Consider the following 113253-nt stretch of genomic DNA (forward strand, 5'->3'; position numbering starts at 1 on the left):
TTCGGCCCTGGTCGGCGCCATGGCCGGCTACTACCACAACCGCCCCGTGGCCCACATCGAGGCCGGGCTGCGCACCGGCGAGCGCGAGCCCTTCCCCGAAGAGAAGAACCGCGAACTCATCGGCCGGCTGGCGCACTGGCATTTCCCGCCCACCGAGCAGTCGCGCGACAACCTGCTGCGCGAAGGCATCGCGCCGCAGCGCGTGCACCTGGTGGGCAACACCGTGATCGACACCGCGCTCTGGGTGCGCGAGCACATGGCCAGCGACGGCTTCGACGCCACCACCGCCCTGCCCTCGCCACTGCGCAACTTCCTGGCGGCGCACCCCACCTCGCGCATGCTGCTGGTGACCGCGCACCGGCGCGAGAACTGGGGCCAGCCGATCCGCAACATCGCCCACGCCGTCGGGCAGCTGCTGCAACAGCACCCCGACCTGATCGTGGTCTGGCCGATCCACCCCAACCCGACCGTTCGCCACGACGTCGAGTCGGTGTTCAGCGGCCTGGACGCCGCCACCCGGCGGCGCTGCTTCCTGACCGACCCGCTGGACTACCCGGCGCTGATCTCGGTGCTGGCGCAATGCCACTTCACCCTGACCGATTCCGGTGGCATCCAGGAAGAAGCCTCCGCCCTGGCGCGGCCCGTGCTGATCGCACGCGACAGCACCGAGCGCCAGGAGCTGGTGCAGGCCGGTGGCGCCCGGCTGGTCGGCACCGACACCGAACGCATCGTCGACGCCGCCTCGGCCCTGTTGACGCAGGACGCGATCTACCGCGCCATGCAGCTCACCACCAGCCCCTTTGGCGACGGCCGCTCGGCGCAACGCATCGCCGACATCCTGTCCCAGCCCGCCTGAACATCCGAGGAGCTCCTATGAAAACCACACTTGTCCGACAGCCCGTCTTCGGTGCGGCACCCGCCCGCCTTTCCATCCACTCCCTGCGCTACCGCCGCGTCGCTGCGGCCTGGCTCACGCTGTCTGTGCTCGCGGCGGCCGCGGCGCTCTCGCTCCCCGCGCGCGCCCAGGCCGTGACCGGGGCCGTCGAAGCCCCGACCGACACCGGGCCGCTGGCCCAGGCCACACCGCTGGCACCAGCGATGGTTGCGCCATCGCTGCCCACCGTTCCCGAACCGGCAGCGGCGCAGGACCCCGAGGTGAAAAACACCCAGCTGATGCTCTACACCAGCGCACACCGCCTCAGCGCTGGTCTCGGCGACTGGCAGGAGGTGGGTGTGCGGGGTTCGCGCGCCATCGGTGCGCATGTGTGGCAGGGCGAGTTCGCCACCATGCGCCGCTTCGGCGAGTCCGGCAACTTCATCGGCCTGGGCGACACCTACGAATTCAACCCCGACTGGTTCGGCAGCCTGTCGGTGGGTGCGGGTGACGGCGCGTCCTACCTCCCGAGAGCGCGGGTGGACGGTTTCATCAACCGCAAGCTGCTGACCGACCGCAACCTCATCGCCACGCTCGGTGCGGGTTACTACAGCGCGCCCGATGGCCACAACGACCGCAGCGCCAGCCTGGGCGCCACCTACTACTTCAGCGAACCCTGGATCGTGCAGGGCGAGGTGCGCTTCAACAACAGCCGCCCGGGCAGCGTGAACACGCGCCAGCAGTTCGTCGCGGTCACCTGGGGCCGCGACCAGCAGACCCAGGTTACCGCGCGCCACGCCTGGGGCACCGAGGGCTACCAGTCCATCGGCGCCGGCGCGTCGCTGGTCAACTTCAAAAGCAAGCAGACCAGCCTGAACGTGCGCCACTGGCTTGGCGCCGACTGGGGCATCTCGGGCGGCGTGGAGCAATACAGCAACCCCTACTACAACCGCAAAGGCGCCACCCTGGCCCTGTTCTGGGAACTGCCGTGAACCCAGCCCGACAACTGTCCCTCGGGCGAGCCCAGCGCGAAGCGATCCAGGCCGCCACGGCCCGGCTGGAGGAAGCCCGCAGCGGCGCTGGCGTGCCCTCCGAAGCCAGCTCCCGCCTGCGCATGACCCCGCGCACGGCGTTGGAGCTGCTGCTGATGGCCGCACTGCCTTGCGCGGCGCTGGTGGCCGCCAAACCCTGGCTGATGGGTTTCTGGCACAGCGTGATCCTGTGGTGGAGCGAGCGCCTGGCCCTGCCGCTGGGGCTGGTGCGAACCGGTGACACCGAGTCGCTGGAGTGGCTCGCCAGCTACGCCGGCGCGCTGGTGCCCAGCCCCTCCACCGGCGTGATCTCTGCCGCGCTGGTGATCGGCGCATTCGCCAGCACCTGGTGGATGAGCGACCGCCAGGTGCCGCTGAAATACCTGGTGCGCCTGCTCTGTGTGGTGCAGGCCAGCGCCTTGCTGTTTTTCATGTTCGTGCCCACGAACTTCCCCTACAGCATGACCGGACACCTCGCGTCCATGCTCAACGCCGGCTACTACCTGATGCTGGCCATTCCGCCGCTGCTGGCGCTGGGCTGGGGCGTGCTGCGGGTCCCGCTGCACCAGAAACTGCTGTACCCGGTGCTCATGCTCGCGTATTTCGCGCTCATGCTGCCACACAAAGCCCTGCTGCACGCGGTGGTGGTGCAGCACTTCTCGGCGCTCTACATGCCGCTGCTGTACCTGTGCTTTGGCGCCGTGCTGGACCTGATGGTGTTCGTGGCCCTCTACTCGTGGCTGGCCAGCCGGGTTTCGCCCCTGGCGCTGGGCTCGGCAGACCCTGGAGTGGCGCGGTGAAGCGGCTGTTCAAAGCCATCCCCGGACGGGCCTGGGTGGTGCTGGTCGCGCTGCTGCTGCTCGGCGGCCTGGCGGCGCTCTACCAGGCCTCGCTGAAGACCGGTTCGGCCATCGTGCTCCTGGTACCCGACGAGACGGCGCTGACGCGGCCGGTCACCCAGGCCTGGCTGGACGCGGCGAGCGAAGAAGGCCTGTCGGTGGTCGCCATGACCGACGACGCTTTCCTGCGCTACGGCGGCGACCGCCGCAGCATCGCGGGCGTGATCCTGCCCGACACCGTACACCCGCAGGCGTCCGAGCTGCTGGTGAACCAGCTGCACAGCTATGTCAAGGACGGCGGCCACCTGTTCATCACCTTCGATGCCGCCCTGCTCGACACCCAGAACGGCCACTACGCGGCAGCCCAGTCGCGCCTGTCCGGTCTGGCCGGCGTGTCCTATGCGATGTACGAGGCACTGAAAGACAAGACCACGGCCCTGGGTCCGGTGTACGGCAGCCGTGACCACGAAAAAACCCTGGGTTTTCAGCCCGGCAAACTGGACTTCAAGACCTCGCCCCAGCGGTCACTGGGAGAACTGACCACCTACGGCTACCCCCGCCTGAACTACAGCCATTTCCGCACCGGGGCCCCGCAAGGCGCGACCCCGATGCTGGTCTCGGCGCAGGGCGACACCATCGTGTCGAAGCACAGCTTTGGCAAAGGCACGGTGCTGTTCGCCAACCTGCCGCTGGGCTACCTCAAGACCCGCACCGACGCCTACCTGCTGCACCGCCTGCTGAGTTACTTTGCCAACGACCTGCTGCAACAGCCCCACCTGTCGCCCGTGCCCGACGCGATCGGCGGCCTGGTCCTCAACCTGCATGTGGACTCCAACGCCGCGCAGCAGCCCCTGCTGGTCCTGGAGCGGGCCGGCTGGCTGCGGGAGCAGGGCCCGTTTTCGATCCACGTCACGGCCGGCCCCGACACCTACCTCGAAGGCGACGGTCTGGGGATGAACCTGAACACCACCCCGGAGATGCAGGCGTTCCTCAAGCGCCAGGTCGCGCACGGGCACGAGGTGGGCAACCACGGCGGCTGGATCCACAACGTGTTCGGCCTGGGTGCCAACGACGGCAACCGCGATCGCTTCGAACCTTTTCTGGCGTTGAACCACACCAGCGTGAGCGCCGCGACCGGCACCGTACCCCGCAGCTACTCGGCACCCATGGGCAACCAGCCGCGCTGGGCAACCGAATGGCTGCGGCGCGAAGGCTTCAAGGGCTACTACTTCACCGGCGACAACGGTCTGGGTCCCACGCGCTCCTTCGACCAGGGCCGCCGCGCCGATCCGTCCGACCTCTGGGCCTTCCCGATCTCCAGCTACCTGCGCGTGGCCACCTTCGAGGAACTGGGCGACGAAGACTCGACAGTCACCACCGAGGACATGGCCAACTACCTCGGCAACCTCACGCGCTACGTGACCGACCGGCACGTGGCCCGCCTGTTCTACTTCCACCCGCCGGCTGCCACCGAGCACCTGGCCACGCTCGACGTGCTGATGGCGGAAGCCCGGCGCCTGAGCGTGCTGGGGCGTTTTCGCTGGTACACGATGGAGCAGCTCGCGGATTTCATGAGCCGGCGCGAGCTCGCGCAGTGGCAGCTCACCCGGGTCGATGGCCGCAGCGGTGGACTGACCGCCCGCAGCAGCGCCAGCCTGGACCAGATCAGCTGGGTGTTTCCGAAGGGTGGAACACCGGCGTTCAAGATCGTGAAAGGCGAAGCCACGGTGCGCCAGGACGGCCCGAACTGGATCGTCACCGCGCGTGGCGCGGGCCAGGAACTCGAACTGGCGTGGGAGTGAGAGCCCTTGGGGCATCGTCCTTGTCCATGGCGCCGGCGTGTTGCACCGAGGCATGAAACGGTGCGACCCAAGGCACCGCCGGGCCGGCTTTGCCGGACGGCCAGTGCCGTCCCCTTGAGAGTAGCGCGAAGCGCTGCGGGGGTGTCTTGTTTCAGGCTGCCAGGCGGCTGGGCAGCAGCCGGTCGTATTCTTTTTTCACCACCGCGTAACACTCGCAGACGCGGCCTTCCAGCGCCTCGCGGTCCATCACGGTGATGTGACCCCGCGCGTAGCGGATGAGACCGAGCTTCTGCAGCTTGAGCGCAGCCTCGGTGACGCCTTCGCGGCGCACGCCGAGCATGTTGGCGATCAGTTCCTGTGTCATCACCAGCTCGTTGCCGCTCAGGCGGTCCAGGCTCAGCAGCAGCCAGCGGCAGAGCTGCTGGTCCAGCGAATGGTGGCGGTTGCACACCGCCGTCTGCGCCATCTGGGTGATCAGTGCCTGGGTGTAGCGCAGCAGCAGGTGCAGCACCGGGCCGGAGCGGTTGAATTCTTCCTTGATGTCGGCCGCGCGCAGGCGGTAGCCCTGGCCCGCGCTCTGCACCACGGCGCGGCTGGGCGTGGTCTCACCGCCCATGAACAGGGCGATGCCGACCAGGCCCTCGTTGCCCACCACCGCGATCTCTGCCGAAGCCCCGTCTTCCATCACGTACAGCAGCGAGATGATGGCGTTGGTGGGGAAGTACACGTGGCTCATCTTGCTGCCCGACTCGTACAGCACCATGCCCAGCGGCAGGTCGACCGCCTCCAGCAGCGGACTGATGCGCTGCCATTCGGACGCAGGCAAAGAGGCCAGCAGTAGGTTGGCAGACTGTTCCGTTGCAATTTCCATCGTTGATATCCCAGTGGTGGATGTTGTTTTCGGTCCCAGAACGGCCGGTGTGACAGATTGCGCGCATATTGAACCGCACAGGAGTCTGTGTTTGGTAGCGTACATAAGTAGAGGGTTTTTGTCTGTTCGATGGCGTACATACGCACAGACGCCTGGAGCGCCCGCACCATGTGGCTGCAAACCTTGTGCTTTCAGGTTCCTGGCGGCAGCGGCACCACAAAACAGCTGCTTTGTGGCAGATCGGTCCAGCGCAGGCGTTCGCCCACGGCCAGCAGCTGGGCATGCGGCTCGGTGCACTCGGCCAGCGCCGCCATGGCAACGCCGCGCACCAGCAAAAAGCGCATGTGGCGGCCGTCACGCACCAGCGCCAGCTCGACCCGTGGCCAGTGCGAAGGCAGGCAGGGGGTGAAAAACAGCTCCTCGGCACTGATCTCCAGGCCCAGGATGGACCCCAGCGCAGCCCGGTGCAGCCAGCCCGCGGCCCCCGTGTACCAGCTCCAGCCGCCACGGCCTTCGTAGGGCGGCTGGCTGTAGACATCGGCCGCCATCACATAGGGCTCCACGCCGTAGCGCGGCCCCCAGTCGGGGTGTTCTGCGCGGTGTGCCGGGCTCAGGTAAGTGAAGTAGCGGTAAGGCGTGTCCTGGGAAGCGGTGTTGCCGGGCTCGCGCTGCGCCAGCGTGGCCGCGGCCATCAGGGCCCAGACGCCGGCGTGAGCGTATTGCCCCCCGTTTTCGCGCACCCCCGGCGGATAGGCCTGGATGTAGCCGGCGCTGGGCTGGGCGTGTTGCAGCGGCGGGTCCAGCAGGCGGATCAGGCCGTGCGCCGGGTCCACCAGCTGCGCCTCCACCGCGTCCATCGCCTGGCGCTGGCGCTCGGGCGAGGTCTGGTCCGAGAGCACGCTCCAGGCCTGCGCGATCAGGTCGATGCGGGCCTCGGCCTGCGTGGACGAACCGAGCGCGCTGCCGTCGTCGAAGAAGGCGCGCTTGAACCAGGCGCCGTCCCAGGCTTCGCTGCCCAGCGCGACGCGCCAGCCGGCCAGCGCGGCTTCCCAGGCGCGCGCCCGGTCGCGTTCGCCGCGAGCCCGCGCCAGCGGCAGCCAGGCGATCACGATGCTGCACAGGAACCAGGCCAGCCAGACCGACTCGCCACGCCCTTCGCTGCCGACGCGGTTCATGCCGTCGTTCCAGTCGCCGCTGCCCATCAGCGGCAGGCCGTGGGCGCCCACCGGCAGGCTGCGGTCGATGGCGCGTGCGCCGTGTTCGTAGACGCTGGCGCTCTCGGCGCTGATGCCGGGCGTGTCGTAGCGGTCTTCCGCGCCCTCGGGCACCGGCGGGCCGTCGAGAAAGTGCACCGCTTCGTCCAGCAGGGCGGAGTCGCCGGTGGCGTTCAGGTAGTGCGAGGTGGCCAGCGGCAGCCACAACAGGTCGTCGGAGAAATGCGTGCGCACGCCAGCGCCGCCCGGCGCATGCCACCAGTGCTGCACGTCGCCGGCCTCGAACTGGCGCGAGGCGCAGAGCACGATCTGCGCGCGCAGGATCGCCGGGTCGGCCCCCACCAGCGCCATCGCGTCCTGCAGCTGGTCGCGGTAGCCGGTGGCGCCGCCGGCCTGGTAGAAGCCGGCCTTGGCCCACAGGCGCGAGGACACGGTCTGGTAGAGCAGCCAGCGGTTGACAAGCGCGTCAAAGAGCGGATCGGGTGTGCTCACCTGGGTCGCGCCCAGCAGCGTGTCCCAGCGCGCGCGGGTGCGGCGTTCGCGCTCGCGGGCGTTGGTGGTGGTGGCCTGGCGCATGAGCGCTCGTGCCGCCTCGGGGTCGGGCGCGTAGCCGATCAGAAAGACCTGGTCGAGCGACGCGCCGGGGCGCAACGTGACCGGCCGCGCCAGCGCGGCGCACGGGTCCAGCCCGAAGCCGCTGCGCTGCCCCAGGCGCTGCGGCAGCACCAGCTGGCCCTGCCGGTCGAAGAAGGCCCGGCGGTCGCAGGTCCAGTCCAGGCCCTCGGGGTCGTGCACGCCCTCGTGCGATTCGCAGAAGAAGGCGGTGCCCCCGCCAAAACCGCCCGCGGCCTCGGTCTGGGTGCACAACAGTCCGATCAGTCCCGTGCCCGGTGGGCTCACGAAAGTCGGCTGGCTCAGCAGGCTGCCGCGGTCGCTGCGCTTCTCGCCCATCATCCACTCCACCAGGCCGATGATGCGCAGGTGGGCCTTGCCGCCGCCGTGGTTGCGCAACCGGATGCGCACCTGCTTGACCGCGGTGTCGGCATCGACACTCCAGCTCACCGAAGCGGCCAGCGGCCCGCGCCGGTGGTCGATGGTGGTGAGGCCCTGGCCGTGCACCACCTGGTAGGTGATGCCTTCGGCGGCCCAGGCCGACGGGGCCAGGCTCCAGACCTCGCGCGTGCGGCGGTCCTGCAGCAGGAAACATTCGGACGGCGGGTCGCCGACCGGGTCGTTGGCCCAGGCGGTGAGCTGGTTCAGGCGGCTGTTGAGCGCCCAGGTGTTGCCGCCGCCGCTCTCGGACACCAGCGCGCCGAAACCGGGATTGGCCAGCACGTTGCACCAGGGCCGCGGCGGCGCCTCCGTGGCGCTGGCTTCGAAGGCGAAGGCGCCGATGTCGCCCGCGAACACGCCCTCGGCCGGCGCTGGCGCGACCTCGCCCAGACGCAATGGCACCGGGTCCGAACCGGCAGACGCTCCACGCCAGGCATCGGCTCCCACCGATTCGTGGCGATCGCACCAGGCGCGCACCTGGTGCAGCAGGGCCTGCCCGTCGGCCTGCAGCTGCACGCGCGCCAGATTTCGCAGCGTGATGATCTGTTCGGCCGACAGCTCGTCCGCGCGCAGCAGGTGCAGGCCGGTCACGGCCGGGCCGGGGCGGGCCTGCAGGTCGGCCGCGTGCTGTTCGAGCAGCAGGGTGAGTTCGCGCTGCAGCGGCATGTGGTACGAGTGCGCCTCGTGGCTGAGCACCACCAGATCACAGGCCACGCCGGCGCGCGACCACTCGCGCAGCACCAGCGCCAGCACGCGCAGCAGGCCCAGGCCCTGCGGTGAACCGGCGTGCACCAGCAGCAGCGGCCGGTCGCCCGAGAGGCCCAGCGGCCAGAGCAGGCGCCGGTCGCTGCGCTGCCGCGGCGCGCCCGCGGGGTCGGCGGCGGGCGGGTCCATCTTCGGCAGCGTCAGCACCAGGGCGGTGGTCAGGGCGTGCAGCGCGGGCAGGTAGTCGGTGCGCGGGCGGTGCGGCACCGCCGGGATGCCGGCCAGCGTGGCCGACATCACCGAGGAGCGCGCCACGTAGCTGGGCTGGCGGTACTTGTCGATCACGGCGCGCAGCGTGACCGCGTCGTCGCTGGCGGCGGTGGCGAAGGTCACGCAGGCCTGAGCGCCCGGCTCGATGCGCAGCCGCACGCCCAGCGCGGCCACCGGGTCCAGCCCGGTCTCCAGCGGGCCGGCCGCCAGCGGCACCGGGTCCATCTGCGCCAGCGGCTGGGCCGGCGTGTGGTGGCGGCCGAGCCAGCGCAGGCGGTCGGTCTGGCAGCGCAGCCCCAGCACATCGCCCTCGGTGTCGGCGACAAAATGCGCCGCCTGCATGGCTTGCTCGGTCACCAGGCGCGGCGCGCGCACGCAGCGCAGCGCCTGCTGCTCGGGCAGCCAGTCGGTCTTCACAAACAGGTTGGAGAACGCCGGGTGGGCCTCGTCGGCGGCGTGGCTGGCCAGGGTCACGTCGAGCGCGGAAATCAGCTCCAGCTCGATGGTCTGATCGCTCAGGTTGGACAGCACCACCTTGCGCAGTTCGACGTCGTCTTCCGGGCTGACCCAGACCGTGGTGTTGACGCGCAGCTCGGGCCAGAGCGCGTCGAAACACACGCGGTCGGTGTGAAAGCGGCAGCTGTAGACCGCCTGGGGGTCGGGCGCCGGGTGGCGCGTGACCGACACCGGGGCGCCCGCCGGGTCCAGGCGCAGGTAGACGAAGGCGCCGCAGGCGTCGCGCAGCGCGTCGTCGCGCCAGCGCGTGATGCCGGTCTGGCCCCAGCGGCTCCAGCCGGCGCCGTTGGCGCGCAGCGTGACGCTGTAGCGTCCGTTGCCCAGCAGGTGCGTGGGTTCCAGCGCCAGCGCGCCCGGGGCGAGCGTGCGCACGTGGTCCGGCGCGCGGCGTTGCCAGGCCTGCAGCGGCAACCGCAGCGGCGCCAGCAGCGCGGGCAGTTCGCGCGGCGCGCGCTCGTGCAGCAGCGAACTCACGGCTTCCATGCGCGGATGCGCCATGCCCCAGCGCTGCGCCACGCCAGCACGCAGCACATTGGCCAGTGCTACCAGGCTCATGCCCTGGTGGTGCGCCATGAAGGTGTGGACCACGGTGAAGCGCTCGCCGTGGGTCTGCCGCGCGGGGGTGAAGTCCAGCGCCTCGAAGAAGCCGTAGCGCCCGCGCGCCGACAGCGCCGCGAGACGCCGCAGGTTGTCGCAGGCCAGGCCGGCGTCCACCTGGGTTGCGAGCACGGTGGCGTAGGGCGCGATCACACGTTCGGCCACCGGCGTGCGGCGCAGCGCCAGGCGCGGCACACCCTGCGGCGCGTACTGGTAGGCCAGGGTATGGTCCTGCCCGGCGTAGGCGCTTTCGGAAATGCCCCAGGGCATGGGCGAGCCGTGCACGAAGGCCACCTGCTCCAGCACCGCCGATTGCCCGGCTTCGCGCAGCGCGCTGCCGCGCGGTTCGGCGACCACCAGCGAGGGCATCAGGTACTCGAACATCGAGCCCGACCAGGAGCGCAGCACGGCGTGCCGACCGCTGGCAAAAAACGGCCGGCCCAGCGCCGCCCAGTGGCGCACCGGCAGGTCGCCCTTGGCGATGGCGAACAGGCTGGTGCTGCGCGATTCCGAAGCCAACAAGTCGTAATAACTGGCGTCGAGCTGCTGCTCGTCAATCCGGTAGCCGATGTGCAGCAGGTGGCGCTTGGGGCTGTAGAGAAAGCGGAAGTCCGGCGCCCAGGCCAGTGCCTCCAGCGCGGCGGCGAGTTCGAGCAGGCGCCCGGTGGCGCGCTCGCTGCTGCCCGCGCCCACCGCGGCGGCGTCGTGGCTGGCCGAGTGCAGCGTGGCCAGGTGGTCGGTGAGCAGCCAGACCAGCTCGTCCTGCGGTGTGGTGACGTGGCTGACGATGGCCGGGTTGCGCGCCTGCGTCAGGTCGCCGAGTTCGTGCCGGGCTTCCTGCACCAGGGCGAGGAAGGCGGCGCAGGCCGCGGCCTCACAGGGTTCGGGCGCGGCGGTCTCCAGCAGCCGGCCGATGGCGCTCTGCGCCAGGGGCCGGTGCAGCAGGGTTTGCAGCAAACCCAGGCGCGGCTGCAGCCGCTGGCGCGACAGGCGCAGCGCCCCGGCGCTGGCCAGCGCGGTGTGGGGATCGCGGGCCAGCTCGGTGCAGGCCTGGGCGACGGCGAGCAGGTGCGCGCAGAGGTTGCCGCTGTCCACCGTGGACACGTAGCGCGGCGGCAGCGCCTGCAGGGTCCGGGTGTCGTACCAGTTCAGGAAATGGCCGCGGTGGCGCTCCATCTGCTGCAAGGTGGCAAGCGTGGCTTCCAGCCGCGTCAGCAGGTCCTGCGTGCCGATCCAGCCGAACTGGCGCGCGCAGGCGGTGCTGAGCAAATAGAGGCCGATGTTGGTGGGCGAGGTGCGGTGCGCCACCATCTCGTAGGGCGAGGTCTGCAGGTTGTCGGGTGGCAGGTGGTGGTTGTCGGTGTCCACGCAGCGCTCGAACAGGCGCCAGGTGTCGCGCGCCACGCCTTCGAGCAGGTCGCGGTCGGCCGCGGCCAGCGTGGAGCGGCGACGCGGCCACGGCCTGTTGCACGACCACACCAGCAGCGGCGCCAGCGCCCACAGCGCGAGCACGGCGAGCGCCAGCGCGCCGGGGGGCTGTGTGAGCAGCCACAAGCCGCCCGCCAGGATCAGCGCGGTCAACGGCGCGGCGCGGTGGCGCCACAGCGTGGCCGGCAGACCGGTGCCCAGCCCCGCCTGGGCCGCTTCGGCGGTGGTCCATTCGAGCAGGTGGCGGCGGCTCACCACCAGCCGGTGCAGGGTGCGCAGCACGGCGTCGAGCGCGAGCAGCGCCTGCTGCGGCAGCAGCGCCAGGTGCCAGAGCCCGCCGCCGAGCGCGCGCAGCAAGTCCTTGGCCGCGGCGACCGCATAACGCTCGCCCAGCAGGCGCCAGTGGCGCGGCACCCAGCCCGCCACCGCGCCCATGAGCGGGCCGGCCGCGTGCGCGGCCACCGTGAGCGCGAGCGCCGCGGGCAGCGACAGGCCCAGCCCCGCCATGGCCAGGGCGATGAGCAGCAGGCAGGCCGGCGCCACCAGCGAGCGGCGCAGGTTGTCAAAGAGTTTCCAGCGGTTGATGGTGCCCAGCGGCCATTGGCGCGACCGCAGCAGGAAGGGCAGCAACTGCCAGTCGCCGCGCACCCAGCGGTGCAGGCGCGAAGCGGCGGCGTCGGCGTGGTCGGGGTCGGGCTCGATCAGGGTCACGTCGGTCACCACGGCGCAGCGCACCAGGGCGCCTTCGAGCAGGTCGTGGCTGAGCACCTGCTCCGTCGGCAGGCGTTCGCCCAGCACGGCGTGGAGCGTGGCCACGTGCAGCAGGCCCTTGCCGGTGAAGCTGCCTTCACCAAACAGGTCCTGGTAGGCGTCGGTGCTCATGGCGCTGTAGGGGTCGATGCCGGCCTGGCCGTCGAACAGCCATTGCCAGGCGGTGCGCCCACCCTCCCCCGCCAGCGGCGGCACCACGCGCGGCTGCAGGATGCCGTAGCCCTGCAGCACGCGGCGGCCGGTCCCGTCCAGCCGGGGCCGGTTGTCCGGGTGTTCGGCCACGCCGACCAGGGTGCGCAGGCGCCCGGGTGGCAGCTGGGTGTCGCTGTCGAGCGTGAAGAGGTAGCGCGTGTGCGGCGCCATGCGCGAGAGTTCGCCGAGCTCGAAGAACGGCCCGGGTGTGTCGGTGGCCAGCGCGGCCACCAGCTGCTCCAGCTTGCCGCGCTTGCGCTCCCAGCCCAGCCACTGGCCCTGGGTGGCGCTCGGGCTGCGCTCGCGGTGCAGCAGCAGGAAACGCGGTGGGCTGCCCGGCGCCACCGGGTAACGCGCGTTGAGCGCCGCCAGATGGCTCTGGGCGTGGGACAGCAGGGCCTGGTCTTCGGGCCGGTGTTCGGTGTCGGCATCGGACCAGTCGCTGAGCAGGGCGAACTGGGCGTGGGCTTCGGGGTTGGCGAGGTGGTGCAGGTGCAGGCGGTGCACCGTCTGCGCGATGCCGGCCGGGTGGTTCAGCAGCGCCGGCACCACCACCATCACCCGGGCCATCGGCGGGATGCCCTCGGCCAGCAGCAGGCGCGGCAGGTGCGCGGGCTGGAGCGACTCGCCGATCAGGCGGTTGACCACCGCCACCACGGCTTCGGACGCGGGCAGCAGCATCACCAGACCCACCAGCACGCTGCCGAGCTGGACCGGCCAGCCCGCGTCCAGCCAGCCGGGCCGGTGCAGCAGCCAGGCCACCAGCAGCAGCGTGCCCAAGAGCATGGCGCCGAGGTAGGTGGGCGTGCGCGAGAAGCCCGCCACCGAGCGCCACAGGCCCGCCACGCGGTGCTTCAGGCCGAGCGCCTGCTCCAGCGTGGCGCGGCCTTCGCCGCGCAGCCAGTGGCCGGCCTGCTCGGCCGGGCCGGTCGATGCGTCCATCAGGCCCAGCAGCACATCGGCCACGGCGGCCTCGCCCTGCCCGCTCTGGGTGGACAGGCGCTCGATGCCGTGCAGCGTGGTGTCGCGCGTGGCGTCGTCTTCGGCTTCGAACACCGGCGAGCGCAGCATGACGCGGACGACGCGGCTGGTGCGCGCCACGATGCCGGGCCAGTCGGCCGCGCCGATCAGGCGCAACGCGGTCACGGCGTTGCCCACGCTCAGGTGGTCGGCGGCCTGCGCGGCGTGGTGCTGCGTCTGCAGCGCGGCCAGGTCGGGCACCACGCCGTGCAGCCACTGGCGCACCTGCGCCATGGGCGAGTCGCCGGCCGCGGTGGCGTGCCCCACCAGGCTCTGCGCCAGGTTGGACAGAAAGACATCGCCCACACCGCGCTGCTCCATGAGCAGGTGCATGTCCTCCACCGCATCCAGCGACAGTTCGTCGACACGGCTGGCGCACAGGCTTGCGAGGTCGCGCGCGGCCTTGTGGCTGGCGATGCGGTCGGCCAGGCGGCGCAGGTTCTCCACCAGCACCACGCGCAGCGTGGTGGGCAGCGCCCACAGCTCGCCCTGGCTGAGTTCGCGGGCGTCCTGGTAGGCGTCCAGAAAGTGGACCAGCAGGCTTTCGTCGAAGGCGCTGTCGGTGTGGGCGACAAAGGCCCACGCCACGCCGTAGATGCGCGGCAGCCCCACCAGCGGCGCCTCCTGCAGCACCGGCAACGAGCGGTAATAACGCGCCGGCAGGCCCTCGCGGATTTCCCGCAGCTGGCTTTCGATCAGGTGGAAGTTGTCAAACAGCCATTCGGCCGCCGGGCTGATGTCGTGGCCGTCGTGGGCCTCGACCGCGATGTACTGGTAAGCCGCACGCAGGCTGCGGATGTTGCTCTGCAGGCGCGGGTAGAACGTGGCCTGGCCGAAGCCGGCCCGACCCGCCCGGTGCGATACGCCCAGGCTGCGCCCGTGCTGCTCAAACCGTGCAACGCCAAAGAGCTCGGAGCGGATCGGTTCGAGCGCGACGCCGCGGGCGGCGTCCAGCATGCGCTCGATCTTCTGCGGTACCCAGGCCCACTGCGCTTGCAAGCGCGCGGTCGCCACTTACAGCATGAGCCAGGAACCGCCAAACATCAGGGTGAGCACCACCGCCGACGTGATCACGCGCCCGGCCAGCAGCCCCTGGAGTTCGTCGGCGCCGCTGCGCAAGGTCTGCAAGGGTCCGCGCTGGGCGCCGCAATGGACCAGGTGATCACCGAGCGCCGTGCGCTCCAGCGCCGAGAAGTCTGCCGGGTGGCCAAACGAAGAGGTGTCCCAGCTGGGGGACATCGAAGGAATCTTGGACATGGTCTTCTCCGTGAGCGGGTGAGGGAAAGCCTGCTGTGGCTTCCGTGTCAACCCTTGTATGCGCAGCCGGCTCCCCGGTCTGTGCGGCGCCGAACACACCGGTCCTTTGCACGGCACCCGGGTGTTCGTCAGCGCACAGACAAGGCGCGTTGAAGGCCCTAACTTGAAGTCCGACCCGCAACGTTTCCCACACAAAGGACATCCCATGACACATCCATCACACCGTTTTTCCCTGCGGCAGACAGCCCTCTCGCTGGCCGCCGTCGCCACGCTGGGCCTGGTCGGCTGCGTTGCGCCCTACCCGGTCTACGAACAGCAGCCGATGACACAGGCCCCGGTGCAGGTTCAGCCCTACCCGAGCCAGCGCGAAATGACCCGTGAAGAGCGGCGTGAAGAGCGGCGCGACTTCCGCCGCCGCCAGAACGAGCGCTTGTTTGAGGCCGAGGTGCTGTCGGTCCGCGCCGTGATGGGCCAGTCCCAGCAGCGCTGCTGGATCGAACGCGAACAGGTCATGCAGCAGCGCCCCGCGCCCAATGTCGGAGGTGCGCTGGTCGGCGCCGTCATCGGCGGCGTGATCGGTCACCAGATCGGTGGCGGCAGTGGTCGGGATCTGGCCACGGCAGGCGGTGTGGTGGCGGGTGCGGCCATCGGCTCCCAGGTGGGCCGCGACCGCTACGGCAACCCGGTGAGCACGCAGGACGTGCAACGCTGCAGCACCGTCAACGCCAGCAGCGAACCCGCCTACTGGGACGTGACCTACCGCTTCCGCGGTATCACGCACCGCGCACAGATGCTCTCGCCTCCCGGCCGCAGCGTCACCGTGAACCGGGACGGCGAGCCAAGGGAGTAAGCCCCCCCGCAGCGCTTCGCGCTACCCCCCCCAGGGGGGGCGGCACTGGCCGTCCGGCAAAGCCGGCCCGGCGGTGCCCTGGGTTTGGGGCGTGTCACTCCGGAAGGCGCTGGGCGAATCAGCCTTTTGAACCCAGCACTTCGACGCCAAACCCGCGGTAGCCGATCAGCGTGCAACGGGAGTCGAACATCGGTGTGCCGCTCACGCGGTACTGGCGAACCACACCACCCGGCAACACCCGACTCAACACCATGTCGAGGAACGGGCTGCGCGCCGCGATGCGGGACCGCAGCGTCTCGCGTTCGGCCAGGTTCCAACCTTCGTCGCTGTGCTCGGTACCAGCGCCATCGTTCAAGGTGTCCACCTGCAGGCCGAGCATCTCCAGCACCGGACCCGACACCTTGGTGAAGTGGCCCTCGCCGTCCTGCTCCCAGTACCAGTCGGTGGCCAGCTCGGTCAGACCGCGGTAGCGCGCCTCGCTCTCGCGCAGCTCGGCGGTGCGCTCCCGCACCAGCTGCTCCAGGTAGTGGTTGTGCCGCGACAGCTGGCGGTGCAGCAGGCGCACCTCGATCAGGTTCTGGATGCGCGCCTTGACCTCGACCATGTCAAACGGTTTGCTGACAAAGTCCTTGGCGCCGGCCTGCAGCGCGCGCAGCTTGTGACCCGGCTGGGCGGTGATCACCAGCACCGGCAGGTAGTCGTCTTCGGCGGTGCTGGCCTTCAGCCCTTCCATCACCTGGAAGCCGTCCATGCCCGGCATCTGCAGGTCGAGCAGGATCAGGTCGAACGGCGCCTTGCGGTGCATGGCGCAGACCTTGTCGGGTTCCATGGTGCTGGACACCCGGGTGTAGCCGGCCTCCTCCAGCATCGCCTCCAGCAGGGCCACGTTGGCCGGCTGGTCGTCCACGATCAGGATGCGGGCATTGAGCCGTTCTTGCAGGGTGAGGTTCATGCGGGTTCCTGGTGCGCGGCGGGACCGCTCGTGGTTTCGGCGACCTGCAGCGCAGCGTCGAGCGCGTCCATGAGCTGGGCGACCTTGATGGGTTTGGTGAGGTAGTTGAAGAAGCCGGCATCCAGGCCCTTCTGGATGTCGCGCGGCACGGCGTTGGCGCTCAGCGCGATGATGGGGATGTGGGCGGTGTCCGGGTCGGCGCGCAGGATCTTCAGCGCTTCGACGCCGCTGATGCCCGGCAGGTTGATGTCCATCAGGATCACCTCGGGCTGGTACACGCGCGCGAACTCGATGCCCAGGCTGGCGTCGGCCGCGCCGAGCAGGCGCATGTCTTCGCGGCGCGCCACGATCTGCTCGACCAGCTCCAGGTTGGCCGGGTTGTCTTCCACGTACAGCAGGGTGTGCTGTGGGTTGCCGGGTAGCGATTCGGGGCGCGGTGGATCGATGGGGTGGGCGTCGTCCAGCGCAACCGTCTGCGGTGCGTCGGTCAACGCCATCTCGACCCAGAACACGCTGCCCACGCCGGGCGTGCTGTCGGCACCGATCTGGCCACCCATCAGGTGCACCAGCCGCTGCGTCACCACCAGACCGATGCCCGTGCCCTCTTCGGCGCCGGATTCCTGACCCAGCCGGTTGAAGGGCTGGAACAGCTGGGCCAGCTGTTCGGACGCCAGACCGGGGCCGGTGTCGCGCACGCTGATGCGCACCGAATCCGGCGGGCTCAGCGTGCAGGCCACCGTGACATGGCCGCCGCGCTGGTTGTATTTGATGGCGTTGAACAGCAGGTTGATCAGCACCTGCTTGAGGCGGGTGCGGTCGGCCTTCACGTAGCGTGGCGACTCCAGCCGCGCAAACACCATGCCGATGCCGCGCTGCTGCGCCTGCTGCTCGACCAGGGCGCGGCACTCGGCCAGCACCTCGGTGAGCGAGACCGGCTCGCCCGAAAGCGAGAGCTTGCCGGACTCGATCAGCGCCAGGTCGAGGATCTCGTTGATCAGCTCCAGCAGGTACCAGCCGGCCTTCAGGATCTGCCCGATGCTGCGCTGCTGCGTCGGCGTGGGCGCAGGCGTGCCCGACTCGACCAGCTGCGCAAAGCCCAGGATGGCGTTGAGCGGCGTGCGCAGCTCGTGGCTCATGCTGGAGATGAAATCGGTCTTGGCCAGGTTGGCTTTTTCGGCCGCGACCACGGCCTCGTTGAGCTGCTGCTCCACCCGCTTGCGCACCGAGTTGTCGGTGCCGATCAGCAGGTAGCCGATGATGTCGCCGTAGTCGTCGCGCAGCGCGGTGATCGACACGATGGCCGGGAACCAGCTGCCGTCCTTGCAGATGTAGGTCAGCTCGTAGATGTCTTCGATGCCGCGCGAAGCCTTGAAGGCCAGGGCCTCGAAACCGGGCGCAATCGGGGTGTCGAATTCCAGGCTCAGGACCATGGCGCGCGCATGCACCTCCTGCGGGTCGTGCATGTCGCTCGGGCGCACGCGGTTGACCACCTCGTCGGCGCGGTAGCCCAGCATGCGCTCGGCGCCCACGTTGAAGAGCTGGATGATGCCTTTTTCGTCGGTCGCGATGATCGAGAAATTGGCGCTGTTCAGGATGGCGTTCTGCAGCGCACCGGCCTTGAGCAGGGCGCTGCGCCGGCTGGACTCGGTGGGTTCACCCGGCTTGCCCGGCAGTTCAGGGGCGACATGGCGAAGGGTTGTCTCGGGCATCAGGATCTCGGGTGGTTACCGCCCGTGGCGACATGGACGAACACTAGCCACCCTCAAAGGCGGCGTCTGTGCGCTGGCCCACACAGCCAGCGCCGGGGGGAAAGTCGTTTCAGAGCGGACTGCGCCCGCTGATCACGCGCAGCAGCACCATGATGATGGCGACCACCAGCAGGATGTGGATGAAGCCGCCCATTGTGGTGGCGGTGACGAGTCCCAGCAACCAGAGGATGAGCAGGACGACGGCGATGGTGTAGAGCATGGTGATTCCTTGGCTTGGGGTCAGGGGGGAGGACGGCGGCGCCAGCGGCTCCACAGCAGGGCAACACCAGCGACGGTTGCGACCGCCAGGCTGGTTTTGGGATGGCGGCGCACCACGGACAGTGCGGCGCCCAGTGCCTGGGTTTCCAGGGGTGCACCAGGCGCGCCCGGTGTGCGCTGCAGCATGCCCTGGGTCAGGGCGCCGATAGCCAGTGAGGCCACGGGTTGGGAGCTCAGGCCCTTGAGCACCGGCCACAGCGCTCCCACCAGCCAGCCAGCGGAAGCCCGCTCAGCCCGTTTCCGGCGATCCTGTTCGAACCAGTCGGACAGGAGCTCGCGGTTGCGCGCCAGACGGTTGCGGGCGAGCTCGGCTCGCGCAAGCGCGGTCAGCGGCTGCGCTGCCTTCTCGGACATGCCGACCGGATTCATGGTGCGCCCGGAATGCGCAGGAGCGCGGCATCCTCGGCCAGTTGAAGACGCAGGCTGGCGAACCATTCCTCCGCCTCGCGGTCCTGTGCGAGCCACAGGGCCCACACGCCAAGCGCCGCCGGCAGCACGGGCGTGAGCACGAACAGCCAGGGCGCGCGAAAGCCGGCATCGGGCAACGAGGCCCACAGCAGCAAAGCCACGCCCAGCAGCACAGTGGCCACCACCAGGCAGGCAACGCCCGCCAGCTGGAGCGCCAGGCGCCGTTTCAGACGCGCGCTGCCGATGACCAGCTCTTCGCCCAGCAGGCTGGCGTAAGCGGCCGCGTGCTCCGCCAGCAACAGGGGCTGTGAAGCCGCCAGGCGGAACACGGGGTGGATCATGACGAGGGCTCCGGGATCAGCGACCGTTGTGACCGCTGTGGTGGCGGCTGAACAGGGCCACCAGGCCCATGAGCGCTGCGCCCACGGCGGCGGCCATCAGCATCGACTTGACCGGCTCGTGCTGAATGTAGCTGGCGGTGGCGTCTTTCACGTGCAGCGATTTCTCGCGCAACTGACCGGCGCCGTCGCGCACGGCGTCCATGCCGCGGTGCGCCAGCGCCTCGGTGTCGCTCACCAGGTGGTGGAGTGCGTTGCTGGTCTGGCTGCGCGCGCCGTCCAGGTTGTTGGCCATCTGGTCGATGCCTTGCTGGGCCGCACGCTGGGTGGAACGGATCGCGTGCTCGGTGGAGTTGGCGACCGAGGCGGCCAGCGAAGAGGCGTCATCGCCCAGGGTGTTGATGGGGTTGCTCATGGGGTGCTTTCGGTAAGTTGAAGTGAAGGGCCACAGGCCGTTCACCGGCGGTTCCGGCGGTAGCGTTCGTCGTCGGTTTCGATCTGGTTGCCGATGACACCGCCGATGGCAGCGCCACCCAGGGTGCCCAGCGCGCTGCCGTCGGTGAGCACGGCGCCTCCGACGGCACCGACGCCCGCACCGATGGCGGTGTTCTGGTCCTGGCGCGACATGCCGGCGCAGGCGCCCAGGCTCGCGACCAGGGTCAGCGAAGCGGCCAGCGCCAGCCAGCGGGATTCAAAAGGAAGATGTGTGTTCATGGGGTGACCTCATCAGGTTGGAGAGGCAATGCCGGGGCCGAAGCCCGCCGGTCATTTCTTCATGCGCATGTCGTTCTTGATCGACTTGACGCCGGGCACGCCCTGCGTGACCAGCACGGCGCGGTTGATGTCGGCTTCGGAGTTCACGAAACCGCTCAGCTGAACAGCACCCTTGAAGGTCTCGACATTGATCTCGGCCGATTTGAGCGAGGCGTCTTTCAGGATCTCGGTCTTCACGCGGGTGGTGATGACGGTGTCGTCCACGTACTGACCGGTGCTCTCCTGCTTGCCGGACGCAGCGCAACCCACCATGGTGGTGAAGGCCGCGGCAGCCAGAAGAAGAACGGAGAAGCGTTGTTTGGTGATCATGGGGTGCTTTCTGTGCAGAGGTTGAACGGGCTGCGCAACCGGGGGCTGCACCGCATGGCAGACGGAGTTCATTTCCAGTGCCATTGGCGCCACAGTAAAGCCTGACCCGCGAACAGTCTGTGCGCTGCCGCACTCAACTCCGGAGGTATTGAAAGGGCGGCCGTTCAACGCCCTGCCGGGGCGCAAACGGACCCAGCCAAGGGCACCGCCGGGCCGGCTTTGCCGGACGGCCAGTGCGCCTTGCAGGCCGCAGCCTCGCCAGAAGCGAGGCTTCTTCGGGCTGTCCAAGCCTGCGCAGGCAGGCTTGGAGCCGCGGCCCTCAGCCCCCTTTGGGGGTAGCGCGAAGCGCTGCGGGGGGTTACCCAGTCAGGGGGGTTATCTCTGGACCACGGGCTGCCCGTCAGCAATGGTGCTGCCCGGATACAGCAGCACGGTCTCACCCACCTTCACGCCATCTTTCACCCAGGCGGTGTCGGCGTTGCGGTCGTGGATCTGCACCGGGCGTGCGCGCGCCTTGCCGGCTTCCACCACGAACACGCGCCACCGCTCGCCATCGCGCACCAGCGCCGCGCTGGGCACGAGCACGGCATCGGCCTGCGACGACACGGTGATGCGCGCGTCCACGCGGAAACCGTCGCCCAGACGCGCGGCGTCTGTGGGCAGCGCCGCCAGCGCCACGACCACGTTCACGCGCTGCTCTTCGATGCCCAGCGCCGAGACCTTGGTGAAGGCCACCGGCTCCACCCGCGTCACCGTGCCGGGCAGCGGCGCTGCGCCGCTGCCGGTGGTCAGCAACACCGCGGCCCCGGGCAACACCTGCCGCACCTCGCCCGAGAGCACGTCGATCACCGCTTCCATCGCCGCCGTGTCGCCGATCTCCAGCAGCGCCTGCCCCGCGGTCACGGGGACCGCGCTGTCCAGGTGCAGCTTGAGCACCTGGCCGTTCACCGGGCTCTTGATCTCCCACAGGCCGGCGGGCCGCTCGCCCGCGGCGGGCTCGGCCTGCCTGAGCGCGGCGCGGGCTTCGGCCAGCGCGAAGTCGGCCATGCCCTGCTCGGCCTGGGCCGCCGTCAAGGCCTGCTGCGCCGAGCGACGGGCCAGGTCGGCCTGGTCGCGGGCGGAAGGTGCGATGAACCCCTGCTTCGCCAGCTGCTCCGAGCGGCCGGCCTCCAGCGTGGCCTGCGCCAGCGCGGTCTGGGCGCGCTGCACCTGCGCCGCGGACGCGCGCCGCGCCGCGTCGGCACTGCCCACACGCTGCCGCAGCACGTTGCGCGTGCGCTCGTCGATCATCTGCGGCGCAACAGGTGCCAGCCGAGCCACCACGTCGCCCGCGCGCACCACGTCACCCACCTTCAGCGTGGGCCGCTGCAGCTGGGCCAGGGTGGGCGCGGTGATCACGTAGCGGTTCTTCAGCCGCAACTGGCCGTCTTCCTCGACCACCTGCTCGAATTTCCCGGAGGTCACCTGCGCCACCTCCACGGTGATCGGCCGGGGCCGGTACACCGCGTAAAGCAGCGCGGCGGCGGCCACCAGGGCCAGTCCGGCGATGGCCCAGCGCCGGGGGGTTTTCCAGGGATTCTTTTGTTCGTTCATTCGCGTACCTTCAAGACAGAAACCAGGTCCAGCCGGTCGATCTGGCGGCGCACCAGCAGCGCGCTGACCACGCCCGCCGCCAGCACGATCAGCGCGGCCGAAGCGTAGGTGGACGGCTCGATGACGACCGGGAAATCGATGCTGTCGGACGCCATCAGCCGCATCATCAGCGAGGCCAGCCCCCAGCCGGTGAGCGCGCCGATGGGCAGGGCCACCAGCAGCTCGGCGCCGAGCTCGGCGAGCAGCAGCACCGAGACCTCGGCCCGCGTCATGCCCAGCACGCGCAGGCTCGCCAGCTCCCAGGCACGCTCGGAAAGCGCGATGCGCGCCGCGTTGTAGATGATGCCCACCGCCATGGCCACCGCAAACAGCGTGAGGATGCCGCTGAACACACCCATGTTGCGCGAGGTGGTCTTGTTGAACGCTTCCATGGAGCCGGCCTTGTCGAACACCGAGCTGATCACCGGCGCCGCCTTCACCGCGCTCCAGAACGCGTCCATCGCCAACGGATCGACCTGCAGCGCGGCGTCGGCCACGCCGTGGCCGTCGCGCGCCAGCGCGTTCATCGCGTCCAGGTTCATGTAGAGCAGTTTGCCGAACATGGTGTGCACGATGTCCACCACCGGCACCTCGACACGCTGCTGGTTCCAGAGCCGGAACTGCAGCTCGACGCGGTCGCCCACGCGCGCACCGAGCGCACGCGCCAGCAGCGAAGACAGCACCACACCGTGCGACGGCATGGCCACCGCACCGCGGGTTTCGTCCACCACGCGCATCAGCTGCGCGTCGCCGCGGTAACCGGTCAGCGCCGTGTCTTCGCTGCGCCCGTGCAGGCGCACGCGGACCGGCTCGGTGCGGTAAGGCTCGGCGTCGATCACACCGGGCAGGCGCTTGAGGTCCTGCACCACGGTCAGGGGCACCGGGCGGTGGAAGTTGACCAGCACGTCGCCCTGCTGCACCTGGCGGAACTGCACATCGACGATGTGCGCGATCGCGTCGATCCAGAAGGCGCCCGAGATCTGCAGCGCCACCGCGAGTGCGATGCCGGTCACAGTGAAGGCCGCGCGCAACGGGCGGCGCTCGAAATTGCGGATCACCATCATCGCGCCGGTGCTGACAAAGCGGCGCAGCCCCAGCCGTTCCACCAGCGTGGGCTGGTAGGCCGGCGGTGCCGGCGGCTGCATGGCCTGCGCCGGCTTGAGCCGCACCACGGCGCGGATCGCGTTCCAGGTGCCCGCCGCGGCGGCGGCGGCCGCGAGCAGCGTCGACACCACCACCAGCCAGACACTGGTCTCGTAGGCCAGACCGTTGAAGCGGAACACCTCGTCGTACAGGCCGAGCATGCCGCGCCCGATGAGCTGGCTCAGGGCCAGCCCCACCGCCACGCCGAGCCCGGCGATGGCCAGCGCGAGCTGGATGTAGTGCCAGGCGATGGCGCCGTCGCTGTAGCCCAGCGCCTTGAGTGCCGCGATCTGGCTGCGCTGCGTGGCCACCTGGCGGCTCAGCACCACGTTGAGGATGAACATCGCCACCGCCAGGAAGATGGCGGGCAGCACCGTGCCCATGACCTGCAACTGCGCGAGTTCGTCGCTCACGATCTTGGCCGAGAGCTGCTTGTCGCGCCCGGTCGCGCCGAACGCACCGTAGGGTTCCAGCAGGCGGTCCACCTGCGGCAACACGCGCTCGACCAACTGCCCCGCGTCGAGCCGCAGCGAGACCTGGTTGAACGCGCCCTGCATGTCGAAGGCCTGGGTCATGCGCGTGCTGTCGATCCACCAGATGCCGAACGACTGGTCGTCGGGCGCGCCGCCCTGCGATGCGAACACGTACTCGGGCGAAGCGGCCGTGCCCACCAGGTGCACGCGCTCGCGCTTGCCGTTCAGGATGGCGTGCACCGTGTCGCCAGGGTTCAGCCCGCGTGCGGCGGCAAAACGGTCGCTCACCAGCGCTTCCAGCGTGCCGTCGCGCTCGGGCCAGCGCCCGCGCTTGAGCGTGAGCGCATTCAGGCCCTGGCGGCTGGCGTGTGCGCGCGCGAGATCGAGCCCGATGAAGCGCCCGGTGACCGGCGGCAGCACGCCGGGCAGGTCGATCTGCGCGTCGAACACCACGTCGAGCTTGACCTCGGCCACGCCGTCGAGCGCGGCGAGGCGCTCGCGCAGGTGCACCGGGGCGCGCTTGACGCTGGCGAACACATCGGCCAGCCGGTTGTCGCGGTAGAAGTGATCGCGCGAACCCTCCAGCGACTGGTGCACCGAAAACATGCCCACGAAGCCGGCCACACCGATCGCCACCACCATCGCAATGGTGACCACCTGCGCGCGCAACCGCTTCAGGTCGCGCCAGAGCTTGATGTGGATCGCCTTCATGCAGAGTTCACCAGCTCAGGCTGGACGCCGGCAGCTTGTGGTCGTTCACGCGGGTTTCGACGATGCGGCCGTCGGCCAGGCGCAGCACGCGATCGGCCATCTCGGCGATCGGCGCGTTGTGCGTGATCACCACCGTGGTCGTGCCCAGCTCGCGGTTCACATGTTCGATCGCCTGCAGCACCATCACGCCGGTGGCGCAGTCGAGCGCACCGGTCGGTTCGTCGCACAGCAGCACCTCGGGGTTCTTGGCGATGGCGCGCGCGATCGCCACACGCTGCTGCTCGCCGCCCGAGAGCTGGGAGACGAAATGGTTCATGCGTTCGCCCAGGCCCACCAGCGCCAGTGCGTCTTCCGGCTTCATCGGGTCTTCGGCGAGGTCGGTCACCAGGGCCACGTTTTCGCGCGCGGTCAGGCTGGGAATGAGGTTGTAGAACTGGAACACGAAACCCACGTGCTCGCGCCGGTAGCGCGTGAGTTCGGCATCGCCCGCACCGATGAGCTCGTGGGCTTCACCCGCGTGCGTCCAGCGCGCCGAGCCGGCCGTGGCCGTGTCCAGCCCACCCAGGATGTTCAGCAAGGTGGACTTGCCGCTGCCCGAAGCGCCAAGCAGCACCACGAATTCGCCACGCACGATGTCCAGGTCCACCCCGCGCAGGGCATGGACGGCGGCCTCGCCTTCGCCATAGACCTTGGTCAGGCCACGGGCGGTGAAAACGGGTTCGACAGGGGGCTGGTTCGAGGTGTCCATGGGGAGCGGAAAACAAGTTGCGCTCAGCATACGCCCGAGCGCACGCGCCGACGGTGCGGCATCCGTGACAAGCGCCTGCTTGCTGAATTTTTACCAGTATTTCAACCCGGGCGGGCGGTCGCCCTGACCTGCGTCAAGGACCGGGAGCCCGCCACTCGCGGAAGAAGCGGATGCGTTCGCCATGGTCCGGGTGGCTGGCGATGGCGATGGGCAGCGACACGCCGCTGCCTTCACGCTCACCCGGGTCACCCGCCGGCTGTTCGGCGCCCTCCTCGGCCAGCATGCGCTCGAAGAAGATCGCCATCACCGCCGGATCGATCCCGCTCGCGTGCAGCATCTGCGCCGCGTGGGCGTCGGCTTCGCGTTCGGCATCGCGCGAATACGACTGCGTGGCCAGCGTGGCGGGCACGGTGGCCAGGAAACCACTCGCATCGCCCAGCACCACCCCCACCAGCGCGCTGACCAGGCTGGCGCGCACCATCAGGTCCAGCCCGTGGCGGTGCTGCACATGGCCCAGCTCGTGCGCGAGCACGCCCACGAGCGCGTCGGGCTGGTCGTCCAGCAACTTCACCAGATCGTCGGTCATGACCATGCGGCCACCGGGCAGGGCAAAGGCGTTGGCGCCCAGCACTTCGCTCTGGTGAAAACCGAGCTGCCAGGCCGGCGCATCGCCCTCGGGATGGGCCTGTTCAACGACCCGGGCAAAGCGCTGGCGCAGCGCTTCCTGCCGAGCGGCGGGCAGTTGACTGGGTTCAAGGAACAGGCGATCGAGCTGGGCCAGGCTCTGCTCGCCGATCTGGTTTTCCAGTGACTGCGGCACCAAACCTGCCAGCGTGACACTGAGCCAGGGCACGCCCCAGATCCAGGCCGCGACAAGAAACGCCACGGTGCCGGCCATGGCCGCGAACGTGGCGCGCCAGCTCTGCATCCAGCCCACCACCGCGCCCTCGCGCAGACCGCTGGCCTGGAACCAGGCGTCCCACTCCGCGGCGTTGGCGTGCTGGACGACGCCGCCGTCGGGCAGCTCGGTCTGGCGCTGGCCGTGGCTGCGGCGTTCGGGCCAGCGCACGCCGCCCAGCGGGTACCGGTGTTCGACGAGACCGTCGTGCGTGCGCAGCAGCAGCTCGTCGCCCTGCACCCGCAGGGTCACCGAACGGCCACGCGGGCTGCGACCGTCAAACCACTGGGTTCGAATCACCGCGGGCTCGTCCAGCGCCATCACAGCCCCATGTCGATGCCGAAGAAATCACCCGCCGCATCGCCCAGCACACCCCGGCCCGCCGGCTGCGCTTCGGCCACCCATTCGTCCACGTCACCCTGCACCACCAGCGACATCGCTTCGAGCTTGACGCGCGCCAGGCGCACCTTGGCAAACGGCCAGTACAGACCGAGCGTGAGCGCGATCAGCAGCCAGTTGACCAGGCCGACGCGAAACAGCGGGCCCAGGCGCAGGTCGCTCTGGAACTCGATCTTCGGGCTGCGGGTGTTGGCCCAGAGCAGGTTCTGCAGGCGCGAGGTGGTGTACGAGCCCACGATCAACGGCATGAGCACATAGGCCATCAACACGATGACGCCAAAAACCACCGCGGCCAGCACGCCGGCGAGCGCACCGCCCCCGCTGCTCAGTTCGGCCCAGTTGGTCATGCCCAAGAGCATCAGCACACCGAACGCCGCGCCCATGACGCTGCCGACCACCAGCATCACCGCCAGCGACACGCCCAGTATCTTGAAGAACAGGCCATAGAACCGGCCCGCACCGACGGTGAGCCCGGTGCGCTCCTGCGCGAAGGCGTAGCCCCCGTGCTGGTACCGCTTGATGCGCGCCCAGAGCCAGGGCAACAGCAACACGAACGCCAGCACCACGACCCCCACCACCGCGGCGGCGTAGCGCGCGGTCTCTTCGGCGATCTCTTCGCCCTCGACGGGTTCGGGCAACAGCCCGACAAAGGCGAGCGCCGGCAGGAACATCGGCAACATGGCCAGGTAGGCCGACTTCGTGTCACCGACAAAACTCAGCCGCACACCGCGCCAGCTGGTGTTGCGCAGGCGGAACTGCAACGACGAGCGCCACAGCAGCGGCCACAGCCCCATGAACACCACCAGCGCGGCCCAGGAGAACGCCGGCATGAAGTTCGACACCGCCCAGTAACCCAGGCCGAGCACGAGCACCAGCAGATAGCCGCGGAACATCTTCCAGGGGTCGGCATGAAAACCCAGCGGGTCGCCGCCGACGAGCGTGTTGTTCTGGAAGTAGGCCATGCGCCGCGCGCGGGCGAAAGGCAGGTAGAGCGTGAGCGTGACGAGGGTCAGCAGCAGGTTGACGATCCAGATCCGGAAGTACTCGCTGCCCGATCCGGTGAAGCGGATGTCCAGCGTCTGCGGCCGGTGTGGCGGCGCCGGCGGCAACGCGCCCATCATCACCGTTTCGGCGAAATCTTCTGACTCCCTCATTCCCCGGCCCCTTGTTGTGAAAAGTGGCGGGAATGCTACCACCGGGCCCCGGTCATCCCGGGCGTCCGGGACGCCCCCAAACCGGTACGCCCGCCTACTGCCAGAGCGATTTCACGCGCGCATCGCGACCGCAGCTGTAGCGGTAGTAGTTGTAGCGCACCGAGTTCTTCTTGTAATAGTCCTGGTGGTAGTCCTCGGCCAGGTAGAAGGTGCTGGCGGGCGCGAGCTCGGTGTGGATCGCCTTGAACCGGCCGCTCTTGAGCAGCGCGTCGCGGCTGGCTTCCACCACCTGGCGTTCGGCGGGGCTGCCCCAGTAGATACCGCTGCGGTACTGGCTGCCGATGTCGCAGAACTGGCGGTCCTTCACCGTGGGATCGATGTGGCGCCAGAAGTATTCGACCAGCTCCGCGTAGCTCACCTTGGCCGGGTCGTAGATCACGCGCACCGCCTCGGTGTGGCCCGTGTGGCCGTTGCTCACCTCCTTGTAGGTCGGGTTGGCGGTCTTGCCCGCTGTGTAACCCGACTCCACTTCCGTCACGCCGGCGAGCTTCTCGAAGTCCGCCTCGATGCACCAGAAGCAGCCGCCGGCAAAGACCGCCGTGGCGGTGGCCGCCTGGGCCGTCGCGGCGACAGCGCTCAGGCAAGCCGAGAGGGCCAGCGCCCGGAAGGTTTTGTTCATGTGGGGGTTCTCCGGTTAGGGCCTGTTCAGGTGCGCAGGGCCGGCAGCGCTGCGCCCTGGGGCACAAAGGCCAGCGCCACGCCGTTGTTGCAATACCGTTTGCCGGTGGGCTTGGGTCCGTCGTTGAACACATGGCCCTGGTGTCCGCCGCAGCGGCTGCAGTGGTACTCGGTGCGCGGGTAGATGAGTTTGAAGTCGGTGGAGGTGCCGAGCGCGCCGGGCAGCGGTTGCCAGAAACTTGGCCAGCCGGTACCGCTCTCGTACTTGTGGGCCGCGTCGAACAGCGGCAGGTTGCAGGCCGCGCAGACATAGGTGCCCGGGCGCTTCTCGGCGTTGAGCGGGCTGCTGCCGGCGCGTTCGGTGCCGTGCTCGAACAGCACGTCGTAGGCCGCGGGCGACACGATCGCCTTCCACTCGGCGGCGGTCTTCTTCAGCGGAAACGGTGGCTCGGCGGCGCGTGGCGCCACGGCCGGCAAGCCGACCGCGGCCAGCACGGCGCCCAGTTGCTTCAACAAGGTTCTGCGTTCCTTCTTCATCACGGTGTCCTCGGTTTGGGTAGGGATGAGTCGGACGAACAGACAGAACCTTACAGGAAGGCGCACAAAAGCCGCGGCACCACCGCCGAGACCCTGACAGCAGTGGATGTGACGAAGGCCCGCCGTGGTGCCGCAGAGACCCGGCTCAGATCGCCAACAGCGAACGTTCTGGTGGCCACAGTTCGCGGGCCAGGGCGCGCCGCAGTTGCTCGGCCAGTGTGGCCGCTGAAAACGCCCGATCAGCCAGCGCGTCGCACGCCACGGTCCGCCGCTGCAGCCACGCTGCATCGCCCGGAAAGCCCAGGGCATCGCACAACAGCGGCCAATCGGGCGCGTGACACAGGGTGCCGGCCACCAGCAGCACGCCATGGCCCTGCCGACGCTGGGCCAGCCCCACCAGCTTGCGCCCCTCGCCGTCGGTGAGTTCCCAGGGCGCCAGGCTGCCGAAACACGCCCAGCGCGCACCGCCACCCCAGCGCTGATTCGCGCGTTCAACGCCTTCGGGTGGCACCAGCAGCGTGGCCACGCCCAGCCCGGCCAGCACAGCGGCGTGCACGCGCCCCAGCTGGCGGTATGCCTCCAGCACGCTGATCGCCCAGGTGTGGTCCGGCGGCAAGGCGACGGAAACGCTGACCATCCAGGGTCCGCACAACACGGCGCCGCCGCCCGAAGCACGCTCCCACAGACCTGTGCCCGCAGGCAGGCGCAACGCGACTTCCGGGCGCAGGGCACGCTGAGAACCGCCCAGCACAATGGCCGCCCGCGTGTGATTCCAGACCCGGAAGTCCGCGACGGCCACCGGCTGCTCCAGCTGCCTTCGGTTCCAGTCCTGCTCCAGGCCCGTGGTGTCTATGGCAGGCGCTCCAGCGTTGCAATGGGCTGCCCCCGGTGGAAGGTGTGGCCCGCGGTCACCAGGATGTGGGTCACGCGGCCGTTCATGGGCGCTTCGATGTCCTGACTGGTCTTCACCAGCACCACCGTGGCCAGCGGTTGGCACTGGCGCACGGTTTCTCCCTCCTGCACCAGCCAGCGGTCCACCAGGGCCTCGACCGAGACCTCGACCCCTTCCCACGCAGCGTCCGGCAAAGTGATGTTCATCACACCTCCTCCGGCTGGCGCACCGAGGCGGTCATCAACCCGCGCACAGCCGCCACCAGGCTGTCCACCTGCGGGATCACAAAGCGCTCCAGTGGACGGCTGTAGGGGATCGGCACGTTGGGAACGGCCACCCGTTTCACCGGCGCCTTCAGCTGGACGGTATCGAGGTGCTCGGCCACGATGGCGGCGATTTCACCGGTGAGGCCAAAGCCCAGGTAGTCCTCGTCGGCCACCAGCAGGCGCCCGGTCTTGCGCACCGACCGCAGCACCGCCTCGCGGTCCAGCGGCACCAGCGTGCGCAGGTCGATCACCTCCACGCTGATGCGCTCGGCCACCAGTTCCTCCGCCGCCAGCAGCGCCTTCTGCACCATCTGGCTGAGGGTGACGATGGTGACGTCGCTGCCCTCGCGCGCCACACGCGCCTGGCCAAACGGAATGGTGTATGCCGCCTCGGGCACCTCGTTGCTGCTGCCCTCGAAGTACGCCATCCAGGGCAGACCCATGATGCCCTTGTGGTACATGAAGAGCACCGGGTTGTCGTCGCGGATCGCCTGGATCATCAGGCCCTTGGCGTCGTAGGCATTGGACGGCACCACCACCTTCAGGCCCGGCATGTGGGCGAAGGTGGCGTACAGGCATTGCGAGTGCTGCGCCGCGTCGTTGTAGCCGCCACCGATGGCCGTGGTCAGCACCACCGGCAGCTTGATGTGACCACCCGCCATGTAGGTGTTCTTGGCCAGGTGGTTGTAGATCTGGTCCATGCAGACGCCGAAGAAGTCCACGAACATCAGTTCGGCGATCGGCCGCAGACCCGCTGCCGCTGCCCCGGTGGCGGTGCCGATGAAGGCGGTCTCGGAGATCGGGGTGTCCATGATGCGATCCGGACCGAACCGGTCCAGCAGGCCACCGGTGGCACCGAAGATGCCGCCGTACCTGCCGATGTCCTCGCCCATCACGAAGACCGTGTCGTCGCTTTGCATTTCCTGGCCAATGCCCTCCGCGATGGCCTGCGCCATGGTGAGCTTCCGGGTGTTGCTCATGTCGTGCTCCTGGTGGATTTTGGTGGCGGACCGGCTCAGACAAAAACGTCCTGCAAGGCATCCTGCGGCTCGGGGTCGGGGCTGTTGCGCGCGAACTCGAACGCATCGGCCACGCGCCGGCGGGCCAGCGCGACCAGTTTGGCCTCCTCGGCGTCGTTCATGTAGCCCTGCAGCTTCAGATGGCTGGCCATCCGCGGGATCGGATCGTTCTTGCGCAGGTTGGCCACCTCGTCTTTCGGACGGTAGACCTCCGGGTCGCCCTGGAAGTGGCCGAGGTAGCGGTCGGTCTTCACCTCGATCAGGCTGGGGCCTTCACCCCGGCGCGCGCGCAGTACCGCCGGACCGGCGGCCTCATACACCGCCATCGCATCGTTGGTCGCGACCTTGATGCCCGGCATGCCATAGCCCGCGGCACGGTCGGCCACCCATTCGATCGACGTGGCGCTGGACTTGGGCACCGAGATGGCCCACTTGTTGTCCTCGCAGACAAAAATGACCGGCAGTTTCCACAAGGCCGCGAGGTTGAGCGATTCGTGCACCGAACCCTGGTTGGCCGCTCCCTCGCCAAAGAACGCCACCGCCACCCAGTCCTTGCCCAGCTTCTTCGCCGCCAGCGCCGCGCCGCAGGCCGGCGGCAGGCTGGCACCGATGATGCCGCTGCAGCTGAAGCGGTTCACCGGGTCGAACAGGTGCATGTGCCCGCCCTTGCCCTTGCCCAGTCCGGTGGCCTTGCCGAACATCTCGGCCGCCATGCGGCCGAGCGGCACACCCTTGGCGATGGCAAAGTGGTGGGGCCGGTGCGTACCCACCACCGTGTCGGTCTGCTTCAGGTGCGCGCACACGCCCACCGCCACCGGCTCCTGCCCCGCGGCGAGGTGCATCTCGCCCGGTACCGGCCCCGAGCCGATGTCGAACGCCAGCCCTTTCTGGATCTGCGGCGGCAGCTTGCCCTCCAGATAGACCGAGGCCATGGTTTCCTCGAAATGCCGTATCTCCAGCATTTTTTCGTACATCCACAGCTCTGCTTCTTTGCCTGCTTGCATGGGTACCTCCTGGTCGAAAAAACGAACCGGGGTGCAGCCGGTCGCCAGACCGGGCGCACGACAGCGCCATGAGACAGCTTATTGACGAATCGGGTCTGTGCATTGAGTCCGCTCAATCCAGACCGTCGAAAGTCGCACGCATCGACACCCGCCTGGCTACGATGAAGTGGCGGCCCGCCGGCATTGCCAGGCATGGGGCAACACTTCTTTTAGGCACCTGGCAGAAAGGCGATCGGATGCAACCCCATCAAAAGGTCCAGTGGAATCTGGGCTACTGGCTCCTGGCGTTACTGGCCCTGACGTGGGCCCAGTCCGTCTGGCAAACCGCGCGCACCGTGGAAGCCGTGCCCTACAGCGCGTTCGAGCAGGCACTGGCCGATGGCCGCGTGGCCGAAGTGGTCATTGGTGAAACCACGATCACCGGCACCCTGAAGACGAGCGAACCCGACGGCAAGACCACCATCGTCGCCAACCGGGTCGAAGGCGATCTGGTCGAGCGCCTCTCCCGGCACGGGGTGCCCTATCGCCGCGTGGTGGAAAGCACCCTGTTGCGGGACCTGCTGTCCTGGATCGTGCCCGGACTGGTGTTTGTCGGCGTGTGGTTCTTCCTGATCCGCCGCGTGCTCGACCGGCAGGGTGCGGGCGGTTTCATGAGCATTGGCAAGAGCCACGCCAAGGTCTATGTCGAGAAGGACACCGGCGTCACGTTTGCGGACGTGGCCGGTGTCGACGAAGCCAAGGCCGAGCTGCAGGAGATCGTGACCTTCCTGAAAGACCCGCAGGGCAGCGGTCGACTGGGTGCACGGCTCCCGCGGGGCGTGTTGCTGGTGGGGCCGCCGGGCACCGGCAAGACCCTGCTGGCCAAGGCTGTGGCCGGCGAAGCGGGCGTGCCGTTCTTCAGCATCTCGGGCAGCGAGTTCGTCGAAATGTTCGTGGGCGTGGGGGCAGCCCGCGTGCGCGACCTGTTCGAGCAGGCCCGCACCCGGGCCCCCGCCATCATCTTCATCGACGAACTCGATGCGCTGGGCCGCGCGCGCGGAGCGGTCTCACCCATCGGTGGCCACGACGAACGCGAGCAGACCCTGAACCAGTTGCTGGCCGAGCTCGACGGCTTTGACAGTTCGTCGGGCCTCGTGCTGCTGGCCGCCACCAACCGGCCCGAGGTGCTGGACCCGGCCCTGCTGCGCGCCGGCCGCTTCGATCGCCAGGTGCTGGTCGACCGGCCCGACAAGGCCGGCCGGGTTCAGATCCTGAAAGTGCACACCCGAAAAATTCGCCTGTCGCCGCAAGTGGACATGGAGCAAGTGGCCCAGCTCACCACCGGTTTCTCGGGGGCCGACCTCGCGAACCTGTGCAACGAAGCAGCACTCGCCGCCACGCGGCGCGGCGCGCCCGACATCGCCCTGGAAGACTTCACCACCGCCGTCGAACGCATCGTGGCCGGGCTGGAGAAAAAGAACCGCGTGCTCAACCCGCGCGAACGCGAAGTGGTGGCGTTCCACGAGATGGGGCATGCGCTGGTCGCCATGGCACTGCCCGGGAGCGACACCGTGCACAAGGTGTCCATCATCCCGCGCGGCATCGGCGCTCTCGGCTACACCATCCAGCGCCCCACCGAAGACCGCTTCCTCATGTCCAAGACAGAGCTGGAACACAAGATCACCGTGTTGCTCGGCGGCCGTGCGGCGGAGATGCTGGTGTTTGACCAGTTGTCCACCGGGGCCGCTGACGATCTGGTCAAGGCGACCAACATCGCACACGACATGGCCACGCGCTACGGCATGGTCGAGACGCTGGGCTACGTGGCCCACGAGCCCCAGCGCCCCGCCTTTCTGGATGTGCCCGGTCTGGTGCAAAACGGCTGGCAGCCGGGGCCAGAGACCCGACAATGCATCGATGAAGCGGTGCGAAGCACCGTGATGCAGGCCTTCGAACAGGCCACCCACCTGCTGCAGGACCGGCGTGAGGTGCTGGAGCGTTGCGCCCGTGCGCTGCTGACGCAGGAAACGCTCGATGCAGACGCACTGCGCGCGTTGACCAGTCCGCCCGGCGCCAGACAGCCAGCCCCCGGAGGTCAGGCCAGTTGAGTTCGGACCGGTGGGTGGTCGCGCCCGCTTGCGGCCCCGGTTCTCACGAAATGGTGAGTCGCCTGGAAGTGGCGGTGGCCTTCTTGGGCAAGGTCAGTTCGAGCACACCGTTTTCGTACTTGGCCTTGGATTTTGTCTGGTCCACCGGCTGGTCCAGCCAGAGGCTGCAGCTGGCATAACCGTACTGCCGTCCCACGCGGATCACGCGGTCGTCTTTTGAGTGCGCTCAACACAAGCGACCGGGGCACCCACGTCCCTCGCAGGTGTAGCTGCCGCACATCGGTCGGTGGCGTCCCAGGCGCTGCCGCGTTGAGCAGGCTCAATCAGCCTCTGAACACAGCGCACTAACTTCGTCCGGTGCAACGCGGCCACTCTGACGCGCTGCACCTTCCGCAATCCTTCAACTGGAGATCAGAAATGGGACGACAACTTGTAGGCACAAAATCCTCAGCCCGCACGCCCAAGACCATGGAGATGCCATCGGCGCCGGAGGTGAACGAACCGACCACGGTGAGTCCGTCGGCTGCACCCTTTGACCGCGAACAGGCGATCCGCGAGGCCGCCTACGCGTGCTTCGAAGCACGCGGTTGCGAGCCTGGGCATGAGCTTGACGATTGGCTGAGGGCCGAGGCCTTGGTGCAACAGGCAGGCGGCGGCGCCGAACCGATGACCCATTGATCGCCTCGGGCCAGTCGCGCCGGCGTTGCGCACGCTCAATCCGCGGACGCTTCCCAGTGAAAAAATACCCCGAGTGCTGTCACACGCAAACACCAACAGGGGCCGAAGGAGGACTTCCGCATGACCGCCAAACAGCTGCTCTTTCGCGAGGAAGCACGCGACAAGATCCGCCGCGGTGTCGATGCGCTGGCCGAGGCCGTGAAGGTCACGCTCGGCCCGCGCGGGCGCACCGTGATCCTGGACCGCGACTACGGTCCGCCGCAGATCGTCAACTCCGGCGTGCTGGTGGCCAAGTCGGTGGAGCTGGAGAACCGGTTCGAGAACATGGGCGCGCAGCTGCTGCGCGAGGTGGCCTCGCGCACCAGCGAAATGGCGGGCGACGGCACCACCACCGCCACCGTGCTCGCGCACGCCATGATCCAGCAAGGGCTGCGCTACCTGGCCGGCGGCATGAACCCGATGGACCTCAAGCGCGGCATGGAGGAGGCCATTGAAGCGGTGGTGGCCGAACTTCACCGCATGGCACGGCCCTGCGCCAGCTCGCAGGAGATTGCGCATGTGGCCTCGATCTCGGCCAACAACGACCGCTCCATCGGCGAACTGCTGGCGCGCGCCATCGACAGCGTGGGCCGCGAGGGCGCGATTTCCATCGAAGACGGTTCGGGTCTGAGCAGCGAGCTGGAGGTGGTGGAAGGGATGCAGTTCGACCGGGGGTTTCTCTCGCCGTACTTCATCAACAACCCCGAGCGCCAGAGCGCAACGCTGGAAAACGCCGCCATCCTGCTGTACGACAAGCGCCTGTCGTCGCTGAAAGACCTGCTGCCCTTGCTGGAAGAAGTGGTCAAGAGCGGCCAGCCCCTGCTGGTGGTGGCCGAAGACATCGACAGCGAGGCGCTGGCCACGCTGGTGATCAACAACATGCGCGGCACGCTCAAGGCCTGCGCGGTGAAGGCGCCGGGCTTTGGCGACCGGCGCAAGGCGATGCTGCAGGACATGGCCGTGCTCACCGGCGGCACCGTGATCAGCGACGAACTGGGCCTGACGCTGGCCAAGGCCCAACTCGCCGATCTGGGGCGCGCCAAACGAGTGGACGTGGGCAAGGACGACACCACGGTGATCGGCGGTGCCGGCACCACGCAGGCGATCCAGGAGCGCGTGGCCAGCATCCGCAAGGAGCGCGAGGCCGCCACCAGCGACTACGACAAGGAGAAGCTGGATGAGCGCATCGCCAAGCTCTCGGGTGGCGTGGCGCTGATCAAGGTCGGCGCGGCCACCGAGACCGAGCTGAAGGAACGCAAGATCCGCGTCGAGGACGCGCTGCACGCCACGCGTGCGGCCATCGAAGAAGGCATCGTGCCCGGTGGCGGCGTGGCGCTGCTGCGCGCGCGGCGCGTGCTGGCGGACCTGCACGGCACCTCGCTCGACCACGACTCGGGCATCCGCCTCATTGCGCAGGCGCTGGAGGAACCGCTGCGCTGCATCACCCGCAACGCGGGCGACGAACCCTCGGTGGTGCTGCAGCGCATTGACGATTCGAGCGAGCCCGCCTACGGCTACAACGCGGCCACGCGCATCTATGGTGACCTGCTGCAGATGGGCGTGATGGACCCGGCCAAGGTCACCCGTCTGGCCCTGCAGAACGCGGGCTCCATCGCCAGCCTGATGCTGACCACCGACTGCATGATCGCCAACGCGCCGGCGCCCAAGGCTCAGCAGGACATGGGCATGCCCGGGGCCACCATGCCGGATCTCTGACATGACCATGTTCAACGAGGCCGTGGTTCTCCAGGAGTCCTCGCTGCAGGGCGATCTGGCGGTTCCGGCGCGGGCTCGGGGCCTGGTTCTGTTCGCGCACGGCAGCGGCAGCAGCCGCCTGAGCGAGCGCAACCGCTGGGTGGCCCGCGCACTGCAACGGCAGGGGCTGGCCACCCTGCTGTTCGACCTGCTGACACCGATCGAAGCGCTGGACCGGCGCCATGTGTTCGACATAACGCTGCTGGGCCAGCGCGTGCAAGAGGCCACGCGGTGGGCCAGGCAACGCGTGGACACCGCGGGCTTGCCGGTGTGCCTCTTCGGCGCCAGCACGGGTGCGGCGGCGGCGCTGGTGGCCGCGGCAGATCGGCCCCAGGGCATCGCCGCGGTGGTCTCCCGCGGTGGGCGCCCGGATCTCGCCCCGGGCCACCTGCACCGGGTACAGGCCCCGACGCTGCTGATCGTGGGCGGCGACGACGAGGACGTGCTGGAACTCAACCGCTGGGCACTGGGTCAGCTGCGCTGCACCAAACGCCTGGAAGTGGTACCAGGGGCCACCCACCTGTTCGAAGAGCCCGGCGCGCTGGAGAGCGTGGCTGCGCTCGCCGCCGAGTGGTTCCTGACTCATCTGCCGGCGCAGGCCGGCGTCTGAGATCCGCGCCGGACCTGCCGCGAGGCCTGCGCAGCGAGGTCTAAAGCACCTGGATGCTCAGCAGCACCAGATCGGTTTGGCCGCCCTTCTCGGACACCCGGCGCAGGGAGATTTTGAGACGCTGTTGCCCCAGTGCCGGGAACACATGCACCAGTTCGAGGGCCTTGAACGTGCGCTCGGGTGAATTCATCGCTTCGAGCCATTCGCGCATGGTGTCAAAGTCCCACTGCCCGGCGCCAGTTGCGTAGAGGCTGTGGCCCACATCGCCCGTCGGATCGCCGCCGAAATGGCTCCAGTAGGCGCGGTTGGCGGTCACGATGTGCAACTGCCGGTCCAGCACCACCAGCGGTTCGCGCACCGTGTCCACGACGGCTTCGGCCAAATCCCGCGCGCGACGCGCGGCGATGGCCTGCACCCGCTCGGTCACGTCGTTGAAGGTGAGCACCACACCGTCGATCACGTTGTCCATGGTGCGGTAGGGCTGTGTGCGGGCCAGGTACCACGTGTTTCCGGCCTGCACCTCACGCTCGATGGGGGTCAGGGTGTCCAGCACGCTGCGCGCGTCCGCGAGCAGGTCCACGTCCTTGAGCTCGCTGCGGATGTCGGCCAGCGGGCGGCCCAGGTCGGTGGCCACCAGGCGGTACACGCTGGTGGCGTCGTGCGTGAAGCGGCGGATCATCAGATCGCGATCGAGGAAGATCGCGCCCACGCTGATGTTGTCCAGCAGGTTCTTCATGTCGTCCTGCATGCTGGTCAGCTGCTCGACCTTGCTGTGCAACTCGGAGTTCACCGTGACCAGCTCTTCGTTCACCGACTGCAGTTCTTCCTTGGAGGTCTCCAGCTCTTCGTTGGTGGACTGCAGCTCCTCGTTGGTGCTTTGCAGCTCCTCGTTGGTGCTCTGCAGTTCTTCGTTGGAGGCCTGCTGTTCCTCGACCATCGCGCCCATGCTCTGCTTGCTCAGCACCAGTTCGCGTTCGAGTTCCTCGATGCGCAGGGCTTCGGCCGACAGGCCCGATTTGCTCTTGCGTCCGCCTCGGCGGGCCACCGGCCGTTCGATGTCGCGAAAGCTCACCAGCAGCAGCTTGTGGCCCTGGCCGGACCCTGGCAACACGCGCACGCTCAGGCCCACCGGCTGGGTCTGGTCGGGGCTGTGCACGGCGATCTCGCGGTCCAGCGTCGGCAGGCCATCGGCCAGCGCCTGGCGCATGGCCTCGCGCAGTTCCAGCGCCAGGCCTTCGCGCGCCATGTCGAGAATGTTGTTCGACGGCTGGCCCGGCGCCAGGCGCAGGTATTTGCCCGTTTCACCGTGCACATAGAGGATGTCGCCGTTGAGTTCGGTGAGCACCGAAGCCGGCGCGAAGGCCTGCAACAGCGCGCGCCGCGCCAGCTCGGTCACCGAGGTCTCGCGCAGCAGCCTGGGGCCCGCGGCACCGGGCTCGGACGGGGTGCCCTCGGGGGTCCAGGCGATGCGGCTGTTGAGCAGCGCCCGACGCGAGGCCAGGGTGGACTTGGCGCGGTAGATGTTGAATTTGCGCTCAACCGTTTCAAACAGGTCCTGGTGGCTGCCGATGCTTTCCGAGGGCGACAGGCACAACACGCCGCCGGGCTTGAGCGCGTAGTGAAAGATCGGCATCAGCCGGTCCTGCAGCTCGGGCTCCAGGTAGATCAGCAGGTTGCGGCATGAAAGCACGTCGAGACGGGTGAACGGCGGGTCCTTGATCACGCTTTGCAGCGCAAAGATCACCATCTCGCGGATTTCCTTGCGCACGCGGTAGCCCTTGTCTTCCTTCAGGAAAAAACGGCGCAGGCGCTCGGGCGACACGTCCTCGGCGATGTTGGGCGGGTACAGGCCGGCGCGACCGATGGCAATGGCATCGGCGTCGATGTCGGTGCTGTAGATCTGCACGGGCAGATCGAGGTGCTGCTCGTCCGCCAGCTCACGCAGCAGCATCGCCAGCGAATAGGCCTCTTCCCCGGTGGCACAACCGGCCACCCAGATGCGCAGCGGGTCGCCCACCGCCCGATCCGCCAGCAGACCGGGCAGCACACTGGCCTTCAGATACCCGAAGATCTCGGGATCGCGAAAGAAGCTGGTGACGTTGATCAGCAGCTCGTGGAACAGCGCCTGCACCTCACCCGGGTGCTCGGCGAGGTAGCGCTCGTAGGCCGGGATGTCCGCCAGCCCGTGCTGGACCATGCGCCGCGCGATGCGGCGGCCCAGCGTGCTCTTCTTGTACAGGGAAAAATCGTGGCCGGTGGCCGAGCGCAGGCGCATCAGCACACGCGTCAGGCGCTTGTCGGCCGCAGCGGCGCCCTGGTTCTGCAGCATGAGGCGGCGCAGCCGCGCGTCGGCCTCCAGCGCCTTGGGCATGTCTTCCACCGCCAGCACCTGGGTGGCAAAGCCCGCCTGGATGGCGCTGGCGGGCATGCCGTCGTATTTGGCGGTGGCCGGGTTCTGCACGAGGCAAAGGCCACCGGCGCCGTGGATCGCCCGCAGGCCCAGGGTGCCATCGGTGCCGGTGCCAGACAAAACGATGCCGACCGCGTACTCGCCCTGGTCTTCGGCCAGCGAGCGGAAGCAGCGATCAATGGCCATCTGCCCCCCACCGCGCAAGCGCGACGACACGCTCAGGCACAGCGCGCCGCGCGCGATCACCATGTCGTGGTTGGGTGGAATCACATACACACGGTTGGGCTCGATCGGCATCTGCTGGACCGCCTCGACCACCGGCATGGCCGTGCTGCGCTGGAGGATTTCCGAGAGGATGCTGGTGTGCGTGGGGTCCAGGTGTTGCACCAGCACAAAGCCCATGCCGCTGTCAGCTGGCATGGCGCGGAAAAACTGCTCGAAAGCCTCCAGCCCGCCGGCTGAAGCGCCGATCGCCACCACCGGAAAGGGACTGAATGCCGGGTGGGCAACCCCGCTGGCGTCCCGAGTTGCCCTTTGATGGGTGTCGCCGGATGGGCTGGCGGTCGTATTCTTGTGGTTCGTCATCGCACCTCTCAAAACCATCGGATGCCCCAGGCTGGCGCCTGGGGTCTCAATTGTCGTCGACAGAGGGATCGATGAGGTCGCTGCCCACCCGGTGTTCCAGCCCAAAACGGATCAGGGCCGCGGTGCTGTCCAGCTTGAGTTTTTCCTGGATGCGCTTTTTGTGCGTGCTGATGGTCTTGATCGACAGGTGCAGCGCGTCGGCAATGTCCACCGGGCGCTGCCCGTTCACGATGCGCTGCAGGATGTCAAGTTCCCGGTTGGTGAGCATCTGGAGGTCGGGCACCGGAGTCTGGCCGTTGAGCTGCTGCACCACCCGCTCGGCCAGCTGCGCCGAGAGGAACACCCCGCCCGAAGCCACCTTGCGCACGGCGGCCACCAGTTCGGTGGCCGCGGTGTCCTTGGTCACAAAACCATTGGCACCGGCCTGCAGCGCGCGGATGGCGTACTGCTCTTCGCTGTGCATCGTGAGCACCAGCACCGCCACCGACGGAAACTCGCTCTTGATGCGGCGCGTCAGCTCCAGCCCGCTCATGCCCGGCATGGACAGGTCGACGATGGCCAGGTCAAAGGACTGGCGGCGCAGGCATTCGATCGCCTGGAAGCCCGTGCCGGCCTCGGTGATGCTCCACTGGTTGGCCTGCGGATCGATCAGCCGCTTGAGGCCTTCGCGCACCACCGTGTGGTCGTCGACCAGCAGCAGGCTGAGCCCGGGATTCGTCGCCAGTTCGTTCATGGGGTTTCTCCGTGTACAGCGTCGTCGGTACCCTGGCCATCCGCCAAGGGCATGACCAGTTCAAGATGGATCCAGCCCAGGGGATCGCGCGGCAGGTCGATCGTCAGGCGGCCGCCCAGCGTGCGCGCCCGGTGCTCCAGGATGCGGGCGGCGTCCGGGTCCAGCGACGGGGTGCTGGGGGTGGTCTGGCGTTGACCACGGGAACGCAGCACCAGCACAAAACGGCCGGGTGTGCTGTGGGTTCCGACGTGCAGTTCGGTGCTGCCGGCATTGAGCACCAGCAGTGCCATGGCCTGCTGGACGAAGCGGTAGAGCGCCAGCCGGGTCTGCTCGCCCATGCCAAGAGGGGCGGTCTCAAGCGACAGCGTGAACGACAACTTCGCGCGGCGGGCGGTGTCGTGCACGAGCCATTCGATGGCGGCTGACAGCCCCAGATCGTTGAGCATGGGCGGCCGGAGGTCCTGCGTGATGCGGCGCACGGTGGACACCGCATCGTCGAGCAATGCCATCAGGGTGCCGAGGCGCTCGCGGTAGACCGCGCTTTCGTCGCCGGGCGACAGGATCGCCAGTTCCATCTTGAGCGCGCTCAACCGCTGCCCCAGATCTTCGTGCAGCGCCAGCGCCACCCGATGACGTTCCAGCTCGCGCGCATCCATGTCCTGGGCCGCGACACGTTGATCAATGTCGGCACGGACCCGCTCGGTAACATCGGTGAGCGTGACCCACAGCATGGGTGCCTGGCCCGGCATGGCCATCTGCTGGCAGTCGATCTGTCCGTGCCAGGCATCCTGACTTCCCGCTCGCAGCAACGCCAGCTCGATGCGGTGCGGCCCCTCTTCCCCCAGCACCTGGCGGGTGAACAGGTGCCAGCCATCGCCGTCGGCGGGTGCCACAAAGCGCGAAAACCTGCAGCCCTTCAGCGCTGTGCGACGCTCTCCCAGCAGAGTCGCGCCGGTCAGGTTGCACTCCTGGATGACGCCATCGCGGTCGAGCGTGAAATAGCCCACCGGTGCGAAGTCGAACAGGTCGAGGTAGCGATCGCGAGCGGCCGCCAGATCGGACTGCGTGCGCCGCAATTCTTCGTTCTGCGACTCCAGCTCGATCTGGTGGACATGCAGTTCATGGGCCAGTTTGTCGGCGAGCCCGTCCGGGGAGTGGCGCTGGGAGGGCATGGCTCAAGGTATGGGGTCTGAAGAGTGGGAGGCGACGGTATCCAGCAGCGGCAGGTTGGCTGCGATCTCCAGCGGGTACCCGACGCCATCCGAGTCGGACAGCGGCAGCTTCACGGCCATGTACGCGCCGCCACCGGGCAGGTTGCCCAGGCGCAATTCTCCGCCGAGCATGAGCACGCGCTCGCGGATGCCGATCAGGCCAAATGATTTTCCAGGGCCCCGCTGCAGCTTGTCGGAAAACCCGGTGCCGTTGTCTTCGACACGCAGCTCGATGGACGGGCCGGTGTGCACCATCGAAATCTCCACGCGGGTAGCGCGCGCGTGGCGCACGACGTTGGTCAAGGCCTCCTGCACGATGCGGTAGAGCGCCGTCAGCACCCGCTGCGGCATGGGCTCGGGCAGCGGGTCGCAGCGCAGTGCCACCCGCAACCCGGACCGCCGTTCGTATTCCAGGGCCAGCCACTCGATGGCCGCGTTCAGGCCCAGGTCGTCCAGCATCAAGGGTCGCAGATCCATGGAAATCCGCCGCGTGGCGGCCATCGTGTCGTCAACCATCTGGATCATGGATTGGGTGCGCGCCGAAGGGAAACCGGGCGCGTCCATGCCCTCCGGCGCCGACAACTCCAGCTTCAGGGCCGTGAGCCGCTGACCCAGCTCGTCGTGCAGTTCGCGGGCAATGCGCCGCTGCTCCTCTTCCCGCGCGTCCACCAGGCTTGCGGCCAGGTCTCGCAGGGTGCGCCGCGACGCCATCAGCGCCCGCCGTTCCTGCGATTGCTTCGTGATGTCGGAGAGCACCATCTGCACCAGGGTGCGCGAGTGATCCGGCAGTGCAGCGACGACCATCTCGACATCGCGGGACGAGCCATCACGGCGGGCGATCTTCCCGTGCATGGGCAGCACCTCTTCCTCCGAGTCCAGCGCGTGGGCCACCATTTCGCGCACCTGCTCGTGGGTTGTGGGGTGCAGCAGCGTATAGATCGACTGCCCGGTCAGGCTTTCGCGCTGTGCCACGCCGAACAGCCGGGCACAGGCGCTGTTGGCATAGACCACCGCCTCGCCTTCGGTGATCCAGATCGCCACGGGCAACAAGTCAAACAGCGTGCGCATCCGGCGATTGAGATGGTCGACCTGGGCCGCGAGCTTCTGTTCGTTGCTCACATCGCGCAGCATCGCCGTGAAGTAGCGATGGCCGCCCAACTTGCTGGAGGCTTCCACCTGGCAGATCGCGGCCTCCAGCGGGAACTCGGAGCCATCCGCGCGCAAGCCCCTCAGTTGCCCCCGCTCGCTCATCGGACGTTCAACGACCCCAGAGGCCATGAATTTCTGCACATGCGCCGTGTGCAGTTCGCGCAGGGCACCCGGAATCAGGACCGACAGGTCCTGCCCCAGCAGCTGCGCCACCGGCCGGCCAAACATGCGCTGAGCAGCCGGATTGATCATCACGATGTGCATCGCCTCGTCAATGGTCACGATGCCCTCCTGTGCCGCATGGATCACACCAGACTGGACAGCAGCATCCATCGCCGTGTGCTCTGTTGACGAGTGGGGGTTGTACATGCCTGCGCCTCCTTCGGATTTTTTCATCATAGTGGGACCTCTCATTTTCGGGGGCGCTGATCTGCTGCTGGATTGATCAAAGTCATTGCACGCCAAGGACCTGAGAAGGCCCCCGGTCGGCGTTTCAGAATACTCCTACGCAGTATCGGAAAAATTCCCCTACCCATGCCGAGGTTTCCGGGTTCATCTGAATGCCGAGTCCGATAGCCGGTTGGTGTGGTTTGTCTCATGCTGAGCATTGACTTCCCCTGCCAGCAAGACACCCGAGGAGTTCCCGATGAACTGCACAGATCCAGCGGTGGCCGCCAAGGCCGTGCCGCGGACACGCCCATGAACGCACCTCGAGGCTCCCGAACCTGCCTCTACGACAGCGCCCGTCTGGACGCGGTGATGGACCGCATGGCACAGCAGGCGGCCGGGCTGCTGCACGGCCACGGCCCGGTGGCGGTGGTGGGCGTGCTGCGCCGGGGCGCGCCGCTGGCCGACCGCCTGACCCAGCGCATGGTGCAGCGCCATGGCCTGGCCCCTCCGCTGCGGCTGGACCTGTCGGTCAAGCGCTACGCCGACGACCTCACGCTGCTGTTCCCCGACACGCAGTTGGGCGAAGAGCCGCACCACGCCGCGCTCGATCTGCGCGACCACACCCTGCTCGTGGTGGACGATGTGCTCTACACCGGACACTCCGCGCTGAAGGTGGTGGACTGGCTCACCCGCAAACGCCCTGCGGCCGTGCTCCTCGCGGTGCTGGCCGACCGCTGCGTGACCACGTTGCCGATGCGCGCCGACGTGGTAGGGCTGCGGCTGGAAGTCGCACCCACCGACATCGTCGAATGCCATGTGCCCCCCTACGAGCTGGACTTCAGCGTCCAGCTGCTGCAGCCGGCGCCCGCGGGCCGGACCACCTGAAAGGACCCACCATGTTCCAGGACCGCGAAGACGCTGCCCGCCAGCTGGCGACCCGCCTGGGTGCCTACCGGGGCCGGAAACCGCTGGTGCTCGCTATTCCCCGTGGCGCGGTGCCCATGGGCAAGACCCTGGCCGGTCTGCTCCAGGGCGACTTCGACGTGGTGCTGGTGCGCAAGCTGCACGCGCCGTACCAGCCCGAACTGGCCATCGGCGCCATCGACGAAAGCGGCTGGAGCACCATCGCGCCCTACGCGGCCGAGGTTGGCGCGGACCCGCACTACATCGCCGAGGAAAAGCGCCAGCAGCTCCGGGCGCTTGATGCACGCCGTGCGATGTATTCGCCGCTGCGCACCCCCATCGACCCGGCCGGGCGCGTGGTGATCGTGGTGGACGACGGCCTGGCCACCGGCGCGACCATGATCGCCGCGCTGCACAGCGTGCGCCAGCGCCACCCGAAGCGGCTGGTCTGCGCCGTGCCCGTGTCGTCGATCGAAGCACTGGAGAAGGTCGAGCCCCTGGCCGACGAGGTGGTCTGCCTGCACGCCCCCGAAGACTTCCAGGCCGTCGGCCAGTTCTACCGCGACTTTCCGCAGGTGGAGGACGACGAGGTGATCGCGCAGCTCCGGGCCTGAACCGCCTGCGCATTCAGACAGGCACGTCCATGCGCAGCACGGCCGCGCCCTGGAAAGCGCCGCGGCGCAACTGGTCCAGCGCCTCGTTGGCCTGCTCCAGTGCAAACACGTGCACCTCGGTCTGCAGCGGCGCCTGCCGCACCAGTTCAAAAAATTCGTCGCCATCGCGGCGTGTCAGGTTGGCCACCGAGCGCAGCGAGCGCTCGCCCCAGAGCCAGGCGTAGGGAAACGAAGGGATGTCGCTCATGTGGATGCCCGCGCACACCACGCAACCGCCCCGGTCCACGTGCCGCAGCGCGGCCGGCACCAGCGCGCCCGCGGGAGCAAAGATCAGGGCCGCGTCCAGCGGTTCGGGGGGTGTTTCATCCGAACCACCGGCCCAGGCCGCGCCCAGGCTGCGCGCAAACGCCTGGCTCTCGGCGTCGCCCGGGCGCGTGAGGGCGAAAACCTCGCGGCCCTGGCGCCGCGCCACCTGCGTGATCAGGTGCGCCGCCGCGCCGAAGCCGTACACCCCGAGCCGCTGCGGATCGCCCGCCATGCGCAGCGCGCGGTAGCCGATCAGCCCCGCACACAGCAAGGGTGCCAGGTGCTCGGGCGCGGGTTCTTCAGGCAGCGCGAAGCAGTAGCGCGCATCGGCCACGGTGTACTGCGCGTAGCCACCGGGAATCTGGTAGCCGGTGAAGCGCGCCTGTTCGCACAGGTTTTCCCGCCCGGCGCGGCAGAACCGGCAGCGGCCACAGGTCCAGCCCAGCCAGGGCACGCCCACGCGCTGTCCGGCCTGCCAGCCCTGCACCCCGGTCCCCAGCGCCACCACCCGGCCCACGATCTCGTGGCCGGGAATCATGGGCAGCACCGGGTCGGGCAGCTCGCCGTCCACCAGATGCAGGTCGGTGCGGCACACGCCGCAGGCTTCCACCGCGATCAGGACCTGCCCGGCGCCGGCTTCCGGCACCGCGCGGTGCACCAGGCGCAGGCGGGTACCGGGCCGCTCCAGCAGCATGGCGCGCATGGTATTGCTCATCTTGTGGCCCTTTCGTCGGCATGTGCTGGAGGGGACCATGGGTGTGTTGCAGCGGCAGCCCTGGTCAACACAACGCCGCCCGGTGCCCGCGAAACCCCTGCAGTCTCGAGCCCGATTCTCGTGACTTCCGGATGCAAAAGGTCGGACGCGACGAGATCGTCGTTGATGCCAAAGGCTGTCATTCGGAATACTCCTACCCCGTACAGGTAAATTTCCTTTGCCAATAGCTCTTTTTCCGAACTTATCTGAACGCCCAGTCTGATAGCCGGCAGGCGTGGTTTGTCACATGCTAAAAGCCTCGGACAACGCCAAGAAGTCCCATTCAGGAGCCACCCGATGAACTGCCCGGACCCGATCCAGATTGCCGACCAGCGTACTCCGCATCACCCGACACCCACGAAGTCTGCTGGGACCAGCATCGCCGATTTGCTGCAAATGTCCGGCGTTCCTGTCTCCCCTTCGGACACCGCAGCGCGCATACCGGTGACCCTTCGCACGGTGCACGCTGGCGATAGCCTTGTTCACGAGGGTGCACCGGCCGACGCCATCTTCTTCGTCTGTGCAGGCACTTTCAAGGTCTTCCGAACCGACAAGGACGGCTATGAGCAGGTGCTGGCTTTTGCCATCCGCAGCGAGGTTCTGGGATTTGACGCGCTTTGCATGGCCACGTACCCCGTGGCCATTTCTGCTCTGGAGGAGTCTGCCGTCTACGTGATTCCGAGGTGCGACATACCGCACCTGTGCGAGGCGCTTCCGGCCTTTGGCCTGATGCTGCAGAGCGCTGGAAGCCTCACCCTGGCGCGCAGTCGCGAACTCGTGGACATCATGGCGGCGGTCGCGTCCGAGGTGCGGCTGGCGCGCTTCCTGATCCAGCATTCCCGACGCATGGCGGACTGCGGCCAGTCGCCGCGCCGCTTTCTCCTGCGGATGGGGCGGCGCGAGATATCCAGCCTGCTGGGGGTGGCGCACGAAACTGTCAGTCGCAGCTTCACCACCCTCTCTTCACTGGGTCTGCTCCAAGTGTGCGCTCGCGAGGTCGAGATCCTGGACATGGACGGCCTCGGCGCCTTCGCTCGCAGCACGCGGCGGCAACTGGATGCGCCCGCGCCCGCGCGCGTTCGAACACCGGCTCATCGCCTGCCCGCGCAGGGCAGGCTCGGGCACGCTTTCAGTCTCGCGGCTTGAGGCCGCCCACATCCGGCCATGACAGCGCTTTCAGGCCGGATCGAGTCGCGCATGGAGGCCTCACGTTTCCACTGGCGCTGGAACGGCCAGGAGGACGGGCGAACAGGCTGGGGCGCAGGTGCGCATCAAACGGCACAAACCGAGTCCCCTGAATGGACTGGCCCTTGGGCGGATCGGCCACCTGGGGGATGCCTACGTGCGCGGAGATCTGGACATCGAGGTCTGCCGGGGTGACGGCAACCGAGCGGCGCGGAAAACCAGCGCCTGGATTGAGCATGCTCAATGGCCCCGGACTCCGGTCGCAGCACACTGCAACGGCCGATCGGAGAATGTGATGCAAGTCCGTTGACGAACGGTCAGGTGAGGTTTCCCTTCAGAGGGAAAGGTCGTGGTGTCTCCGACACCACGAGGGGTGAAGGCACCCTCAGACCGGCAGGGCGGTCACACGCGATGCCGGGGACCTTCACAGAGCCCGCCACCCGTCAGGGTTGGCGGGCCTTCTTTTTTTGGTGTTGGGTCGCCAAACCACGCTTGGACAAGGACTCGAAATGACCGACATTGCCATCGATTTCGAAACCGACACTTTCCCGCTCCCGCCCCCGGTGCTGCCGGAACAGGCAACGCTGGTCGATGCGTTGCGTCAGCGAACGAGCAGCCGCAGCTTTTCCAGAAGCCCGTTGTCGGCCGAGCAGATTTCGGCCCTGCTCTGGGCCGCCTTCGGCATCAACCGGCCTTCCAGTCAGGGCCGCACTGCGCCATCGGCACACAACTGGCAGGAGATGGATATCTACGCGGTTCTGGCGCAAGGCAGCTTCCGCTACGACGCCCTTTGCCATCGCCTGAATCTGGTGAAGGCCGAAGACCTGCGAGCGATCACCGGCACGCAAGACTTCGTGGGCAGCGCGCCTCTGACCCTGGTCTATGTGGCCGACTTCGAGAAGACGACGCCGGCCTCGCCGGAAGATCGCCATTTCCTGGTGGGCGCGGACGCGGGGTGCATTGCCCAGAACGTGTACCTCTACTGCGCCAGCGCGGGTCTGGCGACGGTGGTCCGCGGTCTGGTAGACCGCCGGCTGCTGGCGACCCGGCTGGGCCTGAAACCCACGCAACGCATCGCACTGGCGCAAAGTGTGGGCCTGCCGGCCCTTCAATGACCCCCTGTACCGCCCGCTTCCCGAAGTCAACCCGGAGAACGCCATCCGTGAACCACGGAATGCCGCAGACAGCCGACTCGGCCAGCACCAACAGTTGATTGAACGCAATGACTCAACCGCAGAAAGGAGCACGATGAAGCATTCGGTCACGCCGCACCTGACGACTCGCCAAGGAGGGCACCATGCAAGTCAGCGCCATCTGCAACCGGGATATTGTCACCATCGACGCCCAGTGTTCGCTCATGGAGGCCGCGCGAATGATGCGCGACCACCATGTGGGAGCGCTGGTCGTTACCTGTAGCGATGCCAGGGGCGAACAGGTGTGCGGCATCCTGACCGACCGCGATCTGGTTGTTGACGCACTGGCCCGCATGCCGCTGGAGCTGGATATGGAAGTGGGTGATCTGGCCCATGTGGACCTCACGGTGATTGCCGAAAATGCCAGCCTGAACGAGGCGGTTGTCGCCATGCAGGACAGTGGCGTGCGCCGCCTTCTGGTGACCGATGGTGCGCATCACCTGAGTGGCATCGTTTCGATGGACGATGTCATCGATGCCTGTGCGGAACTGGTCGACGGAATGGCAAAGATCATCCGCAACGGCATGGACCGCGAACTCGCGAAGCACACACCGAAGGCCGATTCGGACAAAGCGCCCAGCCTGCCGGGTGCGCCGGAAATCAGCCTGGGGCATTGGACCCGCGTGGTGGTGTGATCGCACCAGGTGCCGGTCCTGGCAACGGCTTCACGGCGGCCCTACTTCACCAGCAGGACCGGCCTCTTGGCGAGATGGACCACCCGCTGTGCAACCGAGCCCATGAACAGGCCTCCGATGGCGCCCATGCCACGGGTACCCATCACGATCTGGTCCACGCCGAGCTCTTCGGCCGCCCGCACGATCTCGGTGGCTTCCGCCCCACTGGGGTCCCGCGTGGCACTGACGGTCAGGCCACTGGCACGGGCCAGTGCAGCGGCTTCCTGAAGCACCCGGGCCTGCTGGGTGAGCACCGCGGCTTCCAGTTCCTGCAGCGCATCGGGTGGCAGTTCAGCGTAATAGATCGGGTCGCTCCTCACGTTCACGAGGATCACCTCCAGCTGTGCTGAAGCACGCGCCAAAGCTGCAACAGCCTCGATGGCGTTCTTCGCGTGCACGGAACCGTCCACTGCGATCAGAAATTTCAGCATGATGAGCCCTTGTTTAAATGCAGCTCGAAGAATCCACCGCCACAGCCGGGGGACGAGCATGCACGCATTCTGGGCAACCCGTCGGCGCTGCGATTGAGCCTGCTCAACGCTGGACGTCACAAGCCGCCTAGAGTGGTGCCTTTGGGGTCTGGCCCTGTCTAGCCGCCTGACCCGACCAACGCCCTGGAGCCAACATGACGAAACAATGGATTCTGGTTGCCAACAGTTCCATCGCCCGCATCTTTGTCAGAAACTCGCGCAGCGAACCGCTGGGGGTGGTGGAAACCATCCCCCACCCGGAAGGTCGACTCCTGCGCAGCGAACTGACGCGTGATCGGCCGGGCCATGAGCGCAGCGACACCAGCACGGCAGCTGCCCGCTTCGAGCCGCACACCGATCCGAAGCGCAAGTCCCAGCACCAGTTCGCACACGAGATCGCCACCCGGCTCGACGAAGGCCTGTCAACAGGCCAGTTCGAAAAGCTGTGGTTGTTTGTTTCCAGTCCGCTGCTGGGCGAACTGAAGGCGGCTCTCAGCCGCCCCGTGGACCAACGGGTCGAGGTGGCCCAGGACATCGATTTCTCGGCACTCGACGTGGGGGAGATCGAAAAGCGGATTCAGGGGATTTCGCGGCCAGCATTCTGAATGCCGGCCAGCATGTCACCCCAGGGCCGGGCACGCTGGAGCATCCCGCTGCAAGCGACCCATGCAGGCATGGCTGTGGGCGCTGAATCCCCACCAACCGACGAATGGATCAGCAAGCTTTCGGAAACCGGGATATGCTGCACTGCAACATGACCGCTTCCACCGCGCCCATCCAGCTCAGTCTCGAGGATCTTCTCGGCGACCTGCAACACGCTCGCCGCAGTGGCGACATGAGCCGCCTGGCCTTGCTGGCCTACTGTGAAGTGCGGCGCTGGGCCCGCCAGGCGGGGGAGCAGGCGCTGGCCGAACGATCCACCAGACTGATCACCCAAAGCCCGCTGGCCAGCCGTGCGGCCTTCATGGCGCAGGTGGACGAGCTGATCACAGAGCTGGAGCAAGCACACGCACGCGTCGTGAACCAGCAGGCCGCGCTGCACTGAGCGCACCTCCCGCTTTGCGCACGACCATCGCGCACCGACGCCTGCGTTGAAAACCCGGCACACTCATCGCCATGAGTGCACCCTCCCCCGCCGAACGTCCCCGATCCACCACCCCCACCGCGCTCGGCGGCCTGCGGCCGTTCATGCGGCCGTACCGGCTGCAGATCGGGTTGGCGATCCTTTTCCTGATCGGCGCCGCGGCCGCCACGCTGCTGTTTCCGGTGGCGCTGCGCCACCTGATCGATGGGGGTCTGGTGTCGGGAGACCGAGGCACGCAGGCGGTGGCGCTGCGAGGACATTTTTTGCAGCTGTTCGGCGTGGCTGTCGCCCTGGGCCTGTTTTCAGCCGCTCGTTTCTACCTGGTGAGCTGGCTGGGCGAGCGCATCACGGCGAACCTGCGCAACGCGGTCTACAGCCACGTGCTGCGCCAGAGCCCGCAGTTTTTTGAGACCACACAAACCGGCGAGGTGCTGAGCCGCCTGACGACCGACACGACACTGGTGCAAACGGTCGTCGGCTCCTCACTCTCCATGGGCCTGCGCAACGCCTTCATGGGTGTGGGCGCGGTGGTGATGCTGGTGTGGACCAATCCCTATGTGATGTTGCAGGTGTCGCTGATCATCGTGCTGGTGGTGCTGCCGAGCATGTGGTTCGGCCGGCGCGTGCGCAAGCTCTCGCGCGCCAGCCAGGACCGCGTGGCCGACTCCAGCGCGATCGCGGCCGAGGTGCTCAACGCGATCCCCATCGTGCAGAGCTACACGGCGGAAGACCGCGAGGCGCAGCGCTTCTCCGACTCGACCGAGCAGGCCTTCGGCACCGCGGTCAAGCGCAGCCGCGCGCGCGCCGGGCTGGTGGCCTTCATCATCATCAGCACCGCGGCCCTGCTGCTGTGGGGCCTGTACCAGGGCACGCAGGCCGTCATCGCCGGCGAGATCACCGCGGGTCATCTCGGGCAGACCGTGGTCTACATCATCATCCTGGCCGGTGCTGTGGCCGTGCTGGGCGAGGTGTACGGCGACCTGCTGCGCGCCGCGGGCGCAAGCGAGCGTCTGATGGAATTGCTGAGCCTGGAGTCCCCGGTGCAGTCGCCTGCGCGGCCCTTGGCGGCTGCCACTCCGCAGGGCGGCAGCGCACTGCGGTTTGAGGACATCACCTTTCACTACCCGTCGCGCCCGGCGCAGGCGGCGCTCGCCGGTTTTTCACTCGACGTGAAGCCTGGCCAGACGGTGGCCCTGGTGGGTCCGAGCGGTGCGGGCAAGAGCACGGTGTTCGGCCTGCTGCTGCGTTACTACGACCCGGCCTCGGGTGTGATCGCGCTGGATGGCGTGCCGATCCACCAGCTGAGCCTGCACGAGTTGCGCTCGCGCATCGGCATCGTGCCGCAGGACCCGGTGATCTTTTCCAGCAGTGCACTGGAGAACATCCGCTACGGCAAGCCCGGAGCCTCAGACGATGAAGTGCGCGCTGCGGCCCATGCGGCCTTTGCCGACGAGTTCATCACCCAGTTGCCCGAGGGCTACAACACCTTCCTCGGTGAGCGCGGCGTGCGGCTCTCGGGCGGGCAGCGCCAGCGCATCGCGATCGCGCGCGCCATGCTGAAGAACCCACCGCTGCTGTTGCTGGACGAAGCCACCAGCGCGCTCGACGCCCAGAGCGAGCGCATGGTGCAGGCCGCGCTGGAGTCGGCCATGAAAGACCGCACCACGCTGGTCATCGCCCACCGCCTGGCCACCGTGCAGCAGGCCGACCACATCGTGGTACTCGACCATGGGCGGCTGGTGGAACAGGGCACGCACGCGCAGCTCGTGGCGCGGGGCGGCGTGTACGCGGGGCTGGCGGCGCTGCAGTTCAACGCTTGAGCCTCGTGAAGGGGTCCGGGGGCTGGTTGGTCCTGCACCTCACGCAGGCATGTGGGCGTGCCTGCAGGTGCGCTCGAGCATCACTTAGGAAGCAGGTGGTCTGGGTGGGCGGGCGCAGTCCCCATTCGCGGTTGCCCACACGGACGAGCGCCACCAAGTTGTTGAACAAGGGATCGGTGCGCACCCGTGCAGACACCCGCGAGGTGGGACGGAGAACGAACACCCGGACCACCTGCCCCTGCCCACCTGTTCTGAGCGCCGAAGGTCAGGCGGCTCGGTCAGCCACAGACCACGACGGGAAGAGAAACCAGAAAAGACCGCTTCAAACGTGGTGGCAAGCCACCTGCCGCCCTTCCAGCGGCCGCAACAAAGGCAGCTCGCTCTCGCAGCGCGCATCCGCCTTCGGACAGCGCTTGTGGAAGGCACAGCCGCTGGGCGGGTTCAGCGGGCTGGGCAACTCGCCGTGGATCTTGATCTTCTTCTGGCGCTGCGCCGGGTCGATCGACGGCGTGGCCGACAGCAGGGCCAGCGTGTAAGGGTGCAGCGCGTTGGCGAAGATCGTGGCCTTGGGCCCGGCTTCGACCACGCGGCCCAGGTACATCACCATCACATCGTTGGCGATGTGTTCCACCACCGCGAGGTTGTGCGAGACGAACACGTAGGCGGTCTGCAGCTGCTCCTGCAAATCCATGAACAGGTTGAGCACCTGGGCCTGGATCGACACGTCGAGCGCCGAGGTGGGCTCGTCGGCCACCAGGATCTTGGGCTGCAGCACCATGGCACGCGCAATGGCGATGCGCTGGCGCTGGCCGCCGGAAAACATGTGGGCATAGCGGTCGTGGTGCTCGGGGCGCAGGCCCACGCGCTTGAGGCTCTCCAGCACCTTGTCCTTGCGCTCGGCGGCGCTCAGCGTCGTGTTGAGCAGCAGGGGCTCGCCGATCTGGTGGCCGATCTTCTGGCGCGGGTTGAGCGAGGCATAGGGGTTCTGGAACACCATCTGCACCTGGCTGCGCAGGCGCTTGTATTGCGCGCGGTCGCCCGGCGTCACCCATTCATCGCCCACCTGCAGGCGGCCTGCGGTGGGCGCCTCGATCAGGGTGAGCTGGCGCGCCAGCGTGCTCTTGCCGCAGCCGGATTCGCCCACCACGGCCAGGGTCTGCCCGGCCGTGAGCGTGAACGACACGTCGACCAGGGCCTTGACGGTGACCTTCGGTTTCATGAAGCCCTGCGACACGCCGTAATGGCGCGTCAGCGATTCGGCCTGCATCACGGGCGCCGTGGGCGCGATCATCGGGGTGTCGGTCATAGCGTCTCCTGCGCCGTCATGGGGTAGAAGCAGCGCACCAGACCGTCGCCCTGCGGCAGCAGCTCGGGGCGTTCGGTGTGACAGCGTTCCTGGGCCTTGGGGCACCGTGGCGAGAGCAGGCAGCCGGTGGGTCGGTCGAACTGGCCGGGCACGATGCCGGGCAGGGTGTGCAGGCGGCGCGCGCCGCGGCTGTGCTCGGGCACGCTGCTGAGCAGCGCGTGGGTGTAGGGGTGTGCCGGTGCGGTGAACAGGCGCTCCACGGCGCCTTGCTCCACCTCCTGGCCGGCGTACATGACCGCGACGCGTTGCGCCACCTCCGCCACCACGGCCAGATCGTGCGTGATGAGGATCAGGGCCATGTTGTGCGCCCGCTGCAGCTGCACCAGCAACTCCATGATCTGTGCCTGGATGGTCACGTCCAGCGCGGTGGTGGGCTCGTCAGCGATCAGCAACTTGGGGTTGCAGGCGATCGCCATCGCGATCATCACGCGCTGCGCCATGCCACCCGAAAACTGGTGCGGGTAGCTCTCCAGTCGGTGCGCGGCCCCGGGGATTTCCACCATCTGCAGCAGCTCGATGGCGCGCGCCCGGGCGGCCGCACCGCGCAGGCCCATGTGTTCGCGCAGCACCTCTTCGATCTGGAAACCCACGGTGAAGCTCGGGTTGAGCGAGGTCATGGGGTCCTGGAAGATCATGGCCATGTCCTTGCCCAGGATCTTGCGGCGCTGGCGGTCTGAAATGGTCTGCAGGTCCTTGCCGTCGAACCACAGGCGATCGGCACCGACGTGACCCTGCCCCGCCAGCAGGCCCATGACGGCCATCATCGCGACCGACTTGCCCGAACCCGATTCGCCCACGATGCCCAGCACCTGGCCCTGGTCCAGCTGCAGGTCCAGCCCGTCCACCGCGCGAAAGGCGCGCCCCTTGGCGCCGAACTCGACGCGCAGGTTGTTGATTTCAAGAAGACTCATACAAGGTGTCTCAATGGTTGCGCGGCAACGCGGTATGGGTGAACCGTATCCGGCGCGCAATGCCCGAACCCAGGATGCTTTGGCCCCGGCTTTGCCGGGCCGCATCGCATCGCCCCCTTGAGGGGGACGCGCGAAGCGCGGCGGGGGTGTTCCATATCAAGATGCGGATTTGAGTTTCGGGTCCAGCGCATCGCGCAGACCGTCACCTACCAGATTGATGGCCAGCACCGACCACAGAATGGTCAGGCCCGGCAGCGTCACCACCCACCAGGCGCGTTCGATGTAGTCGCGCGCCGAGGCGAGCATGGTGCCCCACTCGGGCAGCGGCGGCTGCACACCCAGCCCCAGGAAGCCCAGTGCCGCGATCTCCAGGATGGCGGCGGAAAAGCTCATGGTGGCGTGCACGATCAGCGGCGCCGTGCAGTTGGGCAGCACGGTCACGAACATGAGCCGCAGCGTGCGCGCACCCGACAGGCGCGCGGCGGTCACGTAGTCGCGCTGCAGCTCGCCGATGGCCGAGGCGCGCACCAGCCGCACGTAGGCCGGCAGCGACACCAGCGCGATGGCGATCATGGCGTTGAGCAGACCCGGGCCCAGGATGGCCATGATGGCCACCGCCATCAGCAGCGAGGGCAGGGCCATCACGATGTCCATGGCGCGCATGATCGCGGCGTCCACCCACTTGCCGGCGAACGCGGCCACCAGCCCCAGGATCACGCCCGGGATCAGCGCCAGCACCACCGACACCAGGCCCACCAGCAAGGACAGCCGCGCACCATGGATCAGGCGCGAGAGCAGGTCGCGGCCGAGTTCGTCGGTCCCCAGCAGAAACTGGCTGGTGCCACCGGCCCAGACCGGGCCTTGCAGGAAATGCTCGCGGTATTGTTCGATCGGGTCGTGCGGCGCGACCCAGGGCGCGAAGATCGCCAGCAGCCCCACGATGGTCATGAACACCAGGCCGGCCACGGCGCCCTTGTTTTGCGAGAAGGCTCGCCAGAATTCCATGAGGTTCATGACTGCACCCGGATGCGAGGATTGGCCACACCGTAGAGCAGGTCCACGATGAAATTGGTGACGACGACGAGTGTCGCCACGAGCAGGATGCCGTTCTGCACCACGGGGTAGTCGCGCCGGCCGATGGCGTCGATCAGCCACTTGCCGATGCCCGGCCAGGAGAAGATGGTTTCGGTCAGCACCGCGCCGCCCATCAGCGTGCCCACCTGCAGCCCCACCACGGTGAGCACGGGAATGAGCGCGTTGCGCAACGTGTGCACGAAGATCACGCGCATCGGCGACAGACCCTTGGCGCGCGCCGTGCGCACGTAGTCTTCGCGCAGCACTTCCAGCATGCTCGACCGCGTCATGCGCGCGATCACCGCCAGTGGAATGGTGCCGAGCACGATGGCCGGCAGGATCAGGTGGCGCACCGCGTCCCACAGCGCGCCGCTGTTGAGCTCGGGGTCGGCGCGCTCGGCCAGCCAGGCGTCGATCAGCATGAAGCCGGTCTGCGGCGGCACGTCGAACATCAGGTCGAGCCGGCCGGATACCGGCGTCCAGCCCAGCCCCACCGAGAAGATCAGGATCAGCAGCAAGCCCCACCAGAAGATGGGCATGGAATAACCGGTGAGCGCAGCCGTCATGACGGTGTGGTCCAGCCAGCTGCCCCGTTTGACGGCGGCGAGCACACCCGCGATCAGGCCCAGCACCAGGGCCAGCAGCAGCGCGCACAGCGCCAGCTCCAGCGTGGCCGGAAACAGGGCCTTGAATTCGCTCCACACAGGGGACTGCGTCTTGAGCGACTGCCCCAGGTCCCCCTGCGCCAGTTGCCCCAGATAACGGCCGTACTGCACGTACAGCGGCTGGTCCAGACCGAGGCGTTTGAGGGCAGCGGCGTGCAGCTCCGGGTCGAGCGTGCGCTCGCCCACCATCACTTCGACCGGGTCGCCGGGGATCAGCCGGATCAGGGAAAAAGTCAGCAGCGTGACCCCCAGGATCGTGGGAATCAGCACCAGCAACTTCTTGAGGAGGTATCTCAGCATGAGGGAGCACCCCTTGTTGTTTTCAGAATGCGTAAAAAAGAGCAGACGTCAAAAGCTTGACGCCTGCAAATTGACCAGAGTGGCCGACCCAAGAACGCGAGCGGCCCGACATCGCCAAACCGCTCGCATTGCCCAAGGGCGCAGCAGGCTACACGCAGTGAGCCTGCAGCCGGACCACCCAGAACGCGGCGGAACCGGCTCCGCCGGGCCGCTCGCGTTGCCCCCCCCCGGGGGGTGACGCCGCAGGCGGCGCGGGGGGGATCACTTCACACTGACACCCTCGAAGTTGTAGTCGCCAAACGGGCTGATCTTGAAGCCGTTGAGCTCCTTGCGCATGGGCTGGTTCACCGTGGAGTGGGCGATGGTGGACCACGGCATGTCCTTCTTGAACACCTCCTGGGCCTTCATGTACAGCTCGGTGCGCTCCTTCTGGTTCACGCTGTTGCGGGCCTTGAGCACGTAGCCGTCGAACTCCTTGCTGCAGTAGCGCGCGTAGTTGGAGCCGCCGATGGCTTCGCAGGTGAGCAGCACGCCGAGGAAGTTGTCGGGGCTGGCGTAGTCGCCGGTCCAGCCGATCAGGCCGGTGTCGTGCTCGCCTTGCTTCAGGCGCTTGAGGTACTCACCCCACTCGTACTGCGTGATCTTGGCCTTGATGCCCACCTTGGCCCAGTCGGCCTGGATCATCTCGGCCATCAGCTTGGCGTTGGGGTTGTAGGGGCGCTGCACCGGCATGGCCCACAAGGTGATTTCGGTGCCCTCGGCCACGCCGGCTTTCTTCAGCAGCTCCTTGGCCTTTTCAGGATTGAAGGCGGCGTTCTTCAGCTTGGCGTTGTAGGACCACAGCGAGGCCGGGAACGGATTGGAAGCCTCCTGGCCCTGCCCCTGGTACACCGCTTCGATGATCGCCTTGCGGTTGATCGCCATGTCCAGCGCCTGGCGCACTTCCACCTTGTTCAGTGGCGCCTTTTCGGTGTTGTAGCTCAGGTAGCCGATGTTGAAGCCCGGTGCCGTGTCCATCTTCAGCTTGGGGTCGGCCTTCATGGCCGCAATGTCCTGCGGTTTCGGGTAGGACATGATGTGGCACTCGCCGGCCTTGAGCTTCTGGAAGCGCACCGAGGCGTCGGTGGTGATGGCGAAGATCAGGTTGTCCACCAGCACGTCCTTGGCGTTCCAGTAGTCCTTGTGCTTGACGTAGCGGATCTGCGCGTCCTTCTCGTAGCGGCGCAGTGCGAAAGGACCCGTGCCGATGGGCTGCTGGTTGAGCATGCTGGCCTTGCCTTCGGCCACCAGTTTGTCGGTGTATTCCTTCGAAAGGATCGAGGCAAACGGCATAGCGATCTTGACCAGCAGGTCGGGGTCGGGCTTCTTGAGCTTGATCACCACCGTCAGGTCGTCGGTCTTGGTCACCGACTCGGTGTTGCTCTCCAGGCCCACGTCGGAGGCGTACGGGAACTGTGCCGGATAGGCCTTGTTGAACGGATGGTCCTTGTTGACCATGCGCTCGAAGGTGAAGATCACGTCATCGGCGTTCATGTCACGGCCCGGCTTGAAATAGTCGGTGGTGTGGAACTTGACGCCCTTGCGCAGCTTGAAGGTGTAGGTCAGTCCGTCGGCGGACACGTTCCATTCGCGCGCCAGGCTCGGCTCAACCTCGGTGCCACCCTTCTTGAACTGCGTCAGGCGGTTGAACATGGCGTGACCGGCGGCGTCGAAGGTGTTGCCGCCCGTGTATTGCGCGGTGTCAAAACCCTCGGGACTGCCTTCGGAACAGTAAATCAGCGTGCCGGCAGCCTGCGAGGCCATCGCCACCGCAGACAGGCCCAAAGCCAGGGTCAGTTTCTTCAGTTCAAACATCGGTCATCCTTCGTTGTTGCGGGGACAGCGGTATGCGCCCCTTGTTAAGGAAAAATTCATTATCGACACAAAACGTCACGCAGCCGTCACTTGCGGTGGTGCCACCGGTTCGAAACGCGAAGGCTCCACTTGATGTCCGTGAACCCACGCAAAATCGATGCCGTCGCGCGACCAACCCACCCCCATGAAGGAAACCCATGATCCGCTGGGAAGCCCACACCTGCCTGCCCCTGCACCCCGATGCCAGCTTTGAACCCCTGGAGCGCTACCGCGCGGCGGGGGTACACCACGTTTGCATCAACGTGGGCATGGACATGAACCCGCTGAGTCAGATCCTGCCGGTGCTCGCCGCTTTCCGTGCGCGGCTGCGGGCCGAGCCCGGGCGCTATCTGATCCCGAGCACTGTGGCCGACATCGAACACGCGCGCAACACGGGGAAACTCTCGGTGGGTTTTGACCTGGAAGGCGCCCTGCCCCTGCTGGAACGCCCCGAGATGGTGGCGCTGTACCGCGATCTCGGCGTGCGGCAGATCCACTTTGCCTACAACCGCAACAACAGCGTGGCCGGCGGCTGCCACGACGAGCCCCAGGGCCTGACCGCGCTCGGGCGCCGCATGGTGCAGGCCGTGAACGATGCGGGCGTGCTCATGGACTGCGCCCACACCGAGCGGCGCACCACCTTGGACATCATGACCCACTCGCGCCACCCGGTGGTGTTCAGCCACGCCAACCCGCTGGCGATGGCCGAACACGGCCGCAACATCACCGACGAACAGATCCGCGCCTGCGCGGCCACCGGTGGCGTGGTCTGCGTCTCCGGTGTGTCGAAGTTTCTGGGCTGCGAAGCGCCACAAGCGAGCGACCTGGCACGCCATATGGCCTACGTGGCCAACCTGGTGGGCGCACAGCACGTGGGCCTGGGCCTGGACATCGGTTTTTCCCAACCCGGGCTGAACGACGATCCGCCCGGCGCTTTCGATCCGGGCTTCTGGTGGCCCGCGCAGGCGGGCTACGGCCGAGGCATCAGCCAGATGCGCTACGCGCCCATCGAGACCTGGCAAGCCCTGCCCGGCGCCCTGCGGGCGGTGGGCATGGGTCCGCAGGAAGTGAATGGTGTGCTGGGTGACAACATGGCGCGCGTGGCGCGCCTTGTCTGGGGCGCGGCGGCCGACTGAACACGCCACCCCGTCCGGAAGGTTATGCATCCATCGCATAAAGGCATGGCAACACAGCCTTGGACAGTCGCCACCGTGCTCCGTACAGTCGCACCGGTTGACCCACCATTCCGGGCCAGCCCATCCCCCAGGAGACAACGCACCATGTCACAAGCACCGCATCCCGCCGGCGCCGCGGCCAACAGCCCAGCCGCCTTCACCAGCGCCCTTCCCTCGTACCTCGACCCCAACAACCTCGGTCCCTGGGGCATCTACCTTCAGCAGGTGGACCGCGTGGCGCCCTACCTGGGCAACCTGGCCCGCTGGGTGGACACCCTCAAGCGCCCCAAGCGCACGCTGATCGTGGACGTGCCGATCCACCTGGACGACGGCTCGATTGCGCACTTCGAGGGCTACCGCGTGCAGCACAACACCTCGCGCGGCCCGGGCAAGGGCGGTGTGCGTTTCCACCAGAATGTGACGTTGTCCGAAGTGATGGCGCTGTCGGCCTGGATGTCGATCAAGAACGCGGCGGTGAACGTGCCCTACGGTGGTGCCAAGGGTGGTATCCGCGTCGATCCGCGCCAGCTGTCGGTCGGTGAGCTGGAGCGCATCACACGCCGCTACACCAGCGAGATCGGCATCATCATCGGCCCGAGCAAGGACATCCCGGCGCCCGATGTGAACACCAACGAACAGGTGATGGCCTGGATGATGGACACCTACTCCATGAACGAAGGCTCCACCGCCACCGGCGTGGTCACAGGCAAACCTGTGGACCTGGGCGGCTCGCTCGGCCGACGCGAAGCCACGGGCCGCGGCGTGTTCACGGTCGGCGTCGAAGCGGCCAAACACACGGGCATGGACATCAGCAAGGCGCGCGTGGCCGTGCAGGGTTTTGGCAACGTGGGTGGTGTGGCCGGCAAGCTGTTTGCCGAAGCTGGCGCCAAGGTGGTGGCGGTGCAGGACCACGGCGGCACGATCTACCGCGAAGCGGGCCTGGACGTGCCGTCCCTGCTGGCGCACGTGTCGCGCGTGGGTTCCGTGGCGGGCTTCCCGCAGGCCGAGGTGATCGCCAACGACGCCTTCTGGGATGTGCCTTGTGACATCCTGATTCCGGCCGCGCTCGAACAGCAGATCACCGAAGCCAACGCGGGTCGCATCCAGGCGAAGATGGTGATCGAAGGCGCCAACGGCCCGACCACGCCACAGGCCGACGACATCCTGCACGACCGCGGCATCCTGGTGCTGCCCGACGTGATCGCCAACGCCGGTGGCGTGACGGTGAGCTACTTCGAATGGGTGCAGGACTTCTCCAGCTTCTTCTGGAGCGAGGACGAGATCAACGAGCGCCTGGTGAAGATCATGAAAGGCGCGTTCGGTGCGGTCTGGCAGGTCGCGGAGGAGAACAAGGTCAGCCTGCGCACCGCCACCTTCATCGTCGCGTGCAAGCGCATCCTGCACGCGCGCGACCTGCGCGGACTGTATCCGTGATCACCCCTGCGCCGTCTGCGGCTCAGGGGGCGCCAACTACTGCAGGGTCTCTTTGAGCGCAGGCAGCGAAGGCAGCGGCATCACTTCAATGCCCTCTTCGATCAGCTCCAGGGCCACCTCGGGGCTGGTGCGACCCCGGATGTTGCGCTGATCCATCTCGCCGTGGTGCATGGCCCGGGCCTGATCGGCAAAACGCTCGCCCACGTCTTCGGTGTGGGCGAGCACCTGGCGCATGGCTTTGAGCAGTTGGGCATGCAATGCCGAACCCGACGCCGGAAGGCCCAGCTCGACGCTGTCGGAGGTGCCGGTCTGTGCAGCGGTGGGCGCCTTGTCTTCGCGACCGGCGCGCAGGTTCAGGCGCGGCGCCGACAGCATTTTCCGGATCTGCGTATCGCCACACAAAGGACAACTCACCAGGGCACGCGCGAGCTGGCTGGTGAAGTCGTCTTCAGAGCCGAACCAGCCTTCAAATTCGTGCTGGTGGGCACATTGCAGGTTGAGGACCTTCATGCCATGGATTATCTGGCAATGCCTGCGGGCATGTGGCCCGACCAGTCGAGCGCCCATTCACCGCGCAGGACGTTCTGCAACCAGAGCAGACCAACCAGGGTCTTGCAGTCGAACACCTCGCCACTGCGACACCAAACTTGCAGCTCGGCGGGTGTGGCGGTGAACACGTCGAGGAATTCGCCATCGTCCAGATGGCGCTCGCCCAGCCTGAGCCCGCGTGCAAACCAGATGTCGATGATCTCGTCCGAATAGGCGATGGTGGGCGCCAGCCGGCCGGCAAAAGCCCACTCCTGGGCGCTGTAGCCCGTTTCTTCGCGCAACTCGCGTTGTGCGCAGGCCAGGCTGCTTTCACCCGCATCGAGCTTGCCAGCAGGAAATTCGATCACCACGGCCTGCATAGGGTGGCGGAACTGGCGCTCCAGCACCACCCGGCCGTCGTCCAGCAAGCCGATGACCATGACGGCCCCGGGGTGCAACACGTACTCCCGCGTGGCTTGATGGCCGGAAGGCAGGCGCACGGTGTCGCGCACCACGTGCAGGAAATGCCCTTTGAGCAGTTCGGTGCGTGAGACCGGCGTCTCGCGCAAGTGGGCATCCGCGGCGGGCATCTGCACCGGCATGATGGGAGCGGTCAGCCTCGACGGTGGTACAGGTAGCGGTACACAAAGCCTGGAAAGGCCAGCGTGAGGAACAGCGCCGCGGTGGTGGCGTAGAACTCCCAGCCCTGCGGGTAGATCTGACCAGCGGACTGTTCCAGCGCCAGTCCCAGCGCCCCGACCAGCAGGTAGCACACCACCAGCTCACCCACGCGCATCCCCAGGGTCTTGGGCAGTTTGCGCGGAATCACGGCGAACCAGCGGTCGTTGAGAAACGGCAGGTTGGCCCCCACGAGGGCGGCCAGCAAAACCAGCCAGACGGACATTGAATGGGTCATATGGAGCAGTAAGACCCGATGGGGACCGGCCGGTTCACCGAACCGGCACCCGGCATCGGGATTTCAGGCCAGCAAGGCAGCGATGGCCTGGGCACACAAGGTCATGAGGCCACCGGGCACGATACCCAGCACCAGCACCAGCGCACCGTTGAGCGAAAGCACCGAGCGTGCGTCCACCCCGGCCACGATGTCAGCGGTCTGCGTGGGGGCGTCAAAGTACATCACCTTGACCAGACGCAGGTAGTAGAAGGCCCCCACCAGCGACATCATCACCGCAAACACGGCCAGGCCGATGTAGAGCGGATGGGACGAGGCCAGCAAGGCCTGCAGCACCGAGAGCTTGGCGTAGAAGCCCACCAGCGGCGGCACGCCAGCCAGCGAGAACATGCAGATCGCCATGACACCGGCGTACAGCGGGCTGCGCTGGTTCAGGCCGGCCAGGTCGCTGATGTTTTCAGATTCGAAACCGTTGCGCGAGAGCAGCAGGATGACGCCGAAGGTACCCAGCGTGGTCAGCACGTAGGTGATGACGTAGAACATGGACGAGCTGTAGGCGTTGGCCATGTTGCCGCTGTCACCCGCCACCACACCGGCAAGCAGGCCAAGCAGCATGAAGCCCATCTGCGAGATGGTGGAAAACGCGAGCATGCGCTTGAGGTTGGTCTGGGCAATGGCGGCGAGGTTGCCCACCAGCAGCGAAACCACCGACAGCACCGCAAGCATCTGCTGCCAGTCCACCGCCAGCGGCAGCAGACCCTCGACCAGCAGACGGATCACGATGGCAAACGCCGCCAGCTTGGGCGCGCCACCGATCATCAGCGTGATGGCCGTCGGAGCGCCGTGGTAGACATCGGGCACCCACATGTGGAACGGCACGACGCCCAGCTTGAACGCGAGACCGGCCACCACAAACACCAGCCCGAGCACCAGCACCTGGGCTGAACCCTTGAGCGTGGCTTCACCACCAGCGATGGCCTTGAGCACTTCGGCCAGATCCAGCGAACCGGTGGCGCCGTAGACCATGGACATGCCGTATAGCAGGAAACCGCTGGCCAGCGCGCCGAGCACGAAGTACTTCATGGCGGCTTCGATGGCCTGGGCATCATCGCGGCGCAAGGCCACCAGCGCGTAGCTGGAGAGCGTGAGCAGTTCCAGGCCCAGGTAGATCACCAGGAAGTTGTGCCCCGAGATCATGATGAACATGCCGAGCAGTGCGTAGAGCGCCAGGGAGAACATTTCTCCGCCGCGGGCCAGCATGTCGCGGTCGCCAGCGTAGCGGCGGCCATAGACCAGCGTGGCGAACATGGCCAGCGCCGCAAAGCACTTGAGCCATTGCCCCATCGGGTCGCTCACCACCATGTTGTTGAAACTCCGCAGTGTTTCGCCGGTGGCCGCACTCGCGCCCAGCAGGTAGGCGACCACTGCGAGGGTCAACAGCGAGAGCACATAGGTGGTATCGCGCAAGCGCGACTTGACACCCACGTCCACCAGCGAGATCACGGCGGACATGACTAGCAGAAAGATTTCCGGGTAGGCCACCACCCAGCTGATTGGCTCATTCATGAGAAGACTCGCATTGTTGTAGGGGCGGCAGAGGTCAGTTCAGCTTGGAGATGGCCACGTGGCGCAGCAACTCAGCCACCGAGGCATCCATCACATCGGTGAATGGCTTGGGATGCACGCCCATGTAGAGCACGGCGATGCCCAGCACGGCCATGACGAGGAACTCACGTGAACCGATGTCTGTCAGCGCCTTGACGTGGTGGTTGCCGGGCGCGCCCAGGTAGACGCGCTTGAACATCCACAGCGAATAGGCAGCGCCGAAGATCAGGGCGGTGGCCGCAGCGGCGCCGATCCAGAAATTGGCCTTGACGGCGGCCAGGATCACCATCCACTCACCGACAAAACCCGCCGTGCCCGGCAGGCCGCAGTTGGCCATGGTGAACAACAGCGCGAACGCGGCAAAGTTGGGCATGGTGTTGACCACGCCGCCATAGGAAGCAATTTCACGCGAGTGGACACGGTCGTAGAGCACACCGATGGACAGGAACATGGCGGCCGAAACAAAGCCGTGGGCGATCATCTGCACGATGCCACCGGCCACGCCCATGTCGCTGAAGAGGAAGAAGCCGAGGGTGACAAAACCCATGTGGGCCACCGACGAATAGGCCACCAGCTTCTTCATGTCCTGCTGCACCATGGCCACCAGACCCACGTAGACCACGGCCACCAGGGACAGCGTGATCATGAGCCAGGCCCATTCGTGCGAAGCGTCGGGCAGGATCGGCAGCGAGAAGCGCAGGAAACCGTAGGCACCCAGTTTCAGCATGATGGCGGCCAGCACGGCCGAGCCACCGGTGGGCGCTTCCACGTGCACGTCGGGCAACCAGGTGTGCACCGGCCACATCGGCACCTTCACCGCAAAGGCGGCGAAGAAGGCGAAGAACAGCAGCGTCTGCGCCGTGCCGCCGAGCGGCAGCTTGTGCCAGGTGGCCAGATCGAAACTGCCACCCGACTGGGTGTACAGGTAGATCAGGGCCACCAGCATGAGCAGCGAGCCCAGCAGCGTGTAGAGAAAGAACTTGAACGCGGCGTAGATCTTGTTCGGGCCGCCCCAGATACCGATGATCAGGTACATCGGGATCAGCGTGGCTTCGAAGAAGACGTAGAACAGCATCGCGTCCAGCGCGGCAAAAACGCCAATCATCAGTCCCGAGAGGATCAGGAAGGCGCCCATGTACTGGTTGACACGGCTGGTGATCGATTCCCAGCTGGCAATCACCACAACCACGGTGATGAAGGCGGTCAGCAGCACCAGCCAGAGCGAGATGCCATCCACACCAAGGTGGTAGTTGACGTTGAATCGTTCGATCCAGACACCCTGTTCCACGAACTGCATCGCAGCCGTGCCAAGTTCAAACCCGGTGTACAGCGGCACGGTCACGGCCAGTGACACCAGCGCACCAACCAGGGCCATCCAGCGCACGGCGTTCGCGTGTTCGTCCCGGCCCAAGGCCAACAGCACAACCCCAAAAAGAATCGGCGTCCAGATCGCAAGGCTCAGCAAACCCATCTTGTTCTTCCTCTTATTTCGCGAGCCAGACGAAGTACGTCATGAACAGCAGGATGCCCACGATCATCATCAGCGCATAGTGGTACAGGTAACCGGTCTGCATGCGGCGCACCACGGCAGACACGCCACCAACCAGCTTCCAGCTGGCGTTGACCACGCCGGTTTCGATCACGCCCTGGTCGCCGCCCTTCCACAGTCCGGTGCCCAACATGCGCGCGCCCCGTGCGAGCACGTTTTCGTTGAACCAGTCCATGTAGTACTTGTTCTCCAGGAGGGTGACGATCGGCTTGAAGGTGCGACCAATGGCGGTCGGCAACGCCGGATTGACCATGTACATGTACCAGGCGGTCACAGCACCACCCAGCGCCAGGTAGAACGGCGCGGTGGAGAAGGCGTGCAACGCCATGGCCAGCGGGCCGTGGAACTCTTCGGCGAACTTCTCCATCGCTGGGTGCAGTTCGAGGTTGATGTGGATCGCGTCCTTGAGGAACTCGCCAAACAGCATCGGCTGGATCGTCATGAAGCCGATCACCACCGACGGGATCGCCAGCAGCAACAGCGGCACGGTCACCACCCAGGGGGTTTCGTGCGGCTTGTGTGCTTCGTGGTGACCGTGGTCATCGTGATGGCCGTGGGCGTCCGCATGGTGGTCGTCGTGGTGGGCATCCGGGTTCTGGTCGTAACGCTCCTTGCCATGGAACACCAGGAAGTAGAGCCGGAACGAATAGAACGCCGTGACAAAGACGCCAGCCAGTACCGCGAAATAGGCGAAGCCCGAAGCCGGCAGGTTGCTGAAATGCACCGCCTCAATGATGCTGTCCTTGGAGTAGAAGCCGGCGAACAGCGGCGTGCCGATCAGGGCCAGCGTGCCCAGCAGCGAGGTGATCCAGGTGATGGGCATGTACTTGCGCACACCGCCCATCCAGCGGATGTCCTGGTTGTGGTGCATGCCGATGATCACGGAGCCGGCCGCAAGGAACAGCAGGGCCTTGAAGAAGGCGTGCGTCATCAGGTGGAACACCGCGACGCCGTAAGCCGAAGCGCCCAGCGCCACCGTCATGTAGCCGAGCTGGGACAGCGTGGAATAGGCCACCACGCGCTTGATGTCGTTCTGGATGATGCCCAGGAAGCCCATGAACAGGGCCGTGATGGCACCGATCACCATGATGAAGTTGAGCGCTGTGTCCGACAGTTCAAACAGCGGCGACATGCGCGCGACCATGAAAATGCCCGCCGTCACCATGGTGGCGGCGTGGATCAGCGCGGAGATCGGGGTCGGGCCTTCCATGGAGTCGGGCAGCCAGACGTGCAACGGGAACTGGGCCGACTTGCCCATGGCGCCGATGAACAGGCAGATGCAGACCACGGTGATCAGCAGCCAGTCGGTGCCGGGAAAGCCCAGCGTGCCGAGCTCGGGCGCCTTGGCGAACACCTCGCTGTAGTTCAGCGTGCCGGTGTAGGCCACGATCAGGCCGATGCCCAGGATGAAGCCGAAGTCGCCCACGCGGTTGACCAGGAAGGCCTTCATGTTGGCGAAGATCGCCGTGGGCTTGTTGAACCAGAACCCGATCAGCAGGTAGGACACCAAACCCACCGCTTCCCAGCCGAAGAACAGCTGCAGCAGGTTGTTGCTCATCACCAGCATGAGCATGGAGAAGGTGAACAGCGAGATGTAGGCGAAGAAGCGGTTGTAGCCGGCGTCTTCTTCCATGTAGCCGATGGTGTAGATGTGCACCATCAGCGAAACGAAGGTGACCACGCACATCATCATCGCGGTCAGGCCATCGACCATGAAGCCGATTTCCATCTTCATGCCGCCGATCACCATCCATTCGTAGATGGTTTCATTGAATCGGGCGCCGTCCACGGCCACGCTCTTGAGCGTCATGGCCGAAAGGATGAAGGCGATCAGCACACCCAGGATGGTCAGTGTGTGCGAGGTGCGGCGCCCGATGACGTTGCCGCCAAAGGTGGTGCCCAGGATGCCGGCCAGCGCCGCGCCCACCAGGGGCGCCAGCGGAACCGCCAGGAGTGTGCTTGCAGAAAGGGTGGTGCTCATTTTTATGCCTGTTCTTTCCCTGTCTTCACCCCTTGAGGGTGTTGAGTTCTTCGACGCCGATGGACGACTTGGCCCGGAACAGCAACACCAGAATGGCCAGACCGATGGCCGACTCGGCCGCCGCCACCGTCAGGATGAAGAACACGAACACCTGCCCATGCATGTCACCCAGGAAATGGGAGAACGCCACAAAGTTCATGTTGACCGCCAGCAGCATGAGCTCGATGGCCATCAGCAGCACGATCAGGTTCTTGCGGTTGAGGAAGATGCCGATGACCGACAGGGCAAACAGGATCGCCCCCACGGATAGGAAATGTCCCAGTGTGAGGCTCATGCCTGGCCCTCCTCGTTGCTCAATGCCACCGGAGCGGCCTTCTGTGTGGCGGTCATGGGCAACACAACCAGGCGATCGCTGGCGCGCACCTTGACCTGCAGGCCCGGATCGATGGCTTTGCTGTCCTTGCGCTGGCGCAGCGTGAGCGCGATCGCGGCGAACATGGCCACCAGCAGGATCACGGCAGCCACTTCGATGGGGTACAGGTACTCGGTGTACAACAGCTTGCCCAGCTCTTTGGTGTTCGAGTAGTTGGCCGGAACGGCAGCGATGCCCTCCCCTGTGACTGTCGGGAAACCCGCCCACAGCACCGCAATGACCTCGACCGCCACCAGGGCGCCCAGTGCCGCTGCCAGCGGGAAGTTCTGCCAGAAGCCCCAGCGGTCATCGTCGAGTTTGATGTCGAGCATCATCACCACGAACAGGAAAAGCACCATCACCGCGCCCAGGTACACCAGCACCAGGGTCAGACCCAGGAACTCGGCCTTGAGCAACAGCCACAGGGCAGCCGCCTGGGAGAAGGACAGCATCAGGTACAACACCGCGTGCACGGGGTTGTGCGCGGTCACCACACGGTAGGCGGCGAACAGCAGCACCGCCGCGAACAGGTAGAAAAAGCCGGTCTGGTAATCCATGGTTCTTGTCTTTCGCCAGCTTCAGCGGTACTTCGCGTCGGCCGCCTTGGCCGCTGCGATCTCGGGTTCGTAGCGGTCACCCACCGCCAGCAGCATGTCTTTGGTGAAGTAGAGGTCGCCGCGCTTCTCGCCGTGGTATTCGAGGATGTGGGTTTCGACAATGGCGTCCACCGGGCAGGCCTCTTCACAGAAGCCGCAGAAGATGCATTTGGTCAGGTCGATGTCGTAGCGGGTGGTGCGGCGCGTGCCGTCGGATGCGCGCTCACCGGCTTCGATGGTGATGGCCAGGGCTGGGCACACGGCCTCGCACAGCTTGCAGGCAATGCAGCGCTCTTCACCGTTTTCATACCGGCGTTGGGCGTGCAGACCGCGGAAACGCGGCGACAACGGCGTCTTCTCTTCCGGGAACTGCACCGTCACCTTGCGACGGAAGGCGTAACGACCGGTGAGGGCCAGTCCCTTGACCAGCTCGACCAGCAGGAAGCTCTTGAAAAAGTCGCCGATGGAAAACGGCGCGACGACCGAAGGCGATGCGGAAGGGGATACGGTGGTGGACATGATCGTTCGCCCTGCTTATTTCCAGATGTTCCACGAGGTCTGCATCAGACCGCCGACGAGCAGCAGCCAGACCAATGTCACAGGAATGAAAATCTTCCAGCCCAGACGCATGATCTGGTCGTAGCGGAAGCGCGGGAAGGTGGCGCGAATCCAGATGAACATGGACACCACGACAAAGGTCTTGATGCCCAGCCAGATCCAGCCGGGAATCCAGTTGAAAAGCGCGCTGTCGATGGGGGGCAACCAGCCACCCAGGAACATCAGGACCGCCAGGATGGACACCAGCCACATGCTGGCGTATTCAGCCAGGAAGAAGATCGCGAAGCCCATGCCCGAGTACTCGACCATGTGACCGGCCACGATCTCGGCTTCACCTTCCACCACGTCAAACGGGTGACGGTTGGTTTCGGCCACGCCGGAGATCAGGTACACCATGAAAATGGGGAACAGGGGCAGCCAGTTCCATGACAGGAAGCTCAGACCCATGTCCGCGCCCATGCCACGCGCCTGCGAAGCCACGATTTCACCCAGGTGCAGGCTGCCAGCGGTCATGACAACCACCAGGAAACAGAAGCCGATGGCGATCTCGTAGCTCACCATCTGGGCCGAGGCACGCAGCGCACCCAGGAAGGCGTACTTCGAGTTGGAGGCCCAGCCCGCGATGATCACGCCATAGACCTCGATCGAGGTGATCGCCAGGATCACCAGCAGGCCCGCGTTCACGTTGGCGATCACGGTCTCAGGTCCGAAAGGAACGACCACCCACGCGGCCAGGGCCGGCATGATGGCCATGATGGGGCCCAGGCGAAACAGGCCCGGCGCCGCGGCGCTGGGGCTGATGATTTCTTTGGTCAGTAGCTTGATGGCATCGGCAATGGGCTGCAGCAGGCCAAACGGTCCCACGCGGTTCGGCCCCAGGCGCACCTGCATGAAGCCCAGCAGCTTGCGCTCCCACAGCGTGAGGTAGGCCACCGCGCCCATCAGGGGCGCCAGCACTGCGATGATCTTGACCATGCCCCAGATCACCGGCCAAGCGGCCGTGGTCCACCAAGGAGCCGCGATCAGGCCCAGGCCACCGTTGTACATCGCGTCGATCATGCGTGTGCTCCTTCTGCTGCGCGGGCATCGGCCGTGAGCTGCAGCGAGCTGGCGCGCCGCACCAGCGAATCCAGTTGGTAGATGGACGCCACGCAGGGCTGGCTGGCGGCAGGGTTCATGTCGATGAAAGCCGCTCCGGCGTTGGACAGGCGCGAAGCCTCCACCACGCTGCCAGCCGTCAGGCCAGGCAAAGCGGCGGCAAGCACGGCCTGCGAGGAATCGGCATCAAAACCCGGCAGGCCGAGCAGGTTGCCCAGCACGCGCAACACTTTCCAGGCCGGACGGGTATCGCCCAGTGGGCGCACCACGGCGTGGAAACTCTGCAGCCGGCCTTCGGCGTTGACAAAAGATCCGGAGGTCTCGGTGAACGGGGCAATGGGCAGCAGCACGTCGCTGATGTCCAGGTTGGCCTTGAACGGGCTGAGCGTGACCACCATGCCGGCGTTGGCCAGACCCTGTCTGCCCACCGCACTGTCAAAAGCCGGTTCGTTGTTCAGCAGCAGCGCCGCCTTGAGTCCACCACCGAGCATCTGACCGGCGTTCAAGCCGCCCTGCCCCGGCAGGGCGTTCACCAGCTGGGCGCCCACGGTGTTCGCGGCTTCGCTGAGGTAACCCACCACAGCGCCGGTCTGCTGGGCGATCCAGTTGGCCAGCGACAGCAGGCTGGAGGCCTGGACATGGTGCGCGGCCGCGTTGCCCAGCAGGATGGCCTTGTGTTCACCACCGAGCAGCGACTTGGCGATGGCGCGAGCCGCATCGTTCACCTCTGCGACCACCGGTGCCAGCACGCCCGTTTCGGCGCCCACGGCGTTGGCGATGCCGGCCAGGGCCGACACCCAGTTCGCACTGTCGGCCAGCACGGTGTTCTTCACCGGCATGGCCCAGTCCTGCGACTGGGCGTTGAGCGCGCTCACCTGCCCACCCTTGCGAGCCGCCTGGCGGATGCGCTGGGCAAACAGCGGATGGTCCTTGCGCAGATTCGATCCGACCACCAGCACGCGCTGCAGTCCCGACAGGGCCGCGATCGGCATGCCCAGCCAGCGGGCCGAGTTGGGCGATGCCGCGTTGAAGAAGTCGGCATGACGCAGACGCGTGTCAATGTTCTCGCTGCCCAGGCCGCGCACCAGCGCACCGGCCAGGGCCAGCTCTTCCACTGTGCTGTGCGGACTGGCCAGCACACCAATGGCGCCAGCGCCGTGGTCCGCCTTGACCTGCTTCAGGCCATTGGCCACGTATTCCAGCGCGGTCTGCCAGTCGACCGCTTTCCACTCGCCGCCCTGCTTGAGCATGGGCGCGGTGAGGCGGTCTTCGCTGTTGACGGCTTCGTAGCTGAAGCGGTCGCGGTCGGCAATCCAGCACTCGTTGACAGCATCGTTTTCCAGCGGCACGACGCGCATGACCCTGTGGTTCTTCACCTGAACGATCAGGTTGGCACCGGTCGAGTCGTGCGGGCTCACGCTCTTGCGACGCGAGAGTTCCCAGGTGCGCGCGCTGTAACGGAACGGCTTGCTCGTGAGCGCGCCCACCGGGCAGATGTCGATCATGTTGCCCGACAGCTCGGAATCCACCGACTGCCCGACAAAGGTTTCGATTTCGGCGTGTTCACCACGGTGCGACATGCCCAGTTCCATCACGCCGGCCACTTCCTGGCCAAAACGCACGCAGCGGGTGCAGTGGATGCAACGGCTCATTTCCTCCATGGAAATCAGCGGACCGACGTCCTTGTGGAACACCACGCGCTTCTCTTCTTCGTAGCGCGAAGCACCACCGCCGTAGCCCACGGCCAGATCCTGCAACTGGCATTCACCGCCCTGGTCGCAGATCGGGCAGTCCAGTGGGTGGTTGATGAGCAGGAACTCCATCACCGACTGCTGGGCCTTGATGGCCTTGTCGGACTTGGTGCGCACGATCATGCCCATGGTCACCGGCGTGGCGCAGGCGGGCATGGGCTTGGGGGCCTTTTCCACTTCCACCAGGCACATGCGGCAGCTCGCCGCGATGGACAGCTTCTTGTGATAGCAGAAATGGGGAATGTAGGTGCCCGCCTTTTCGGCCGCATGCATGATCATGCTGCCCGGTGGCACTTCGACCTTCTGGCCGTCGAGTTCGATTTCAACCATAGTTTCTCGTCTCGTTTCAGGCGGTGGCGTCGGCCTTGATCATGGCCGCGAACTCGGGCCGGAAATGCTTGAGCATGGCGCGCACCGGCATCGCCGCCGCATCGCCCAGGGCGCAGATGGTGCGGCCCATGATGTTCTCGGCCACGTTGTCCAGCAGCGCCATGTCGGAAGCCTTGGCGTCGCCGCGCTGAATCTTGTCCACCAGGCGCCAGAGCCAGCCCGTGCCTTCACGGCAGGGCGTGCACTGCCCGCAGGACTCGTGCATGTAGAAGTACGACAGGCGCTTGAGCGACTCGACCATGCAGCGGGAGTCGTCCATCACGATCACGGCGCCAGAGCCCAGCATGGAGCCGGCCTTGGCGATCGAGTCATAGTCCATGGTGCAGTCCATGATGATGGACGCGGGCAGCACGGGTGACGACGATCCACCAGGGATCACGGCCTTGAGCTGACGGCCCGTGCGCACCCCGCCAGCGAGCTCCAGCAGCTTGGCGAACGGGGTGCCCATCGGCACTTCGTAGTTGCCGGGCAGGTTGACGTCGCCACTGACCGAGAAGATCTTGGTGCCACCGTTGTTGGGCTTGCCGCATTCGAGGTAGGCCGAACCACCGTTGCGGATGATCCAAGGCACCGCCGCGAAGGTCTCGGTGTTGTTGATCGTGGTCGGCTTGCCGTACAGGCCGAAGCTGGCCGGGAACGGTGGCTTGAAACGCGGCTGGCCCTTCTTGCCTTCCAGCGATTCGAGCAGCGCGGTTTCTTCGCCGCAGATGTAGGCGCCGAAGCCGTGGAAAGCGTGCAGCTGGAAGCTGAAGCTGCTGCCCATGATGCCGTTGCCGAGGTACCCCGCGGCACGCGCCTCTTCCAACGCCGCTTCGAAGCGCTCGTAGACCTCGAAAATCTCGCCGTGGATGTAGTTGTAGCCGACGTTGATGCCCATGGCGTACGCCGCGATCGCCATGCCTTCGATGACGATGTGCGGGTTGAACATCAGGATGTCGCGGTCCTTGCAGGTGCCCGGCTCACCTTCGTCCGAGTTGCACACCAGGTACTTCTGACCCGGGAACTGGCGCGGCATGAAGCTCCACTTCAAGCCACTCGGGAAGCCCGCGCCGCCACGCCCGCGCAACGCGGATTCCTTGACGGTCGCGATCACCTGGTCCTGCGTCATGCCGGACACGCCGGTTTCGGGGTTCGGTGCCGAACCATCCTGACCCAGGATCTTGCGCAGGGCCTGGTAGCCGCCGCGCGCTTCGTAGTCCTTGAGCGACCAGTTGCTGCCGTTCAGGTCCTTGTAGATCTGCGGTTCGATGTGACGACCATGGAAGCAGGTTTGTACGCCGGTGGCGCTGAACTGGGAAATCACCTGTTCTGCGTTCATGCTTTGCCCTCTGCGGCCTTCAGGCCGTCGACCAGCTGATCGAGCTTCTCATTGCTCATGAAGCTGCACATGTGGCGGTCATTGACCAGCATCACCGGTGAATCGGCACACGCGCCCAGACACTCGCTCTGTTGCAGAGTGAAGAGGCCATCGGCCGTCGTTCCACCCATTTGCACGCCGAGCTTGTGCTCCAGATGCGCCAGCGCCTTGCCGCCGTCGCGCAACAGGCAAGGCAGGTTGGTGCAGACGTTGAGCTTGAACTTGCCCACCGGCTGCTGGTTGTACATGTTGTAGAAGGTCGTGACCTCGTGCACGGCCATGACCGGCATGCCGAGGTAGTCGGCAATCGCCTTCTCGGCTTCGAGGGCGACGTAGCCCTGCTCTTGCTGCACGATGGACAGACAGGCCATCACGGCCGACTGCGCCTGTTCGGGCGGGAACTTGGCCACCTCGCGCGCAAAACGCGCCAGCGTGGCTTCGGACAGCTGCATCGCCTGAACGGCGCCGCCGGGGGTCTTGTGCTCAGAGATCATCGGTCAATCTCTCCAAAAACGATGTCCATGGTGCCGATGATGGCGACCGCGTCGGCCAGCATGTGGCCACTCGCCATTTCGTCCAGGGTGGACAGGTGGGCGAAGCCGGGGGCGCGGATTTTCAGGCGATAGGGCTTGTTGGCGCCGTCGCTCACGAGGTAGATGCCGAACTCACCTTTGGGGTGCTCGACGGCGGCATAGGCCTCGCCTTCGGGTACGTGGAAACCTTCGGTGAAGAGCTTGAAGTGGTGGATCAGCTCTTCCATGCTCGACTTCATCGCCTCGCGCGACGGCGGCGCCACCTTGTGGTTGTCGGTGATGACCGGGCCGGGGTTCACGCGCAGCCAGTCCACGCACTGCTTGATGATGCGGTTGGACTGCTTCATCTCTTCCATGCGGACGAGGTAGCGGTCGTAGGTGTCGCCGGTCTTGCCGACCGGAATATCGAAGTCCATCTTGTCGTACACGTCGTACGGCTGCTTTTTGCGCAGGTCCCAGGCGATGCCGGAGCCGCGCAACATGGGGCCGGTCATGCCGAGGTTGAGCGCGCGCTCGGGGGTCACGACACCAATGCCGACCGTGCGCTGCTTCCAGATGCGGTTGTCGGTCAGCAGCGTGTGGTACTCGGCCAGGTAGACCGGGAAACGCTGGGTGAAGTCGTCGATGAAATCGAGCAACGAACCCTGGCGGTTCGTGTTCATCTCCGCCATCGCCTTGGCGTTGCGGATCTTGCTGTGCTTGTACTGCGGCATGGTGTCCGGCAGGTCACGGTAGACCCCCCCCGGACGGAAATAGGCCGCGTGCATGCGCGCACCCGACACGGCTTCGTACATGTCGAACAGGTCTTCGCGCTCACGGAACGCGTAGATCAGGATGGTCGAGCTGCCGCAGTCGTTGCCGTGCGAGCCCAGCCACATCAGGTGGTTGAGCAGGCGGGTGATCTCGCTGAACATCACGCGGATGTACTGCGCACGGATCGGCACCTCAATGCCCAGCAGCTTCTCGATGGCCAGGCAGTAGGCGTGCTCATTGCACATCATCGAGACGTAGTCCAGCCGGTCCATGTAGGGCAGCGACTGGATGAAGGTCTTGTGTTCGGCGAGTTTTTCGGTGGCGCGGTGCAGCAGACCGATGTGCGGATCGGCGCGTTGCACCACTTCGCCATCGAGCTCCAGCACCAGTCGCAGCACACCGTGCGCGGCCGGGTGCTGCGGACCGAGGTTCAGGGTGTAGTTCTTGATTTCAGCCATATCAATGCAGTCCGCCGTAGTTGTCTTCGCGAATCACGCGCGGCGTGACTTCACGCGGCTCGATCGTGACCGGCTCGTAAACCACCCGCGCGCGCTCGGCGTCGTAACGCATCTCCACGTGACCGGAGAGTGGGAAGTCCTTGCGAAACGGATGGCCGATGAAACCGTAGTCGGTCAGGATGCGGCGCAGGTCGTTGTGACCCTCGAACACGATGCCGTAGAGGTCAAAGGCCTCACGTTCATACCAGTTGGCCGACGCCCAGAGTGCACTCACGGAATCGATGACGGGGAAGTCGTCTTCCGGGCAAAACACCCGGACCCGCACCCGCTGGTTCAGGCTGACCGACAGCAGGTGCACCACCGCGGCAAACCGTGGACCCTCCCAACGACCATCGCCGTAAGACTGGTAGTCCATGCCACACAGATCGATCAACTGCTCAAAACGCGCTTCAGGTGCATCACGCAGGATTTGCATGGTCGCAAGGTAGTCGGCAGCAGCCACCACCAGGGTGAGCTCATCGCGATCGACATCAAGGGACTGCACACGCTCGCCCAGCAGGGCGGCCAGGGTGTTTTTCAGCGCGTCGGGATTGGAGGCGTAAAGGATGGCGGTTTCGCTCATGGACCGTCTTTCTGACAGAAGCCTGTGGGCCGGTGCGGCGCTCAGGCGCGCGCGATGGTGTTGGTGCGACGGATCTTCTGCTGCAACTGGATGATCCCGTACAGCAAGGCCTCAGCAGTCGGCGGGCAGCCAGGCACATACACATCGACCGGCACGATGCGGTCGCAGCCGCGTACCACCGAATAGCTGTAGTGGTAATAACCACCGCCATTGGCGCAGGAGCCCATGGACAGCACCCAGCGCGGCTCAGCCATCTGGTCGTAGACCTTGCGCAGGGCCGGCGCCATCTTGTTGCACAAGGTGCCGGCCACGATCATCAGATCGGACTGGCGCGGGCTGGCACGGAACACCTCGGCACCGAAACGGCCCAGGTCGTAGCGCGCAGTGGCTGCGTGCATCATTTCAACAGCGCAACAAGCCAGACCAAAGGTCATGGGCCATAGCGACCCCGTCTTGGCCCAGTTCACCACCGAGTCGTAGCTCGTGGTCACGAAACCTTCTTTGAAAACGCCTTCGATCATCTTGCGCTCCGGTGCGTCGGTGTTTTGTCTGCGGTGCGGGTGGTGTGTGTCATTCCCAGTCCAACGCGCCTTTTTTCCACGCGTAGACAAAGCCCACGAGCAGGTCCACCAGGAAGATGACGCCGACCCAGAATCCAGTGGATCCGATGTCGGTCAACGCAACAGCCCAAGGAATGAGAAAAGCGATTTCGAGGTCAAACAAAATGAAGAGGATGGCCACCAGGTAGTAGCGCACATCGAACTTCATGCGGGCATCTTCGAAAGCTTCGAAGCCGCATTCGTAAGGCGAATTTTTCTCTGCGTCCGGACGGTTGGGGCCGAGGATATAGCCCAGAACCTGCGGGATGATCCCGACGGCAACACCTACCAGAATGAACAAAAGCACGGGAAGGTATTGTTCGAGACTCATCTTGGGTAAGTTCCGCTGACATGGCTCATGGGCCATGTTGTCCAAAGATTGGTGCCGACGGCGAGACTCGAACTCGCACAGCTTTCGCCACTACCCCCTCAAGATAGCGTGTCTACCAATTTCACCACGTCGGCTGGGTCTGCTTTGTCTGGCTCACGAGGGACGGTGTGAGCCTTGCTGACAACCCATAGAGTTTACCCTGAAACACCCCTGTTTTTGAGAGGGTGTATCTGTTTTTCAAAAGGAAAGGGTTGGGTTGCTGCAGCGCAAAAAACACAGGCGCGGCGCGGCTTCCCGGCTTGTTGTACTCCCCCCAGTTATTTGCCAGGGATCTGTGCAGCACCAGTTGCCGGTGCTTCGGCAGGTGCTGCCGCAGCGGGCGCCTCGGTGCCTGCGGGATTCTGTTGTGCAGCCGGCTGCTGCAGAGGAACGGCGCTCTCCAGAACACTGCCCGAAGGCGCAACGGTGCGCAGGTTGCCGAAATACGCCAAGCCAAGTGTGCAAGCCAAAAACAGGCCCGCCAGAACAGCCGTTGTGCGCGAGAGGAAGTTCGCACCACCCGACGCACCAAACAGACTGGCCGAGCCGGCGCCACCACCGAAGGCAGCACCCGCATCGGCACCCTTGCCGTGCTGCATCAGGATCAGGCCGATCATGCCGATGGCGGCCAGGATCTGTACCGCCTGAAGAATGGTCAACAAAACGTTCATGTTTTTCTCCGAAAGGGAAAGGACCGTGGGCGACGGCTCAGCGAGCCGATGCCACGATTTGAAGGAAGTCCGCCGCCTTGAGCGATGCACCACCGATCAGGCCGCCATCGATGTCGGGCTGCGCAAGCAGGCTGGCAGCGTTGGCTGCGTTCATACTGCCGCCGTAGAGGATGTGCACCCGCTTGGGGTGGGTGGTAGCTGCAGCAAGCTGGGCACGCAGCACCGCGTGCACCGCTTGCGCCATTTCGGGCGTCGCGGTCTTGCCGGTGCCAATGGCCCAGACGGGCTCGTAGGCGACAACGATCTCGGTGATGCAGTGCCCCACCGTGTGAATCGCTGCCGCGAGCTGGCGCTTGACCACGGCTTCGGTCTCACCGGCTTCGCGCTGCGCCAGGGTTTCACCGACGCAGACGATGGGTGTGACGCCGGCGGCCAATGCGCGCTGTGCCTTGGCCGCAACCACCTCGTCCGACTCGCCGTGGTACTGGCGGCGCTCAGAATGGCCGACGATGGCGTAGCGGCAACCGAAATCCTTCAGCATGGCCACGCTCACTTCGCCGGTGTAGGCACCCTGCTCGTGCGCCGACACGTCCTGAGCACCCCAGGCGATGGGACTGCCCTGCAAAAGCGACTGCAATTGAGCGAGGTACGGGGCGGGGACGCACAGCGCCATGTCCGCTGCGGGTTCAGCGCCCTGCAGGCCTTCGAGCATGGCCTTGACCAGCGCTTCGTTGGCGGCCAGCGAGCCGTTCATTTTCCAGTTGCCTGCGATCAGTTTTTTCATCTTGGTCTCCGTGGGACTCAAGCCCAGGTGAGGACTATTTTTCCGATGTGCTGATTGGTTTCCATCAGGACATGCGCTTGCGCAGCGTTGGAGGCCTCGAACACGCTGTGAACGACGGGCTTGACCCGACCCTGCTCCAGCAACGGCCACACCTTTTCGCGCAGCGAGGCGGCAATCGCCGCCTTGAATGCCAGTGGGCGTGGACGCAGCGTGGAGCCGGTGATGACCAGGCGGCGACGCAGCACCAGACCGGCATTGAACTCGGCCTTGACACCACCCTGCACGGCGATGATCACGAGCCGGCCGTCTTCGGCCAGGCACTCGACCTCGCGCGCCACGTAGCTGCCGGCGACCATGTCCAGAATGACGTCAACACCCTTCCCGTCCGTGAGCTCGCGCGCCACGGCCGAGAAGTCTTGCGTCTTGTAGTTGATGGCATGGTCGGCACCGAGCGCCAGGCAGGCGGCGCACTTCTCGTCGCTGCCGGCCGTGGCGATCACTCGCGCCCCCAGGGCTTTCGCCAGCTGGATCGCGGTCACGCCAATGCCGCTCGTGCCACCCTGGACCAACAGGGTTTCACCCGGCTGCAAACGCGCCCGGTCAAACACATTGCTCCACACCGTGAAGAAGGTCTCGGGCAGCGACGCCGCCTGAACGTCGTCAAAACCCGCCGGGACCGGCAGGCACTGACCGACGGGAGCCACACAGTGTTCGGCGTAACCACCGCCAGCGACCAGTGCACACACCCTGTCGCCAAGCGCGAGGCCAGCTGCCGCCATCGCATCGGCATCACCCGACTCGATCACGCCGGCCACTTCCAGACCGGGCAGGTCGGAGGCCCCAGGGGGTGGCGGGTAGGCACCACTGCGTTGCAGTACGTCGGGCCGGTTCACGCCCGAAGCACGCACGCGGATCAGCACCTCGCCCGCACCCGCGACCGGCATCGGGCGCTGGGCCAGACGCAGAACCTCGGGTGCACCAAAAGCGCTGATCTCAACAGCTTGCATGGCTCGGACCCCGTCGCTTATTGCTGCTGTTGCTGCTGAGCTTGCTCGGCAGGCGCAGCGTTGCGGTCGATCAGCGCCTTCATGGACAGCTTGACGCGACCCTTTTCGTCGGTCTCCAGGACCTTGACCTTGACGATCTGGCCTTCGGTCAGGTAGTCGGTCACGCGCTCGACGCGCTCGTGGGCGATCTGGCTGATGTGCAGCAGACCGTCTTTGCCGGGCAGCAGGTTGATCAGGGCGCCGAAGTCCAGGATCTTGGTGACCGGGCCTTCGTAGACCTTGCCGATTTCGACTTCTGCCGTGATCTGCTCGATGCGGCGCTTGGCTTCGTCGGCCTTGGCGCTGTCGGTCGAAGCGATGGTGATGGTGCCGTCTTCGTCGATGTTGATCTGGGTGCCGGTCTCTTCGGTCAGCGCACGGATCACGGCGCCGCCCTTGCCGATCACGTCACGGATCTTCTCGGGGTTGATCTTCATCGTGAAGAGCTTGGGTGCGAAGTTCGAGACTTCGGTCTTGGCTTCGCCCATGGCTTCCTGCATCTTGCCCAGGATGTGCATGCGGGCTTCCTTGGCCTGGGCCAGCGCGACCTGCATGATTTCCTTGGTGATGCCCTGGATCTTGATGTCCATCTGCAATGCAGAGATACCGTTGGTGGTACCGGCGACCTTGAAGTCCATATCGCCCAGGTGGTCTTCGTCACCCAGGATGTCGGTCAGCACGGCGAAGCGGTTGCCGTCCTTGATCAGGCCCATGGCGATGCCAGCCACGTGCGCCTTCATGGGCACGCCAGCGTCCATCAGTGCCAGGCAGCCGCCGCAGACCGAAGCCATCGACGAGGAGCCGTTGGACTCGGTGATTTCCGAAACCAGGCGCATGGTGTAGGGGAAGTCTTCCTTGCTCGGCAGCGCGGCGATCAGCGCGCGCTTCGCCAGGCGGCCGTGGCCGATTTCGCGGCGCTTGGGCGAGCCAAAACGGCCGGCTTCGCCGGTGGCAAAGGGAGGCATGTTGTAGTGCAGCATGAAACGGTCTTCGTACTCGCCAGCCAGCGCATCGATGCGCTGGGCATCGCGGTCGGTACCGAGCGTGGCCACCACCAGCGCCTGGGTTTCACCGCGCGTGAACAGCGACGAACCGTGGGTGCGGGGCAGCACGCTGTTGCGGATTTCGATGGCGCGCACGGTGCGGGTGTCGCGACCGTCGATGCGGGGCTCGCCGGCCAGGATCTGGCCACGAACGATCTTGGCTTCGATCTCGAACAGCAGGGCTTCAATTGCCACGCTGTCGAAAGTCACGCCCTCTTCTTTCAGGGCCGACATCACGTCGGCGTAGGCGCTGCGGCAAGCCTGGGTGCGTGCCTGCTTGTTGCGGATCTGGTAGGCGGCCTCGAGCTTGGCTTTGGCCAGACCGTCGATCTTGGCGATCAGGGCCTCGTCCTTGGCGGGCGGCTGCCAGTCCCAGGCCGGCTTGCCGGCGTCGCGCACCAGCTCGTTGATCGCAGCGATGGCGATGTTGCCCTGCTCGTGACCGAACACCACGGCGCCGAGCATGACTTCTTCGCTCAGCTGCTGGGCTTCGGATTCCACCATCAGCACGGCGGCCTGCGTGCCGGCGACCACCAGGTCGAGCTGGCTGTCTTTCAACTGGGTCTGACCCGGGTTGAGCACGTACTCGCCATTGACATAGCCCACGCGAGCGGCACCGATGGGGCCGTTGAACGGGATGCCGCTGACGGCCAGCGCGGCGCTGGTGGCGATCATGGCGGCGATGTCGGCCTGCACTTCGGGGTTCAGGCTGACCACGTGCACGATGACCTGGACTTCGTTGTAGAAGCCTTCAGGAAACAGCGGGCGGATCGGGCGGTCGATCAGGCGGCAGGTCAGGGTCTCCAGTTCGCTGGGGCGGCCTTCGCGCTTGAAAAAGCTGCCGGGGATCTTGCCGGCGGCGTACGACTTTTCGGTGTAGTCCACCGTCAGGGGGAAGAAGTCCTGGCCGGCCTTGGCTTCGGTCTTGGCGACCACGGTGGCGAGCACCACGGTGTCATCGATGTTGACCAGCACGGCGCCGGTGGCCTGGCGGGCGATTTCACCGGTTTCCATGGTGACCGTGTGCGGGCCCCACTGGAAGGTCTTGGTGACTTTGTTGAACATGCTCATGGTTCTCTCCTATGGACCACCCGCGAATCAAGGGGTGGCATGGCGTGCAGACAATCTGCACAAAACCCGGAAGCACAACTCAGAACACGATGCCATTCCAGAGGGGTTGCCCGCGTGCGGCTGGGCACACAACGCCTTTGGAATGACACAGCTTCGCTCTGCTGTCGCTGCTCCGGAATCAAAAACAGGAACTGACAAGCAAAAAACGCCCGAGCCAGCGAACCAACTCAGGCGTTTTGCGTGTCATGGCGTGGGCCAAATTACTTGCGCAGACCCAGTTTCGCGATCAGGGCGATGTAGCGGTCAGCGTCTTTGGACTTCAGGTAGTCCAGCAGCTTGCGGCGGCGGCTCACCATGCGCAGCAGGCCGCGGCGACCGTGGTGGTCCTTGGCGTGGGTCTTGAAGTGGGGGGTCAGTTCGTTGATGCGGGCGGTCAGGATGGCGACCTGCACTTCGGGACTGCCGGTGTCGTTGGCAGCGCGGGCGTTGTCGGCGACAACGGCGGCTTTGATGGATTTTTCGATCATGTCGGATTCCTAGGGGTTACATGCGTCCCGCCGCAGCCTGCCAGCCTCTGAACGGGGTTCAGATCCGGCCGCCGCAACGGGCGTGAATTGCCATCCAAAAAGACGGCAACCGACAAGTATAGCGCACGATGCCTGCCCTGTTAAGCCCCGAACAGGATCAGCGGCAGGGGCGCCGGCTCGCTCAACAGCGCCCCGCCGCCCGCAGCAGCGCATTGCATTTGCCGCCGCCGGTGGCGGGCACGGCGGATGGCCTGGGCTGGCCGCCCCGGCCTTGGCCGCTCACCATCGCGGTGCAGATGGCGTCCGAATGGGGTGTCTGGCCAAAGCTCATGGTTTTCTGAAAGCCGGTGGCCGAGTACATGTAGCAGCGGTAAGCCGCCCCGTCACGGGTATTGACGGTGTAGTTGATGCGCCCGCCGGTCTCTTCGCTGCGATCGGTGATGGTGAACTGGCCCGCGGATCGCCCGATGGCCTGCGCTGTGCGCTGCTCCAGGCCGCTCTGGTCGATGGTGGCGGCGCAGCCGGACAGCAGCGCCGGGGCCATGGCCAGGGATGTGATCTGTCGAATGTTCATGAACAACTCCGGTGGTTTCAGTGGATGAAGCAGTTGGCCTCTGTCACGGTGCGGAACGCCCCCAGTGAGCGGCCACGCGCGCGTTCGCCTCGGAGCGCGAGAAGCTCACGCTGCCCAGCCCGGACGGGCCGGCCAGTTGCGATGCGCCCGCGCATTCGCTGCCACCGCAGGCGCTCAAGCCCAGGGCGGTGGCGGTGGTCAGGGTGCACGAACGTGCTCCGCCGGGAAAGGACAACCAGGGCGTCATGGAAAGGTCCTCTGCAAATGAAGCGGCATGAAGAATGGGAGAGGCACGCGAGCTGTCTGCACACTGCGCCAGGAAGCCGGGGGTTTGGACCTCTGGAGCCGCAATGTGCGCGGGCATCACCCGCCCGACAACCAGCCTGAAGGTCGGCTGCGCTGAAGGCCAGCGCGGTGTCCCCGACGGCCGGTCCGGACACGGGTGCGTCGGCGTCGGCCACCCGGAACTTCCGCTGCGGCAGCGGAGGCCGCGGCCACGGCCACGGCGGGGTGGTCGCCATCGGTGATCACTGGTGAATGCATGAGAGGTCGGTCTGTGCGGGGCTGAAAGAAGGAATCGACAACAGCCCGGATGCTATCCATGCGCATCACCGCAGTGAATTGCGACAAATCGCAGACCGCTTATGCAAATACGTATGGACCAAATGAACTGGAACCTGTGAGGGCTTTTCTGGAAACAGCGGAAACGGGTTCGCTGTCGGCCGCCGCGCGCAAGCTGGGGTGGACCCAACCGACGTTCAGCCGGCAGGTGGCGGCCATCGAGCGCGAACGGCGGTGTGACCCAGTTCGAGCGCGTGGGCTGGGCCAGGGCGCTCACCACCACCGGCACGGACCTGCTGGAACACGCCCGAGCGATGGGCGCTGCTACCGAAACCCTGGGCCTGGCTGCCCATGGCCGCTCACAGGCGGTGGGAGGTGTGGTCTCGGAGTCTGCGGGCCATGCGGTCGCTGCGCGAACAGGAACCGGGCATGGCCATCGAGGTGATTTCGTCGGATACGGGTGGTGTTCGACGCGCTCGCTCGGGGACTGGCCCCTACCTGGTCAACCACGCCCGCAGTCGGTCCACGCCCTGCGCCAGGCGCTGCGGGTCGCGGCTGGCAAAACACCAGCGCAGCCAGCCAGCGGCCTCGGGACCGAAAGCGCTGCCGGGTGCCAGGCCCAGGCCGGCTTCGCGCACCAGGCGCTTGGCGGTGTCCAGGCAGTCGTTGTGCCCATCCAGGTGGAAAAAGGCGTACATGCCGCCCTTGGGTTCGGCCAGGGTCACGCCGGGCACGGCTTTGAGCAGGGGCACCAGCGTGTCGCGGCAGGTCTGCAGGTGGGCCACCAGCGCGGGCGTGACTTCGGCGCCGCGCTGCAGCGCCACCGCGGCGGCGCGCTGGACGAACACCGGCGCGCACGAGGTGTTGAACTCGATCAGCTTGCCCACGGCGTGGGTCAGCGACGGGGGCAGCACCAGCCAGCCCAGGCGCCAGCCGGTCATGAGGAAGCTCTTGGAAAAACTGTGCGCGACGATGAGCCGGTCTTCGGGTTTGGACACATCGAGAAAGCTCGGCGCCGCGCCGTTGGGAGAATCCGGCGCGTAGTACAGGCGCTCGTACACCTCGTCGGCCAGCACCCAGGTGCCGGTGCGGCGGCAGTGGGCGAGGATGGTGGCCTGCTCGTCGCGGCTCAGCGTCCAGCCGGTGGGGTTGTTGGGGGCGTTGACGATCAGCATCCGCGTGGCCGGGGTGATGGCGGCGAGCAGCGCCGCCATGTCCAGCGCCCAGGCACCCGCGTTGTCCCCTCGATCAACCACCCGCAGCGGCACGGTCCTGACGCTCGCGCCCATGATCTGCGGCTGCGCCACCAGATTGGGCCAGGCCGGCGTGACCACCACCACCTCGTCGCCCGCGTCCACCAGCGCCTGCGACGCCAGCATCAGGCCGTTGACGCCGCCGGAGGTGACGGCGATGCGGTCGAACCAGCGGTCGGTGCTGTGCTGGGGATGCAGGCCGTGGGTGTAGACGGCGATTTCCTGGCGCAGCTCGGTCAGGCCCAGGTTGTGGGCGTAAAAGGTTTCACCCGCCTGCAGCGAGGCAATCGCCGCCTCGCGGATGAAGGCCGGCGTGACCTCGTCGCTCTCGCCGAACCAGAACTTGAGCACATCGCTGCGGCCCAGCCCTTCGTTGGCCACCTCGCGGATGCGCGACTCTTCCAGACTCTCCACAACTGCCCGCATGAAAGCTCCCCAATGACGGCCCTCGATCAGGGCCGGACCATGTTACAGCTGTGCGGCTGTTCTGCCTGCTGCGGCGTCAGCTGGCGGATGACGCGAAAGCCGTAACCCGAACCTTCGACATCGAACTTCACCCCCGGTGCCCCCTGGCGGTCCATCACCGCCACGGCCAGCGGCTGCTGGAACTGGTGGTCTGCGGCGCGCATGCGCGCGGTTTGGCCGGCGAGTTTGACTTCGACCTTTTCCAGATGCGCCGCAACGGCGGCCGCGTTGACCGAACCGGCGCGTTCGATGGCCTGCGCCAGCGACTCGATCAGCAGTTGCATGCGCATGTGCACATAGTCGTCGGCCGGGCTGGGGAAGCGCTGGCGGAATGACTTGTAGAAGGCTTCGGACTCTTTCGTCGGCACGTTGGGGAACCAGTCTGCCACCGCCACCACTTTGCCGATGCCGGCGTCACCAATTGCGGCCGGGGCACCCAGCGCATTGCCGTAGAAGGTGTAGAACGTGCCGTCAAAGCCGGCTTCGCGCGCGGCCTTGACCAGCAGCGTCAGGTCGTTGCCCCAGTTGCCGGTCAGCACGGCCTGCGCGCCGCTGGCCTTGATCTTGGCGGCGTAGGGCGCAAAGTCCTTCACGCGCGCCATCGGGTGCAACTCGTCGCCCACGATCTTCACGTCCGGGCGCTTGGCGGCCAGCTGGCTGCGGGCTTCGCGCAGCACCGACTGGCCAAAGCTGTAGTCCTGGCCGATCAGGTAGATGTTCTTCAGGTCCTTGTCTTCGCGCAGCACGCTCATGAGCGCGGTCATGCGCATGTCGGCGTGGGCGTCAAAACGGAAATGCCAGAAGCTGCACTTCTCATTGGTGAGCACCGGGTCCACCGCCGAGTAGTTCAGGAACAGCACCTGGCGCAACGGCTCGCGCTCGTTGTGCTTGTTGATGGCTTCGATCAGGCCCGAGGCCGCTGCCGAGGAGTTGCCCTGGGTCACCACCGTGATGTCGCGGTCGATGGCCGAGCGCAGCGCCGACAGAGCCTCTTCGGTCTGGCCCTTGCTGTCGAAGCGTTCGATCACCAGCGGACGGTTGCCGCCGGGCAGCTTCACGCCGCCGCGGGCGTTGACCCGCTCGGTGGCCCAGACCAGGTTGCGGTAGACCGCCTCGCCGGTGTTGGCGAACGGGCCGGACAGGCCCTCGATCATGCCGATGCGGATGGGGGAGGCTGCGGATGCCGCCGGACTCTGGGCCAGCGCGGTCGTGGCACAGGTGGTGGCCAGCAGGGCGGCGGCCAGCACGCGGCGGCGCATCAAGAAGGAAAATTTCATGGAAAAGGTCTCCGTTTTGTTCAATACCTGCCGGCGGGACTGCTCGGCGCCAAGTGTCACCTGGGCGACAGGTTCAATCAGTGTAATTCATAATTACAACGACCACCCCGCCTGGGTATTTCAACCGGGGCCGGTTCCTGGCGTCGTGTTCAGCCGAGCTCCGACAGTGGCCAGCGCGGCCGCACGTCGAAGTGGTAGGCCGGCGCAGCCGCCGCATCGGGCAGCCGCCCGGCCTGGAAACGCAGGCCGGCGGCGAGCGCGATCATGGCGCCGTTGTCGGTGCACAGGTGCAGCTCGGGATAGTGCACGCGCACACGCCGCTTCTGGCACGCGGTGTTGAGCTGCTCGCGCAGCAAGGCGTTGGCCCCCACCCCGCCGGCCACCACCAGGCGGTTCAGCCCGGTGGATTCGATGGCCGCGAGCGACTTCTTCACCAGCACCTCGACGATGGCGGCCTGCACGCTGGCGGCCACGTCGGCGATCTGGGCCGCGTCCAGCGCTTCGGCCAATTGCGGCGTGGCCGGGCCTTCGGGCCGCGCGTGGGCGAGGCGCTTCACCTGGGTCAGCACCGCCGTCTTCAGGCCGGCAAACGAAAAATCGAGGTCGCCGCTGTGCAGCAGCGGGCGCGGGAACTTGTAGGCGGTGGCGCTGCCCTGCTCTGCCCGCTTTGCCAGCGCCGGGCCGCCCGGGTAGCCCAGGCCGAGCAGCTTGGCCGATTTGTCGAAGGCCTCACCGGCCGCGTCGTCGATGGTTTCGCCCAGCAACTCGTAGCGGCCCACGCCGTCCACCCGCATCAGCTGGGTGTGGCCACCCGAGACCAGCAGCGCCACAAACGGAAACTCGGGCGGGTCGGCGCTCAGGAACGGCGACAGCAGATGCCCTTCCAGGTGGTGCACCGGCACCACCGGCTTGCCCAGCGCCATGGCCATGGCACAGGCCACGCCCGAACCCACCAGCAGCGCACCGGCCAGACCCGGGCCGCGGGTGTAGGCGATGGCGTCCACGGCCGACAACGGCAGGCCGGCCTGCGCCAGCACCGCATCGGTCAACGGCAGCACGCGGCGGATGTGGTCGCGGCTCGCCAGCTCGGGCACCACGCCCCCGTAGGCCTGGTGCATCTCGATCTGGCTGTGCAGCGCATGGCCGAGCAGCCGCGGCACGGCGCTGCCACTGGCGTCCACCAGGGCCACGCCGGTTTCGTCACAAGACGATTCGAATCCCAAGATCAGCATGGCGCGAGTGTACGGGGCGGGCCCAGAACGCTGCCGTTCAGGGACGCGGCAACAGGCTGGCCAGCAGCACCAGCGCGATCACCACCGCCAGCCAGCCCAGCACCGCCCGCCGCCACAGGGCGGGCGCGTGGCGCAGCTCCATGTAGTCGAGCGCGATCAGCGCGCCCTTGAGCACCGCCAGTGCCAGCACCGCCAGCGTGGCGGTCCGCCCGAGATGGCCTGGAGTCAGGGCGGCCCCCTCCCCCAGCCACCAGCTCAGGCCGGTGGCCAGCACGAGCACGAGGGCGATGAGGTCGACGCGGGCGGGTTTCATCCTGGCTGCCCTCAACGGATCACGTACACCAGCGGAAACAACACCATCCACAGCAGGTCCACCATGTGCCAGAACACGGCGCCCGACGCCGGCGCCATGTGGTTGTCCGGGCCGTACACACCCGAGCGCGCGTTCCACCACAGCACCGCGAAGATCACGGCGCCCACCACCACGTGCAGGAAATGAAAGCCGGTCAACAGGGTGTACAGCACGGTGAAGCTGTCCGTGGCCCAGTCGAAACCGGCCTCCAGCTTGCCAGCGAACTCGTGACCCTTGACGACCAGAAACCCCAGCGCGCCGCCCAGCGCCACCAGCAGCCAGCGCGCACCGGCCACGCGGCGATTGCGCTGGAACGCGCCCACGGCCCGCACCGCGGCCCAGCTCCCCGCCACCAGCAAGACCGTGTTGAGTGCCCCGGTGGACAGGTCCAGCCCTGTCTGGCCCTGCGCGAACACCACCGGCTCACGCCAGCGCGCCATGGCGAACGAGACGAACAGCAGGCCAAAGGCCAGCAGCTCGGCCAGCACCAGCAGCCAGACCATGCCGTCGCCGGCCAGGCGGGGTTCATCCACGCTCAGGGATGGCGCAGCCGACCTTGTCTGCGGACACGCGTCGGAAGCGCGCGCCCCCTCCAGGGCAGCCGTGGAACCGGCTTCGCCGGGCCACAGGCTGCGTTCCCCTCCCGCAGGAGCGGGGGAAGCCGCGCAGCGGCGCAGGGGGTTCAATGGGAAGTGCCTTCCGAGCGCGTGATCTTGTTCCACACGTTGTACTTGCCCACGGGCTTGCTCATGGGCAGGCGTTTGATTTCCTTGAACGTGGCCGCATCGAAGATGACCAGCGCACCGTCCATCTCCCACACGCTGGCGAGCGCGTATTTGCCATCCTTGGTGAACTCGATGTGGGCCAGCGTCTTGCCCGGCTCCTTCACGGTGGCCACGGGTTGCAGCGTGGTCTTGTCGATGATGGTCATGGTGTCCTTGGCGGTCGGGCTCATCATCGAATCGGTCCAGGCGAAGCGGCTGTTTTCATGGCTGCGCATGAAGAAGCCAGGGCCGGGCGTGGGGATGGTGGCGACCGGCTTCCAGGTCTTCATGTCGATCACGTCGATGGCACCACCTTTCAGATTCGGCGAGGCCAACACGGTGCTGCCGTTCCAGGCGAAGGTGATGCCCGATCCCAGGTGCGGCATGCCGGCGATGGGCAGGTCGGCGATCTTGCGGCGCACGTCGAGGTTCACCACCTGTGCGGTGGCCGAGCCCTCAGCCGTTTTCGGTCGCGTGGCACCGAGCACGTGGCGGTAGCTCTGGTCGAAGAAAAAATCGTCCAGCGGTTCGTCGAGCGGCGTGCGGCGCACGCCGAGGAAGCCGGGCTTGGCGATGGCTTCGCCCATCTTGTAGTCGTGTACCAGACCGTCGTAGATCGGTTCGGCCTTGGGGTTGTAGGAGATTTCCCAGAGTTCGGGGATGTCCTTGAGCGCCACCACGAAGCTCTGGCGCGGCGTGGCGTCGTACACGGCCGACACACGCGACGAGGCCTTGCCGTCCAGCGTGGCCGCCCCGTAGATTTTTTGCAGGTTCAGGTCGGCGTCGAACAGCACGACGCTGTGCGGCAGGTAGTTGGCGGCCATGACCCACTTCCCGTCGCCGCTGACCGCGACGTTGCGCATGTTGAGCCCGGCCCGCACCTCGGCCACCACGCGCAGGCGCCAGAGGTCGTACTTGGTGATCCAGCCGTCGCGCGAGCCGAAGAACACGTAGCGGCCGTCGGGGGTGAACTTGGGGCCGCCGTGCAGCGCGAAGCGGCTGGGGAAGCGGGTGATGACTTCGAACCGGTCGCCATCGAGCAGGCTGATGTGGTGGTCACCCCCCTCCACCACCACGAACAGGTTCATGGGGTCGGCGCGCCACAGCGGCTTCTCGGGTTCGCCTGCGGATGCGGGGTTGAACGTGCGCGAGGCGCGGATATCCGCCTCGGCCCACACGGGCGCGGGCGACACCGGTGTGCGGATGTGCGCGGCGAGCGCGGCGATGTCGGCGGCACTGAGACGGTCGGCAAAGCCCGGCATCTGCGTGGCGGTGCGGCCGTGGGTGATGACCTTCAGCGCCTCGGCCGGGCGCAGTCGCACCAGGCTCTCGGGCAGCAGCGCCGGGCCCATGAGGCCGGTGCGCTGCTCGCCGTGGCAGGCGGCGCAATGCTGGGTGTAGAGCACGGCGGCGTTGGGAGCGGTGGTCTGCGCGCCCGCCATGTCCACGCCCATCCAGCACAGGCCCAGCACCAGGGAGGCACGGGCGACGTTGGCCAGGGTCTCTCGCAAGGAACGCTTCGATGTGTCAGGCATGGTCGGTCTCCTGGCGCAGGATGTGCACTTTGCGGAAAGGGGTCAGCGCAAGGCGGCTGGCATCGCTGCCCGCCACGGCGCCGATCTCTTCGTCGGTGAGGTAACAGCCCGGGTCTTCGGCCCAGGGGTTGCCGGTGAGTTGCTGCGCGCGGGTGCGGGTGTTGCCACCGCAGAGGGCGAAGTGCTGGCAGCTGGCGCAGCGGCCTTCCACCGACCGGGGAAACGCCTTCAGGCCCGCCATCAGCGGCTCGCTGGTGTCGCTCCAGATCTGCGAGAACGGGCGCAGGCGCACGTCGCCGATCGTGTGGTGCCACCACATGGTGTCGGGGTGCACATGGCCGAGGTTGTCGATGTTGGCCACGTTGACACCGCTGCTGTTGCCGCCCCAGGCCACCAGGCGCTCGCGCAGCGCGTCCACCCAGGGCGGAAAGCGGGCCTGCACCCACTGCAGCAGGTAGGGGCCGTCGGCGTCGTTGTTGCCGGTCACGTACTCCTCGTCAAGCCCGAGGGTAGCGGCGTCCCAGGCGCGCTCGAAGAGCCGGTCCAGCGCGTCGCGCGTGGCGAGGTGCTGCGCGTCCTGGCCGCGGTGGATGTTGCCGCGGCCGGCGTAGTTGAGGTGGGAGAAGTAGAACTTGTCCACCTGCTCGCTGCGCATCAGGTCCAGCAGCGGCGCGAAGTCGTGCGCGTTGAGCGCGGTCATGGTGTAGCGCAGCCCCACCTTGACGCCGCGCGCGCGCAGCAGGCGCACGGCGGCGAGGCTGCGGTCGAAGGCGCCATCAAGCCGGCGGAACCTGTCGTGCGTCTCGCGCAGGCCGTCCAGGCTGATGCCCACGTAGTCGAAGCCTGTCGCGGCGATGCGGTCGGCCATGGGGGCGTCGATCAGCGTGCCGTTGGTGGACAGGCCGGTGTAGAAGCCCATGGCGCGCGAGCGGTTGGCGATGTCGAAGATGTCGGACCGCATCAGCGGCTCCCCGCCGGAGAGGATGAGCACCGGCACGCGAAAGGCCTTGAGGTCGTCCATGACGGTGACCACCTCGTTCCAGCTCAGTTCGCCCGCGTACTCGTGGTCGGCGGAGAGTGCGTAACAGTGTTTGCAGGTCAGATTGCAGCGCCGGATCAAATTCCAGATGACGACTGGTCCCACCCCCGCCGGGCTTCGCCCGCCCCCCTCAAGGGGGCGGCGCTGGCCGTCTGGCAGAGCCAGCCCGGCGGCGCCCTGGGTGGAACTTCCACCCACTCCGGAGATATTGCGAGCGGGCTGCTGTCGCACGCGGGGCGCGGGTGTCGGGTACCGGCCGGTGTGTTCGGCTTCGGCGATCTCGCGCATGTACTGGCTGATGCGAAACATGGTGTTCAGCTTTCTGAGAGGCGCAATCCGGTCTTCTTGAGGATGGCTGTGGAGTAAAGAATGTCGTGTGAGCGGCAGGCGCTTCCGAGCATCGAAGCGATTTCTTGCGCCTGTTGCTCGACTTCTTCGCGCGAGCGGCCGTGCAGCATGGCGAACAGGTTGTACGGCCAGAAGTAGCCCCCTGCCGCCGCGCTTTGCGCGGCGTCTCCCCCCGGGGGGGGCAAGGCACCTTGGGAACGGCCCGGCGATGCTTTCGGCAGGCGCCGCGGGCGGCGGTAGCAGTGGCTCACACCGGGCAGCAGGCCGATGCGTTCGCCGAAGGCATCAACCACATCGTCGGCCACGTCCCACACGCTCATGCCGTTGGCGGTGAAGCCCAGGCGGTAGTGGTTGGGCACGGCGCCAATGCGTCGGATCAGGCCGGCGTCGAGCATGGCCTGCAGGCGCTCGCGCACCTGCTCGCCGCTGACGCCCAGCGTGGCACCCACGGCTTCGTAGGGCCGCGGCACGAGCGGCAGGCCGGACTGCGTGGCGCGGATCAGGCGGCGGTCGAAATCATCGAGTGCCATGGGCACCCCCTTCGAACAGAGGCAGTTTGAGTTCCACAAAGAACTCGCGCTCTTTGGGGAAGGCGTACACCGGCAGACCGGTCGCCGCTTCGATGCGGGCGACCACAGGCTCGATCTGTTCTGCCGACTCCACCGCCAGCACGAACCACATGTTGAGCGGCGTGGCGCCGGGCTGGTCCGGGCGGGCCGATTCGCGACGGTAGTTGTGCGCCACCTCGTTCATCAAGTCCAGGCGCTTCGCCACGGCGTCGAAACGCTCTTCGGGCACGGCCATGGCGGCCAGCACGAAGCGGCCGCCGGCACGTTCGATCTGGAACAGCGGACCGAAACGGGTCAGGTCGCCCTGCGACAGCAGGTGCTGCAGGCGCTGAATCACCGCGTCTTCGCTGCAGCCGAGTTGTGCAGCCACGTCGGCGAAAGGCCGGTCGCTCAGCGGGAAACCGCCGTGCAGGAAGCCGACCAGGCGGGCATCATCGGGCGACAGCATGTTGCACCTCCTGTGGGAGCGGTGACAGCGTGCGAAAGCGGTGTGCGCCGGTCTGCTTGAAACGGCGGGTGGAAAACAGCACGGCACGCCGCCGGGCGGTCAGGCCCGCTGCAGACACCACGCGGTCGATCACGCCCTGCACCACGGCGCGGTCGGTACCGTGCACCATGCAGTACAGGTTGTAGGGCCACTGCGTCGCACGCTCGCGCCGGTAGGCCAGGGTCACGCCGGGCTGGCGCGCCAGCGCTTCGCCGCAGATGTCCACCAGGTGGTCGGGCACGTCGAACACGGTCATCGCGTTGGCGGCGAAACCCAGCTCGTGGTGCCGCACCACGACACCGAAACGCTTGAGCGTGCCGGCGTCCAGCCAGTGCTGCAGCGTGTAGAGCACGTCCACCACCGAACGGCCTGTTGCCTTGGCCCAGGCGTCGAACGGGTGTGCGGTGATCGGCAGGCCCGACTCCGCCTGCGCGGCCAGCGGCTGGTCGGCCGCAGCGATGGGCTCGGCGTGAGCTGCGCTGGTCGCGCGCATGGGCAGCACCGCGGTGCTGTGGCGCAAATCAAAACCGAGGTCGATGCGATAGGCGCGCTGCATGCGCAGGCGCAGCGCGGGCAGGCCGGTGGCGTGTTCCAGCGCCAGCATGGCGGCTTCCACGGCCGGCGCATCGCGGCCGGTCATGACGAACCAGAGGTTGAAGGCGTGCTCGCGTTCGTAGTTGTGGTTCACGCCCGGGTGGGCCGACACGGTGGCGGCGACCTCGTGCAGCATGTCGTGGGGCACCGCCATCGCCGCCAGCAGCGCCGCACCGCCGGCCCCGGGTGCGAACACGCCACCGATGCGGCTGATGGCGCCGGCGCGCTGCAAGCGCTCGCAGGCCGCGAGCACGTCCGCCTCGCGCAGGTCCAGCGCCTGGGCGAGGTGGGCAAAGGGGGCACGCACCAGCGGAAAGCCGTGCTGCCAGGGGTTGAGCAAGGCCAGGTCGCCCGCGCTCAACGGTGTGGGGATGGCGTCACGCGTGTTCACTGGACGACCCTCCGTGCTTCGCACTGCGGGGCTGAGCACCGTCGGAAAGGCCAGGTGGCGCTCATGGCTCAAAACCCCACGCGCGCGGCGCGCGCGGTGAAAAAGATGCCGCTGGGTGCGGGGACGTCGAGCCGCGCGCGGATGGCAAAGCTCTGCGTGTCGATCACGCTCACGCGGTTGTCGTCGCGGCTGCTGATCCACACCGCTTCGCCACGCGGCGTGAACTCCATGTGCAGCACGGCCTTGCCAGGCTCCAGCGTCTGCACGATGGCCTGGCGCTGCGTGTCGATGACCTGCACGCGGTGGTAATCGGGCACGGCGAAATTCACCCACACCTGCCGGCCATCGGGCCGCGCCATCACGAACACCGGCTGGCCGGCCACGGGGATGCGGCCGACTTCGGCCCAGGTCTCGGTGTCGACCACCAGCACCTCGTGGCGCCCGATGGCGGGCAGGTAGGCGCGGCGCCCGGCCACGGCCCAGCCGCGCAGGTGCGGCATCTTGTAGACCGGCAGCGGCGCCTGACCTTTGCCGTAACCGCCGAGGATGCGCTGGACCTTGGGCTCCGCGGCCCACAGGTCGAGCTGGGCCAGACCGTCTTCGCCGAACAGGCCGGCGATGTAGTGGCGGCCGTTGGGCGTGACCAGTGCGTCGTAGGGCTGGCGGCCGATGTTGTCGAACCGGGTGGTCTCGGGATGGCGCGGGTCTGAACAGTCGGTGACCCAGATCGCGTTGGCGTCGAACAGGCTGTAGGCGAAGCGACGACCGGGCAGATCGACCAGACCGACCACGCGGGACAGTTTGCCGGGGCCGTACTCGGCGGGGATATCGGCCAGCAGTTCCAGCGTGCGCGCGTCGAACACCTTCACGCCACCCGGCGTGTAGTTCTGCGCCGCCACCAGCGTGCCGTCGGCGCTGATCGCGCCACCGATGGAGTTGCCGGCCTGCATGATCCGCCGGGCAATGCGGCGCTCCAGCAGGTTGACCTGGGTGAGGCCGCCGTCGCGCCCGAACACGTAGGCGAACAGGCCGTCGCGCGAGAACACCACCGAGGCGTGCGAGAGGTCGCCCAGGCCGGGCACCTCGCCGATCAACGCCTCGGCCGTGGTGTCCACGATGTAGAGCGTGCCGTTGGCGCGGCCGATGACCACGCCGAGGTCGCCGGTGCCGCGTTGCATGGGCGCCGCGCAACCGGCGAGACCGCCGAGTGCGGCGACAGAAGACAGGGTGGCCGCGGCGGCCAGCCATTCACGGCGCTTCATGGTGCTTTCGCCATTTCTTCAGGAAAGCCCTGGAGCAGGCGTTGTGCGATCCAGCGGGCCTCGGGCTCGCTGAGCATCGCCTTCCAGGGCGGCATGGGGGTACCGGGCCGACCGTGGTAGATCACGGCGGCCAGGCTGTCGAGAGGGACATCGGCCAGGGCTTCGCGCGTGAGCGCGGGGCCCAGACCACCGGTGAGGCGCATGCCGTGGCACGAGCCGCAGTCCTGCCGCACCATGCGCACCAGCTCGCGCGACCGCGAGGCATCGGGCGTGGTCTGCGCGAAGGCCAGCACAGGCCCCAGCAACAGCGCGGACAGGACAAGGTCGAAGCGCACAGTCATCGCTGTCAACTCAGGACTTCAGGATCACCGCAATGGCGTCCTTCAGGTCGCCGTCGCCGATCTTGTCGACGCCGTTGGGCGACATGGGGATCGGACCAAACACACCCGAGCCGCCCTTGCGGACCTTCTCGAACAGCTTGGCCGCCACGTCCTGCCCCTTGTACTTGGCCGCGATGTCCTTGAACGAAGGCCCAACCAGCTTCTTGTCCTTGGCATGGCAGGCCATGCAGCCGGACTGGGTCAACGCCGCCTCGCCATCGGCGAAGGCAGCACCGGACCCCAGCGCCATGAAGGACGCCAGCAGCAACAGACTCACTTTTTTCATTTAAAGCTCCAAAACAGCAACAACAACGAAGTGCCCCACCCCAGGGCCCCGTGGAACCGGCTTCGCCGGGCCACCAGGGCCGTCCCCCCTCCGGGGGGAAGCCGCGTCAGCGGCGCAGGGGGGCGTCAATAGACATCGTGTTGCGTGTTGTTCACGTTGAAGTGCCCCGTCGGCGTGATCAGGCGCGGGTCCTTGATCACGGCCTTGAGCTTGAGCGTCTTGTCATCGACGATGACCAGCGCGCTCTCCTTGTTCTTGGCGCTCCACACCGAGAACCACACCTCGTCGCCCGCCTTGTTGAACTCGGGCTGCACGACGCGTTTGGCGCCGTCGTCCTGGATGCCCGCCCACTCGGCGATCGGCAGCACGACAAAACCCTTCTCCAGGTTGTTGATGTCGTACACCGCGACCGATTGCGAGATCTTCGGATCGGGGTTCAGCGGCGTGTCCGAATACAGGTGCTGGCTCTTCGGGTGGCTCTTGATGAAGAGCGCGCCGCCGCCCTGGCCGGTGAGGGTCTGCACGACCTTCCAGGCTTGCTTGGGGTGCTTGACCGGATCGGTGCCGATGAGCGAGATGGTCTCGTCACCCAGGTGGCCGGTGGACCACACCGGGCCGAATTTCGGATGGGTGAAGTTCGCACCTCGGCCGGGGTGGGGAATCTTGCCCACGTCGATCAGCTTCGTGAGCTTGCCTTCCTTCAGATCCACCGCAGCGATCTTGTTGCTGTTGTTGGCCGCCACCATGAAGTAGCGCTTGGTGGAGTCCAGGCCGCCGTCGTGCAGGAAGCGCGCGGTGCCGATGGTGGTGATCTTCAGCGCGTCGATGTTCGAGTAGTCCACCAGCAGGGTCTGTCCGGTTTCCTTGACGTTCACGACGAACTCGGGCTTGTAGTGGCTGCCGACGATGGAGGCCACGCGCGGCTCGGGGTGGTACTCCTGCTTGTCGACGGTCATGCCGCGGGTCGCCACGATCTTCAGCGGCTCCAGCGTGTCGCCGTTCATGATCACGAACTGGGGCGGCCAGTAGGAACCGGCAATGGCGTACTTGTCTTCAAAGCCCTTGTACTTGCTGGTCTCCACCGAACGCGCTTCCAGGCCGGTGCGGATCTCGGCCACGTTGTCGGGCAACTCCATCCACAGGTCGATCATGTTGATCTTGGCGTCGCGCCCGATCACGAACAGGTAACGGCCCGAGGCCGACAGGCGCGAGATGTGCACCGCGTAGCCGGTCTTGACGATGTTGATGATCTTCTTGGTGTCGCCGTCGATCAGCGCCACTTCACCGGTGTCCCGCAGCGTGGTGCTGAAGATGTTGGTGATGTTGAAGTTGTTCATCTTCTTCTTCGGCCGCTTTTCTGGCGGCACGATGACCTTCCAGGTCGCCTTCATCTGCTCCATGCCGAACTCGGGCGGGGTTGGCGGCTCGTGCTGGATGTAGCGCGCCATCATGTCCACCTCTTTTTCGGTCATCTCGCCGCTGGTCTGCCAGTTCGGCATGCCGGCGGGCGAGCCGTAGGCGATGAAGACCTTGAGGTAGTCGGTGCCCTTGCCGACCGTGATGTCGGGCGTGAGCGGTTTGCCGGTGGCGCCCTTGCGCAGCACGCCGTGGCAGCCCGCACAGCGCTCGAAATACACCTTGCGCGCCACATCGAACTCGGTCTGCGTCATGGGCGGCGCCTTGGGGTTCACGCTCTGCACCATGGGCTCGGCGCCGATGGGGGAACTGCCCGCCTGGTAATTGGCTTCGGGCTGGCTGACGCCCTTTTTGTCCTGCGCGTGCAGAGCGCCGGCAACCAGCATGGCCGCCATCGCGAGCGAGCTCAGGATGATCTTGGTGGGTTTCATGGGTTCTTTCTCTCCATCTCGGATCAGCTGTGGATGTGGCCCTCCTCCCTCCTGGGGTGTCGGACCCGCTCGCCTGGCTGCTGTCCATCGCCGGTCAACGAGCTGCATGCATCGTCGGGCGGTGCGCGCGCCTTGTCCTTGAACTGGTTCAAGGACTCGGGGTTTCTCCGCAAGAACAATGGGCGACACACAGATAACCAGGAGAAAACCCCATGAGCGTGATGGAACACAGTCGCTGGCTGGCGCCGGCCTGGCCCGCAGACGGCGCGCCGACGAGCGACCACCCCCCCGGCCTGGTGACCCTGGTGGGCGCCGGTCCCGGCGACCCCGAGCTGCTCACCCTGAAGGCGGTGAGGGCCCTGCAGGCCGCGAAACTGGTGCTCTACGACCACCTGGTGAGCCCGGCCGTGCTCGACTTCCTGCCGCCCGACGCCGACCGCGTGTACGTGGGCAAGGAATCGTCGCGCCACACCCTGCCCCAGGCCTCGATCATCGAACTCATGCTGCGGCTCGCGCGCAGCGGGCGCCCGGTGCTGCGCCTGAAGGGCGGCGACGGCTACATCTTTGGCCGGGGCGGCGAAGAGGCCCAGGCGCTGGCCGCGGCCGGCATCCCCTTCACCGTGGTACCCGGCCTCACCGCCGCGCAGGGCGCTGCCGCCTCGGTGGGCATACCGCTGACCCACCGCGACCACGCCTGCGCACTCGTGCTGGCCACCGGCCACACGCGCGACGAGCGCGGCCTCGACATGGACTGGCCCATGCTCGCGCGCCCGCGCCAGACCGTGGTGCTCTACATGGGTGTGAACAACCTGCCGGATATCTGCCACCAGCTGATCGCCCACGGCCTGCCGGGCGACACCCCGGCCGCACTGGTGGAGAAAGCCACCCTGCCCGACGAGCGCTGCATCACCGGTGCCCTGGCCGACCTGCCCCAGCTGGCGCTGACCCATGGCGTGAAACCGCCGGCCCTCATCATGGTGGGTGGCGTGGTGAGCCTGCGCGCCGAGCTGATGCCCCACCCCGGCGCCACGGAGCGCCAGCGCGCTGCCGCCATGGCCTGAGAGACCGCGTCCCGCGCCTGCGAGACAATCGGGCATGACATCCTTCGACACCAGTCTCAGCTTTTTCGGCGTCGCCATCTTGCTGGGTCTCGCGCCCGGCCCCGACAACGTGTTTGTGCTCATGCAATCGGCCCTGCGCGGGCGGCGCGCCGGTCTGTGGGTGGTGCTGGGACTGTGCACCGGCCTGATCGTGCACACCCTCGCCGTGGCCGTGGGCCTGGCCGCGGTGTTCGCGGCCTCGGCCCGGGCCTTCACCGTGCTCAAGACCGTTGGCGCCGTCTACCTCGTCTGGCTGGCCTGGCAGGCGTTCACCGCACCGGTGGACAACGGCACCGACGGCACACCACCCGATCTCGGTGGCCGCGCCATGTTCGGCCGCGGCGTGCTCATGAACCTCACCAACCCCAAGGTGGTGATCTTCTTCCTGGCCTTTCTGCCGCAGTTCGTTGAGCCGGAGGCCGGCGCGGTGGGCCTGCAACTGGTCTGGCTCGGCGGGCTGTTCATCGCGGCCACGCTGCTGACCTTTGGCGCGATCGCCTGGTTCGCCGCCACACTGGGCCAGTGGCTGCGCCGCTCGCCCACCGCCCAGCGCGGCCTGAACCGCGTGGCCGGCGTGGTCTTTCTCGGACTGGCGTCCCGGCTCGCCATGGCCGAGCGCTGATGGCCGCGTGGCGCCAGCGGCACGCTTATTGCTGATTCCACCGGCATGCCCCACAACCCGCCGCCCCTGAAGTCGGGCCTCAACTTCCTCATCGCCGCCAAACGCTGCGAGATCGACGCGCTGCGCCAGCTCTCGCTCACCAGCGCGCTGGTGAACGTCACCGGCCGGCTGATCCACGGTCTGCAGCGCGAACGCGGTCTGTCCAACCTGTTTCTGGGCTCACAGGGCACCCGCTTCGCCGAAGCGCGCTTGCAGCAGATCGCCGAATGCCAGGCCACCGAAGCCGAGCTGCGTCGCTGCTTCGACAGCCTCGACACCCAGGCCGCGCACCTCGGTCATGGCGCACGCCTGTTCAGCCGCATCGCCTATGTGCTGCACGGGCTGGACGCCCTGCCCGCCCTGCGCGAGCGCATCGACACCCAGGCCTGGACGGCGCGCGACACCACCGAGGCCTTCGTGCGCCTCATTGCCGGCCTGCTGGCGGTGGTGTTCGAAGCCGCCGACAGCGCCAGCGACCCCGCCATCTCGCGCCAGCTGGTGGCGCTGTTCAACTTCATGCAGGGCAAGGAATTCGCCGGCCAGGAGCGCGCTGCCGGCTCGGCCCTGTTCGCCAGCGGCCGCGCCGACAGCGCCGGGCAGCAGCGCCTGCTGCACCTGATCGATTCGCAGGAACGCTGCCTGCAGGTGTTCAAGGAATTCGCCAGCGACGAACTCGCCACGCTCTGGGCCACCGCCGACCGCGACACCGTCGACGCCCGGGCCGAGCTGGAGCGCCTGCGCCGTGTGCTCTGCACCGCCGCCGACGGCAGCCCGCTCGACGCCAACCAGAGCCAGCCGTGGTTCGACTGCTGCAGCCTGCGCATGGACCGCATGAAAACGGTGGAAGACCGGCTGGCCGACAGCCTGCAGCGCCTGTGCGAACACAAGACCCAGGCCGCCCTGACCGAGCTGCTGGCCTTCGAGGGCATCCACCCGGTTGCTGTCCAGCCCGACGACGCGCTCTCGTTTTTCCACGACCCGGTGCCCGACCACGTGAGCGGCACCAGCCCGGCGCAAGCCTATGGCGTGCAGCTGGACCGCTCGATCCTTGATCTGGTGCAGGACCAGGCGCGCCGTTTGCAGGCCGTCAGCGACGAGCTCGACACCGTGCGCGCCAGCCTCAATGAACGCAAGCTCGTCGAACGCGCCAAGGGCCTGCTGATGGCACACCGCAACCTGAGCGAGGCCGAGGCCCACAAGACCCTGCGCCAGATGGCCATGAACCAGAACCGCCGACTCATCGACGTGGCCGAAGCGGTGCTGTCCATGGCCGAGGTGCTGCCCGAACGGCGGCGCTGAAACCAAGCGCCGTGCTGCAGCGCACAAAACCCGTGCCGCACGCCGCCAGTGCACCAAGCTGAGGCCCAACGCACCGAGTTCTGGCCCTGCCGCGGGTATCCGAGGCACCTGCCGGGACACCTGACAGGACCGTTTTTTCCTTGAATAACAAGGATCTTCCTCAGATTACCCGATCACGCCAGCCATCTGGCACGGTCCCTGCTTGATAAAAAGCAAAGGAATAGCGCCAAAGGCGGCGCGATCCCGAAGTCTCCCAAGACACACAGGACAACGGCGTCCATTTCAAGCCCGCACCAAGCTGGGCTGGAAATGGGCGCCGTTTTGTTTTTGGCCCCCGCTTTTTTTTAATCAGCAAGGAGTTCTGCATGACCGATGCCTCTTTCAACGTCAACCGCCGCCGTTTCGCCACCAACGCCCTGGCCCTGGCCGGTGCGTCGACCCTGGGTCTGCCCGCTCTGGCGCAGAAAGCAGGGCGCCCGGAGAAGGAAGCCCTGAAGTTCGGCTTCATCAAGCTGACCGACTGCGCCCCGCTCGTGGTGGCCTACGAAAAGGGCTACTTTGAAGACGAAGGCCTGAACGTGACGCTCGAAGCCCAGGCCAACTGGAAGGTGCTGCTGGACCGCGTGATCGACGGCCAGCTCGACGGCGCGCACATGCTGGCCGGCCAGCCACTGGGTGCCACCATCGGTTTCGGCACCAAGGCCGACATCGTGACCGCCTTCAGCATGGACCTCAACGGCAACGCCATCACGGTGTCCAACGCGGTCTGGGCCGAGATGAAAAAGCACCTGCCCATGAAGGACGGCAAGATCGCCCACCCGATCAAGGCCGACGCACTGAAGAAGGTCGTGGACGCCTGGAAGAAAGAGGGCAAGGCCTTCAAGATGGGCATGGTCTTCCCGGTTTCCACGCACAACTACGAGCTGCGCTACTGGCTCGCCGCGGGTGGCCTGAACCCGGGCTACTACACCACGAGCGACATCAGCGGCACCAGCAAAGCGGACGTGCTGCTTTCCGTGACCCCGCCGCCCCAGATGCCGGCCACCATGGAGTCGGGCACGATCCACGGCTACTGCGTGGGCGAGCCCTGGAACCAGCAGGCGGTGTTCAAAGGCGTGGGCGTGCCCGTGATCACCGACGACGAGATCTGGAAGAACAACCCGGAGAAGGTGTTTGGCGTGACCGGCGCCTGGGCCAAGGCCAACCCCAACACCCACATCGCCGTGGTCAAGGCGCTGATCCGCGCTGGCCAGTGGCTCGACGCCTCCATGGCCAACCGCATCGAGGCGGTGAAGATGCTGTCCAAGTCGCAGTATGTGGGCGCTGACGAGGCCGTGATCGCCAACAGCATGACCGGCACCTTCGAATACGAGAAGGGCGACAAGCGTCCCTCGCCAGACTTCAACGTCTTCTTCCGCAACTACGCCACCTTCCCCTTCTACAGCGACGCCATCTGGTACCTCACGCAGATGCGCCGCTGGGGCCAGATCACGGAAACCAAGCCGGACAGCTGGTACATGGACATCGCCAAGAAGGTCTACCTCCCCGGCGTGTACATGCAGGCCGCCAACGCGCTGATCGCCGAGGGCAAGCTCAAGGCCACCGACGTGCCCAAGACCGATGGCTTCAAAGGCGTGCAGACCGGCTTCATCGACGGCGTGGCCTACGACGGCCGCAAACCGAACGACTACCTCGGCAAGTTCAAGATCGGCCTGAAGGCCGCTGACAAGGTCTGACCATGGAACTCGTGAACAAACTCCTGGGCGGCGGCGTGGCCGCCCTGCGCGATCCGCGCGAAATGGGCCGCGCCTTCATGATGTCGGTCGGCGTTCCCGTCATGGCCTTCGCGCTCTTCCTGGCGCTGTGGTCCGCGGCGGCCTCGCGCATCCAGACCAGTCTGGGTGCGGTGCCGGGCCCGGTTCAGGTGGCCGTGCAGGCCAAGGCGCTGATCGAGGAACACTTCTCCGAGCGCGAGCGCGAAGCCGCCTTCTACGAACGCCAGATCGCACGCAACAAGGAGCGCCTGGCCGAAGACCCGAGCTACGAACCGCGCAACTTCCAGTGGACCGGCAAACGCACCTACATCGACCAGATCATCACCAGCCTCTACACCGTGTTCGTGGGCTTTCTGCTCGCCACGGTGGTGGCGGTGCCGCTGGGCATCCTGGCCGGAACCTCCAAGATCGTGCAGGCCGCCATCAACCCGATGGTGCAGATCTTCCGCCCGGTCTCGCCACTGGCCTGGCTGCCCATCGTGACGCTGATCGTCAGCGCGGTCTACGTGACCACGGGCGAACCGATGTTCCAGAAGTCGTTCCTGATCTCGGCCATCACCGTCACGCTGTGTTCGCTGTGGACCACGCTGATCAACACCGCCATCGGCGTGACCTCGGTCGACAAGGACCTCGTGAACGTCGGCAAGGTGTTGCAGTTGCCGCTGGGTACACGGGTGCGCAAGATCATCCTGCCCTCGGCCCTGCCCTTCATCTTCACCGGCATGCGCCTGTCGCTCGGCGTGGGCTGGATGGTGCTGATCGCCGCCGAGATGCTGGCGCAGAACCCCGGGCTGGGCAAGTTCGTCTGGGACGAGTTCCAGAACGGCAGCTCCGATTCGCTGAGCCGGATCATGGTGGCCGTGTTCACCATCGGTCTCATCGGCTTCGGCCTCGACCGCCTGATGCAGTTGCTGCAGAACCTGGCCGCCCACCGCTGACCCCGCAGGAGCCCGAAGCATGAACCTCGCCCTGAAAACCCAGGACACCTTCAGCCCCATGGCGCGTGCAGCACGGGCGGCGCAGGCGGTGCCGTCGGCGTCCGGCCCCGCGCTGGTCGCCGTGCCGGCCCCCGCTGCGCTCGAACTGCGCAACGTCAGCAAGTCGTACGGCCATGGTGGCGCGCGCACCGAAGTCCTGAAGAACCTCAACCTGCGTGTCGAACCCGGCGAATTCGTGGCCATCGTCGGCTTCTCCGGCAGCGGCAAGACCACGCTCATCAGCCTGCTGGCGGGCCTGATCGCCGCCGACCAGGGCGACGTGCTCAAGGCGGGTGCTCCCATCACCGGGCCCGGACCCGACCGCGGTGTCGTGTTCCAGAACTACTCGCTCATGCCCTGGCTGAGCGTGCGCGACAACGTGGCCCTCGCGGTCGACCGCGTGTTCGCCAGCGAAAGCGCCGAGCAGCGCGCCGAGCGCGTGCGCCGCTACGTGTCCATGGTCGGCCTCACGCCCGCCATCGACAAGAAACCGGCCCAGCTCTCCGGCGGCATGCGCCAGCGCGTCTCGGTGGCGCGCGCCCTGGCCACCGACCCCGACGTGCTCCTGCTCGACGAACCGCTCTCCGCCCTGGATGCCCTCACACGGGCCAACCTGCAGGACGAGATCGTGCGGATCTGGAGCGAAGACCGCAAGACGGTGGTGCTGATCACCAACGATGTGGACGAGGCCCTGATGGTGGCCGACCGCATCATCCCGCTGGACGTGGGCCCCGGCGCCACGCTGGGCCCGTCGTTCACGGTGGACATCCCCCGCCCGCGCGACCGCCGCGCCATGAACCACGACGCGCGCTTCCAGCAGTTGCGCGGCGAGATCACCCAATACCTGATCGCGCTCTCGCACCGGACCGCGGCGCAACAGCGCGGCCAGGTCATCACCTTGCCCACGCTCGTCCCGCGCGGCAGCAAGGTGCGGGAAGTCGGCCCCACGCTGGCCAGCCGCATGAACCTGCGACACGGGGCGCTGGCCGAGCGCATCGAAGGCGAATTGCAGCAGGCCGTCCTGGCGCAGCCCGTGACGGACAACAGCGCCCGCCCGACCGATGACCGCTTTGTCGAGTTCTCGCAACTGATCAAGGTCTATCCCACGCCCAAGGGCCCGCAGACCGTGGTGGACGGCTTCGACCTGAAGATCCGCAAGGGCGAGTTCATCTCGGTCATCGGGCACTCGGGCTGCGGCAAATCCACCGTGCTGTCGATGATGGCCGGCCTGACCGACATCACCGAGGGCGTGATCGTGCTTGATGGCCGTGAGGTGGCCGACGCCGGCCCGGACCGCGGTCTGGTGTTCCAGGCCCCCAGCCTGGTGCCCTGGCTCAGCGCGTTCGACAACGTGATGCTGGGCGTGGCCCGTGTCTTCCCGCACGCCACCGAAGCCGAGCGCCGCGACACCGTGGGCTACTACCTCAACCGCGTCGGCCTGGGCTCGGCCATGAACAAGCACGCCAGCGAACTCTCCAGCGGGATGAAGCAGCGCGTGGGCATTGCCCGCGCCTTCGCCCTCAACCCCAAGATGCTGCTGCTGGACGAACCCTTTGGCATGCTGGACTCGCTCACCCGCTGGGACCTGCAGGAGGTGCTGATGGAAGTCTGGTCGCGCAGCCAGGTCACGGCCATGATGGTCACGCACGACGTGGACGAAGCCATCCTGCTGGCCGACCGCGTGGTGATGATGACCAACGGGCCGCGCGCCAAGATCGGCAAGGTGATGGACGTGACCCTGCCCCGCCCGAGAACCCGCGAGGCCCTGCTGGCGCACCCGCGCTACTACGAACTGCGCGAAGAACTGATCGGCTTCCTCGAAGACTGCGGCAGCCAGCACTGAGCGTTTCACCCGCCCATTCACCAAGGCGCCAACCCAAGAAGGGGCATGTCTTCGGGCATGCCCCTTTTTCTGTGCCCGGTGGCCCGGGCATCACCGGGATGGTGCACTGCGCCTGCCCCCTGCCGCGCCCCGACACCCACAAAACGGGCATGAAATTTGCTCGATATCCGCAAGGCTAACGAAGGCCTTGCTCGATGCTTGGCATCGCCCGCCCCGGGCGATCCACAGCGCCCCATCCGTGGCACCCTGCCGTCTGGCATCAGGGTCACCGCATGGGTTTGAAACTCCCACCACCCCTCTCTCAAAAGGTCCACGCCATGGCGGGCTTCCGTACGTTCCTGAAAAGCGGGCACACCCCGACGCTCTTTGCAGCTTTTTTCTACCTCACGTTTTCGTTCGTGATCTGGGTCATGAACGGCGCCATGGCGCCCTTCATCAGCGAGGAGTTCAACCTCACGCCGGCCCAGAAGGGCCTGCTGCTGTCCATCCCTATCGTGGCGGGCGCGATCATGCGGTTCCCGCTCGGCCTGCTGGCGCAGTACGTGGGCCGCAAGACCGCCACGCTGGTCGAGCTGGCGCTGATCTGCTTCACGATGGCGTACGGCTACTTCTTCGTGCAGAGCTACGACGACATGCTCAAGATGGCGCTGTTGCTGGGCGTGGCCGGCGCGAGTTTCGGTGTGGCCATGTCGCTGGGTTCGGGCTGGTACCCGCCCAAGTACAAAGGCCTGGCCATGGGCCTGGTGGGCGCGGGCAACGCCGGCACCGCCATCGCCGCGCTGCTGGCGCCGCCACTGGCGCAGGCCTACGGCTGGCAGACGGTGTACGGCTTTGCGGCCATCGCCTCGGTCGTGCCCATGCTGGTGGTGGCCTTCATGGCCAAGGAGCCGCCCGACCGCGACGAACACGCCAAGATCAGAGACCACCTGGCCTGCCTGCTGGAAAAAGACGGCTGGGTCTTCAGCCTGATCTACGTCGTCACCTTCGGCGGCTTCATCGGCATCACCACCTTTCTGCCCACCTACTACTACGACCAGTTCGGCGTGAGCAAGGTGCAGGCCGGTCAGCTGACCATGCTGGCCGCGCTGATGGGCGCGGTGGTGCGCATCTTCGGCGGCTGGATTTCCGACCACTGGGGCGGCGTCAACACGCTGACCGTGGTGCTGGTCGTGGTGTCGTTCGCGCTGGTGGGCGTGGGCCTGTCGTCGCACTCCATCGTGCTGACCACGCTGCTGCTGATCGTCTGCTTCGCCGCGCTGGGCGCGGGCAACGGTGCGCTGTTCCAGCTGGTGCCGCTGCGCTGGCCCACCTCCACCGCCGTGGCCGGCTCCATGATCGGCGAGATCGGCGCGCTGGGCGGTGGCCTGGTGCCGGCCATGATGGGCCAGTCCAAACAGCACACCGACAGCTTCCTCACCGGCTTCATCGTGATGGCGGTGTTCTCGGTGCTGATGCTGGGCGTGATGCGCACGATGCAGGTGCGCTGGACGCGGACCTGGGCGGAGAAAGGTGGGCGAGCTCGCACAACGCCCGATCTGCGCACGCCGCAACCCCATTCGCCCTGAGCCAGTCGGTGGGTTCGCCTGGGCGCCGACAGCCCCGGACCATGGGGGCGGCTTGCGGTTAAATTGCACGGGTTCGCGCCGCCGCACGGCGGCGCGCCTTCCCACCCTTGCACACCCGGAGCTGACCGCATGGCGTCCCCCATCCGCATCATTTCTTCCATGGCCACCAAACAGGTGCTGGCCGACCTGATCGCCCTCTACCAGCAGGCCCACCCGGACACGGTCATCGAGCTTGAATCCGTCGGCGGTGTGGACGCAGCCAAACGTGTGCGGGCCGGTGAAGCGTTCGACATCGTGGCCCTCGCGTCCAACGCGGTGGACCAGCTCACGGCCGACGGCAAGGTCGTGGCCGGCAGCAAGGTCGACGTGGTGCGCTCCGGCGTGGCGCTGGCCGTGCGCAGCGGTGCGCCGCACCCCGACATAGGCAGCGAAGCCGCCGTGAAACAGGCCGTGCTCGCCGCACCCACGCTGGGTTATTCCACCGGCCCCAGTGGCGTGCAACTGGCCAAGCTGTTCGAGCGCTGGGGCATCGCAGACCAGATCAAAGACCGCATCGTCACCGCCCCGCCGGGCGTGCCCGTGGGCTCGCTGGTGGCCAAGGGCGAGGTGGCGCTGGGTTTCCAGCAACTGAGCGAACTCATGAGCCTGGAGGGCATCGACGTGCTCGGCCCCCTGCCCGCACAGATCCAGATCATCACCACCTTCTCGGCCGGCCTCGCCACCACATCCACACAGCCCGAAGCCGTGCGCGCGCTGCTGGCGTTCTGGGTGTCCCCAGCGACCGAGCCAACGAAACAACGCAACGGGATGGAAGCGGCGCACTGAAGCGGTCACCGGTGCAACAAGGCCGCTGAAAGCCCACTCTTGAACCCGCTGCTGAACTGGCTGCGTTCGTTCTACCCGGCCCCGCTGACCATCGGCCGTGGCGAGCTCTGGCTGAGCAGCGTGGGCGTGGGCCTCGGGCTGCTGTGCACCGACTGGCTCAGCCGCCATGCGCTGGGCACATCCAGCGTCTGGTTCATCGCACCCATGGGCGCCTCGGCGGTGTTGCTGTTTGCGGTGCCGGCGAGCCCGCTGGCGCAGCCCTGGTCCATCATCGGCGGCAACGTGCTCTCGGCGCTGATCGGGGTGGCCTGCCACCAATGGCTTGGCTCCACAGGCCTGGCCGCCGCGGTGGCGGGCACCGGTGCCGTGGCCGCCATGTTCGCGCTGCGCTGCCTGCACCCGCCCGGCGGCGCGGTGGCGCTCACGGCCGTGCTGGGCGGCCCGGCGATCCACGAACTGGGTTTTGGTTTTGCGCTCTGGCCCGTGGCCGCCGACTCGGCGGTCATGCTGGCGCTGGCCCTGCTGTTCAACAACGCCATGGGGCGCAGCTACCCGCATCACGGGGCGACCAAGAGCCGCCCCCACGACACGCGCGACCCTTTGCCCACCCAGCGCGTGGGCTACAACAAGGAAGATCTCGATGCCGCGCTGGCCTCGTTCGGCGAGCTGCTCGACATCGACCGCCACGACCTGGAAGAAATCATGACGCGCGCGCAATTGCACGCGCAACGCCGTCACTGGGGCGGCGTGCGGTGCCAGGACATCATGTCGCGCGACGTGGTGAGCGTGGGCCCCGGTGATTCGGTCGACGAAGCCTGGGCCCGTCTGGCGCACCACAAGATCAAGGCGTTGCCGGTGGTGAATGCCGTCAACGAGCTGGTGGGCATCGTGTCGCTGCACGACTTTTTCATCGGTCAGAGCGCGCCCGCGCCCAGCCGCGTGCCGCGCATGAACACCGCACGCCGGGTCGAAGACATCATGACCCGCAAGGTGCGCACCGCCCGCCCCGAACAGGCCATCGCCGATCTGGTGCGCGGGTTCTCCGACGGTGGTCTGCACCACATGCCCGTGCTCGACGCGCAGGACCGTCTGGTGGGCATGGTCACGCAGTCGGACCTGGTGGCCGCCCTGTTCATGGCCCCCGCCGGCCCGGCCTGAAACCCGCGGTGAATCCCCCGCGCGGCGCGGGGACGAAGGCCTCAAAAATGGCCGTGGGCGCCATACCCGACTACATTAGTCAACTATGAACGCCGTCACCACCTCCCCGACCCAATCCGTCCAGACCGGCCCCAAAACCTCCATCGACAAGCACAAGATCCGCTTCCTGTTGCTGGAGGGCATCCACCCCTCGGCTGTCACCGTGCTGCGTGCGGCGGGCTACAGCCAGATCGAAAGCCTGCCCGGCGCCCTGCCCGACGACCAGCTGCTGGCCAAGATCGCCGACGCGCATTTCGTCGGCATCCGCTCGCGCACCCAGCTCACCGCCGAGGTGCTGAGCCACGCCTCCCGCCTCGCCGCCGTGGGCTGCTTCTGCATCGGCACCAACCAGGTGGACCTGGCCGCGGCGCGCGAGCGTGGCATCGCGGTGTTCAACGCACCGTTTTCCAACACCCGCTCGGTCGCCGAACTGGTGCTGGCCGAGGCCATCCTGCTGATGCGCGGCATCCCCGAAAAAAACGCCGTTGCCCACCGCGGCGGCTGGCTGAAATCGGCCAGCAACTCGTTCGAGATCCGCGGCAAGACCCTGGGCATCGTGGGCTACGGTGCCATCGGCACGCAGCTCTCGGTGCTGGCCGAAGCGCTGGGCATGAACGTGGTGTTTTTTGACGTCGCCACCAAGCTGCCGCTGGGCAACGCCAGGCCGCTCACCAGCCTGGACGAGCTGATGGCCACCGCCGACGTGGTGAGCCTGCACGTGCCCGAAACACCGGCCACACAATGGATGATCGGCGCGGCGCAACTCGCGCGCATGAAGCCCAGCGCCGTGCTCATCAACGCCTCGCGCGGCACCGTGGTGCAGGTGGACGCGCTGGCCAGCGCACTGCAAAACCAGGCCCTGCTCGGCGCCGCCATCGACGTGTTCCCCGAAGAGCCGCACAGCAACAAAGACATGTTCGAGTCGCCCCTGCGCGGCCTGGACAACGTCATCCTCACGCCGCACATCGGCGGCTCCACGCTGGAGGCGCAGGAAAACATCGGCATCGAGGTGGCGGAAAAACTGGTGAAGTACAGCGACAACGGCACCTCCACCTCGGCCGTCAACTTCCCCGAAGTGGCCCTGCCCGCGCACCCCGGCAAACACCGCCTGCTGCACATCCACCGCAACGTGCCCGGCGTGCTCTCCGGCATCAACCGCGTCTTTTCCGACCACGGCATCAACATCTCGGCGCAGTACCTGCAGACGCGCGAAGACGTGGGCTACGTGGTGATGGACATCGACGCCGCGCACTCCGAACTGGCGCTGGCCGAGCTCGCCCGCGTGCCCGGCACCCTGCGCAGCCGCGTGCTGTTCTAACGGCCGGCGCAGCGGCCCGCCAGCCAACAACAGAATGCCCCCGAACGCCAGCGCAAAGACCCGGGTTGCGCGAGAAGGCAACGGTCCCACAATGGTGCTGGCGCGGCACAGCGCCTTCCCAAGCAGGAGCCCCTCATGTCCGAGTCATTGCACCCCACACCGGGCGACAGCCCCGCCCTCACCAACGCCGAGCTGGTGCAGCTGCGCGTGCGCGTGATCGCGCTGGAAAACATGGTCATCGCCCTGCTGGCCAACGCACCGCCCGAGCAACAGGCGCTGGTGCGGGAAATGGCCAGCTACATCTCACCCCGGCCGGGCTACACGCCACACACCGTCACCATGCACGCCGCAGACCAGATGCGCAGCCTGGTGGATCGCGCGGACCGGTTCCAGCCGATGCAGGCGGGCTGAGGGCGCTGGGGGCCGTCGCCCGCCAGGCCTTGGCCTGACAAAGACCCTCGAAACTGACCTCATGAACATCAAGGTCCGACCGGCGACCGCAGACGATGCGGCTGACGTTTGCCGCGTCATTCGGAAGTCCATCCTTGAGTGCTGCTATGAAGACCACCGTGGCGATGTCAAGGTGATCCAAGGATGGCTGAGCAACAAGACGCATGAAGTCCTGCGCAGGTTCATCCTCGCACCAGACGCCTTTTCGGTCATCGCCAGCGTTGACAAGGCAACGGTCGGGTTCGGTCTGGCTTCAGGGACTGGGGAGGTGGCGCTTTGTTATGTTGCGCCTTCGGTGCGCTTCACCGGCGTAGGAAAGGCGCTGCTCGCAGCGATCGAAGACCACGCGGTCCGCTCAGGGGTCGAGGCGTTGCGCCTGAAGAGCACGCGTACGGCAAAGGCGTTCTACCTCCGCAATGGATTCGTGCCTGAAGGTTCACCCGTTTTTGCGTTCGGCATCGAGGGCCTGCCGATGCGAAAAGGGCTCAGCGCGAGAGGCTGATGCGCGCGAGCCGTCGGAAGGCGGCGTCCGGCCAGAGCAGTCGCTTCTGATGCGGGGAAGCAGGCGGTCAACGTTTGAGCTGAGGGGCCGGCACCGGGAGGGCGCCTTGGCCGCGAGGTACATGATAGACAGCGAGCGCCTCGCGGCCAAGGTGGCCTGCTGGGAACGGTCCCTCTCGAGCGAAGGGTTAGGCGTCACCCTTCTTCGCGGCTTGGTACGCCTTGATGAGCGGAAGAAGAACTCGGTAGCGAGCAAGACTCTCTTCCGTCCAACAGCTCCTTCGGTCGTAGTACTCTGAGACGACGGACGCGCCTTCTGGGAGTACGACCCATGGCTGCTTGGAGGCTGTGAAGATGTGAATGTCTGGCGGCAGAAGGTCCGGGTTATCTAGAGTGCCCACTCGCACGAACTTGATCAAGGGCCCGGCACCGGAATAGTTGCTCCACACCGCAACCTTGCACTTTGGACAGCGGGCGATGAACTGGCCGCTGCCGCTTTCGGAGGGTGTGTTGACGAGTTCTGGAGCGTCGCCAAGCTGAGTGACTCGATCTGCCTCAATCAGGGCATTGAGTGCGAACGAAGTGCCGGACTCTCGCTGGCACCAGCGGCAATGGCAGCAGTGGACAAAGAGAGGGGCCGATTCGACTCTGTACCGAACGGCCCGGCAGTCACAACCGCCCTCGGTTGGAAACGAATTCGAGTTTGGCATGGGCAGTGCACTCCTCGTGACGCCTAACGTTTGAGCTGAGGTGCCGGAGCCGGAAGGGCGCCTTGGCCGCGAGGCGGATGATATGCCTCAGCGCCTCGCGGCCAAAGTGCCCTGCCGGTGGATGTCCCGCTCGAGTGAAGGGTTGGGCCTCAACTCAACGAAGCGGCTTCAGCCATTGAGGAAGTAGATGTCAGGTCGGTCGACTACGCCGACCTCCTGCATCTTTGCGCGAAGATCGTCAGAGGTAGCGAAAGCCTTTGCCCGAGTCAGGTCTTGTGCCTCGAACATCACAACTACCTCATTGGGGTCTTCGGAGCTTCTGAGCAAGTACTTCTCAGTTAGTCCGGCCTCTTGCCGTTTCGGATGATGGGCGTCGTATCCGACTTTCCACGTGTTGAAGTCCTTGACCTTGTGTCTGACCAACATGAAGGCACTCATGAGTTGCTCCTACTGTCGTATGTGTCAGCGGAAAGGAGCCGTCGAGGCGTGCTGACAAAGGCCAAGATGGCTAGGTGGACAAGTGTGCGCCAATTGCCGCGTATGCGCGATGCTGCACTGCGGCGGATCATCGTCCGGGATTTGGGCGCAGGGTCCTGCGACAGACGGCTTTTGAGGCCTAACGTAGAAGTGAGCGGCCTGCGCGGCTTTTCGCGCAGGTCCGCTCGACTGCCGGGTTGGGCACCATGGCCTGCAACGAAGAAGGAGTAGGCATCTCTAGGTGACCCGCCCTGCGGAAAGATAACTGCGAACAGCGCCTTCAGAATTGAAAGGTGCCGGAGATTCGAAACTGAGAAATTCGTTTAGGACCTCGACCAACGGAGCGTGATGCTCAGGACTGGCCGGCACAAGAGTGTAGGTGCCGTTTTCGACGGTGAACAGACCACGTTTGTTGGGTACAGAGAACAGAGGCTCTAGGGGATTCCCAGCGTCGTCCCAGAACAGCCAGATGCCTGCTTCGACATCTAAGCCTTCGCAATGGGCTACCGCATCCCGCTCCGTGGGGAAGGCGTAAAAGGAGCGCTCCTCAGTTTCAGCGACGAAGATCATGGTGCCCAACGTAATGTCCAGAGCAAAACCTGCTCTATAAGTTGGGCGCTGCTCCATAAGCTGGTCATCGATTCCTCCTGAATGTGGCTTGCAGTCTTGCTTCTGACTGCATTAACCGTCTATACATCCAGTTATAAAAATTCTGCGAAACCCGGCACCACGCCGTTGGCTCCATCGGTACCTTGAAACTGGCGCGAGTACGTATTCTTTACATCCACTATAGCCTCAGCAACGAGTGGGTCCTTGCCTGTTTGGAGTGTGGAGTGACCGCTTTGCGGAAGGTGCGGGATTGTCTGCTCAGGGTCGGCAACTGTCCTTCGCCAAGGCGCATCCAATCCGGCCTCACATCTTGAAGATCGTGAGGCGGACCCGTAGCGCACTCACTTCGGCAAAAACAGCAGCCAGTACACCAGCAACAGGTTGAACAGCACGCT

At 66.7% G+C, this 113253-nt stretch carries 107 protein-coding genes, 1 tRNA gene and 1 pseudogene (2 of these 109 only partly in view); 32 read left to right on the plus strand and 77 right to left on the minus strand.

The window, feature by feature from the left end; all coding sequences use genetic code 11:
* The 4 genes in view from wecB to ACN5W5_RS13040 are tightly spaced (at most 17 nt apart) and all read left to right on the plus strand, a layout consistent with a single transcriptional unit that may run on beyond the window.
* Positions 1-856, plus strand: the 3' portion of a protein-coding gene (wecB, locus tag ACN5W5_RS13025; RefSeq protein ID WP_420048930.1) for a non-hydrolyzing UDP-N-acetylglucosamine 2-epimerase. Its footprint begins 290 nt before the window's first position; only the last 856 of its 1146 coding nucleotides appear in the window; its start codon lies off the left edge, out of view; the stop codon is at positions 854-856.
* Positions 857-873: 17 nt separating this feature from the next.
* Positions 874-1866 (plus strand): YaiO family outer membrane beta-barrel protein, encoded by a 993-nt coding sequence (locus tag ACN5W5_RS13030; protein WP_420048931.1) that lies wholly within the window; start codon positions 874-876, stop codon positions 1864-1866.
* The gene (locus ACN5W5_RS13035) at positions 1863-2705 is read left to right on the plus strand and encodes a hypothetical protein (protein ID WP_420048932.1); all 843 of its coding nucleotides are present in this window, start codon (positions 1863-1865) and stop codon (positions 2703-2705) included. Before ACN5W5_RS13030 ends, ACN5W5_RS13035 begins: the two co-directional genes overlap by 4 nt.
* Positions 2702-4546: a hypothetical protein gene (locus ACN5W5_RS13040; protein ID WP_420048933.1), complete on the plus strand. Its 1845-nt coding sequence runs from the start codon at positions 2702-2704 to the stop codon at positions 4544-4546. The genes ACN5W5_RS13035 and ACN5W5_RS13040 overlap by 4 nt, the downstream gene beginning before the upstream one ends.
* A 151-nt stretch (positions 4547-4697) precedes the next feature.
* Here the strand turns inward: ACN5W5_RS13040 and ACN5W5_RS13045 are convergent, their stop codons facing one another.
* The 3 genes from ACN5W5_RS13045 to ACN5W5_RS13055 form a co-directional block, all read right to left on the minus strand.
* Complete coding sequence (locus ACN5W5_RS13045) at positions 4698-5417, minus strand: Crp/Fnr family transcriptional regulator (RefSeq protein WP_420048934.1); 720 nt, start codon at positions 5415-5417, stop codon at positions 4698-4700.
* A 191-nt stretch (positions 5418-5608) separates the two neighbouring features.
* Positions 5609-14140, minus strand: coding sequence for a GH36-type glycosyl hydrolase domain-containing protein (locus tag ACN5W5_RS13050; RefSeq protein WP_420049262.1), 8532 nt, complete (start codon positions 14138-14140; stop codon positions 5609-5611).
* 57 nt (positions 14141-14197) lie between these two features.
* Positions 14198-14440, minus strand: a complete 243-nt coding sequence (locus tag ACN5W5_RS13055) for a hypothetical protein (RefSeq protein WP_420048935.1) — start codon at positions 14438-14440, stop codon at positions 14198-14200.
* A gap of 205 nt (positions 14441-14645) precedes the next feature.
* Here ACN5W5_RS13055 and ACN5W5_RS13060 point away from each other — a divergent pair, with 205 nt between their 5' ends.
* The gene (locus tag ACN5W5_RS13060; protein ID WP_420048936.1) at positions 14646-15290 is read left to right on the plus strand and encodes a glycine zipper 2TM domain-containing protein; all 645 of its coding nucleotides are present in this window, start codon (positions 14646-14648) and stop codon (positions 15288-15290) included.
* A 118-nt stretch (positions 15291-15408) separates the two neighbouring features.
* Here ACN5W5_RS13060 and ACN5W5_RS13065 read toward each other — a convergent pair whose 3' ends face one another.
* The 19 genes from ACN5W5_RS13065 to ACN5W5_RS13155 form a co-directional block, all read right to left on the minus strand.
* A complete protein-coding gene (locus tag ACN5W5_RS13065; protein ID WP_420048937.1) occupies positions 15409-16242 on the minus strand; it encodes a response regulator in 834 nt (277 codons plus the stop codon).
* On the minus strand, positions 16239-17951 hold the full coding sequence (locus ACN5W5_RS13070; RefSeq protein ID WP_420048938.1) for an ATP-binding protein: 1713 nt from the start codon (positions 17949-17951) through the stop codon (positions 16239-16241). Before ACN5W5_RS13070 ends, ACN5W5_RS13065 begins: the two co-directional genes overlap by 4 nt.
* A gap of 109 nt (positions 17952-18060) precedes the next feature.
* Positions 18061-18210, minus strand: a complete 150-nt coding sequence (locus tag ACN5W5_RS13075) for a lmo0937 family membrane protein (protein ID WP_420048939.1) — start codon at positions 18208-18210, stop codon at positions 18061-18063.
* 20 nt (positions 18211-18230) lie between these two features.
* The gene (locus ACN5W5_RS13080; RefSeq protein WP_420048940.1) at positions 18231-18623 is read right to left on the minus strand and encodes a hypothetical protein; all 393 of its coding nucleotides are present in this window, start codon (positions 18621-18623) and stop codon (positions 18231-18233) included.
* Between the two features lie 11 nt (positions 18624-18634).
* Positions 18635-19018 carry a hypothetical protein gene (locus tag ACN5W5_RS13085; protein WP_420048941.1) on the minus strand — a complete coding sequence of 128 codons (384 nt, stop codon included), beginning with the start codon at positions 19016-19018 and terminating at the stop codon, positions 18635-18637.
* A gap of 16 nt (positions 19019-19034) precedes the next feature.
* Positions 19035-19430 (minus strand): hypothetical protein, encoded by a 396-nt coding sequence (locus ACN5W5_RS13090; protein ID WP_420048942.1) that lies wholly within the window; start codon positions 19428-19430, stop codon positions 19035-19037.
* A 41-nt stretch (positions 19431-19471) separates the two neighbouring features.
* On the minus strand, positions 19472-19729 hold the full coding sequence (locus tag ACN5W5_RS13095) for a glycine zipper 2TM domain-containing protein (protein ID WP_420048943.1): 258 nt from the start codon (positions 19727-19729) through the stop codon (positions 19472-19474).
* 51 nt (positions 19730-19780) lie between these two features.
* Positions 19781-20098, minus strand: coding sequence for a BON domain-containing protein (locus ACN5W5_RS13100; RefSeq protein WP_420048944.1), 318 nt, complete (start codon positions 20096-20098; stop codon positions 19781-19783).
* Between the two features lie 375 nt (positions 20099-20473).
* Positions 20474-21691 (minus strand): efflux RND transporter periplasmic adaptor subunit, encoded by a 1218-nt coding sequence (locus ACN5W5_RS13105; RefSeq protein WP_420048945.1) that lies wholly within the window; start codon positions 21689-21691, stop codon positions 20474-20476.
* Positions 21688-24057, minus strand: coding sequence for an ABC transporter permease (locus ACN5W5_RS13110; RefSeq protein WP_420048946.1), 2370 nt, complete (start codon positions 24055-24057; stop codon positions 21688-21690). The genes ACN5W5_RS13105 and ACN5W5_RS13110 overlap by 4 nt, the downstream gene beginning before the upstream one ends.
* Before the next feature lie 7 nt (positions 24058-24064).
* A complete protein-coding gene (locus ACN5W5_RS13115; RefSeq protein WP_420048947.1) occupies positions 24065-24805 on the minus strand; it encodes an ABC transporter ATP-binding protein in 741 nt (246 codons plus the stop codon).
* A 133-nt stretch (positions 24806-24938) separates the two neighbouring features.
* Positions 24939-26024 (minus strand): M48 family metallopeptidase, encoded by a 1086-nt coding sequence (locus ACN5W5_RS13120; RefSeq protein ID WP_420048948.1) that lies wholly within the window; start codon positions 26022-26024, stop codon positions 24939-24941.
* A complete protein-coding gene (locus ACN5W5_RS13125; protein ID WP_420048949.1) occupies positions 26024-27256 on the minus strand; it encodes a YjgN family protein in 1233 nt (410 codons plus the stop codon). Before ACN5W5_RS13125 ends, ACN5W5_RS13120 begins: the two co-directional genes overlap by 1 nt.
* Positions 27257-27350: 94 nt before the next feature.
* Complete coding sequence (gene msrA, locus ACN5W5_RS13130; RefSeq protein ID WP_420048950.1) at positions 27351-27935, minus strand: peptide-methionine (S)-S-oxide reductase MsrA; 585 nt, start codon at positions 27933-27935, stop codon at positions 27351-27353.
* A 26-nt stretch (positions 27936-27961) separates the two neighbouring features.
* Complete coding sequence (msrB, locus tag ACN5W5_RS13135; RefSeq protein WP_420048951.1) at positions 27962-28471, minus strand: peptide-methionine (R)-S-oxide reductase MsrB; 510 nt, start codon at positions 28469-28471, stop codon at positions 27962-27964.
* Positions 28472-28616: 145 nt separating this feature from the next.
* Positions 28617-29270 (minus strand): lipoyl protein ligase domain-containing protein, encoded by a 654-nt coding sequence (locus ACN5W5_RS13140; protein WP_420048952.1) that lies wholly within the window; start codon positions 29268-29270, stop codon positions 28617-28619.
* A gap of 50 nt (positions 29271-29320) precedes the next feature.
* The gene (locus ACN5W5_RS13145; protein WP_420048953.1) at positions 29321-29569 is read right to left on the minus strand and encodes a lipoyl domain-containing protein; all 249 of its coding nucleotides are present in this window, start codon (positions 29567-29569) and stop codon (positions 29321-29323) included.
* A complete protein-coding gene (locus ACN5W5_RS13150; protein ID WP_420048954.1) occupies positions 29569-30609 on the minus strand; it encodes an alpha-ketoacid dehydrogenase subunit beta in 1041 nt (346 codons plus the stop codon). The genes ACN5W5_RS13145 and ACN5W5_RS13150 overlap by 1 nt, the downstream gene beginning before the upstream one ends.
* 35 nt (positions 30610-30644) lie before the next feature.
* Positions 30645-31652 (minus strand): thiamine pyrophosphate-dependent dehydrogenase E1 component subunit alpha, encoded by a 1008-nt coding sequence (locus ACN5W5_RS13155; protein WP_420048955.1) that lies wholly within the window; start codon positions 31650-31652, stop codon positions 30645-30647.
* 236 nt (positions 31653-31888) lie between these two features.
* On the opposite strand from ACN5W5_RS13155, the gene ftsH reads away from it, so the two are divergent.
* The gene (gene ftsH, locus ACN5W5_RS13160; RefSeq protein WP_420048956.1) at positions 31889-33739 is read left to right on the plus strand and encodes an ATP-dependent zinc metalloprotease FtsH; all 1851 of its coding nucleotides are present in this window, start codon (positions 31889-31891) and stop codon (positions 33737-33739) included.
* Between the two features lie 43 nt (positions 33740-33782).
* On the opposite strand, the pseudogene ACN5W5_RS13165 reads toward ftsH, so the two are convergent.
* A pseudogene (locus ACN5W5_RS13165) lies at positions 33783-33947 on the minus strand (Hsp20/alpha crystallin family protein); the annotation flags it as partial.
* A gap of 209 nt (positions 33948-34156) precedes the next feature.
* On the opposite strand from ACN5W5_RS13165, the gene ACN5W5_RS13170 reads away from it, so the two are divergent.
* From ACN5W5_RS13170 to ACN5W5_RS13180, 3 genes are all read left to right on the plus strand, one after another.
* Entirely contained in the window at positions 34157-34417 is a 261-nt protein-coding gene (locus ACN5W5_RS13170) for a DUF2934 domain-containing protein (RefSeq protein ID WP_420048957.1), read from the plus strand.
* Positions 34418-34537: 120 nt separating this feature from the next.
* Positions 34538-36172, plus strand: coding sequence for a chaperonin GroEL (gene groL, locus ACN5W5_RS13175; RefSeq protein ID WP_420048958.1), 1635 nt, complete (start codon positions 34538-34540; stop codon positions 36170-36172).
* Position 36173: 1 nt separating this feature from the next.
* A complete protein-coding gene (locus ACN5W5_RS13180; protein ID WP_420048959.1) occupies positions 36174-36821 on the plus strand; it encodes a dienelactone hydrolase family protein in 648 nt (215 codons plus the stop codon).
* A 40-nt stretch (positions 36822-36861) separates the two neighbouring features.
* Here the strand turns inward: ACN5W5_RS13180 and ACN5W5_RS13185 are convergent, their stop codons facing one another.
* The 4 genes from ACN5W5_RS13185 to ACN5W5_RS13200 are packed head-to-tail and all read right to left on the minus strand — an operon-like array spanning position 36862 to position 43278.
* Positions 36862-39816, minus strand: coding sequence for a chemotaxis protein CheB (locus ACN5W5_RS13185; RefSeq protein WP_420048960.1), 2955 nt, complete (start codon positions 39814-39816; stop codon positions 36862-36864).
* 46 nt (positions 39817-39862) lie between these two features.
* The gene (locus ACN5W5_RS13190; RefSeq protein WP_420048961.1) at positions 39863-40549 is read right to left on the minus strand and encodes a response regulator; all 687 of its coding nucleotides are present in this window, start codon (positions 40547-40549) and stop codon (positions 39863-39865) included.
* On the minus strand, positions 40546-41721 hold the full coding sequence (locus tag ACN5W5_RS13195; protein ID WP_420048962.1) for a histidine kinase: 1176 nt from the start codon (positions 41719-41721) through the stop codon (positions 40546-40548). Before ACN5W5_RS13195 ends, ACN5W5_RS13190 begins: the two co-directional genes overlap by 4 nt.
* A 3-nt stretch (positions 41722-41724) precedes the next feature.
* On the minus strand, positions 41725-43278 hold the full coding sequence (locus ACN5W5_RS13200; protein ID WP_420048963.1) for a PAS domain-containing sensor histidine kinase: 1554 nt from the start codon (positions 43276-43278) through the stop codon (positions 41725-41727).
* Positions 43279-43608: 330 nt separating this feature from the next.
* On the opposite strand from ACN5W5_RS13200, the gene ACN5W5_RS13205 reads away from it, so the two are divergent.
* Together ACN5W5_RS13205 and ACN5W5_RS13210 are read left to right on the plus strand one after the other, a co-directional pair.
* Positions 43609-44184 (plus strand): bifunctional pyr operon transcriptional regulator/uracil phosphoribosyltransferase PyrR, encoded by a 576-nt coding sequence (locus ACN5W5_RS13205; RefSeq protein WP_420048964.1) that lies wholly within the window; start codon positions 43609-43611, stop codon positions 44182-44184.
* Positions 44185-44195: 11 nt separating this feature from the next.
* Entirely contained in the window at positions 44196-44816 is a 621-nt protein-coding gene (locus ACN5W5_RS13210) for a phosphoribosyltransferase (RefSeq protein WP_420048965.1), read from the plus strand.
* Positions 44817-44829: 13 nt separating this feature from the next.
* Here the strand turns inward: ACN5W5_RS13210 and ACN5W5_RS13215 are convergent, their stop codons facing one another.
* Complete coding sequence (locus ACN5W5_RS13215) at positions 44830-45825, minus strand: zinc-dependent alcohol dehydrogenase family protein (protein ID WP_420049263.1); 996 nt, start codon at positions 45823-45825, stop codon at positions 44830-44832.
* 348 nt (positions 45826-46173) lie between these two features.
* Here ACN5W5_RS13215 and ACN5W5_RS13220 point away from each other — a divergent pair, with 348 nt between their 5' ends.
* From ACN5W5_RS13220 to ACN5W5_RS13230, 3 genes are all read left to right on the plus strand, one after another.
* Complete coding sequence (locus ACN5W5_RS13220) at positions 46174-47022, plus strand: Crp/Fnr family transcriptional regulator (RefSeq protein WP_420048966.1); 849 nt, start codon at positions 46174-46176, stop codon at positions 47020-47022.
* 548 nt (positions 47023-47570) lie between these two features.
* Positions 47571-48176, plus strand: coding sequence for a nitroreductase family protein (locus ACN5W5_RS13225; protein WP_420048967.1), 606 nt, complete (start codon positions 47571-47573; stop codon positions 48174-48176).
* A 182-nt stretch (positions 48177-48358) separates the two neighbouring features.
* Positions 48359-48889, plus strand: coding sequence for a CBS domain-containing protein (locus ACN5W5_RS13230; RefSeq protein WP_420048968.1), 531 nt, complete (start codon positions 48359-48361; stop codon positions 48887-48889).
* Between the two features lie 41 nt (positions 48890-48930).
* Here the strand turns inward: ACN5W5_RS13230 and ACN5W5_RS13235 are convergent, their stop codons facing one another.
* Positions 48931-49359 (minus strand): universal stress protein, encoded by a 429-nt coding sequence (locus ACN5W5_RS13235; protein WP_420048969.1) that lies wholly within the window; start codon positions 49357-49359, stop codon positions 48931-48933.
* Between the two features lie 194 nt (positions 49360-49553).
* Here ACN5W5_RS13235 and ACN5W5_RS13240 point away from each other — a divergent pair, with 194 nt between their 5' ends.
* The 3 genes from ACN5W5_RS13240 to ACN5W5_RS13250 all read left to right on the plus strand — a co-directional run bounded on the left by ACN5W5_RS13240 (position 49554) and on the right by ACN5W5_RS13250 (position 52302).
* Positions 49554-50003, plus strand: coding sequence for a host attachment protein (locus tag ACN5W5_RS13240; RefSeq protein WP_420048970.1), 450 nt, complete (start codon positions 49554-49556; stop codon positions 50001-50003).
* 149 nt (positions 50004-50152) lie between these two features.
* Entirely contained in the window at positions 50153-50443 is a 291-nt protein-coding gene (locus ACN5W5_RS13245; RefSeq protein WP_420048971.1) for a hypothetical protein, read from the plus strand.
* Positions 50444-50514: 71 nt separating this feature from the next.
* The gene (locus tag ACN5W5_RS13250) at positions 50515-52302 is read left to right on the plus strand and encodes an ABC transporter transmembrane domain-containing protein (RefSeq protein ID WP_420048972.1); all 1788 of its coding nucleotides are present in this window, start codon (positions 50515-50517) and stop codon (positions 52300-52302) included.
* 322 nt (positions 52303-52624) lie between these two features.
* Here the strand turns inward: ACN5W5_RS13250 and ACN5W5_RS13255 are convergent, their stop codons facing one another.
* From ACN5W5_RS13255 to ACN5W5_RS13275, 5 genes are all read right to left on the minus strand, one after another.
* Positions 52625-53608: a dipeptide ABC transporter ATP-binding protein gene (locus ACN5W5_RS13255; protein WP_420048973.1), complete on the minus strand. Its 984-nt coding sequence runs from the start codon at positions 53606-53608 to the stop codon at positions 52625-52627.
* Positions 53605-54579, minus strand: coding sequence for an ABC transporter ATP-binding protein (locus tag ACN5W5_RS13260; protein ID WP_420048974.1), 975 nt, complete (start codon positions 54577-54579; stop codon positions 53605-53607). The genes ACN5W5_RS13255 and ACN5W5_RS13260 overlap by 4 nt, the downstream gene beginning before the upstream one ends.
* Before the next feature lie 156 nt (positions 54580-54735).
* Complete coding sequence (locus ACN5W5_RS13265; protein ID WP_420048975.1) at positions 54736-55593, minus strand: ABC transporter permease subunit; 858 nt, start codon at positions 55591-55593, stop codon at positions 54736-54738.
* Positions 55590-56618 carry an ABC transporter permease subunit gene (locus ACN5W5_RS13270; protein WP_420048976.1) on the minus strand — a complete coding sequence of 343 codons (1029 nt, stop codon included), beginning with the start codon at positions 56616-56618 and terminating at the stop codon, positions 55590-55592. The genes ACN5W5_RS13265 and ACN5W5_RS13270 overlap by 4 nt, the downstream gene beginning before the upstream one ends.
* A 261-nt stretch (positions 56619-56879) precedes the next feature.
* Positions 56880-58472, minus strand: a complete 1593-nt coding sequence (locus ACN5W5_RS13275) for an ABC transporter substrate-binding protein (RefSeq protein WP_420048977.1) — start codon at positions 58470-58472, stop codon at positions 56880-56882.
* A 197-nt stretch (positions 58473-58669) separates the two neighbouring features.
* On the opposite strand from ACN5W5_RS13275, the gene ACN5W5_RS13280 reads away from it, so the two are divergent.
* Both ACN5W5_RS13280 and ACN5W5_RS13285 read left to right on the plus strand, forming a co-directional pair.
* Positions 58670-59647, plus strand: coding sequence for a dipeptidase (locus ACN5W5_RS13280; RefSeq protein ID WP_420048978.1), 978 nt, complete (start codon positions 58670-58672; stop codon positions 59645-59647).
* 144 nt (positions 59648-59791) lie between these two features.
* Entirely contained in the window at positions 59792-61120 is a 1329-nt protein-coding gene (locus ACN5W5_RS13285) for a Glu/Leu/Phe/Val family dehydrogenase (protein WP_420048979.1), read from the plus strand.
* Positions 61121-61156: 36 nt separating this feature from the next.
* Here the strand turns inward: ACN5W5_RS13285 and ACN5W5_RS13290 are convergent, their stop codons facing one another.
* The 25 genes from ACN5W5_RS13290 to ACN5W5_RS13410 form a co-directional block, all read right to left on the minus strand.
* The gene (locus ACN5W5_RS13290; protein ID WP_420048980.1) at positions 61157-61630 is read right to left on the minus strand and encodes a DUF1178 family protein; all 474 of its coding nucleotides are present in this window, start codon (positions 61628-61630) and stop codon (positions 61157-61159) included.
* Between the two features lie 8 nt (positions 61631-61638).
* Positions 61639-62250 (minus strand): NUDIX domain-containing protein, encoded by a 612-nt coding sequence (locus ACN5W5_RS13295; protein WP_420048981.1) that lies wholly within the window; start codon positions 62248-62250, stop codon positions 61639-61641.
* Positions 62251-62261: 11 nt separating this feature from the next.
* Positions 62262-62564 (minus strand): DUF2818 family protein, encoded by a 303-nt coding sequence (locus tag ACN5W5_RS13300; protein WP_304920815.1) that lies wholly within the window; start codon positions 62562-62564, stop codon positions 62262-62264.
* A 63-nt stretch (positions 62565-62627) separates the two neighbouring features.
* Positions 62628-64127: an NADH-quinone oxidoreductase subunit NuoN gene (nuoN, locus tag ACN5W5_RS13305; RefSeq protein ID WP_420048982.1), complete on the minus strand. Its 1500-nt coding sequence runs from the start codon at positions 64125-64127 to the stop codon at positions 62628-62630.
* A gap of 34 nt (positions 64128-64161) precedes the next feature.
* The gene (locus ACN5W5_RS13310; RefSeq protein ID WP_420048983.1) at positions 64162-65637 is read right to left on the minus strand and encodes an NADH-quinone oxidoreductase subunit M; all 1476 of its coding nucleotides are present in this window, start codon (positions 65635-65637) and stop codon (positions 64162-64164) included.
* Between the two features lie 13 nt (positions 65638-65650).
* On the minus strand, positions 65651-67696 hold the full coding sequence (nuoL, locus tag ACN5W5_RS13315) for an NADH-quinone oxidoreductase subunit L (protein WP_420048984.1): 2046 nt from the start codon (positions 67694-67696) through the stop codon (positions 65651-65653).
* Between the two features lie 25 nt (positions 67697-67721).
* Positions 67722-68030 carry an NADH-quinone oxidoreductase subunit NuoK gene (nuoK, locus tag ACN5W5_RS13320; RefSeq protein WP_177135809.1) on the minus strand — a complete coding sequence of 103 codons (309 nt, stop codon included), beginning with the start codon at positions 68028-68030 and terminating at the stop codon, positions 67722-67724.
* Positions 68027-68665: an NADH-quinone oxidoreductase subunit J gene (locus tag ACN5W5_RS13325; protein WP_420048985.1), complete on the minus strand. Its 639-nt coding sequence runs from the start codon at positions 68663-68665 to the stop codon at positions 68027-68029. Before ACN5W5_RS13325 ends, nuoK begins: the two co-directional genes overlap by 4 nt.
* 21 nt (positions 68666-68686) lie before the next feature.
* Complete coding sequence (gene nuoI / locus ACN5W5_RS13330) at positions 68687-69223, minus strand: NADH-quinone oxidoreductase subunit NuoI (protein ID WP_177135807.1); 537 nt, start codon at positions 69221-69223, stop codon at positions 68687-68689.
* Between the two features lie 15 nt (positions 69224-69238).
* Positions 69239-70321, minus strand: a complete 1083-nt coding sequence (nuoH, locus tag ACN5W5_RS13335; RefSeq protein WP_420048986.1) for an NADH-quinone oxidoreductase subunit NuoH — start codon at positions 70319-70321, stop codon at positions 69239-69241.
* Complete coding sequence (gene nuoG / locus ACN5W5_RS13340; RefSeq protein WP_420048987.1) at positions 70318-72441, minus strand: NADH-quinone oxidoreductase subunit NuoG; 2124 nt, start codon at positions 72439-72441, stop codon at positions 70318-70320. The genes nuoH and nuoG overlap by 4 nt, the downstream gene beginning before the upstream one ends.
* A 16-nt stretch (positions 72442-72457) precedes the next feature.
* Positions 72458-73819: an NADH-quinone oxidoreductase subunit NuoF gene (gene nuoF, locus ACN5W5_RS13345; protein WP_420048988.1), complete on the minus strand. Its 1362-nt coding sequence runs from the start codon at positions 73817-73819 to the stop codon at positions 72458-72460.
* A complete protein-coding gene (gene nuoE, locus ACN5W5_RS13350; RefSeq protein ID WP_420048989.1) occupies positions 73816-74352 on the minus strand; it encodes an NADH-quinone oxidoreductase subunit NuoE in 537 nt (178 codons plus the stop codon). The genes nuoF and nuoE overlap by 4 nt, the downstream gene beginning before the upstream one ends.
* The gene (locus ACN5W5_RS13355) at positions 74349-75602 is read right to left on the minus strand and encodes an NADH-quinone oxidoreductase subunit D (protein WP_420048990.1); all 1254 of its coding nucleotides are present in this window, start codon (positions 75600-75602) and stop codon (positions 74349-74351) included. The genes nuoE and ACN5W5_RS13355 overlap by 4 nt, the downstream gene beginning before the upstream one ends.
* 1 nt (position 75603) lies before the next feature.
* Complete coding sequence (locus tag ACN5W5_RS13360; RefSeq protein WP_420048991.1) at positions 75604-76224, minus strand: NADH-quinone oxidoreductase subunit C; 621 nt, start codon at positions 76222-76224, stop codon at positions 75604-75606.
* Between the two features lie 41 nt (positions 76225-76265).
* Positions 76266-76745, minus strand: coding sequence for a NuoB/complex I 20 kDa subunit family protein (locus ACN5W5_RS13365; protein ID WP_068175390.1), 480 nt, complete (start codon positions 76743-76745; stop codon positions 76266-76268).
* A 49-nt stretch (positions 76746-76794) separates the two neighbouring features.
* A complete protein-coding gene (locus ACN5W5_RS13370) occupies positions 76795-77154 on the minus strand; it encodes an NADH-quinone oxidoreductase subunit A (RefSeq protein WP_420048992.1) in 360 nt (119 codons plus the stop codon).
* Positions 77155-77203: 49 nt separating this feature from the next.
* Positions 77204-77288 (minus strand) — tRNA-Leu (locus ACN5W5_RS13375).
* Between the two features lie 183 nt (positions 77289-77471).
* Positions 77472-77864: a preprotein translocase subunit SecG gene (secG, locus tag ACN5W5_RS13380; protein WP_420048993.1), complete on the minus strand. Its 393-nt coding sequence runs from the start codon at positions 77862-77864 to the stop codon at positions 77472-77474.
* Between the two features lie 37 nt (positions 77865-77901).
* Positions 77902-78648, minus strand: a complete 747-nt coding sequence (tpiA, locus tag ACN5W5_RS13385; RefSeq protein WP_420048994.1) for a triose-phosphate isomerase — start codon at positions 78646-78648, stop codon at positions 77902-77904.
* 17 nt (positions 78649-78665) lie between these two features.
* Complete coding sequence (locus ACN5W5_RS13390; protein WP_420048995.1) at positions 78666-79655, minus strand: NAD(P)H-quinone oxidoreductase; 990 nt, start codon at positions 79653-79655, stop codon at positions 78666-78668.
* 17 nt (positions 79656-79672) lie between these two features.
* Positions 79673-81808 (minus strand): polyribonucleotide nucleotidyltransferase, encoded by a 2136-nt coding sequence (gene pnp, locus ACN5W5_RS13395; protein ID WP_420048996.1) that lies wholly within the window; start codon positions 81806-81808, stop codon positions 79673-79675.
* A 260-nt stretch (positions 81809-82068) separates the two neighbouring features.
* A complete protein-coding gene (gene rpsO, locus ACN5W5_RS13400) occupies positions 82069-82335 on the minus strand; it encodes a 30S ribosomal protein S15 (protein ID WP_177135796.1) in 267 nt (88 codons plus the stop codon).
* 181 nt (positions 82336-82516) lie between these two features.
* The gene (locus ACN5W5_RS13405) at positions 82517-82909 is read right to left on the minus strand and encodes a hypothetical protein (protein ID WP_420048997.1); all 393 of its coding nucleotides are present in this window, start codon (positions 82907-82909) and stop codon (positions 82517-82519) included.
* A 43-nt stretch (positions 82910-82952) separates the two neighbouring features.
* Positions 82953-83156 carry a hypothetical protein gene (locus ACN5W5_RS13410; RefSeq protein ID WP_420048998.1) on the minus strand — a complete coding sequence of 68 codons (204 nt, stop codon included), beginning with the start codon at positions 83154-83156 and terminating at the stop codon, positions 82953-82955.
* Positions 83157-83510: 354 nt separating this feature from the next.
* Here ACN5W5_RS13410 and ACN5W5_RS13415 point away from each other — a divergent pair, with 354 nt between their 5' ends.
* Positions 83511-83915: a helix-turn-helix domain-containing protein gene (locus ACN5W5_RS13415; protein WP_420048999.1), complete on the plus strand. Its 405-nt coding sequence runs from the start codon at positions 83511-83513 to the stop codon at positions 83913-83915.
* Between the two features lie 49 nt (positions 83916-83964).
* Here the strand turns inward: ACN5W5_RS13415 and ACN5W5_RS13420 are convergent, their stop codons facing one another.
* The 14 genes from ACN5W5_RS13420 to ACN5W5_RS13485 all read right to left on the minus strand — a co-directional run bounded on the left by ACN5W5_RS13420 (position 83965) and on the right by ACN5W5_RS13485 (position 97515).
* Positions 83965-85149: a pyridoxal phosphate-dependent aminotransferase gene (locus ACN5W5_RS13420; RefSeq protein ID WP_420049000.1), complete on the minus strand. Its 1185-nt coding sequence runs from the start codon at positions 85147-85149 to the stop codon at positions 83965-83967.
* A gap of 26 nt (positions 85150-85175) precedes the next feature.
* On the minus strand, positions 85176-86465 hold the full coding sequence (locus ACN5W5_RS13425) for a branched-chain amino acid ABC transporter substrate-binding protein (RefSeq protein ID WP_420049001.1): 1290 nt from the start codon (positions 86463-86465) through the stop codon (positions 85176-85178).
* Positions 86466-86614: 149 nt separating this feature from the next.
* The gene (gene tsaD / locus ACN5W5_RS13430) at positions 86615-87697 is read right to left on the minus strand and encodes a tRNA (adenosine(37)-N6)-threonylcarbamoyltransferase complex transferase subunit TsaD (RefSeq protein ID WP_420049002.1); all 1083 of its coding nucleotides are present in this window, start codon (positions 87695-87697) and stop codon (positions 86615-86617) included.
* A gap of 37 nt (positions 87698-87734) precedes the next feature.
* On the minus strand, positions 87735-88010 hold the full coding sequence (locus ACN5W5_RS13435) for a cytochrome C oxidase subunit IV family protein (protein ID WP_420049003.1): 276 nt from the start codon (positions 88008-88010) through the stop codon (positions 87735-87737).
* A gap of 11 nt (positions 88011-88021) precedes the next feature.
* Positions 88022-88582, minus strand: a complete 561-nt coding sequence (locus ACN5W5_RS13440; RefSeq protein ID WP_420049004.1) for a cytochrome c oxidase subunit 3 — start codon at positions 88580-88582, stop codon at positions 88022-88024.
* A 149-nt stretch (positions 88583-88731) separates the two neighbouring features.
* On the minus strand, positions 88732-90267 hold the full coding sequence (locus tag ACN5W5_RS13445) for a cytochrome D1 domain-containing protein (protein ID WP_420049264.1): 1536 nt from the start codon (positions 90265-90267) through the stop codon (positions 88732-88734).
* 73 nt (positions 90268-90340) lie between these two features.
* Positions 90341-91696: a heme d1 biosynthesis radical SAM protein NirJ gene (nirJ, locus tag ACN5W5_RS13450; RefSeq protein WP_420049005.1), complete on the minus strand. Its 1356-nt coding sequence runs from the start codon at positions 91694-91696 to the stop codon at positions 90341-90343.
* Positions 91697-91701: 5 nt separating this feature from the next.
* Complete coding sequence (locus tag ACN5W5_RS13455) at positions 91702-92265, minus strand: Lrp/AsnC family transcriptional regulator (protein WP_420049006.1); 564 nt, start codon at positions 92263-92265, stop codon at positions 91702-91704.
* A complete protein-coding gene (locus ACN5W5_RS13460) occupies positions 92252-92752 on the minus strand; it encodes an Lrp/AsnC family transcriptional regulator (protein ID WP_420049007.1) in 501 nt (166 codons plus the stop codon). The genes ACN5W5_RS13455 and ACN5W5_RS13460 overlap by 14 nt, the downstream gene beginning before the upstream one ends.
* Positions 92736-93776, minus strand: a complete 1041-nt coding sequence (locus ACN5W5_RS13465; RefSeq protein ID WP_420049008.1) for an Lrp/AsnC family transcriptional regulator — start codon at positions 93774-93776, stop codon at positions 92736-92738. The genes ACN5W5_RS13460 and ACN5W5_RS13465 overlap by 17 nt, the downstream gene beginning before the upstream one ends.
* A gap of 68 nt (positions 93777-93844) precedes the next feature.
* Complete coding sequence (locus tag ACN5W5_RS13470) at positions 93845-95038, minus strand: cytochrome D1 domain-containing protein (protein WP_420049009.1); 1194 nt, start codon at positions 95036-95038, stop codon at positions 93845-93847.
* Positions 95035-95379, minus strand: a complete 345-nt coding sequence (locus ACN5W5_RS13475; RefSeq protein ID WP_420049265.1) for a c-type cytochrome — start codon at positions 95377-95379, stop codon at positions 95035-95037. The genes ACN5W5_RS13470 and ACN5W5_RS13475 overlap by 4 nt, the downstream gene beginning before the upstream one ends.
* 10 nt (positions 95380-95389) lie before the next feature.
* Positions 95390-95704: a c-type cytochrome gene (locus tag ACN5W5_RS13480; protein ID WP_420049010.1), complete on the minus strand. Its 315-nt coding sequence runs from the start codon at positions 95702-95704 to the stop codon at positions 95390-95392.
* A gap of 125 nt (positions 95705-95829) precedes the next feature.
* Positions 95830-97515 (minus strand): cytochrome D1 domain-containing protein, encoded by a 1686-nt coding sequence (locus ACN5W5_RS13485; RefSeq protein ID WP_420049266.1) that lies wholly within the window; start codon positions 97513-97515, stop codon positions 95830-95832.
* A gap of 248 nt (positions 97516-97763) precedes the next feature.
* On the opposite strand from ACN5W5_RS13485, the gene cobA reads away from it, so the two are divergent.
* The 12 genes from cobA to ACN5W5_RS13545 all read left to right on the plus strand — a co-directional run bounded on the left by cobA (position 97764) and on the right by ACN5W5_RS13545 (position 111063).
* Entirely contained in the window at positions 97764-98612 is an 849-nt protein-coding gene (gene cobA, locus ACN5W5_RS13490; protein WP_420049011.1) for a uroporphyrinogen-III C-methyltransferase, read from the plus strand.
* A 34-nt stretch (positions 98613-98646) separates the two neighbouring features.
* Positions 98647-99273, plus strand: coding sequence for a LysE family translocator (locus ACN5W5_RS13495; protein WP_420049012.1), 627 nt, complete (start codon positions 98647-98649; stop codon positions 99271-99273).
* 66 nt (positions 99274-99339) lie between these two features.
* Positions 99340-100611 carry a nitrate- and nitrite sensing domain-containing protein gene (locus ACN5W5_RS13500; RefSeq protein WP_420049267.1) on the plus strand — a complete coding sequence of 424 codons (1272 nt, stop codon included), beginning with the start codon at positions 99340-99342 and terminating at the stop codon, positions 100609-100611.
* 365 nt (positions 100612-100976) lie between these two features.
* Positions 100977-102347 carry a CmpA/NrtA family ABC transporter substrate-binding protein gene (locus ACN5W5_RS13505; RefSeq protein WP_420049013.1) on the plus strand — a complete coding sequence of 457 codons (1371 nt, stop codon included), beginning with the start codon at positions 100977-100979 and terminating at the stop codon, positions 102345-102347.
* Positions 102348-102349: 2 nt separating this feature from the next.
* Positions 102350-103324, plus strand: coding sequence for an ABC transporter permease (locus ACN5W5_RS13510; RefSeq protein ID WP_420049014.1), 975 nt, complete (start codon positions 102350-102352; stop codon positions 103322-103324).
* A gap of 19 nt (positions 103325-103343) precedes the next feature.
* On the plus strand, positions 103344-105206 hold the full coding sequence (locus tag ACN5W5_RS13515) for an ABC transporter ATP-binding protein (protein ID WP_420049015.1): 1863 nt from the start codon (positions 103344-103346) through the stop codon (positions 105204-105206).
* Positions 105207-105523: 317 nt separating this feature from the next.
* Positions 105524-106771 carry an MFS transporter gene (locus tag ACN5W5_RS13520; RefSeq protein WP_420049268.1) on the plus strand — a complete coding sequence of 416 codons (1248 nt, stop codon included), beginning with the start codon at positions 105524-105526 and terminating at the stop codon, positions 106769-106771.
* A 129-nt stretch (positions 106772-106900) separates the two neighbouring features.
* On the plus strand, positions 106901-107596 hold the full coding sequence (locus ACN5W5_RS13525; RefSeq protein ID WP_420049016.1) for a substrate-binding domain-containing protein: 696 nt from the start codon (positions 106901-106903) through the stop codon (positions 107594-107596).
* A gap of 39 nt (positions 107597-107635) precedes the next feature.
* Positions 107636-108754, plus strand: coding sequence for an HPP family protein (locus ACN5W5_RS13530; RefSeq protein WP_420049017.1), 1119 nt, complete (start codon positions 107636-107638; stop codon positions 108752-108754).
* An 85-nt stretch (positions 108755-108839) separates the two neighbouring features.
* Complete coding sequence (gene serA / locus ACN5W5_RS13535; RefSeq protein ID WP_420049018.1) at positions 108840-110111, plus strand: phosphoglycerate dehydrogenase; 1272 nt, start codon at positions 108840-108842, stop codon at positions 110109-110111.
* A gap of 135 nt (positions 110112-110246) precedes the next feature.
* A complete protein-coding gene (locus ACN5W5_RS13540) occupies positions 110247-110522 on the plus strand; it encodes a hypothetical protein (RefSeq protein ID WP_420049019.1) in 276 nt (91 codons plus the stop codon).
* 61 nt (positions 110523-110583) lie between these two features.
* A complete protein-coding gene (locus ACN5W5_RS13545; RefSeq protein WP_420049020.1) occupies positions 110584-111063 on the plus strand; it encodes a GNAT family N-acetyltransferase in 480 nt (159 codons plus the stop codon).
* A gap of 187 nt (positions 111064-111250) precedes the next feature.
* On the opposite strand, the gene ACN5W5_RS13550 is transcribed toward ACN5W5_RS13545, so the two are convergent.
* The 4 genes from ACN5W5_RS13550 to ACN5W5_RS13565 form a co-directional block, all read right to left on the minus strand.
* On the minus strand, positions 111251-111772 hold the full coding sequence (locus tag ACN5W5_RS13550) for a GFA family protein (RefSeq protein ID WP_420049021.1): 522 nt from the start codon (positions 111770-111772) through the stop codon (positions 111251-111253).
* Positions 111773-111940: 168 nt separating this feature from the next.
* Positions 111941-112210 carry a hypothetical protein gene (locus ACN5W5_RS13555; RefSeq protein ID WP_420049022.1) on the minus strand — a complete coding sequence of 90 codons (270 nt, stop codon included), beginning with the start codon at positions 112208-112210 and terminating at the stop codon, positions 111941-111943.
* 276 nt (positions 112211-112486) lie between these two features.
* Positions 112487-112819, minus strand: a complete 333-nt coding sequence (locus ACN5W5_RS13560; RefSeq protein ID WP_420049023.1) for a hypothetical protein — start codon at positions 112817-112819, stop codon at positions 112487-112489.
* A 380-nt stretch (positions 112820-113199) separates the two neighbouring features.
* Positions 113200-113253 carry the 3' end of a protein kinase domain-containing protein gene (locus ACN5W5_RS13565; protein WP_420049024.1) on the minus strand. 1701 nt of this gene lie beyond the right edge of the window, so 54 of the gene's 1755 nt are visible here — the last part of the coding sequence; its start codon lies beyond the right edge, outside the window; it ends in the stop codon at positions 113200-113202.

The sequence above is a fragment of the Hydrogenophaga sp. ZJX-1 genome, from assembly GCF_048590325.1.
Taxonomy (GTDB): Bacteria; Pseudomonadota; Gammaproteobacteria; order Burkholderiales; family Burkholderiaceae_C; genus Hydrogenophaga.

Bases quoted from the DNA above. Each gene is read 5' to 3' on its own strand.
- ACN5W5_RS13030 (WP_420048931.1), top strand. From the start codon at position 874: ATGAAAACCACACTTGTCCGACAGCCCGTCTTCGGTGCGGCACCCGCC.
- ACN5W5_RS13045 (WP_420048934.1), bottom strand. From the start codon at position 5,417: ATGGAAATTGCAACGGAACAGTCTGCCAACCTACTGCTGGCCTCTTTG.
- ACN5W5_RS13050 (WP_420049262.1), bottom strand. From the start codon at position 14,140: ATGCTGGACGCCGCCCGCGGCGTCGCGCTCGAACCGATCCGCTCCGAG.
- ACN5W5_RS13055 (WP_420048935.1), bottom strand. From the start codon at position 14,440: ATGTCCAAGATTCCTTCGATGTCCCCCAGCTGGGACACCTCTTCGTTT.
- ACN5W5_RS13060 (WP_420048936.1), top strand. From the start codon at position 14,646: ATGACACATCCATCACACCGTTTTTCCCTGCGGCAGACAGCCCTCTCG.
- ACN5W5_RS13065 (WP_420048937.1), bottom strand. From the start codon at position 16,242: ATGAACCTCACCCTGCAAGAACGGCTCAATGCCCGCATCCTGATCGTG.
- ACN5W5_RS13070 (WP_420048938.1), bottom strand. From the start codon at position 17,951: ATGCCCGAGACAACCCTTCGCCATGTCGCCCCTGAACTGCCGGGCAAG.
- ACN5W5_RS13075 (WP_420048939.1), bottom strand. From the start codon at position 18,210: ATGCTCTACACCATCGCCGTCGTCCTGCTCATCCTCTGGTTGCTGGGA.
- ACN5W5_RS13080 (WP_420048940.1), bottom strand. From the start codon at position 18,623: ATGTCCGAGAAGGCAGCGCAGCCGCTGACCGCGCTTGCGCGAGCCGAG.
- ACN5W5_RS13085 (WP_420048941.1), bottom strand. From the start codon at position 19,018: ATGATCCACCCCGTGTTCCGCCTGGCGGCTTCACAGCCCCTGTTGCTG.
- ACN5W5_RS13090 (WP_420048942.1), bottom strand. From the start codon at position 19,430: ATGAGCAACCCCATCAACACCCTGGGCGATGACGCCTCTTCGCTGGCC.
- ACN5W5_RS13095 (WP_420048943.1), bottom strand. From the start codon at position 19,729: ATGAACACACATCTTCCTTTTGAATCCCGCTGGCTGGCGCTGGCCGCT.
- ACN5W5_RS13100 (WP_420048944.1), bottom strand. From the start codon at position 20,098: ATGATCACCAAACAACGCTTCTCCGTTCTTCTTCTGGCTGCCGCGGCC.
- ACN5W5_RS13105 (WP_420048945.1), bottom strand. From the start codon at position 21,691: ATGAACGAACAAAAGAATCCCTGGAAAACCCCCCGGCGCTGGGCCATC.
- ACN5W5_RS13110 (WP_420048946.1), bottom strand. From the start codon at position 24,057: ATGAAGGCGATCCACATCAAGCTCTGGCGCGACCTGAAGCGGTTGCGC.
- ACN5W5_RS13115 (WP_420048947.1), bottom strand. From the start codon at position 24,805: ATGGACACCTCGAACCAGCCCCCTGTCGAACCCGTTTTCACCGCCCGT.
- ACN5W5_RS13120 (WP_420048948.1), bottom strand. From the start codon at position 26,024: ATGGCGCTGGACGAGCCCGCGGTGATTCGAACCCAGTGGTTTGACGGT.
- ACN5W5_RS13125 (WP_420048949.1), bottom strand. From the start codon at position 27,256: ATGAGGGAGTCAGAAGATTTCGCCGAAACGGTGATGATGGGCGCGTTG.
- msrA (WP_420048950.1), bottom strand. From the start codon at position 27,935: ATGAACAAAACCTTCCGGGCGCTGGCCCTCTCGGCTTGCCTGAGCGCT.
- msrB (WP_420048951.1), bottom strand. From the start codon at position 28,471: ATGAAGAAGGAACGCAGAACCTTGTTGAAGCAACTGGGCGCCGTGCTG.
- ACN5W5_RS13145 (WP_420048953.1), bottom strand. From the start codon at position 29,569: ATGAACATCACTTTGCCGGACGCTGCGTGGGAAGGGGTCGAGGTCTCG.
- ACN5W5_RS13150 (WP_420048954.1), bottom strand. From the start codon at position 30,609: ATGAGCAACACCCGGAAGCTCACCATGGCGCAGGCCATCGCGGAGGGC.
- ACN5W5_RS13155 (WP_420048955.1), bottom strand. From the start codon at position 31,652: ATGCAAGCAGGCAAAGAAGCAGAGCTGTGGATGTACGAAAAAATGCTG.
- ftsH (WP_420048956.1), top strand. From the start codon at position 31,889: ATGCAACCCCATCAAAAGGTCCAGTGGAATCTGGGCTACTGGCTCCTG.
- ACN5W5_RS13170 (WP_420048957.1), top strand. From the start codon at position 34,157: ATGGGACGACAACTTGTAGGCACAAAATCCTCAGCCCGCACGCCCAAG.
- groL (WP_420048958.1), top strand. From the start codon at position 34,538: ATGACCGCCAAACAGCTGCTCTTTCGCGAGGAAGCACGCGACAAGATC.
- ACN5W5_RS13180 (WP_420048959.1), top strand. From the start codon at position 36,174: ATGACCATGTTCAACGAGGCCGTGGTTCTCCAGGAGTCCTCGCTGCAG.
- ACN5W5_RS13185 (WP_420048960.1), bottom strand. From the start codon at position 39,816: ATGACGAACCACAAGAATACGACCGCCAGCCCATCCGGCGACACCCAT.
- ACN5W5_RS13190 (WP_420048961.1), bottom strand. From the start codon at position 40,549: ATGAACGAACTGGCGACGAATCCCGGGCTCAGCCTGCTGCTGGTCGAC.
- ACN5W5_RS13195 (WP_420048962.1), bottom strand. From the start codon at position 41,721: ATGCCCTCCCAGCGCCACTCCCCGGACGGGCTCGCCGACAAACTGGCC.
- ACN5W5_RS13200 (WP_420048963.1), bottom strand. From the start codon at position 43,278: ATGTACAACCCCCACTCGTCAACAGAGCACACGGCGATGGATGCTGCT.
- ACN5W5_RS13205 (WP_420048964.1), top strand. From the start codon at position 43,609: ATGAACGCACCTCGAGGCTCCCGAACCTGCCTCTACGACAGCGCCCGT.
- ACN5W5_RS13210 (WP_420048965.1), top strand. From the start codon at position 44,196: ATGTTCCAGGACCGCGAAGACGCTGCCCGCCAGCTGGCGACCCGCCTG.
- ACN5W5_RS13215 (WP_420049263.1), bottom strand. From the start codon at position 45,825: ATGCGCGCCATGCTGCTGGAGCGGCCCGGTACCCGCCTGCGCCTGGTG.
- ACN5W5_RS13220 (WP_420048966.1), top strand. From the start codon at position 46,174: ATGAACTGCCCGGACCCGATCCAGATTGCCGACCAGCGTACTCCGCAT.
- ACN5W5_RS13225 (WP_420048967.1), top strand. From the start codon at position 47,571: ATGACCGACATTGCCATCGATTTCGAAACCGACACTTTCCCGCTCCCG.
- ACN5W5_RS13230 (WP_420048968.1), top strand. From the start codon at position 48,359: ATGCAAGTCAGCGCCATCTGCAACCGGGATATTGTCACCATCGACGCC.
- ACN5W5_RS13235 (WP_420048969.1), bottom strand. From the start codon at position 49,359: ATGCTGAAATTTCTGATCGCAGTGGACGGTTCCGTGCACGCGAAGAAC.
- ACN5W5_RS13240 (WP_420048970.1), top strand. From the start codon at position 49,554: ATGACGAAACAATGGATTCTGGTTGCCAACAGTTCCATCGCCCGCATC.
- ACN5W5_RS13245 (WP_420048971.1), top strand. From the start codon at position 50,153: ATGACCGCTTCCACCGCGCCCATCCAGCTCAGTCTCGAGGATCTTCTC.
- ACN5W5_RS13250 (WP_420048972.1), top strand. From the start codon at position 50,515: ATGAGTGCACCCTCCCCCGCCGAACGTCCCCGATCCACCACCCCCACC.
- ACN5W5_RS13255 (WP_420048973.1), bottom strand. From the start codon at position 53,608: ATGACCGACACCCCGATGATCGCGCCCACGGCGCCCGTGATGCAGGCC.
- ACN5W5_RS13260 (WP_420048974.1), bottom strand. From the start codon at position 54,579: ATGAGTCTTCTTGAAATCAACAACCTGCGCGTCGAGTTCGGCGCCAAG.
- ACN5W5_RS13265 (WP_420048975.1), bottom strand. From the start codon at position 55,593: ATGAACCTCATGGAATTCTGGCGAGCCTTCTCGCAAAACAAGGGCGCC.
- ACN5W5_RS13270 (WP_420048976.1), bottom strand. From the start codon at position 56,618: ATGCTGAGATACCTCCTCAAGAAGTTGCTGGTGCTGATTCCCACGATC.
- ACN5W5_RS13275 (WP_420048977.1), bottom strand. From the start codon at position 58,472: ATGTTTGAACTGAAGAAACTGACCCTGGCTTTGGGCCTGTCTGCGGTG.
- ACN5W5_RS13280 (WP_420048978.1), top strand. From the start codon at position 58,670: ATGATCCGCTGGGAAGCCCACACCTGCCTGCCCCTGCACCCCGATGCC.
- ACN5W5_RS13285 (WP_420048979.1), top strand. From the start codon at position 59,792: ATGTCACAAGCACCGCATCCCGCCGGCGCCGCGGCCAACAGCCCAGCC.
- ACN5W5_RS13290 (WP_420048980.1), bottom strand. From the start codon at position 61,630: ATGAAGGTCCTCAACCTGCAATGTGCCCACCAGCACGAATTTGAAGGC.
- ACN5W5_RS13295 (WP_420048981.1), bottom strand. From the start codon at position 62,250: ATGCCGGTGCAGATGCCCGCCGCGGATGCCCACTTGCGCGAGACGCCG.
- ACN5W5_RS13300 (WP_304920815.1), bottom strand. From the start codon at position 62,564: ATGACCCATTCAATGTCCGTCTGGCTGGTTTTGCTGGCCGCCCTCGTG.
- nuoN (WP_420048982.1), bottom strand. From the start codon at position 64,127: ATGAATGAGCCAATCAGCTGGGTGGTGGCCTACCCGGAAATCTTTCTG.
- ACN5W5_RS13310 (WP_420048983.1), bottom strand. From the start codon at position 65,637: ATGGGTTTGCTGAGCCTTGCGATCTGGACGCCGATTCTTTTTGGGGTT.
- nuoL (WP_420048984.1), bottom strand. From the start codon at position 67,696: ATGAGCACCACCCTTTCTGCAAGCACACTCCTGGCGGTTCCGCTGGCG.
- nuoK (WP_177135809.1), bottom strand. From the start codon at position 68,030: ATGAGCCTCACACTGGGACATTTCCTATCCGTGGGGGCGATCCTGTTT.
- ACN5W5_RS13325 (WP_420048985.1), bottom strand. From the start codon at position 68,665: ATGGATTACCAGACCGGCTTTTTCTACCTGTTCGCGGCGGTGCTGCTG.
- nuoI (WP_177135807.1), bottom strand. From the start codon at position 69,223: ATGTCCACCACCGTATCCCCTTCCGCATCGCCTTCGGTCGTCGCGCCG.
- nuoH (WP_420048986.1), bottom strand. From the start codon at position 70,321: ATGATCGACGCGATGTACAACGGTGGCCTGGGCCTGATCGCGGCTCCT.
- nuoG (WP_420048987.1), bottom strand. From the start codon at position 72,441: ATGGTTGAAATCGAACTCGACGGCCAGAAGGTCGAAGTGCCACCGGGC.
- nuoF (WP_420048988.1), bottom strand. From the start codon at position 73,819: ATGAACGCAGAACAGGTGATTTCCCAGTTCAGCGCCACCGGCGTACAA.
- nuoE (WP_420048989.1), bottom strand. From the start codon at position 74,352: ATGATCTCTGAGCACAAGACCCCCGGCGGCGCCGTTCAGGCGATGCAG.
- ACN5W5_RS13355 (WP_420048990.1), bottom strand. From the start codon at position 75,602: ATGGCTGAAATCAAGAACTACACCCTGAACCTCGGTCCGCAGCACCCG.
- ACN5W5_RS13360 (WP_420048991.1), bottom strand. From the start codon at position 76,224: ATGAGCGAAACCGCCATCCTTTACGCCTCCAATCCCGACGCGCTGAAA.
- ACN5W5_RS13365 (WP_068175390.1), bottom strand. From the start codon at position 76,745: ATGATCGAAGGCGTTTTCAAAGAAGGTTTCGTGACCACGAGCTACGAC.
- ACN5W5_RS13370 (WP_420048992.1), bottom strand. From the start codon at position 77,154: ATGAGTCTCGAACAATACCTTCCCGTGCTTTTGTTCATTCTGGTAGGT.
- secG (WP_420048993.1), bottom strand. From the start codon at position 77,864: ATGAACGTTTTGTTGACCATTCTTCAGGCGGTACAGATCCTGGCCGCC.
- tpiA (WP_420048994.1), bottom strand. From the start codon at position 78,648: ATGAAAAAACTGATCGCAGGCAACTGGAAAATGAACGGCTCGCTGGCC.
- ACN5W5_RS13390 (WP_420048995.1), bottom strand. From the start codon at position 79,655: ATGCAAGCTGTTGAGATCAGCGCTTTTGGTGCACCCGAGGTTCTGCGT.
- pnp (WP_420048996.1), bottom strand. From the start codon at position 81,808: ATGAGCATGTTCAACAAAGTCACCAAGACCTTCCAGTGGGGCCCGCAC.
- rpsO (WP_177135796.1), bottom strand. From the start codon at position 82,335: ATGATCGAAAAATCCATCAAAGCCGCCGTTGTCGCCGACAACGCCCGC.
- ACN5W5_RS13405 (WP_420048997.1), bottom strand. From the start codon at position 82,909: ATGAACATTCGACAGATCACATCCCTGGCCATGGCCCCGGCGCTGCTG.
- ACN5W5_RS13410 (WP_420048998.1), bottom strand. From the start codon at position 83,156: ATGACGCCCTGGTTGTCCTTTCCCGGCGGAGCACGTTCGTGCACCCTG.
- ACN5W5_RS13415 (WP_420048999.1), top strand. From the start codon at position 83,511: ATGCGCATCACCGCAGTGAATTGCGACAAATCGCAGACCGCTTATGCA.
- ACN5W5_RS13420 (WP_420049000.1), bottom strand. From the start codon at position 85,149: ATGCGGGCAGTTGTGGAGAGTCTGGAAGAGTCGCGCATCCGCGAGGTG.
- ACN5W5_RS13425 (WP_420049001.1), bottom strand. From the start codon at position 86,465: ATGAAATTTTCCTTCTTGATGCGCCGCCGCGTGCTGGCCGCCGCCCTG.
- tsaD (WP_420049002.1), bottom strand. From the start codon at position 87,697: ATGCTGATCTTGGGATTCGAATCGTCTTGTGACGAAACCGGCGTGGCC.
- ACN5W5_RS13435 (WP_420049003.1), bottom strand. From the start codon at position 88,010: ATGAAACCCGCCCGCGTCGACCTCATCGCCCTCGTGCTCGTGCTGGCC.
- ACN5W5_RS13445 (WP_420049264.1), bottom strand. From the start codon at position 90,267: ATGGGCGTGGACATGGCGGGCGCGCAGACCACCGCTCCCAACGCCGCC.
- nirJ (WP_420049005.1), bottom strand. From the start codon at position 91,696: ATGTTTCGCATCAGCCAGTACATGCGCGAGATCGCCGAAGCCGAACAC.
- ACN5W5_RS13455 (WP_420049006.1), bottom strand. From the start codon at position 92,265: ATGGCACTCGATGATTTCGACCGCCGCCTGATCCGCGCCACGCAGTCC.
- ACN5W5_RS13460 (WP_420049007.1), bottom strand. From the start codon at position 92,752: ATGCTGTCGCCCGATGATGCCCGCCTGGTCGGCTTCCTGCACGGCGGT.
- ACN5W5_RS13470 (WP_420049009.1), bottom strand. From the start codon at position 95,038: ATGAAGCGCCGTGAATGGCTGGCCGCCGCGGCCACCCTGTCTTCTGTC.
- ACN5W5_RS13475 (WP_420049265.1), bottom strand. From the start codon at position 95,379: ATGACTGTGCGCTTCGACCTTGTCCTGTCCGCGCTGTTGCTGGGGCCT.
- ACN5W5_RS13480 (WP_420049010.1), bottom strand. From the start codon at position 95,704: ATGAAAAAAGTGAGTCTGTTGCTGCTGGCGTCCTTCATGGCGCTGGGG.
- ACN5W5_RS13485 (WP_420049266.1), bottom strand. From the start codon at position 97,515: ATGGCGGCCATGCTGGTTGCCGGCGCTCTGCACGCGCAGGACAAAAAG.
- cobA (WP_420049011.1), top strand. From the start codon at position 97,764: ATGAGCGTGATGGAACACAGTCGCTGGCTGGCGCCGGCCTGGCCCGCA.
- ACN5W5_RS13495 (WP_420049012.1), top strand. From the start codon at position 98,647: ATGACATCCTTCGACACCAGTCTCAGCTTTTTCGGCGTCGCCATCTTG.
- ACN5W5_RS13505 (WP_420049013.1), top strand. From the start codon at position 100,977: ATGACCGATGCCTCTTTCAACGTCAACCGCCGCCGTTTCGCCACCAAC.
- ACN5W5_RS13510 (WP_420049014.1), top strand. From the start codon at position 102,350: ATGGAACTCGTGAACAAACTCCTGGGCGGCGGCGTGGCCGCCCTGCGC.
- ACN5W5_RS13515 (WP_420049015.1), top strand. From the start codon at position 103,344: ATGAACCTCGCCCTGAAAACCCAGGACACCTTCAGCCCCATGGCGCGT.
- ACN5W5_RS13520 (WP_420049268.1), top strand. From the start codon at position 105,524: ATGGCGGGCTTCCGTACGTTCCTGAAAAGCGGGCACACCCCGACGCTC.
- ACN5W5_RS13525 (WP_420049016.1), top strand. From the start codon at position 106,901: ATGGCGTCCCCCATCCGCATCATTTCTTCCATGGCCACCAAACAGGTG.
- serA (WP_420049018.1), top strand. From the start codon at position 108,840: ATGAACGCCGTCACCACCTCCCCGACCCAATCCGTCCAGACCGGCCCC.
- ACN5W5_RS13540 (WP_420049019.1), top strand. From the start codon at position 110,247: ATGTCCGAGTCATTGCACCCCACACCGGGCGACAGCCCCGCCCTCACC.
- ACN5W5_RS13545 (WP_420049020.1), top strand. From the start codon at position 110,584: ATGAACATCAAGGTCCGACCGGCGACCGCAGACGATGCGGCTGACGTT.
- ACN5W5_RS13550 (WP_420049021.1), bottom strand. From the start codon at position 111,772: ATGCCAAACTCGAATTCGTTTCCAACCGAGGGCGGTTGTGACTGCCGG.
- ACN5W5_RS13555 (WP_420049022.1), bottom strand. From the start codon at position 112,210: ATGAGTGCCTTCATGTTGGTCAGACACAAGGTCAAGGACTTCAACACG.
- ACN5W5_RS13560 (WP_420049023.1), bottom strand. From the start codon at position 112,819: ATGATCTTCGTCGCTGAAACTGAGGAGCGCTCCTTTTACGCCTTCCCC.